General features: G+C 70.9%; 103 protein-coding genes (1 of these 103 only partly in view). 25 read left to right on the top strand and 78 right to left on the bottom strand.

All coding sequences use genetic code 11. From position 1 onward, the window contains the following. The 21 genes from ABZ477_RS18360 to infC form a co-directional block, all read right to left on the bottom strand. On the bottom strand, window positions 1–295 hold the 5' portion of the coding sequence (locus ABZ477_RS18360) for a hypothetical protein (RefSeq protein WP_360136138.1). It extends 569 nt beyond the left edge of the window; 295 of the gene's 864 nt are visible here — the first part of the coding sequence; the start codon lies at window positions 293–295; its stop codon lies beyond the left edge, outside the window. After that, window positions 292–939 carry a SatD family protein gene (locus ABZ477_RS18355; RefSeq protein ID WP_360136136.1) on the bottom strand — a complete coding sequence of 216 codons (648 nt, stop codon included), beginning with the start codon at window positions 937–939 and terminating at the stop codon, window positions 292–294. Before ABZ477_RS18355 ends, ABZ477_RS18360 begins: the two co-directional genes overlap by 4 nt. A 72-nt stretch (window positions 940–1,011) precedes the next feature. After that, window positions 1,012–2,442 carry an argininosuccinate lyase gene (gene argH, locus ABZ477_RS18350; RefSeq protein WP_360136134.1) on the bottom strand — a complete coding sequence of 477 codons (1,431 nt, stop codon included), beginning with the start codon at window positions 2,440–2,442 and terminating at the stop codon, window positions 1,012–1,014. 9 nt (window positions 2,443–2,451) lie between these two features. Continuing rightward, complete coding sequence (locus ABZ477_RS18345; protein ID WP_360136132.1) at window positions 2,452–3,612, bottom strand: heparan-alpha-glucosaminide N-acetyltransferase domain-containing protein; 1,161 nt, start codon at window positions 3,610–3,612, stop codon at window positions 2,452–2,454. Between the two features lie 13 nt (window positions 3,613–3,625). Further along, the gene (argF, locus tag ABZ477_RS18340; RefSeq protein ID WP_360136130.1) at window positions 3,626–4,549 is read right to left on the bottom strand and encodes an ornithine carbamoyltransferase; all 924 of its coding nucleotides are present in this window, start codon (window positions 4,547–4,549) and stop codon (window positions 3,626–3,628) included. Further along, complete coding sequence (locus tag ABZ477_RS18335) at window positions 4,546–5,763, bottom strand: acetylornithine transaminase (protein ID WP_360136128.1); 1,218 nt, start codon at window positions 5,761–5,763, stop codon at window positions 4,546–4,548. Before ABZ477_RS18335 ends, argF begins: the two co-directional genes overlap by 4 nt. Next, window positions 5,760–6,665: an acetylglutamate kinase gene (gene argB, locus ABZ477_RS18330; protein ID WP_360136126.1), complete on the bottom strand. Its 906-nt coding sequence runs from the start codon at window positions 6,663–6,665 to the stop codon at window positions 5,760–5,762. Before argB ends, ABZ477_RS18335 begins: the two co-directional genes overlap by 4 nt. After that, window positions 6,662–7,819 (bottom strand): bifunctional glutamate N-acetyltransferase/amino-acid acetyltransferase ArgJ, encoded by a 1,158-nt coding sequence (gene argJ / locus ABZ477_RS18325; protein WP_360136124.1) that lies wholly within the window; start codon window positions 7,817–7,819, stop codon window positions 6,662–6,664. The genes argB and argJ overlap by 4 nt, the downstream gene beginning before the upstream one ends. Next, entirely contained in the window at window positions 7,816–8,874 is a 1,059-nt protein-coding gene (gene argC, locus ABZ477_RS18320) for an N-acetyl-gamma-glutamyl-phosphate reductase (protein WP_360136122.1), read from the bottom strand. The genes argJ and argC overlap by 4 nt, the downstream gene beginning before the upstream one ends. 219 nt (window positions 8,875–9,093) lie before the next feature. Further along, a complete protein-coding gene (locus tag ABZ477_RS18315; protein ID WP_360136120.1) occupies window positions 9,094–10,071 on the bottom strand; it encodes an NAD-dependent epimerase/dehydratase family protein in 978 nt (325 codons plus the stop codon). Beyond that, window positions 10,068–10,817 (bottom strand): dienelactone hydrolase family protein, encoded by a 750-nt coding sequence (locus ABZ477_RS18310; protein ID WP_360136118.1) that lies wholly within the window; start codon window positions 10,815–10,817, stop codon window positions 10,068–10,070. Before ABZ477_RS18310 ends, ABZ477_RS18315 begins: the two co-directional genes overlap by 4 nt. A 109-nt stretch (window positions 10,818–10,926) precedes the next feature. Continuing rightward, window positions 10,927–13,458 (bottom strand): phenylalanine--tRNA ligase subunit beta, encoded by a 2,532-nt coding sequence (gene pheT, locus ABZ477_RS18305; protein ID WP_360136116.1) that lies wholly within the window; start codon window positions 13,456–13,458, stop codon window positions 10,927–10,929. Further along, on the bottom strand, window positions 13,458–14,498 hold the full coding sequence (gene pheS, locus ABZ477_RS18300; RefSeq protein ID WP_360136114.1) for a phenylalanine--tRNA ligase subunit alpha: 1,041 nt from the start codon (window positions 14,496–14,498) through the stop codon (window positions 13,458–13,460). The genes pheT and pheS overlap by 1 nt, the downstream gene beginning before the upstream one ends. A 59-nt stretch (window positions 14,499–14,557) precedes the next feature. Continuing rightward, a complete protein-coding gene (locus ABZ477_RS18295) occupies window positions 14,558–15,475 on the bottom strand; it encodes an amino acid ABC transporter permease (protein WP_360136112.1) in 918 nt (305 codons plus the stop codon). Next, on the bottom strand, window positions 15,472–16,119 hold the full coding sequence (locus ABZ477_RS18290) for an amino acid ABC transporter permease (RefSeq protein WP_360136110.1): 648 nt from the start codon (window positions 16,117–16,119) through the stop codon (window positions 15,472–15,474). The genes ABZ477_RS18295 and ABZ477_RS18290 overlap by 4 nt, the downstream gene beginning before the upstream one ends. 66 nt (window positions 16,120–16,185) lie before the next feature. Then, on the bottom strand, window positions 16,186–17,097 hold the full coding sequence (locus ABZ477_RS18285; RefSeq protein WP_360136108.1) for a glutamate ABC transporter substrate-binding protein: 912 nt from the start codon (window positions 17,095–17,097) through the stop codon (window positions 16,186–16,188). Window positions 17,098–17,205: 108 nt separating this feature from the next. Further along, window positions 17,206–17,997, bottom strand: a complete 792-nt coding sequence (locus ABZ477_RS18280) for an amino acid ABC transporter ATP-binding protein (protein WP_360136106.1) — start codon at window positions 17,995–17,997, stop codon at window positions 17,206–17,208. Between the two features lie 78 nt (window positions 17,998–18,075). Continuing rightward, window positions 18,076–18,873, bottom strand: a complete 798-nt coding sequence (locus ABZ477_RS18275) for an RNA methyltransferase (RefSeq protein ID WP_360136104.1) — start codon at window positions 18,871–18,873, stop codon at window positions 18,076–18,078. A 101-nt stretch (window positions 18,874–18,974) separates the two neighbouring features. Beyond that, window positions 18,975–19,358, bottom strand: coding sequence for a 50S ribosomal protein L20 (gene rplT, locus ABZ477_RS18270; protein WP_360136102.1), 384 nt, complete (start codon window positions 19,356–19,358; stop codon window positions 18,975–18,977). Between the two features lie 30 nt (window positions 19,359–19,388). Beyond that, window positions 19,389–19,583, bottom strand: a complete 195-nt coding sequence (gene rpmI, locus ABZ477_RS18265; RefSeq protein WP_121057793.1) for a 50S ribosomal protein L35 — start codon at window positions 19,581–19,583, stop codon at window positions 19,389–19,391. A gap of 71 nt (window positions 19,584–19,654) precedes the next feature. Then, complete coding sequence (gene infC / locus ABZ477_RS18260; RefSeq protein ID WP_360136100.1) at window positions 19,655–20,317, bottom strand: translation initiation factor IF-3; 663 nt, start codon at window positions 20,315–20,317, stop codon at window positions 19,655–19,657. Window positions 20,318–20,551: 234 nt separating this feature from the next. Between infC and ABZ477_RS18255 the strand changes: the two genes are divergently transcribed. Further along, entirely contained in the window at window positions 20,552–20,971 is a 420-nt protein-coding gene (locus ABZ477_RS18255; protein ID WP_360136098.1) for a DUF1844 domain-containing protein, read from the top strand. A 98-nt stretch (window positions 20,972–21,069) separates the two neighbouring features. On the opposite strand, the gene ABZ477_RS18250 is transcribed toward ABZ477_RS18255, so the two are convergent. The 7 genes from ABZ477_RS18250 to ABZ477_RS18220 form a co-directional block, all read right to left on the bottom strand. Next, on the bottom strand, window positions 21,070–22,554 hold the full coding sequence (locus ABZ477_RS18250) for an aminotransferase class V-fold PLP-dependent enzyme (protein WP_360136096.1): 1,485 nt from the start codon (window positions 22,552–22,554) through the stop codon (window positions 21,070–21,072). A gap of 112 nt (window positions 22,555–22,666) precedes the next feature. Then, window positions 22,667–23,452 carry an SseB family protein gene (locus tag ABZ477_RS18245; protein WP_360136094.1) on the bottom strand — a complete coding sequence of 262 codons (786 nt, stop codon included), beginning with the start codon at window positions 23,450–23,452 and terminating at the stop codon, window positions 22,667–22,669. Then, window positions 23,436–24,182 (bottom strand): bifunctional 1-(5-phosphoribosyl)-5-((5-phosphoribosylamino)methylideneamino)imidazole-4-carboxamide isomerase/phosphoribosylanthranilate isomerase PriA, encoded by a 747-nt coding sequence (gene priA / locus ABZ477_RS18240; RefSeq protein WP_360136092.1) that lies wholly within the window; start codon window positions 24,180–24,182, stop codon window positions 23,436–23,438. The genes ABZ477_RS18245 and priA overlap by 17 nt, the downstream gene beginning before the upstream one ends. 60 nt (window positions 24,183–24,242) lie before the next feature. Further along, window positions 24,243–24,887 (bottom strand): imidazole glycerol phosphate synthase subunit HisH, encoded by a 645-nt coding sequence (gene hisH / locus ABZ477_RS18235; protein ID WP_360136090.1) that lies wholly within the window; start codon window positions 24,885–24,887, stop codon window positions 24,243–24,245. Further along, window positions 24,884–25,486 (bottom strand): imidazoleglycerol-phosphate dehydratase HisB, encoded by a 603-nt coding sequence (gene hisB / locus ABZ477_RS18230; RefSeq protein WP_360136088.1) that lies wholly within the window; start codon window positions 25,484–25,486, stop codon window positions 24,884–24,886. The genes hisH and hisB overlap by 4 nt, the downstream gene beginning before the upstream one ends. After that, window positions 25,483–26,577 carry a histidinol-phosphate transaminase gene (locus ABZ477_RS18225; protein ID WP_360136086.1) on the bottom strand — a complete coding sequence of 365 codons (1,095 nt, stop codon included), beginning with the start codon at window positions 26,575–26,577 and terminating at the stop codon, window positions 25,483–25,485. The genes hisB and ABZ477_RS18225 overlap by 4 nt, the downstream gene beginning before the upstream one ends. A 17-nt stretch (window positions 26,578–26,594) precedes the next feature. After that, a complete protein-coding gene (locus ABZ477_RS18220) occupies window positions 26,595–26,972 on the bottom strand; it encodes a LysM peptidoglycan-binding domain-containing protein (RefSeq protein ID WP_360136084.1) in 378 nt (125 codons plus the stop codon). A gap of 256 nt (window positions 26,973–27,228) precedes the next feature. Between ABZ477_RS18220 and lexA the strand changes: the two genes are divergently transcribed. Both lexA and ABZ477_RS18210 read left to right on the top strand, forming a co-directional pair. Further along, window positions 27,229–27,909, top strand: coding sequence for a transcriptional repressor LexA (gene lexA, locus ABZ477_RS18215; protein ID WP_360136082.1), 681 nt, complete (start codon window positions 27,229–27,231; stop codon window positions 27,907–27,909). A 109-nt stretch (window positions 27,910–28,018) separates the two neighbouring features. After that, window positions 28,019–29,677: a hypothetical protein gene (locus tag ABZ477_RS18210; RefSeq protein ID WP_360136080.1), complete on the top strand. Its 1,659-nt coding sequence runs from the start codon at window positions 28,019–28,021 to the stop codon at window positions 29,675–29,677. Here the strand turns inward: ABZ477_RS18210 and metE are convergent. After that, window positions 29,674–32,010 (bottom strand): 5-methyltetrahydropteroyltriglutamate--homocysteine S-methyltransferase, encoded by a 2,337-nt coding sequence (gene metE / locus ABZ477_RS18205; protein WP_360136078.1) that lies wholly within the window; start codon window positions 32,008–32,010, stop codon window positions 29,674–29,676. The genes ABZ477_RS18210 and metE overlap by 4 nt on opposite strands. Then, window positions 32,007–32,963: a methylenetetrahydrofolate reductase gene (locus ABZ477_RS18200; protein ID WP_360136076.1), complete on the bottom strand. Its 957-nt coding sequence runs from the start codon at window positions 32,961–32,963 to the stop codon at window positions 32,007–32,009. The genes metE and ABZ477_RS18200 overlap by 4 nt, the downstream gene beginning before the upstream one ends. Window positions 32,964–33,214: 251 nt before the next feature. Here ABZ477_RS18200 and ABZ477_RS18195 point away from each other — a divergent pair, with 251 nt between their 5' ends. After that, on the top strand, window positions 33,215–35,125 hold the full coding sequence (locus ABZ477_RS18195; protein WP_360136074.1) for a prolyl oligopeptidase family serine peptidase: 1,911 nt from the start codon (window positions 33,215–33,217) through the stop codon (window positions 35,123–35,125). Window positions 35,126–35,152: 27 nt separating this feature from the next. Here the strand turns inward: ABZ477_RS18195 and hflX are convergent, their stop codons facing one another. Then, a complete protein-coding gene (gene hflX, locus ABZ477_RS18190) occupies window positions 35,153–36,694 on the bottom strand; it encodes a GTPase HflX (protein ID WP_360136072.1) in 1,542 nt (513 codons plus the stop codon). Between the two features lie 146 nt (window positions 36,695–36,840). Between hflX and ABZ477_RS18185 the strand changes: the two genes are divergently transcribed. Continuing rightward, entirely contained in the window at window positions 36,841–37,482 is a 642-nt protein-coding gene (locus ABZ477_RS18185; protein WP_360136070.1) for a methyltransferase, read from the top strand. Between the two features lie 256 nt (window positions 37,483–37,738). Here the strand turns inward: ABZ477_RS18185 and dapF are convergent, their stop codons facing one another. The 18 genes from dapF to thyX form a co-directional block, all read right to left on the bottom strand. Continuing rightward, window positions 37,739–38,599: a diaminopimelate epimerase gene (gene dapF / locus ABZ477_RS18180; RefSeq protein WP_360136068.1), complete on the bottom strand. Its 861-nt coding sequence runs from the start codon at window positions 38,597–38,599 to the stop codon at window positions 37,739–37,741. A 37-nt stretch (window positions 38,600–38,636) separates the two neighbouring features. After that, window positions 38,637–39,017 carry a nuclear transport factor 2 family protein gene (locus ABZ477_RS18175; protein WP_360136066.1) on the bottom strand — a complete coding sequence of 127 codons (381 nt, stop codon included), beginning with the start codon at window positions 39,015–39,017 and terminating at the stop codon, window positions 38,637–38,639. Window positions 39,018–39,047: 30 nt separating this feature from the next. Next, window positions 39,048–39,479, bottom strand: a complete 432-nt coding sequence (locus ABZ477_RS18170; RefSeq protein WP_360136064.1) for a GNAT family acetyltransferase — start codon at window positions 39,477–39,479, stop codon at window positions 39,048–39,050. Continuing rightward, on the bottom strand, window positions 39,476–40,393 hold the full coding sequence (gene miaA / locus ABZ477_RS18165; RefSeq protein ID WP_360136062.1) for a tRNA (adenosine(37)-N6)-dimethylallyltransferase MiaA: 918 nt from the start codon (window positions 40,391–40,393) through the stop codon (window positions 39,476–39,478). Before miaA ends, ABZ477_RS18170 begins: the two co-directional genes overlap by 4 nt. A gap of 2 nt (window positions 40,394–40,395) precedes the next feature. Continuing rightward, window positions 40,396–41,946, bottom strand: a complete 1,551-nt coding sequence (gene miaB, locus ABZ477_RS18160; RefSeq protein WP_360136060.1) for a tRNA (N6-isopentenyl adenosine(37)-C2)-methylthiotransferase MiaB — start codon at window positions 41,944–41,946, stop codon at window positions 40,396–40,398. Window positions 41,947–42,096: 150 nt separating this feature from the next. After that, window positions 42,097–43,086, bottom strand: coding sequence for an aminoglycoside phosphotransferase family protein (locus ABZ477_RS18155; protein ID WP_360136058.1), 990 nt, complete (start codon window positions 43,084–43,086; stop codon window positions 42,097–42,099). Window positions 43,087–43,115: 29 nt separating this feature from the next. After that, window positions 43,116–43,865, bottom strand: a complete 750-nt coding sequence (locus tag ABZ477_RS18150; protein WP_360136056.1) for a regulatory protein RecX — start codon at window positions 43,863–43,865, stop codon at window positions 43,116–43,118. A 129-nt stretch (window positions 43,866–43,994) separates the two neighbouring features. Continuing rightward, on the bottom strand, window positions 43,995–45,050 hold the full coding sequence (recA, locus tag ABZ477_RS18145; protein WP_360136054.1) for a recombinase RecA: 1,056 nt from the start codon (window positions 45,048–45,050) through the stop codon (window positions 43,995–43,997). Window positions 45,051–45,366: 316 nt separating this feature from the next. Continuing rightward, window positions 45,367–45,591 carry a DUF3046 domain-containing protein gene (locus ABZ477_RS18140; protein ID WP_360136052.1) on the bottom strand — a complete coding sequence of 75 codons (225 nt, stop codon included), beginning with the start codon at window positions 45,589–45,591 and terminating at the stop codon, window positions 45,367–45,369. A 102-nt stretch (window positions 45,592–45,693) separates the two neighbouring features. Next, a complete protein-coding gene (locus ABZ477_RS18135; RefSeq protein WP_360136050.1) occupies window positions 45,694–46,011 on the bottom strand; it encodes a helix-turn-helix transcriptional regulator in 318 nt (105 codons plus the stop codon). A 165-nt stretch (window positions 46,012–46,176) separates the two neighbouring features. Next, window positions 46,177–46,635 (bottom strand): CinA family protein, encoded by a 459-nt coding sequence (locus tag ABZ477_RS18130; RefSeq protein ID WP_360136146.1) that lies wholly within the window; start codon window positions 46,633–46,635, stop codon window positions 46,177–46,179. A gap of 83 nt (window positions 46,636–46,718) precedes the next feature. Then, window positions 46,719–47,297, bottom strand: a complete 579-nt coding sequence (pgsA, locus tag ABZ477_RS18125) for a CDP-diacylglycerol--glycerol-3-phosphate 3-phosphatidyltransferase (protein ID WP_360136048.1) — start codon at window positions 47,295–47,297, stop codon at window positions 46,719–46,721. Window positions 47,298–47,420: 123 nt separating this feature from the next. After that, window positions 47,421–50,108, bottom strand: coding sequence for a DNA translocase FtsK 4TM domain-containing protein (locus tag ABZ477_RS18120; RefSeq protein WP_360136046.1), 2,688 nt, complete (start codon window positions 50,106–50,108; stop codon window positions 47,421–47,423). Window positions 50,109–50,181: 73 nt separating this feature from the next. Next, window positions 50,182–50,676, bottom strand: a complete 495-nt coding sequence (locus ABZ477_RS18115; RefSeq protein WP_360136044.1) for a GNAT family N-acetyltransferase — start codon at window positions 50,674–50,676, stop codon at window positions 50,182–50,184. A 45-nt stretch (window positions 50,677–50,721) separates the two neighbouring features. Beyond that, window positions 50,722–52,398, bottom strand: coding sequence for a ribonuclease J (locus ABZ477_RS18110; protein ID WP_360136042.1), 1,677 nt, complete (start codon window positions 52,396–52,398; stop codon window positions 50,722–50,724). Window positions 52,399–52,475: 77 nt separating this feature from the next. Further along, entirely contained in the window at window positions 52,476–53,453 is a 978-nt protein-coding gene (dapA, locus tag ABZ477_RS18105) for a 4-hydroxy-tetrahydrodipicolinate synthase (RefSeq protein ID WP_360136040.1), read from the bottom strand. A gap of 49 nt (window positions 53,454–53,502) precedes the next feature. Continuing rightward, entirely contained in the window at window positions 53,503–54,270 is a 768-nt protein-coding gene (locus tag ABZ477_RS18100; protein ID WP_360136038.1) for an SDR family oxidoreductase, read from the bottom strand. Window positions 54,271–54,272: 2 nt separating this feature from the next. Then, window positions 54,273–55,016 carry an FAD-dependent thymidylate synthase gene (gene thyX, locus ABZ477_RS18095; RefSeq protein WP_360136036.1) on the bottom strand — a complete coding sequence of 248 codons (744 nt, stop codon included), beginning with the start codon at window positions 55,014–55,016 and terminating at the stop codon, window positions 54,273–54,275. A 95-nt stretch (window positions 55,017–55,111) separates the two neighbouring features. Between thyX and ABZ477_RS18090 the strand changes: the two genes are divergently transcribed. The 4 genes from ABZ477_RS18090 (at window position 55,112) to ABZ477_RS18075 (ending at window position 57,556) form a co-directional block, all read left to right on the top strand. Beyond that, window positions 55,112–55,549, top strand: a complete 438-nt coding sequence (locus ABZ477_RS18090) for a thioredoxin family protein (RefSeq protein ID WP_360136034.1) — start codon at window positions 55,112–55,114, stop codon at window positions 55,547–55,549. Beyond that, complete coding sequence (locus ABZ477_RS18085; RefSeq protein WP_360136032.1) at window positions 55,539–56,099, top strand: DUF4395 domain-containing protein; 561 nt, start codon at window positions 55,539–55,541, stop codon at window positions 56,097–56,099. Before ABZ477_RS18090 ends, ABZ477_RS18085 begins: the two co-directional genes overlap by 11 nt. Window positions 56,100–56,193: 94 nt before the next feature. After that, a complete protein-coding gene (locus ABZ477_RS18080; protein WP_360136030.1) occupies window positions 56,194–56,619 on the top strand; it encodes an OsmC family peroxiredoxin in 426 nt (141 codons plus the stop codon). Window positions 56,620–56,638: 19 nt separating this feature from the next. Next, the gene (locus ABZ477_RS18075; RefSeq protein ID WP_360136144.1) at window positions 56,639–57,556 is read left to right on the top strand and encodes a TIGR01777 family oxidoreductase; all 918 of its coding nucleotides are present in this window, start codon (window positions 56,639–56,641) and stop codon (window positions 57,554–57,556) included. A 29-nt stretch (window positions 57,557–57,585) separates the two neighbouring features. Here the strand turns inward: ABZ477_RS18075 and ABZ477_RS18070 are convergent, their stop codons facing one another. From ABZ477_RS18070 to ABZ477_RS18060, 3 genes are read right to left on the bottom strand one after another with little or no spacing between them, the layout of a single operon-like run. Next, a complete protein-coding gene (locus ABZ477_RS18070) occupies window positions 57,586–58,038 on the bottom strand; it encodes a tetratricopeptide repeat protein (RefSeq protein ID WP_360136028.1) in 453 nt (150 codons plus the stop codon). Beyond that, window positions 58,035–58,847: a 4-hydroxy-tetrahydrodipicolinate reductase gene (gene dapB, locus ABZ477_RS18065; RefSeq protein ID WP_360136026.1), complete on the bottom strand. Its 813-nt coding sequence runs from the start codon at window positions 58,845–58,847 to the stop codon at window positions 58,035–58,037. The genes ABZ477_RS18070 and dapB overlap by 4 nt, the downstream gene beginning before the upstream one ends. 41 nt (window positions 58,848–58,888) lie before the next feature. After that, the gene (locus ABZ477_RS18060) at window positions 58,889–59,668 is read right to left on the bottom strand and encodes a DUF2510 domain-containing protein (RefSeq protein ID WP_360136024.1); all 780 of its coding nucleotides are present in this window, start codon (window positions 59,666–59,668) and stop codon (window positions 58,889–58,891) included. 108 nt (window positions 59,669–59,776) lie between these two features. Between ABZ477_RS18060 and ABZ477_RS18055 the strand changes: the two genes are divergently transcribed. Continuing rightward, window positions 59,777–60,265, top strand: coding sequence for a GNAT family N-acetyltransferase (locus ABZ477_RS18055; protein WP_360136022.1), 489 nt, complete (start codon window positions 59,777–59,779; stop codon window positions 60,263–60,265). A 15-nt stretch (window positions 60,266–60,280) separates the two neighbouring features. Here ABZ477_RS18055 and ABZ477_RS18050 read toward each other — a convergent pair whose 3' ends face one another. The 7 genes from ABZ477_RS18050 to ABZ477_RS18020 all read right to left on the bottom strand — a co-directional run bounded on the left by ABZ477_RS18050 (window position 60,281) and on the right by ABZ477_RS18020 (window position 68,724). Then, a complete protein-coding gene (locus ABZ477_RS18050; RefSeq protein ID WP_360136020.1) occupies window positions 60,281–61,240 on the bottom strand; it encodes an NADP-dependent oxidoreductase in 960 nt (319 codons plus the stop codon). Window positions 61,241–61,302: 62 nt separating this feature from the next. After that, the gene (locus ABZ477_RS18045) at window positions 61,303–61,905 is read right to left on the bottom strand and encodes a histidine phosphatase family protein (protein ID WP_360136018.1); all 603 of its coding nucleotides are present in this window, start codon (window positions 61,903–61,905) and stop codon (window positions 61,303–61,305) included. A gap of 97 nt (window positions 61,906–62,002) precedes the next feature. After that, window positions 62,003–63,043, bottom strand: a complete 1,041-nt coding sequence (locus ABZ477_RS18040; RefSeq protein WP_360136016.1) for an aldo/keto reductase — start codon at window positions 63,041–63,043, stop codon at window positions 62,003–62,005. Window positions 63,044–63,331: 288 nt separating this feature from the next. Further along, entirely contained in the window at window positions 63,332–65,611 is a 2,280-nt protein-coding gene (locus ABZ477_RS18035) for a polyribonucleotide nucleotidyltransferase (RefSeq protein ID WP_360136014.1), read from the bottom strand. A gap of 19 nt (window positions 65,612–65,630) precedes the next feature. Continuing rightward, a complete protein-coding gene (locus ABZ477_RS18030) occupies window positions 65,631–65,810 on the bottom strand; it encodes a hypothetical protein (RefSeq protein ID WP_360136012.1) in 180 nt (59 codons plus the stop codon). A gap of 48 nt (window positions 65,811–65,858) precedes the next feature. Beyond that, window positions 65,859–67,628, bottom strand: coding sequence for a hypothetical protein (locus ABZ477_RS18025; protein ID WP_360136010.1), 1,770 nt, complete (start codon window positions 67,626–67,628; stop codon window positions 65,859–65,861). After that, window positions 67,615–68,724: a hypothetical protein gene (locus tag ABZ477_RS18020; RefSeq protein WP_360136008.1), complete on the bottom strand. Its 1,110-nt coding sequence runs from the start codon at window positions 68,722–68,724 to the stop codon at window positions 67,615–67,617. The genes ABZ477_RS18025 and ABZ477_RS18020 overlap by 14 nt, the downstream gene beginning before the upstream one ends. Before the next feature lie 189 nt (window positions 68,725–68,913). Here ABZ477_RS18020 and ABZ477_RS18015 point away from each other — a divergent pair, with 189 nt between their 5' ends. Genes ABZ477_RS18015 through ABZ477_RS18005 form a run of 3 tightly spaced genes read left to right on the top strand, consistent with a single transcriptional unit; the run spans window position 68,914 to window position 69,475 of the window. After that, the gene (locus ABZ477_RS18015) at window positions 68,914–69,096 is read left to right on the top strand and encodes a DUF5302 domain-containing protein (RefSeq protein ID WP_360136006.1); all 183 of its coding nucleotides are present in this window, start codon (window positions 68,914–68,916) and stop codon (window positions 69,094–69,096) included. Window positions 69,097–69,110: 14 nt separating this feature from the next. Continuing rightward, window positions 69,111–69,269, top strand: coding sequence for a hypothetical protein (locus ABZ477_RS18010; protein ID WP_360136005.1), 159 nt, complete (start codon window positions 69,111–69,113; stop codon window positions 69,267–69,269). Window positions 69,270–69,295: 26 nt separating this feature from the next. Next, window positions 69,296–69,475 (top strand): hypothetical protein, encoded by a 180-nt coding sequence (locus ABZ477_RS18005; protein ID WP_360136003.1) that lies wholly within the window; start codon window positions 69,296–69,298, stop codon window positions 69,473–69,475. A gap of 88 nt (window positions 69,476–69,563) precedes the next feature. Here ABZ477_RS18005 and ABZ477_RS18000 read toward each other — a convergent pair whose 3' ends face one another. Continuing rightward, complete coding sequence (locus ABZ477_RS18000; protein WP_360136001.1) at window positions 69,564–71,012, bottom strand: cation:dicarboxylase symporter family transporter; 1,449 nt, start codon at window positions 71,010–71,012, stop codon at window positions 69,564–69,566. 174 nt (window positions 71,013–71,186) lie between these two features. Between ABZ477_RS18000 and ABZ477_RS17995 the strand changes: the two genes are divergently transcribed. Together ABZ477_RS17995 and ABZ477_RS17990 are read left to right on the top strand one after the other, a co-directional pair. After that, on the top strand, window positions 71,187–72,446 hold the full coding sequence (locus ABZ477_RS17995; protein ID WP_360135999.1) for an ATP-binding protein: 1,260 nt from the start codon (window positions 71,187–71,189) through the stop codon (window positions 72,444–72,446). Further along, window positions 72,443–73,126, top strand: a complete 684-nt coding sequence (locus tag ABZ477_RS17990) for a response regulator (protein WP_360135997.1) — start codon at window positions 72,443–72,445, stop codon at window positions 73,124–73,126. The genes ABZ477_RS17995 and ABZ477_RS17990 overlap by 4 nt, the downstream gene beginning before the upstream one ends. Window positions 73,127–73,131: 5 nt before the next feature. On the opposite strand, the gene ABZ477_RS17985 is transcribed toward ABZ477_RS17990, so the two are convergent. Next, window positions 73,132–75,108, bottom strand: coding sequence for a glycosyltransferase (locus tag ABZ477_RS17985; protein ID WP_360135995.1), 1,977 nt, complete (start codon window positions 75,106–75,108; stop codon window positions 73,132–73,134). Between the two features lie 139 nt (window positions 75,109–75,247). Between ABZ477_RS17985 and ABZ477_RS17980 the strand changes: the two genes are divergently transcribed. Together ABZ477_RS17980 and ABZ477_RS17975 are read left to right on the top strand one after the other, a co-directional pair. Continuing rightward, window positions 75,248–75,847 carry a VTT domain-containing protein gene (locus tag ABZ477_RS17980; RefSeq protein ID WP_360135993.1) on the top strand — a complete coding sequence of 200 codons (600 nt, stop codon included), beginning with the start codon at window positions 75,248–75,250 and terminating at the stop codon, window positions 75,845–75,847. 119 nt (window positions 75,848–75,966) lie between these two features. Then, a complete protein-coding gene (locus ABZ477_RS17975) occupies window positions 75,967–76,779 on the top strand; it encodes a DNA/RNA non-specific endonuclease (protein ID WP_360135991.1) in 813 nt (270 codons plus the stop codon). 3 nt (window positions 76,780–76,782) lie between these two features. Here the strand turns inward: ABZ477_RS17975 and ABZ477_RS17970 are convergent, their stop codons facing one another. The 3 genes from ABZ477_RS17970 to ABZ477_RS17960 form a co-directional block, all read right to left on the bottom strand. Beyond that, window positions 76,783–77,427, bottom strand: coding sequence for an FMN reductase (locus ABZ477_RS17970; protein WP_360135989.1), 645 nt, complete (start codon window positions 77,425–77,427; stop codon window positions 76,783–76,785). 1 nt (window position 77,428) lies between these two features. Beyond that, a complete protein-coding gene (locus ABZ477_RS17965; protein WP_360136142.1) occupies window positions 77,429–78,628 on the bottom strand; it encodes an LLM class flavin-dependent oxidoreductase in 1,200 nt (399 codons plus the stop codon). A gap of 198 nt (window positions 78,629–78,826) precedes the next feature. Next, the gene (locus tag ABZ477_RS17960; protein WP_360135987.1) at window positions 78,827–79,708 is read right to left on the bottom strand and encodes an alpha/beta hydrolase; all 882 of its coding nucleotides are present in this window, start codon (window positions 79,706–79,708) and stop codon (window positions 78,827–78,829) included. A 184-nt stretch (window positions 79,709–79,892) separates the two neighbouring features. Here ABZ477_RS17960 and ABZ477_RS17955 point away from each other — a divergent pair, with 184 nt between their 5' ends. After that, window positions 79,893–81,125, top strand: a complete 1,233-nt coding sequence (locus tag ABZ477_RS17955; RefSeq protein ID WP_360135985.1) for an acyltransferase family protein — start codon at window positions 79,893–79,895, stop codon at window positions 81,123–81,125. Between the two features lie 89 nt (window positions 81,126–81,214). Here ABZ477_RS17955 and ABZ477_RS17950 read toward each other — a convergent pair whose 3' ends face one another. Further along, the gene (locus ABZ477_RS17950) at window positions 81,215–82,069 is read right to left on the bottom strand and encodes an SDR family NAD(P)-dependent oxidoreductase (protein WP_360135983.1); all 855 of its coding nucleotides are present in this window, start codon (window positions 82,067–82,069) and stop codon (window positions 81,215–81,217) included. A gap of 104 nt (window positions 82,070–82,173) precedes the next feature. On the opposite strand from ABZ477_RS17950, the gene ABZ477_RS17945 reads away from it, so the two are divergent. Then, a complete protein-coding gene (locus ABZ477_RS17945) occupies window positions 82,174–83,196 on the top strand; it encodes a 2-oxoglutarate and iron-dependent oxygenase domain-containing protein (protein ID WP_360135981.1) in 1,023 nt (340 codons plus the stop codon). A gap of 176 nt (window positions 83,197–83,372) precedes the next feature. On the opposite strand, the gene rpsO is transcribed toward ABZ477_RS17945, so the two are convergent. Beyond that, window positions 83,373–83,642, bottom strand: coding sequence for a 30S ribosomal protein S15 (gene rpsO, locus ABZ477_RS17940; RefSeq protein WP_039401864.1), 270 nt, complete (start codon window positions 83,640–83,642; stop codon window positions 83,373–83,375). A gap of 177 nt (window positions 83,643–83,819) precedes the next feature. On the opposite strand from rpsO, the gene ABZ477_RS17935 reads away from it, so the two are divergent. Continuing rightward, complete coding sequence (locus tag ABZ477_RS17935) at window positions 83,820–85,127, top strand: MFS transporter (protein ID WP_360135979.1); 1,308 nt, start codon at window positions 83,820–83,822, stop codon at window positions 85,125–85,127. Between the two features lie 57 nt (window positions 85,128–85,184). On the opposite strand, the gene ABZ477_RS17930 is transcribed toward ABZ477_RS17935, so the two are convergent. Continuing rightward, window positions 85,185–85,748, bottom strand: a complete 564-nt coding sequence (locus ABZ477_RS17930) for a YceI family protein (RefSeq protein WP_360135977.1) — start codon at window positions 85,746–85,748, stop codon at window positions 85,185–85,187. Between the two features lie 259 nt (window positions 85,749–86,007). Here ABZ477_RS17930 and ABZ477_RS17925 point away from each other — a divergent pair, with 259 nt between their 5' ends. Then, complete coding sequence (locus tag ABZ477_RS17925) at window positions 86,008–86,910, top strand: DMT family transporter (RefSeq protein ID WP_360136140.1); 903 nt, start codon at window positions 86,008–86,010, stop codon at window positions 86,908–86,910. Window positions 86,911–86,976: 66 nt separating this feature from the next. On the opposite strand, the gene ABZ477_RS17920 is transcribed toward ABZ477_RS17925, so the two are convergent. Together ABZ477_RS17920 and ABZ477_RS17915 are read right to left on the bottom strand one after the other, a co-directional pair. After that, a complete protein-coding gene (locus tag ABZ477_RS17920) occupies window positions 86,977–87,345 on the bottom strand; it encodes an FKBP-type peptidyl-prolyl cis-trans isomerase (RefSeq protein WP_360135975.1) in 369 nt (122 codons plus the stop codon). Window positions 87,346–87,556: 211 nt separating this feature from the next. Beyond that, entirely contained in the window at window positions 87,557–88,777 is a 1,221-nt protein-coding gene (locus ABZ477_RS17915) for a PrsW family intramembrane metalloprotease (RefSeq protein WP_360135973.1), read from the bottom strand. A 39-nt stretch (window positions 88,778–88,816) separates the two neighbouring features. Between ABZ477_RS17915 and ABZ477_RS17910 the strand changes: the two genes are divergently transcribed. After that, window positions 88,817–89,683 (top strand): fumarylacetoacetate hydrolase family protein, encoded by an 867-nt coding sequence (locus tag ABZ477_RS17910; protein WP_360135971.1) that lies wholly within the window; start codon window positions 88,817–88,819, stop codon window positions 89,681–89,683. Window positions 89,684–89,740: 57 nt separating this feature from the next. On the opposite strand, the gene ABZ477_RS17905 is transcribed toward ABZ477_RS17910, so the two are convergent. From ABZ477_RS17905 to ABZ477_RS17885, 5 genes are all read right to left on the bottom strand, one after another. Further along, on the bottom strand, window positions 89,741–90,202 hold the full coding sequence (locus ABZ477_RS17905; RefSeq protein ID WP_360135969.1) for a DUF4190 domain-containing protein: 462 nt from the start codon (window positions 90,200–90,202) through the stop codon (window positions 89,741–89,743). 86 nt (window positions 90,203–90,288) lie between these two features. Then, window positions 90,289–91,800: an aspartate ammonia-lyase gene (locus ABZ477_RS17900; protein ID WP_360135967.1), complete on the bottom strand. Its 1,512-nt coding sequence runs from the start codon at window positions 91,798–91,800 to the stop codon at window positions 90,289–90,291. A 132-nt stretch (window positions 91,801–91,932) separates the two neighbouring features. Further along, the gene (locus tag ABZ477_RS17895; protein ID WP_360135965.1) at window positions 91,933–92,838 is read right to left on the bottom strand and encodes a phosphodiesterase; all 906 of its coding nucleotides are present in this window, start codon (window positions 92,836–92,838) and stop codon (window positions 91,933–91,935) included. 9 nt (window positions 92,839–92,847) lie between these two features. Next, window positions 92,848–96,246, bottom strand: coding sequence for a BTAD domain-containing putative transcriptional regulator (locus ABZ477_RS17890; RefSeq protein WP_360135963.1), 3,399 nt, complete (start codon window positions 96,244–96,246; stop codon window positions 92,848–92,850). Window positions 96,247–96,371: 125 nt separating this feature from the next. Then, the gene (locus tag ABZ477_RS17885) at window positions 96,372–99,773 is read right to left on the bottom strand and encodes a BTAD domain-containing putative transcriptional regulator (RefSeq protein WP_360135961.1); all 3,402 of its coding nucleotides are present in this window, start codon (window positions 99,771–99,773) and stop codon (window positions 96,372–96,374) included. A gap of 182 nt (window positions 99,774–99,955) precedes the next feature. Between ABZ477_RS17885 and ABZ477_RS17880 the strand changes: the two genes are divergently transcribed. Beyond that, on the top strand, window positions 99,956–100,633 hold the full coding sequence (locus ABZ477_RS17880; RefSeq protein WP_360135959.1) for a hypothetical protein: 678 nt from the start codon (window positions 99,956–99,958) through the stop codon (window positions 100,631–100,633). A gap of 39 nt (window positions 100,634–100,672) precedes the next feature. Here ABZ477_RS17880 and ABZ477_RS17875 read toward each other — a convergent pair whose 3' ends face one another. Continuing rightward, window positions 100,673–104,104: a BTAD domain-containing putative transcriptional regulator gene (locus ABZ477_RS17875; RefSeq protein WP_360135957.1), complete on the bottom strand. Its 3,432-nt coding sequence runs from the start codon at window positions 104,102–104,104 to the stop codon at window positions 100,673–100,675. A gap of 152 nt (window positions 104,105–104,256) precedes the next feature. On the opposite strand from ABZ477_RS17875, the gene ABZ477_RS17870 reads away from it, so the two are divergent. Further along, window positions 104,257–104,979, top strand: a complete 723-nt coding sequence (locus ABZ477_RS17870) for a hypothetical protein (RefSeq protein WP_360135955.1) — start codon at window positions 104,257–104,259, stop codon at window positions 104,977–104,979. Window positions 104,980–105,074: 95 nt separating this feature from the next. Here ABZ477_RS17870 and ABZ477_RS17865 read toward each other — a convergent pair whose 3' ends face one another. From ABZ477_RS17865 to ABZ477_RS17855, 3 genes are all read right to left on the bottom strand, one after another. Further along, entirely contained in the window at window positions 105,075–108,473 is a 3,399-nt protein-coding gene (locus ABZ477_RS17865) for a BTAD domain-containing putative transcriptional regulator (protein WP_360135953.1), read from the bottom strand. 246 nt (window positions 108,474–108,719) lie between these two features. Beyond that, window positions 108,720–109,055 carry a peptidase gene (locus ABZ477_RS17860; RefSeq protein WP_360135951.1) on the bottom strand — a complete coding sequence of 112 codons (336 nt, stop codon included), beginning with the start codon at window positions 109,053–109,055 and terminating at the stop codon, window positions 108,720–108,722. Beyond that, window positions 109,052–110,269 (bottom strand): inorganic phosphate transporter, encoded by a 1,218-nt coding sequence (locus ABZ477_RS17855; protein WP_360135949.1) that lies wholly within the window; start codon window positions 110,267–110,269, stop codon window positions 109,052–109,054. Before ABZ477_RS17855 ends, ABZ477_RS17860 begins: the two co-directional genes overlap by 4 nt. Before the next feature lie 175 nt (window positions 110,270–110,444). Between ABZ477_RS17855 and ABZ477_RS17850 the strand changes: the two genes are divergently transcribed. Further along, window positions 110,445–112,571 carry a S9 family peptidase gene (locus tag ABZ477_RS17850; protein WP_360135947.1) on the top strand — a complete coding sequence of 709 codons (2,127 nt, stop codon included), beginning with the start codon at window positions 110,445–110,447 and terminating at the stop codon, window positions 112,569–112,571. Window positions 112,572–113,079 lie beyond the last annotated feature (508 nt).

The following is a 113,079-nucleotide window of genomic DNA, read 5'->3' as shown; positions in this document are numbered from 1 at the left end:
TCCCGGCATCGGCCCGCGGCGGGAGGACAGCGACCGACAGGGCGGCTGCGGCGCCCACGAGGACCACGGGCCAGAAGCCGGCCCGCGGTCGCGCGCCGCTCGGCGCGAGCCACACCCACAGCGCCGCGACGGCGATCGCGATCAGCGCCACGGGCAGGGCAGCGGAGAGGGCGCCGATCACCGCGAGGAGGACTCCCCCGACGGCGAAGCCGATCCAGCGGCGAGAAGCGGGCATGAACTCGCGGACGAGGTCGGCCGCGCCGATCGCGACGAGGAGGAGGCCGGCCGCGATCATGACGCGGCTCCGACGCGCAGGATCGCGAAGCCCTCGACGACGGCCGACGCGCCGGCCGTCGCGAGCGCCTGTGAGACCGCAGGCTGCGAGATCCCCTCGGCCTGAGCGAGATCGCGCTGCGTCGCGCCGAGGCAGCGCCCCAGCGTCAGTCGGCGGGTGCGCTCGTTCATGGCGCCCACGATGTGGTCGCGAGCGAGCAGGTAGGCATTGGCGTGGTGCGCGGCAGAGTGCACTCCAGCATCCTCGTCCGGGGATGCGACAACCCACGTGCGCGCGCTCGGCGCGGCGCGCTGCTGCTTGGCGTGGACGGTCTCGATCGCTTCCCGCGCGGCCCACCAGCCCGGTCCGTCGGGGAGGTCGCCGCTCGCAGACGGCACCGTGCCGACGGCTCCGAGGCCGAGGCCGAATCGGCACTCCAGGCCGTCCGGGAGTGCCAGCTGCAGCAGCAGGATCCCGGCGAGCGCGTCGTCGAGCGTCGCGTAGACCCCCTGCTGCTCGTCACCCACCGTCGGCCGCAGCTGTTCGAGCGCGAGAGGCAGTGACCGTTCGACCTCAGCGATCGCGGCATCGAGGACACGCTGCGCGTCGGCCCGATCGGAGAGCCTGCGGGACCCGACGATGTCGACGATGACGGCGGCGACCATGAGATAAGCCTAGCACTTATATGATGGAAGAATAAGTTTTCAGCTTATCAAATGAGATGATAAGCCCGTGGATCACAGTCCCAGAGCGTGAGCTGCGGCCTGCGTCCGAGCGACGAGCTCGACGCGCTGCTCCGCGACGCGCACGGGAGCCGTCCCGCCCGCCCCCGTGCGGGATGCGACCGACCCTTCGATCGTGAGGACTTCGCGCACCTCCGGCGACAGCTCGGGCGACACGGAGGCCAGCATCTCGTCTGTCGCCTCGTGCAGCTCGATGTCGCGCTCCTCGCACAGCCTCACGAGTGCCCCGGAGATCTCGTGGGCGTCGCGGAACGGCACACCCTTGCGCACGAGCCAGTCCGCGACATCCGTCGCCAGCGAGAATCCGAGCGGCGCGAGCTCTGCCATGCGCGCGGTGTCGAAGCGCAGCGTCGCGACCATCCCGGCGAAGGCCGGCAGGACCAGCTCGAGCGTCGCGACGGAGTCGAAGACGGGCTCCTTGTCCTCCTGCAGGTCGCGGTTGTACGCGATCGGGAGGCCCTTCAGCGTCGTCAGCAGACCCGCGAGGTTGCCCACGAGCCGGCCCGCCTTGCCGCGCGCGAGCTCCGCGATGTCGGGGTTCTTCTTCTGCGGCATGATGCTCGAGCCCGTCGAGTACCCGTCGTGGAGCGTGACGAAGCCGAACTCGCGGGTGTTCCAGAGGATGACGTCCTCCGCGAAGCGCGACAGGTCGATGCCGATCTGGGCCGCGATGTACGCGAATTCGGCGACGACGTCGCGCGCGGCCGTCCCGTCGAGGGAGTTCTCCGACGGACGCGCGAGTCCGAGCTCGCGCGCGACGAGCGCGGGATCCAGGCCCAGGCTCGATCCTGCGAGCGCTCCGCCGCCGTACGGCGAGACGGATGCGCGCGCCGACCAGTCGCGCAGCCGCTCGAGGTCGCGCACGAGGGGCCAGGCATGGGCCTGCAGATGGTGGGCGAGGAGGATCGGCTGCGCGTGCTGCAGGTGGGTGCGACCGGGCATGATCGCGTCCGGGTGGGCCTCGGCCTGCGAGACGATCGCGTCGACGAGGCGCAGGATGTCGCGCGCGACCGTCCGCGAGTGGTCGAGCAGGTACATCCGCACGAGGGTCGCGATCTGGTCGTTGCGGCTGCGACCGGCGCGGAGTTTGCCGCCGAGCTCGGGTCCGACCGCGCGCAGGAGCGCCGACTCGAGCGCGCCGTGCACGTCCTCGTCGCCCGGTCCCGGCCGCAGCGTGCCGTCCTGGATGCTGCGCGCGAGCGTGTCGAGGCCCTCGTGCATCGCGCGCTCCTCGTCGGCGGTGAGGTAACCCGCGGCGCCGAGCGCCTTGGCGTGGGCGTGCGAGCCGGCGATGTCGTAGAGCGCGAGGCTCCAGTCGAAGTGCGTCGAGCGGCTCAGCGCGGCCAGCTCCGGGGACGGTCCGGACGCGAATCGCGCGCCCCACAGTGCGCCCTCGTTGGTGCCTTCGCCCTTCACATCGCTCATCGTTCCAGCCTATCTGCGCTCGTCGTACGGCCCCGGCCCGGGCCCCGGCACCATCCCGCGGGCGATGCGGTCCGTCATCCACTCGAAGGGACCGCGCCCGATCAGCAGCGCCCACGCCGTGCACGCGACGATCGTCCCGATCGCGAACGGCGGGAAGGGATCCAGGGCGCGGAACGCGAAGAGCCGGCCGGGATCGCCCAGGACGACCGCCGAGACCGCGGCCCACACGAGGATCTGGGCGGCGTAGGCGCTCAGCGGCATCGAGCCGACGGCGCGCAGCGGCAGCACGATCCACACGACGACGGTGCGGCAAAGCAGGAGGCAGGCGCCGAGGATCGCGAGCGCGAAGCCGCCGGAGCCGAGGATCTCGAGGACCCCGCCGGAGTGCGGACGTGCGGTCCACAGCACGTCCCACACGTCCGTCGTGTCCGGCTCGTCGACGCCCGTCAGCGTGTCGAGCGCGCCTGCGACGACGGCGAGCGCCGTGCCGGCGACGACGAGCCACACCTGCACACGCGTGCGCCGCAGGCCCGCGCGAGCGGCTCCGAGCCCGGCGAGCACGAACGTGATCCACGACGCGAAGGGGTAGTGCCACCCCAGGAAGAGCTCGAGGAAGGTGCCGTCGTCGCCCTCCCAGATCGGGAGGCTGTCGACGGCTGCCACGACGACGGGGGTCGCGAAGACACAGCCGGCCGCGATGAGGAAGAGCGTGCGAGCGCTCAGTCGCGTGAAGGGGATCGCGAGGAGGAACAGGATCGCGTACGCCGGCAGGATGACCACGACGGGGGCCCCCGTCGCGATGAGCAGGACCCCCAGCACCCACAGGAGACCTGCCCGGATGACGAGCCGCAGCCGCGCGGTCGTCATCCGCTCGCCCTGATACGGGGTCCGGCCACCCGTCACGAGGCCGATCGAGACGCCCGCAAGGGTCGCGAAGAGGATCGAGGATCGTCCCTGGACGATCCCGGCCCACGTCGAAGGGTCCGTCCAGACGAGCCGCTCGATCGTGATGAGGTGCGCCGCGAGCATGCCGAGGACGGCGAGCCCGCGCGCCAGATCGACGCCCGGGACGCGCGCGGGGCCGTTGAGGCGATCCCAGCGGGAGGCGGGCCCGCCTCTCGCGCCGGCGACCGGTGCCTCTGCCGCTCCGTCCGAGGACAGCTCGTTCACCGGTCGAGCCGCGTCAGGGCTGCCTGAGCAGCCAGACCAGGAGCGCCTTCTGGGCGTGGAGGCGGTTCTCGGCTTCATCCCACACGACGCTCTGCGGGCCGTCGATGACCGAGGCGTCGACCTCGTACCCGCGATCGGCGGGCAGGCAGTGGATGAAGATCGCCTCGGGGCGCGCGAGGCTCATGAGCTCGGGCGTCACCTTGTAGCCGCCGAGGTCGCGCAGCCGCGCGAGCTTCTCCCCCTCCTTGCCCATCGACACCCAGGTGTCGGTCACGATGACGTCGGCTCCCGCCGCGGCCTCGTTGGGATCGGTGTAGAGGGTCACGGAGCCGCCGGTCTCGGCTGCGCGGCGGTCGGCGTCGGCCACGACATCGTCGCGCGGTGCGTAGTCCTCGGGAGACGCGACGCGCACGTGCATGCCCGCCGTGACCCCGGCGAGGATGTACGAGTGCGCCATGTTGGAGCGCCCGTCGCCGAAGAAGGCGAGCGTGAGACCCGCGAGATCGCCCTTGTGCTCGCGGATCGTGAGGAGGTCCGCGAGCAGCTGGCACGGGTGGAAGTCGTCGCTGAGTGCGTTGACGACGGGCACGCGCGTGCCGGCCGCCATCTGCTCCAGGCCTGCCTGTGCGTACGTGCGCCACACGATCGCAGCGACCTGGCGCTCGAGCACGCGGGCCGTGTCGGCGGGCGTCTCCTTGCCGCCGAGCTGGCTGTTCGCCGTCGAGATGATGAGCGGGACGCCGCCGAGGTCGGCGATGCCGACCGCGAAGGAGACTCGCGTGCGGGTCGACGACTTGTCGAAGATGACGGCGACGGTCTGCGGGCCCTCGAGCGCCTTGACCTGCCAGCGGTCCTTCTTGAGCTCGATCGCGAGATCGAGGATCTCGGACTGCTCGGCCTGCGTCAGGTCGTCGTCTCGCAGCAGGTGGCGGGTCATGCGCTCACCCCGTCGGTCTCGAGGACCAGCGCGTGCGAGACCGTGGCCAGCGACGCCGTGAAGAGCTCGATGAACTCGTCGATCTCGACATCCCCGATCGTGAGGGCGGGGACGAGCCGGATGGTCTCGTCGTTCGGCGCGTTGATGATGAGGCCGTGCTCCTGCGCGGCCGCCTGGACGGCCTTCGCGACGGGATGCCGCAGCCCGATGCCGAGGAGGAGGCCGCGGCCGCGGCATCCGCTGATGAGCGGTGAGTCGATCCGCTCGATCGCCGCCCGCAGCTGTGCGCCCCGCTCGGCGGCGTTGGCGACCAGGTCGGCGCGCTCGATCTCGGCGAGGACCGCGTTCGCGACGGCCGTCCCCAGCGCGTTGCCGCCGAAGGTCGAACCGTGCGTGCCGGGGTAGAAGAGCTCGCTGGCCGCCCCGAACGTGATGAGGGCGCCGATCGGGAAGCCGCCGCCGATGCCCTTCGCGACCGTGATGGCGTCGGGTGCGATGCCGTCGTGCTGGAAGGCGAACCACTCCCCTGTGCGACCTGCACCCGTCTGGATCTCATCGACGATGAGCAGCGCGCCGTGGCGCTCGGTGATCTCGCGCGCCGCCCGCAGGAAGCCGTCGGGAAGATCGATGACTCCGGCCTCGCCCTTGACGGGCTCGACGAAGAGCGCCGCGACGCGATCGTCGATCGCGGCCTCGAGCGCCTCGACCGTCGTGTCGATGAACTCGACGCCCTCGACCATCGGGAGGAACGGCTCCTGCATCCACGGCTTGCCGGTCAGGGCCAGCGTGCCCATCGTGCGGCCGTGGAAGGCGTCCTTGAGCGACAGGATGCGGCGCCGTTCGCCGCCGCCGTGGAGGCGCGCGAGCTTGAACGCAGCCTCGTTGGCCTCGGCGCCCGAGTTGCCGAAGTACACGCGTCCCGACGGCCCCGTCCCGGCGAGGCGCTTGAGACGCGCGGCGAGGGCAAGCTGCGGCTCGGTCGCGAAGTAGTTCGAGACGTGGGCGAGCGTCGCGGCCTGCGCCGAGATCGCCTCGACGAAGACGGGATGCGCGTGGCCGAGCGAGTTCACCGCGATGCCGGCGAGGAAGTCGAGGTAGCGGCGGCCGTGGTCGTCCCACAGGTAGGCGCCCTCGCCGCGCGTGAAGAGCGCCATGCGCTCGCCGAAGCTCCGCACGAGGTCGCGCCCCGCGTCGTCTTTCCAGGTCGTCGTCATCCGACCACCACCTCCGTTCCGATTCCCTTGCTCGTGAAGATCTCGACCAGCACCGAATGCGGCACGCGGCCGTCGATGATCGCCGCCGTCTCGACGCCGCCCTCGACAGCATCCAGGCATGCTTGCATCTTGGGGATCATCCCCGACTCGAGCGTCGGCAGCATCGCGCGCAGCTCGGTCGACGTCAGGTGCGAGACGAGCGAGTCGCGGTTAGGCCAGTCGGCGTAGAGCCCCGGCACGTCGGTCAGCACGACGAGCTTCGCCGCGCCGAGCGCCGTCGCCAGAGCCGCGGCCGCGGCATCCGCGTTGACGTTGAGCGAATGCCCGGGATGGTCAAGGTCCGGAGCGATGCTCGAGACGACGGGAATGCGTCCGGCCGCGAGCTGGTCCAGCACGGGCTGGGGGTCGACCTCGACGACGTCGCCGACGCGCCCCAGGTCGTGCTCGACGCCCTCGATCGTGACGCCGCGGCGCCGGCCGCCGAACAGTCCCGCGTCCTCGCCGGACAGGCCCGCCGCGTGGGGGCCGTGCGCGTTGATCTTCGCGACGAGCTGCGGGTTGATCTGCCCCGTCAGCACCATGCGGACGACCGAGATCGCCTCGGTGCTCGTGACGCGGTAGCCGCCCTTGAACTCGCTCGGGATCGCGAGGCGGTCGAGCATCGACGAGATCTGCGGTCCGCCGCCGTGCACGACGACGGGCTTGACGCCGACGTAGCGGAGGTACGCGATGTCGGCCGCGAACGCGTCCTGGAGCTCCTCGCTCACCATCGCGTTGCCGCCGTACTTGACGACGATGATCTGGTCGCTGAAGCGGCGCAGCCACGGCAGCGACTCGATGAGGGTCGCCGCCTTCTCGCTCGCCTCGTCGGGGTCGGTCTCTTGCAGGTCGATCTCGGTCATGACGCGTAGGCGCTGTTCTCGTGGACGTAGTCGTGCGTGAGGTCGTTCGTGAGGATCGTCGCCTCGGCGTCGCCGACCTTGAGGTCGATGACGAGCGAGACGGCGCGGGGCGTGAGGTCGACCTCGTCGCGCGGCCGGTCCGGACCGCCGTCGCTGCACACGCGCACGCCGTTCATCTCGACGTCGACGCGGTACGGGTCGAACTCGGCCTCGGTCGTGCCGATCGCGGCGAGCACGCGGCCCCAGTTGGGGTCGTTGCCGAAGATCGCGGCCTTGAAGAGGTTGTTGCGCGCCACGGAGCGGCCCACCTCGACGGCGTCCTCCTCGGAGGCGGCGTGCACGACGTGGATCGCGATGTCGTGGCTCGCGCCCTCGGCGTCGGCCTGCAGCCGGCGGGCGAGGTCGCCGCACACCTCGGCGAGCGCCGCGCGGAACGCGTCCTCGTCGGGGGTGACGCCGGAGGCGCCGCTCACGAGGAGCGACACCTGGTCGTTGGTCGACATGCAGCCGTCGGAGTCGAGCCGGTCGAAGCTCACGCGGGTCGCGGCGCGCAGGTGCGCGTCGGCCTGTTCGGCCGTGAGCACCGCATCGGTCGTGACGACGACGAGCATCGTCGCGAGGCCGGGCGCCAGCATCCCCGCCCCCTTCGCCATGCCGCCGATGGACCAGCCGTCCCCCTGGAACGTGCTCGTCTTCGACACGGAGTCGGTCGTCATGATGGCGCGCGCCGCGTCGACGCCGCCGTCGGCGCTCAGCGCCGCGATGCCCTGCGCGGTCCCGTCGAGCACCTTCGCACGGAAGGTCTCGTCACCCGTGCCGATGAGGCCCGTCGAGCACACGAGGACGTCCCCCGCGCTCACGCCGAGGAGCTCCGCGGCCTTCTCGGCCGTCTGATGCGTCGTCTGGAAGCCGAACGAGCCCGTGAAGCAGTTGGCGCCGCCGGAGTTGAGGACGATCGCCTCGACGACGCCGTCCTGGATCGCCTGCTGCGACCACAGGATCGGATTGGCCTTCGCCCGGTTGCTCGTGAAGACCGCGGCGCCCACCTTGAGGGGCCCCCGGTTCACGACGACCGCGACGTCGGGCTTGCCCGTCGACTTGAGCCCGACGGCGACCCCGGCGGCCTCGAAGCCCTGAGGTGCGGTGACGGTCATGGTGCGACTCCGTTGACGGTGAGGCCCCGATCCTCAGGGAGGCCGAGAGCGAGGTTCATGGACTGGACGGCGGCGCCGGCCGTGCCCTTGACGAGGTTGTCGACGGCCGCGACGACGGTCACGCGATTCGCGGCGCGGTCGATCGCGAGGCCGAGGAGCGCCGTGTTGGCGCCGATGACATCGGCCGTGCGCGGGAACTCGCCCACCGGCAGCAGCTGCACGAAGGTCTCGTCGCCGTACGCGGACTCCCACGCAGCCCGGATCTCGTCATCCGTCGCGCCGGGTGCGATCGGCGCGGAGGAGGTCGCGAGGATGCCGCGGGCCATCGGCACGATGACGGGAGTGAAGGAGATCCGGATGCCGGACGGCTCTGCAGGCTCCGGGCTCGCCGCCGCGAGGGCCTGCCGGATCTCGGGTATGTGCCGGTGCGTGCCGCCCACGGCGTACGGGTTCGCGGTGCCGAGGATCTCGCTCGCGAGGAGGTTCGTCTTGAGGCTCTTGCCGGCGCCCGAGGGGCCCACGGCGAGGACCGTCACGATGTCGGAGGGGTCGATGACGCCGGCCTCGACGCCGGGAGCGAGGCTCAGGCTCACGGTCGACGCGTTGCAGCCCGGAGCGGCGATGCGCGTCGCGCCGACGAGGTTCGCCCGCTGCTTGCCGCCCGCGACCGGCAGCTCCGGCACGCCGTACGCCCACGGCTCGTGGAAGGCGCCGCCGTAGAAGCGATCCCAGTCGGCGCTCGAGGTGAGCCGGTGGTCGGCGCCGGCGTCGATCACGAGCGCGGCGTCGGAGAGCGCGTCGGTGTACTGCCCGGACTGCCCGTGCGGCAGAGCGAGGAAGACGATGTCGTGGCCCGCGAGCGCGTCGGGGGTCGTGTCGCCGAGCGTCAGATGCGAGAGCGACCGCAGGTGCGGCTGGTGCTGGATGAGGGGCTGTCCCGCGTTCGAGTGCGCCGTGACGGTGCGGATCTCGACGTCGGGATGGGCTGCCAGGATCCGCAGGATCTCGCCGCCCGCATAGCCGGATGCGCCGGACACGGCGACCGAATATGTCATGGATTCCACCTTAGAGAGTCTGAACAGGGGCCGAGGACGGCGACGCCCGCTGCGCAACGGTCCACGGAGGGACCGCATGCGGGGTCGCCTAGACTCGGCGCTCGCCCAGACGGCGTCGGCGCGCGGGAGCGACGCTCGAAGCGAGCGTCTCGTATCCCTGGGTCGCCGAAGGCATGCGCCGACGATAGCCGCGGGGACGCGGCATCCGCAAATCGGTCGTCACAGAAGGTCGGCGAGGACCGCGAGCTCCTCGTCCCGAGACAGGCCCGATCGACGCTCGCGGTCGAGTCCGCGCTCGCGCTCGTCGGCCAGCGTGTCCCGCAGCGTCTCGGCGAGGGGACGGAAGGCGCCGCCGGCGTTGCGGTACACGGCGTTGGAGCGCGTCGAGAAGCCGTGCATGTCGGGCGGCAGCCACAGCGGCAGGGACCGCGGGCCCATCCAATGCCGCACGTCGTGGGCCAGGAGCCACGCGTCGTCGGCGGCGACGAGGTCGCCTGTGTGGGCCGCCGCGGCGCGCGCGTCGTCGAGCACATCGGCCAGCGGCAGCGGGTCGCCGATCGCGTTGGCGATGCCGGTCCAGCGGTCGGCGGCGAGGCCGACGAGGAAGGCCGCGAGATCGCGCACGTCGATGATCTGCGCGCTGCGCCCGAGTGTCTCGGGAGCGAGCACGGGCTCATCCCCCGCGAGCGCGAACCGCGAGACCCAGTAGCCGAAGCGATCCGACGGATCGCCGGGCCCGACGATGAGTCCCGGCCGGACGATCGCGGCGCGGTCGGTGAGAGCGGAGCGGGCGGATGCCTCGGCCGCGACCTTCGCGCGGCCGTAGTCGTACTCGTCCCCCGCCCGCGCGGGCTCGAGGAGCGCGCCCGACTCATCGACGCCCTCGACGTCGCTGTCGGCGTAGACGGAGAGGCTCGAGACGTACGTCCAGTGCTCGGCGCTGTCGGCGAGCTCGGCGACCGCGGATGCGACGAACCCGACGTCGGACGAGATGTCCACGACCTCGTCCCACGGCTGCCCTGCGACGGCCGAGTACGCATCGGGCTCACCGCGGTCCGCCACGACGAGCCGCGCACCCTCGGGTGCCGGGCGTCCGCCGCGTGCGAGGCAGGTGACGTCGGCGCCGTCGGCGATCCAGCGGCGCGCGACGTGGCCGCTGAGCCAGCCCGTGCCGCCGAGGACGAGGACGGAGGTCACTCGTTCGCGACCTTGTCGTCGAGGAACTCGAGCACGCGCGACCACGCCTCGGCGGAGTGGGCCGCACTGTAGCGGCGGCCCGTGTCGTTGAAGAAGGCGTGCTCGGCGCCCGGGTAGACGACCGCCTCGAAGTCGACGCCGGCATCCGCCATCGCGTGGCGCACGCCCGGGAGCGCGTCGATCAGCGACGGGTCGCGCTCGCCGTACAGCGCGAGGACGGGCGCCGCGATGTCCGCGATCCGCTCGGGCGCGGGCGCCGTGCCGTAGAAGGGCACGGCGGCGCGGATGCGGTCATCCGCCGCCGCGAGGGCGAAGGCGTAGGTGCCGCCGAAGCAGAAGCCCGTGACCGCGATCCTCCCGTCGACGCCGGGCTCAGCATCCAGCCGGTCGACGACGGCGCGGAGAGCCCCGACCGCCCACGCGCCGTACTCGGGGGCGCGCATCTGCGACAGCGCGTCGCGCAGACGTGGCTGCGCCGCCGTGCGCACGGACTCGTCGGGATCATTGAGGAGCCCGAACAGCTCGGCACCCAGGGCGGGCGCGACTCCCGCATGACTCAGGATGTCGGGCGCCGCGACGAGCCACCCCTCCTCCGCGAAGCGCTCGGCGACGTCGCGGATGTGGTCGACGAGCCCCCAGATCTCGTGGATGAGGATGAGCCCGCCGACGGGCTCCCCCTGCGGCCGCGCGACGAACACGTCGAAGGCGGCGCCATCGGGCGCGGTCAGCTGGATCGTCTCGGCCACGGGACTCCTCAGGTCGGGGTTCCCAACCTACGCCGCGTGCGATCCGGTTGGCGCGGATCCACGACGTCCAGCCGAATGGCGTGGATCCGCGACAACTGAGATCCGGGGGCTACTCGCGAAGCGTCGCGGCGAAGCGCTCGGACGCCGCGGCGACGCCCGCGAGCTTCGCCTCGGTCGCCTCGGCCGCCGTCAGGGTGCGGTCGGGGGCGCGGAACCGGAGCGCGAACGTGAGGCTCTTCGACCCCTCGGGCACCCCCTGGCCGCGGTAGTCGTCCACGAGCCGCGCCGACTCGAGCAGCTCGCCCGAGCCCTCCACGAGCGCGGCGCGCACGGCGGCCGCCGGCACGTCGGCGCTCAGGACGAGCGACACGTCCTGCGTCGCGGCGGGGAACGTCGAGAGCGACGCGGCGACCACCTTCTCGCCCGCGAGCGAGAGGACCAGGTCGAGGTCGAGCTCGGCGACGAAGACACGACCGGGAAGATCGGATGCCTCGGCCACCGCCGGCAGCACCTCGCCGACATAGCCCACCTCGGTGCCGGCGACGGAGAGCACTCCCGTGCGGCCCGGGTGCAGCGCGGCACGGCGGCCCTGCGCGACGTCGATCGCGACCCCGGCCGCGGCCGCGACCGTCCGGACTGCGTCGAGCGCGTCGACGAGATCCGCGGCCACGGGCGCCTGGCCCGGCTGCTTGGCGACGGCGTTGCCGGTCACGAGGATGGCGAGGTGCCGGTGCTGCGGCGGAATGGAGGCGTCGAGCGCGGCGAGGGTCGCGGCATCCGGTCGCACCGCGAGCGGCGGCACGGACGCCGTCCCGTACTGCACGCCGGGCTCGGGGAGGAAGACGCTGCCCGACTCGTAGAGGGCGAGGTCGGTGAGCCCGCGCGACAGGTTGCGGTGAGCCACCTGCAGGAGGCCGGGGATGAGCGTGCGACGCAGGAAAGGCGCCTGCCCGTCCAGCGGGTTGGCGAGCTTGACGCTCGGCAGGTGCTCGCCCGACGGCGAACCGTGGAGGTCGTTCTGGTCCTCCGTCGTGAAGCCGAACGACGGCGTCTCGACGAAGCCCGCGGCGGCCAGCGCGTTCGCGACGCGTCGCCGGCCCTGCTGCGCGAGCGTCAGGCCGCGGCCCGACGGCGGCAGCGGCAGCACCGAAGGGATGCGGTCATACCCCTCGATGCGGGCAACCTCCTCCGCGAGTGTCCACTTGTCGGTGAGGTCGGGGCGCCACGACGGCGGAGTCACCTGCCAGGCGTCCGAGGCGTCGTCGACGCGGCATCCGATCTTCTCGAGAGCCGAGACGATCTCGTCGGGGGCGTAGTCGACGCCGATCAGGCCCGACGTGAAGGGCTTGGGGAGCGTGATGGCGTCCTGCACGACCGTCGTGAAGAGCGCGCCGCCCACGGCGGTGTCGAGGGTGCCGCCGGCGTACTCGACCATGAGGTCCGCGACGCGTCGCGCCGCGACGAACGGGATGAGCGGGTCGACGCCGCGCTCGAATCGACGCGACGCCTCGCTCGGCAGCTTGTGCCGGCGAGCCGTGCGTGCGATCGACACGGTGTCGAAGGTCGCGGCCTCGATCAGCACGTTGCGCGTCTCAGGACCCATCTCGGTCGTGCCGCCGCCCATGACGCCGGCCAGGCCGATGGGCCCGGATTCGTCGGTGATCAGGAGGTCCTCGGCGTGCAGCGTGCGCACCTTGCCGTCGAGCGTCTCGAGCTTCTCGCCGGCCGCGGCGCGGCGCACCGTGATGCCGCCCTGCAGCTTGTCGAGGTCGTAGCCGTGGATGGGCTGGCCGAGCTCGACCATGACGTAGTTCGTGATGTCGATGAGCACGCCGAGCGAGCGGATACCGGCGAGCGCGAGGCGCGAGATCATCCAGGCGGGCGTCGGCTTGGTCGGATCGACGTCGCGCACGACGCGCACGGCGAACTCGGACGCTCCGACCCGGCCGCGGATGGGGGCCTCGTCCTGCACGGCCACCGGGAAGCCCTCGGTCGGCTGCTGCAGTTCGCCCCACACGCGCAGTCCGGGGTCGCGGAAGGCGGCGCCCGTCGCGTGCGAGTACTCGCGTGCGACACCGCGGATCGACAGCGCGTACCCGCGGTCGGGCGTCACGTTGATGTCGACCGCGATGTCGTCGAGGCCGAGGAGCGCGATGGCGTCGGTGCCGACCGGCGCGTCGATGCCGAGCTCGACGAGGCGGAGGATGCCGGAGTGCTCGTCGCCCAGGCCCAGCTCGCGCGCCGACGCGATCATGCCGTCGGAGACGTGGCCGTACGTCTTGCGCGCCGCGATGGGGAACGGACCCGGGAGGACTGCGCCGGGAAGCGTCACCACGACCTTGTCGCCGACGAAGAAGTTGCGCGCACCGCACACCACGCCATGGACTGCGGGGCCGCCGTCGGCCGCCGTCGCGCCGTCGGGCGCGACGCGGACCTGGCACCAGCGGATCGTCTTGCCGTTGGACTGCGGCTCCTCGACGAACTCGAGGACCTCGCCCACGACGATGGGACCCTGCAGGTCGAAGCGGTGGACGTCCTCCTCCTCGAACCCGACGGAGACGAGTGCGGCGAGGACGTCCTCGGGCGCAGCATCCGCGGGGACGTCGACGAACTCGCGCAGCCAGGAGAGCGGGACGCGCATCAGACCACCATTCCGAACTGCTCGCTGAAGCGGACATCGCCCTCGGCCATGTCGCGCATGTCCTGCACGTCGGAGCGGAACATGAGGGTCCGCTCGATGCCCATGCCGAAGGCGAAGCCCGAGTACTCCTCAGGGTCGATGCCGGCGGCGCGCAGGACGTTGGGATTGATCATTCCGCAGCCGCCCCACTCGATCCAGCGAGCGCCCCCCTTGAAGGTGGGGTGCCACAGGTCGAGCTCGGCGGACGGCTCCGTGAAGGGGAAGAAGTTGGCGCGGAAGCGCGTCTTGGCCTCGGGCCCGAACAGCACCTTCGCGGCGTGGTCGAGCGTGCCCTTGAGGTGCGCCATCGTGATGCCCTTGTCGACGACGATGCCCTCGAACTGCGTGAAGACGGGCAGGTGGGTCGCGTCGAACTCGTCCGTCCGGTACACGCGGCCCGGGCACAGGGCGTACAGCGGCAGGTCGCGCTCGAGCATCGAGCGCACCTGGACGGGGCTCGTGTGCGTGCGCATGACGAGGTGGCGGTCGACCGGGTCGACGAAGAACGTGTCCTGCATCTGGCGCGCCGGGTGGTCCTCGTCGAAGTTGAGGGCGTCGAAGTTGAACCACTCGTGCTCGAGCTCGGGCCCCTCGGCGATCTCCCACCCCATGCCGACGAAGATGTCGGCGACCTGTTCCTGCAGGAGCGAGATGGGATGCCGCGCCCCCACACGCGCGCGCTGCGCGAGCGCCGTGATGTCGACGCGCTCCGACTCCAGGCGCGCGGCCGTCTCGGCCTCGGCGACCTCGGCTTCGCGTGCGGCGAGCGCCTGCGCGACCTGCCCGCGGGCCTGACCGATGAGCTTGCCGAACTCGGCCTTCCGGTCGGGTGCGACATCGCGCAGTCGCGCGTTGAGCTTCGCGAGCGGCGAGCCCTCAGCGCTGTGCGCGCTGCGCACAGCCTTCAGGTCGGCCGTCGTGACGGCACCGGCGGTCGCCGCGAGCGCCGCCGCGACAGCATCCTGCACCGCCTCGGGCGTGATCTCGGGAACGTCAGACACGAGCATCGAGTCTACCGGCGGGCGACGGCGGGCCCGGCCCGCCGGTGCTACCCCGATGCCTACCCCGTGCCGGAGCCGGGGTCGTGCTTGCCCGCACCCTTCTGCAGCGCGATGAGCTCGGTGTCGGTGATCTCGCCTGCAGGCTGCTCCGCACCGGCGACCGCGACCGCCTTCGGCGAGCGCCGCAGCCGCCGCTCGACGACGTACGCGACGTAGGACAGCGCGAGGCAGAGCGCGACGTAGATCGCGCCTGCGACGAGCGCTGCCGGGATGAGGGGCGAGCCGAGCACCGCGTTGGATCCGAGCAGTCGCGCGAAGTAGAGCAGCTCGGGGTACGTGATGATGAAGCCCAGCGCCGTGTCCTTCAGGCATACGACGAGCTGCGAGATGATGACCGGCATCATGGCCCGGATCGCCTGCGGCAGCAGGATGAGGCGCATGACCCCCGCCTTGCGCAGCCCGATCGCGAAGCCCGCCTCGCGCTGACCGCGCGGCAGCGACTCGACGCCGGCGCGGATGACCTCCGCCAGGACCGAGCCGTTGTACGCGACGAGCGCGATGACGACGGCCCAGTAGGTCGGCATCTTGATCCCGATGACGGGCAGTCCGTAGTACAGGAAGATCATGAAGATGAGGACCGGGATCGCCCGGAAGACCTCTGTCACGCCCGTGATCGGCATCCGGACCCACGCGTGGTCCGAGAGCCGGCCGATCGCCAGGACGAAGCCGAGCGCGAGGGCCCCCACGGCCGCGACGGCGAACGCCGCGAGCGTGCGCAGCGTCGCGAGGCCGAACTGCTCCCAGACGCGCGTGAATGTGAAGGCGTACCACTTCTCGGCGCTGAACTGGCCGGTCACCCAGAAGCGCCACAGGATGAAGCCCACCAGGATCAGGACGACGAGGACCGTCAGGATGCCGAGGATCCGGTTGCGGACGACCGCCCGGGGCCCCGGCACATCGTAGAGAACGGAACTCATCGCGCGATCCTCCACCGGTTCTCGAGCAGTCGCTGGACCCAGGCGAGCAGGAACACCATGAGGACGAACGCGACCATGACCCAGAGGATCGTCACGAGCTGGTTCTCGCCGTTCTCGCTCATCTCGGCGCGGATGTTGCCGAGGTTGACGACCGAGAAGCCCGCAGCGACGGTCGTGTTCTTCAGCAGCGCGATGAAGACGCTCATCATCGGCGGGATGACGGAGCGCGCGGCCTGCGGAAGCACGACGAGCGACATGACCTGGCCGAAGGTGAGGCCCAGCGCACGCGCCGCCTCCGCCTGGCCTACGGGCACCGTGTTGATGCCGGAGCGGATCGTCTCGGCGACGTAGGTCGCGGTGTAGATGCCCAGCGCCCAGATCGCCAGGATGAGGAAGTTCGCGCGTCCCGGCAGCAGCAGCGGCACGCAGAACGCGAAGAAGAACATCACGAGCGTGAGCGGCGTGTTGCGGATCCAGTTGACGTAGACGGTGCCGACTGCGCGTGCGACGGGGATGGGCGAGACCCGCATGGCACCCACGAGGACGCCGAGGACGAGCGCGATCGCGCCGCCCGCGAAGAAGAGCACGAGCGTGCCCCACAGCGCCGCGACCCACAGGTCGGGATAGTCGGTGATCTGGTTCACCGGGGCATCCTCCTTCTGCTCGCGCTCGGGAAGGGGCGGCGCCGGGTACGGCGCCGCCCCTGCCGATCAGCTGACCGGGTCGACGTCGGGCTGGTCGCCCTCGACCCCGGCGGGACCGAGGTTCTTGTCGAAGATCGCCTGCCAGATGTCTCCGCCGTCGGTGAACAGCGTGTTGATGTGCTCCTGGAGGACGGTGTCGCCCTTGGCGAGGCCGACGCCGTAGCGCTCCTCGCTGAAGACGTCGCCGACGACCTTGAGGTTGTCGGGGTCCTGCGCCGCAAAGCCGATGAGGATCGCCTCGTCGGTCGTCACGGCGTCGACCTGGTCGTTCTTGAGCTGCTCGACGCACTGCGAGTAGCCGTCGAACTCGGTGGTGTCGGCATCCGGGTACTCGTCCTTGATCCGCTGGATCGAGGTCGACCCGGTCACGGAGCAGACGTTCTTGCCGGCGAGGTCGTCCGGCCCGTCGATGTCGTCGTTGTCGGCGGCGACGAGCAGGCCCTGGCCCGTGACGAAGTACGGCCCTGCGAAGGAGATCTGCTCCTTGCGGTCGTCGGTGATCGAGTACGTGCCCACGTAGTAGTCGACGTCCCCGTTGATGATCGCCTGCTCGCGGTTGGCCGACGGGATCGCCGTGAAGCTGAGCTGGTCCTCGTCGTAGCCGAGGGATGCCGCGATCCAGCGGGCGACATCGACGTCGAAGCCCGTGCGGTCACCCGTCGTCGGGTCGAGGTAGCCGAGACCCGGCTGATCCTCCTTGACGCCGATGTTGACGGTCCCACGCTCGGAGATGGCATCGAAGGTGGGGCTCCCCTCGAGCGAGACGCCCTCGGCGACGGTGAACCACGTGCCGTCGTCCTCGCCGCTTCCGCTGTCCTCCGTGGGTGAGCCCCCCGGCGTGCCGCTGTTGCACGCCGTGAGTGTGAGAAGAGCCGCGGCCGCAATGCCGAGACCCATGATGATCCGTGACTTTCGCATGTGTCCTCCTTGGTAGCGCATGTGGGTGCTGGTTCCGTATCCGACGTTCGGGCCCGTCCGGATGCATCGCTGTGGTGCGGGGTGTGTCCTTTCTCGCGGCGGGGGTGGTCAATGCGTCAGGAGCTTCGAGAGGAAGTCCTTGGCGCGCTCGGACTGCGGGTTGGTGAAGAACTGCTCGGGCGTGGCCTCCTCGACGATCTGCCCGTCGGCCATGAAGACGACGCGGTCGGCGGCCTTGCGCGCGAAGCCCATCTCATGGGTGACGACGACCATCGTCATCCCCTCCTGCGCGAGGCTGACCATGACGTCGAGGACCTCGTTGATCATCTCGGGATCCAGGGCGCTCGTCGGCTCGTCGAACAGCATGACCTTGGGGTTCATCGCGAGGGCCCGCGCGATCGCGACGCGCTGCTGCTGGCCACCGGAGAGCTGGGCGGGGAGCTTGTTCGCCTGCTGCGCGACGCCGACGCGCTCGAGCAGCTTGCGGGCCTGAGCCTCGGCATCCGCCTTCTTCATCTTGCGGACCTTCATGGGACCGAGCGTGACGTTGTCCAGGATCGTGAGGTGCGCGAACAGGTTGAAGGACTGGAACACCATCCCGACGTCCGCGCGCAGCTGGGCGAGGTCCTTCCCTTCCTGCGGGAGATCCTTGCCGTCGATCGTGATCGTGCCGCTCGTGATCGTCTCGAGCCGGTTGATCGTGCGGCACAGGGTGGACTTGCCCGAGCCCGAGGGCCCGATGACGACGACCACCTCGCCGCGGTTGACCGTGAGGTCGATGTCCTTCAGCGCCTGGAAGTCGCCGTAGTGCTTCTGCAGGTCGCTGATGACCACGAGTGGATCGCCGCGCCGCACGCTGATGTTCGACGTCTTGGGAGCGGGGCCGTCGAGTGTCGCCATAACCGCACGATAGGAGGGTGCCGCTCGCGCGGCCAGGCCTTGCGCGGACCTTTACCTACCTGTAACAGAGTCCCCTCATCAGCGCGCGCGCTGTGCGAAGGCCGTCTCGTAGAGGCATACGCTCGCCGCGGTCGCGAGATTCAGCGACTCGGCCGCCCCGTAGATCGGCAGGCGAAGCGAGAGATCGGCGTGGGTGAGAGCCTCCTCGTCGAGGCCGCGCGCCTCGTTCCCGAAGAGCCATGCCGTGGGCTCGGCGAGGAGCGCACGATGGTCGAGGAAGTCGCCTCCGCCGACGTCTGCGGCGATGACCCGCAGCCCCGCGGTGTGCGCGCGCTCGACGGTCGAAGCGAGGTCCACGCCGACGGCGACGGGCAGGTGGAAGAGCGACCCCGTGGTCGCGCGGACGACCTTGGGGTTGTACGGGTCGACGGTGCGTCCGGTCAGAACCACGGCATCGGCGCCCGCGGCGTCGGCGGCGCGGATGATCGTGCCCAGGTTCCCCGGATCGCGCACCTCCTCGCAGATCGCGACGAGCCGGGGCGAGGCTGCGAAGACATCGCGCATCGAGGTGGGGGACTGCCGCGCGACCGCGACGATCCCCTGGGGCGTGACGGTGTCGGCCATCGCGTCGAGGACCGCCTCGGTCGTGAAGACGACCTCGACTCCGGCGTCGCGGGCCGCGTCGCGGATGTCGATGTGCCGCTCCATCGCCGTGGGGGTCGCGAACATCTCGACCACGGTCTCTGGGCGGTAGGCGAGGATCTCGCGCGCGGCCTGCGGACCCTCCGCGAGGAAGAGCCCCGTCTCCTCGCGCGCGCTGCGCTTGACGAGCTTCGCGACGGCGCGGACACGCGGCGATCGCGGATTCTCGAGCACGTCATCAGCATAGGGGCCGCGGCATCCCATTCCCCGGAAACCGGGCATGCGAAAGGGCGCCCTCCCGCGGGAGGACGCCCTTTCGAAACCGAAGCGGTCGCTTACGCCGACTTGGGCGCGTTGACGTTCTCGGGCAGTGCCTTCTTGGCCGTCTCGACGAGCGAGGCGAACACGGTGGGCTCGTTCACCGCGAGCTCGGCGAGCATGCGGCGGTCGACCTGCACACCCGCGAGGCCGAGGCCCTGGATGAAGCGGTTGTACGTGATGCCGTTCTGGCGGGCAGCGGCGTTGATGCGCTGGATCCACAGGCGGCGGAAGTCGCCCTTGCGCTTGCGACGGTCGCGGTACGCGTAGACGAGCGAGTGGGTGACCTGCTCCTTCGCCTTGCGGTACAGGCGCGAACGCTGACCCCGGTAACCGGAGGCGCGCTCGAGGATGACGCGACGCTTCTTGTGGGCGTTGACGGCCCGCTTGACTCTAGCCATTTCGTTTGGTTCCTATTCCTGCGTCGGCGCTCAGATGCCGAGGAGCTTCTTGGCGACCTTGGCGTCACCCGGGGCGAGGATCTTGTCCGCGGACAGGCGGCGCGTGCGCTTGGTGGGCTTGCCCTCGAAGTTGTGGCGCAGGTTGGCCTGCTGCTTCTTGAGCTTGCCGGTGCCGGTCACCTTGAAGCGCTTCTTGGCACCCGAGTGGGTCTTCTGCTTCGGCATCTTTCTTCCTTCGTTGTGTTTCCCGCCCAGGCGGGAGCCGGTGTCCCGCCTCAGCGGGAGTCTGTGGGGCGCTACTCGGCGGGTGCCGAGTCGGCCGGTGCCGGGGTGCCGCCGCTGCGGGCGGAGCGAGCCGCCTCCTTGTTGGCGGCGCGCTGAGCGTTCTGCTCGGTCTTCACCTCGGACTTGTTCTTGTGCGGTGCGATCACCATGACCATGTTGCGGCCGTCGATCGTGGGGTTCGATTCGACCGTCCCGAACTCGGCCACGTCCTCCGCGAACTTGCGGAGCAGGCGGACGCCCTGCTCGGGACGCGACTGCTCGCGACCGCGGAACAGGATCATGGCCTTGACCTTGTCACCCGACTGGAGGAAGCCCTCTGCACGCTTGAGCTTGGTCAAGTAGTCGTGGGCCTCGATCTTCAGACGGAAGCGGACCTCCTTGAGGACCGTGTTCGCCTGGTTGCGTCGGGCCTCCTTGGCCTTCTGCGCAGCCTCGTACTTGAACTTGCCGTAGTCCATGATCTTGACGACGGGAGGCTTCGAGTTGGGGGCCACCTCGACCAGGTCGAGATCTGCCTCCTGAGCGAGGCGCAGCGCCACCTCGATGCGGACGACGCCGACCTGCTCACCCGCGGGTCCGACGAGGCGGACCTCGGGGACGCGGATGCGGTCATTGGTGCGGGGATCGCTGATGCGGAACTCCTCTTTCGTGCGTGTGGGTGGCCACCGCGACACGATGAGCGTCGCGGGCGGAAGAGCATCGCAATCCACCCCGCACGACGCGGAGCGCCGGCTTTCTGCACCCTGACCCGTCCGACGCTTCGCATCGCGGGCTACCCCGGCCGCAAGCGGACGGGGCGGAGTGCGTGACCCGGTAGCCTGGAGCGGCAAGCGCGGGTGGGATGTGATCCTCTTTCGTTCCGGAGCAGAACGCTCCGGAGCCCGCCATAGTCTAGCAGAGAGAGCGGCGTGGACACGATTCGAGGCGACCAGGGCGATCCGGGCACGACAGACGAGGCGTCCGACGCCGAGCGCCTGGCCCGCTGGGAGGAGCAGGAGCGGGCCGCGGCATCCGCCACGCGCGACATCGCGGACGTGCCCGCCGTCGAGGTCATCACGACGACCGCCGTGCACCTCATGAGCGCCGCCGCCGTGAAGGTCGGCCTCGCGGACGACCCCGCGGACCAGACCGATCTCGACGAGGCGCGCAAGCTCATCAACGCGCTCGCCGGGCTCATCACGGCGGGGGCCCCCGAGATCAGCGACATGCACGCCCGCTCGCTGCGCGACGGCCTGCGGTCGCTCCAGCTCGCCTTCCGCGAGGCGTCCGTCATCCCCGACCCGATCGGCAGGGGCCCGGGCGAGAAGTGGACCGGCCCGGTCAACTAGCGACGGACAGCGTCGGCCGGCTCCAGCCCGTCGACTGAGGACGAGAAGCGGGGGCCGGCCCGCCGACTGAGACGGGATGCCGCGGCCCCGCGCTGCCGTCAGCCCCGGACGCCGAGCTCAGCGGCGCCGCGGGCGACGGCGTCGACCGTGCGGCGCACGGCCTCGGATCCCGTGCCGCGATTGCTCACGGCGAAGCGCACGACGGTCCGGCCGCGCCACGTCGACGACGAGGCCCACACCGTGCCTTCCTCGCGGAGCCACTCCCCCAGCGCCGCCGTCGCATCATCGTCGGGCGCCGCGAGGCACACCTGCGTGAACACGACGTCGTTGAGGACGCTCATCCCCGGGATCGCCCGGAAGCCGTCGGCGAGGGCGGTGGCAGCATCCGCCAGTCCCTCGACGAGTTCTGCGACACCGCTCCTGCCCAGTGACCACAGCGCCGCCCACACGGGGACGCCGCGCGCCCGGCGCGACATCTCGACCACATGGTCGAACGGATCGGGCACGCCCGCGACGGACGGCAGGTACGCTGCCCGCGCGCCGAGCGCCGCCCGCATCGCCGCCTCGTCCCGCACGATCGCGACGCCGCAGTCGTACGGGACGTTGAGGGTCTTGTGTGCGTCGGTCGCCCACGAATCCGCGTCTGCGAGACCGGCGATCAGATCCTGGAAGCGCGGGCTCGCGGCCGCCCAGAGCCCGAAGGCGCCGTCGACGTGGACCCAGGCGCCTGCGAGGTGCGCGACCTCGATCGCCGCAGCGAAGTCGTCGAATGCGCCCGAGTGCACATCGCCGGCCTGGAGAGCGACGATCGCCGGCTCGTCGCCGTGTCTATGCAGCGCCCGGGCGAGCCCTGCGACGTCGATGCGCCCCTGCTCGTCGGCGCCGACGGTGACAGGTGCGCCGAGCCCCGACATCCGTCCCGCCAGCACGACCGAGGCGTGCACGGCATCCCCCGCGAACAATCGGACGTGCGGGGCCCGCTGCAGGCCGAGTGCGGGGTCGACTCCGCGCTCGCGGAGGACGGCGTCCCGCGCAGCGAGGAGACATGCGAGATTTGCGCTCGTCGCGCCGGTCGCGAAGCCGACGCCGCTCTCGCGCGGCAGATTCAAAAGGTCGAGCAGCCAGTGCCCTGCGGTCTCTTCGAGGGCGGAGGTCGCAGGCGTCGGCTGACGGGGCCCGGTGTTCTGGTCCCAGGCGGAGACGAGCCAGTCGGCCGCGAGCGCCGCCGGGTAGGCGCCGCCGATCACGAGGCCGTAGAAGCGCGGCGAGCCCATCGCCATCAGACCAGGCTCGGCGGCCGCGACGAGCTCGTCGACGACGGCGGCCGCGTCGCGGCCCTCGTCGGGGAGGGCCTGGTCCAGGCGCTCGAGCATCGCGTCTGCAGCGATCTCAGGACGGACGGGCCGCTCGCCGAGCGATTCGAGCCACGCCATGGCGTGACGATGCGCCGCGTGCAGCGGCCGGCGGTACTCGCCGTCCGCCGAGGCGGCTCCCTCGCCGTGGTGGGGCTCGGCGTCGTGCCGCGCCCAGTCGTGGCTCATGTTGTGCTGTCGCGCATCATCGCGCGTGGCGCCGTCGTCCATCGCGAACCTCCCCGAGCCGATCGCCGAGGCGATCCTCCGCCCGGGTGAGCGCCGCCGCAAGGGCCCCGGCCCGCTCGAGGTCCGCCGTGAGCCACGGGGACGACGGATGCTGTCAGCCGCGCGCGAGCTTGACCGTGAGCGAGTCCACCAGCACGGCGATGCGGTCGTCGGCCGCCCAGCGCTTGGCGAGCCGCGCGAGGACGGCGTCGAGCTCGACCTGGTCGAGCCCCGGCATGAGCTCGAGGCGGACGACGAGCTCGGGGCCGCGCAGGCGGCCGGTCGGATCGCCGGGCGCGACCGCGAGGTCGAGGACGGCGAGCTCGCCGCCGATGCTCTCCTGGAGGCCCGCGAAGACCTCGGGAGAGACGAAGCTCGGCTCCCAGTCCAGGCCCTGCGCGATGGCCCACACGGCGGGACGGCGGAGCACGTGCTCGGTCTCCGAGCCCGGATCGATCACGATGAGGTCGGTGTCGTCTTCGGCCGCGGCCAGAGCCGTGCGGACGCCGTCCGCGGGGACCGGCCGGGCCGCGGCATCCCACCTGCCCATGGCCTGGACCGACGTGAACACGGGCAGCACGCGGCGGCCGTCGGGCGCGGCGACCGTGACGATCGAGAGCTCCTGCGTCTTGTCGACGACGAGACCGTGCGGACCGACCCCGTGCTCGCCCTTCTCGGCGACGAGGGGGATGAGCAGGCGAGCCGAGCGGTAGGCGTCGACGATCGCGACGAGGTCGCCCGTGCCCTCGCGGAACGCGAGCAGTGCCGCCAGCAGCCGAGGATCGGCGGAGCCGTCGTCGCTCGAGTGCGGGTTCGCCTCGAAGCGCCGGCCCTCCCAGGGGACTCCGGCCGAGTCGGCGCGGTGGTCGCCGTGGGCGTGCGGATCAGTCTCCGGCGACATCCAGCGCCTCGGCGAGCGTGAACGCGCCCGCATACAGCGCCTTACCGACGATGGCACCTTCGACGCCGAGCGGCACGAGGTCGCGCAGCGCCGCGATGTCATCGAGGCTCGAGATGCCGCCTGACGCGACGACGGGCTTCGGCGTGCGCGCCGCGATCTCGCGCAGCAGCTCGAGGTTCGGGCCGCGCAGCGTGCCGTCCTTCGTGACGTCGGTCACGACGTAGCGGCTGCAGCCGGCCGCCTCGAGGCGGTCCAGGACCGTCCACAGGTCGCCGCCCTCGCGCGTCCAGCCACGTGCCGCGAGCGTCGTGCCGCGCACGTCGAGGCCGACCGCGATGACATCGCCGTAGCGGCCGATGACGTCGGCGGCCCACTCCGGGTTCTCCAGCGCCGCGGTGCCGAGGTTGATCCGCGAGGCACCCGACTCGAGCGCGGCCTCGAGCGTCGCGTCGTCGCGGATGCCGCCGGACAGCTCTACCTGCACGCCCTTGACCTGCTTGATGACCTTGCGCAGGATGCCGGCATTGCTGCCGCGCCCGAAGGCGGCGTCGAGGTCCACGAGGTGGATCCACTGCGCGCCCTGCTTGGCCCACTCGAGCGCCGCGTCGACGGGGTCGCCGTAGCTCGTCTCGGTGCCGGCCTCACCCTGGGTGAGTCGCACGGCCTTGCCGTCTGCGACGTCGACCGCGGGGAGCAGGATCAGTTCGGGCCGGGAGGCGAAGTCGTTCATGAATCCTCGGTGCGTGTTCGTGCCGCGGGACGGTTCCCGCGCAGGGCACGAGTTCAGAGGTTAGCCCCTGTCGAGGCCCTCGATCCAATTGGCCAGGAGCCGGATGCCGGCCTGCCCTGACTTCTCGGGGTGGAACTGGGTCGCGGACAGGGGCCCGTTCTCGACCGCCGCGAGGAAGGGCGACGCGCCGTACGAGCACCACGTGAGGGTCGGCTCGGGGAAGGGCGGCTGGACGTCCAGCTGCCACTTCTGCGCCCCGAACGAGTGGACGAAGTAGAAGCGCTCCTGCTCGATGCCGTCGAAGAGCCGGGAGCCCTCGCCCGCCTCGACGGTGTTCCAGCCCATGTGCGGGAGGACCGGCGCATCGAGCTCGGTGACGGTGCCGGGCCACTCGCCCAGACCCTCGGTGTCGACGCCGCGCTCGACGCCCCTCTCGAAGAGCACCTGCATGCCGACGCAGATGCCGAGCACGGGTCGGCCGCCGGCCAGGCGGCGGCCGATGAGCTCTTCGCCGCGGCTCGCGCGCAGCGCCTCCATGACGGCCCGGAACGCGCCCACCCCCGGGACGACGAGGCCGTCCGCGTCGAGGATGAGCGCGCGGTCGGAGGTCAGGCGCGCGTCGGCGCCCGCGGCGTCGAGCGCCTTGACGGCGGAGTGCACGTTGCCCGAGCCGTAATCGAGCACCGCGACGAGCGGTCGCGTCACAGCGCGCCCTTCGTGCTCGGGATGCCCTCGATGAGCGGATCGAGCGTCTTCGCCTGGCGGAAGGCGCGCGCGAAGGCCTTGAACTCGGCTTCGGCGATGTGGTGCGGGTCGCGCCCCGCGAGGACGCGCACGTGGACCGTCAGGCCCGCGTTGAACGTGATCGCCTCGAAGCAGTGGCGCACGAGCGAGCCCGTGAAGTGCCCGCCGATGAGGTGGTGCTCGAAGCCGGCCGGCTCACCGGAGTGCACGAGGTACGGGCGTCCCGAGATGTCGACGACCGCCTGCGCGAGAGCCTCGTCCAGGGGGACGAGGGCGTCGCCGTAGCGCGAGATGCCGGCCTTGTCGCCGAGCGCCTGGCGGATCGCCTGGCCGAGGACGATCGACACGTCCTCGGCGGTGTGGTGCGCGTCGATGTCGGTGTCGCCCGATGCGCGGACGGTCAGATCGGTCAGCGAGTGCTTCGCGAACGCCGTCAGCATGTGGTCGAAGAACGGGACCGTCGTGTCGATGTGGCTGCGGCCCGTCCCGTCGAGGTCGAGCTCGAGCTCGACGGTGGACTCGCTCGTCGCGCGGCGGAGCGTCGCGGTGCGTGCGGTCATGCCGCTGATTCTATCGAGGCGAGGGCGTCCAGGAACGCGGTCGTCTCGTCCTCCGTGCCCGCCGAGACGCGCAGGTGGTGCGGGATGCCGACGTCCCGGATGAGGACGCCCCGCTCGTAGAGCGCCTGCCACGTCGCGGCCGGATCGGCGACGCCGCCGAAGAGGACGAAGTTCGCCCAGGAGTCGAGCGGCTCGTAGCCGAGCGCGTCGAGCGTCGCCGAGATGCGATCGCGCTGCTCGACGATGTCGTCGACCATGCGCAGCATCGTCGGGGCGTGCCGCAGCGCGGCCGTGGCAGCCGCCTGGGTGAGCGAGCTCAGGTGGTACGGCAGCCGCACGAGGCGGAGGGCGTCGATCAGGGCGGGGTCGGCGGCGAGGTAGCCCACGCGGGCGCCGGCGAACGCGAACGCCTTGCTCATGGTGCGCGAGACGACGAGCCGCTCGCGGTCGGGCAGTAGCGTCAGGGCGGAGCGCTCGTCGCGCGGCGCGAACTCCTGATACGCCTCGTCCACGATGACGATGCCGTCGGTCGCGTCGTAGACGGCCTCGATGGTCTCGAGCGTCAGGGGCGTCCCGGTCGGGTTGTTCGGCGAGCACAGGAACACGACGTCGGGCCGGGCCTCGGCGACCTGCGCGGCGGCGCTGTCGGGGTCGAGCGTGTAGTCGTGCGCCCTGGTGCCCGCGACCCATCGGGCGCCCGTCCCGCTCGTGAGGAGGGGGTACATGGAGTACGTCGGCGCGAAGCCGAACGCCGTGCGACCCGGCCCGGCGAAGGCCTGCAGGATGTGCTGGAGCACTTCGTTCGAGCCGTTCGCCGCCCAGATCTGGTCGGCCGTGAGGCCATGCCCGAGGTAGTCGGCGAAGCCCTCGCGCAGCGTCGTGAACTCGCGGTCGGGGTAGCGGTTGACGTCGCGGAGCGCCCGCGCGACGGAGTCGAGGATGTCGTCCGCGACCTCTTGCGGCACGGGATGCGTGTTCTCGTTGACGTTGAGAGCGACGGGCAGAGGTGCTTGGGGGGCGCCGTACGGCGTCTTGCCCCGAAGGTCGTCGCGAAGCGGAAGCTGGTCGAGGCGAGCGGTCACCCCTCCCATGGTACGGCTCGCGAGGATCACCGTCCGGGCGCGTACTCAGCCGGGATCGCGATCCGCTCGCCTGCCGAGACGGTCACGCCCTCGAGGGCGTTGAGACTCACGATCGCGTCGACGACGTCGCGCGGGTCGGCGCCGGGCGCGACCTCCTCGGCGATCGACCAGAGCGAGTCGCCCGCCTGGACCGTGATCGTCTGGAACGTCGCCGCGGGAGCCCCGCCCGCACGCGACGCGAGCGCCGCCGAAGTACCGCCGATGAGCGCCGCGCTGAGGGCGATGATCGCCGGCAGCGCCGCGACGGCGGCGAGGAGCCGGCGCCCGCGCGTGGTGAGTCGGAGGCGCGTCCGCGGAACGACGGGGCTCGCGAAGCCGGGGGTCGTGATGCCGATCGCGCTCATGGCGTCCTCCTGGTGAGAAGAGATTCGGATCCGCCTCTCGGCCGGGAGAGGCGGTTCCGAACCTGTATTCCGAAGCTATCTTCGATAGAATCCGATGTCAAGGACCGATAAGGGAGCCGGACCGTCGAACGCGACACGCGCTGCGAATGCTGCGCACCACGCCGAGGACCGGATACCGTTTCGATGGAGCCACCCCACCACGGGCCTCCGACATTCGAAGACGACTGCCCTTCGAGACGCGAGACAGGAGCCGCACATGAGCGACGCGATGGGCCGCGACAAGCCCCAGACCCGGCGCCGCAAGAGCCTCAGCGACAAGCAGCTCGCGATCCTCGAGGTCATCCAGCGCTCCATCGCGCGCCACGGCTATCCGCCCAGCATGCGCGAGATAGGCGACGCGGTCGGACTGAAGTCCCTCTCGAGCGTCACGCACCAGCTCAACCAGCTCGAGCTGAGCGGCTACCTGCGCCGTGACGCGGGCAAGACGCGCGCCATGGAGGTGCTCATCGACCTGCCGGGCGCCGCAGCCGAGAACCCCGCCGACACGGCTCCCGCCGTCGGGGACGCCGCCCTCGTGCCGCTCGTCGGCCGCATCGCGGCCGGCGTCCCGATCACCGCCGATCAGCAGGTCGAGGAGATCTTCCCCCTCCCCCGGCAGCTCGTCGGCAAGGGCGACCTGTTCATGCTCAAGGTCTCGGGCGAGTCGATGATCGACGCCGCCATCTGCGACGGCGACTGGGTCGTCGTCCGCTCGCAGGCGACCGCCGACAACGGCGACATCGTCGCGGCGATGCTCGACGGCGAGGCGACGGTCAAGACGTTCCGCCAGCGCGACGGCCACACGTGGCTGCTGCCGCGCAACTCCGCGTTCGAGCCGATCCTCGGCGACGATGCGACCGTCCTCGGGAAGGTCGTCGCGGTCCTGCGCGCCGTCTGAGCCGGGTCGCCCACGCGGGACGAGGCGCCCGCCTGGTCGATGGCACGCCCGAGGGCACCGGTGCAGAATAGGCCGCAAGGCGCCGGGGGGCGCCACTGAGAGGTGGGACATGTCCTCGTCCGAGATCGACGACCTCCGCGCCCAGGTCGAGCGGCTGCAAGCCGAGAACGCGACCCTGCGCACCGCTCCCGTCGAACCGGCCGCCGCCCCTCCCAGGCGGTCGCGCGGCACCTGGCGAGCGTTCGTCTCGGCGCTCGTCATCGTCATCGCGTCGATCCTGGTCCCGGTATCGATCGTGGCGGCGTGGGCCCGCGTACAGCTCGTCGACGAGGAGGCCTTCGTCGCGACGCTCGCGCCGCTCGCGCAGGACCCCGCCGTGCAGCAGCTCATCATCGACGAGGCGATGGATGCCGTCAACGCCAACGTCGACTTCGACGAGCTCACCTCGAGCGTCTTCGACGGCATCGCGCAGCTCGGGCTCCCGCCGCGAGCGCAGGACGCCCTGCAGCTGCTCCAGGCGCCCGCCGCTGCGGGTCTGGAGAACCTCGTCACGACCGCCGTCACGCGCGTCGTCGAGTCCGACGCGTTCGCGAACGTGTGGGCGACGACGACCCGGGCCGCGCACCGCGCCCTGACGACGGCCGCCACCTCCGACGGCGGGGGCCTCGTCGTCATGACGGACGACGGCGTGGGCATCCAGCTCGGAGCGATCGTCGCGCAGGTCAAGCAGAACCTCATCGACCGCGGCATCGGCGTCGCCCAGGTGATCCCGGCCGTCGACAAGGTCGTCATCATCGGGACCGGGTCGGCACTCGTGACGATCCGCACGACGTATGCGATCGCCTCGACGCTCGGCTTCTGGCTTCCGATCATCACCCTCGCCCTCTTCGGGCTCGGCATCCTCATCGCCCGCCGGCGCTCCGTCGCCGTCATCGGCACGGGCATCGGCTTCGCGGTCGGCGGCGGAGCCCTGGCCCTGGGGTTCGCGGTCGGCTACCCGCTCATCGGGCAGGTCGGCGCCCAACTGGACCTGTCCGTCGCGGGCCTCGACGTCATCTACGGCGGGCTCATCGCGTCGATGCACCAGACCGCCGCGATCATCGCGCTGCTGGGTGTCTTCATCGCCGTGCTCGGCTGGTTCATGGGCCGGTCGGCTCCCGCCGAGCGCTCGCGCGGCTTCGTGCGCAGCATGAACTCGGCCGTGCGGCGCCGGCTCGCCTCGCGGGGACTGAACACGGGCGGCTTCGGCCTGGCCCTGGCCCGCTACAAGATCGCGATCCGCGTCGTGATCGCGGTCGTGGCGGTCCTCTGGCTCTACGCTCTCCGGCCGCTGTCGGTCGGCGACGTGTTCCTCGTCATCATCGTCTCCTTCGCCGTCGCCTGGCTCCTCGAGCTGCTGCAGCGGCGCCCCGAGGAGCTCGAGGCGCTCGACGCCGAAGAGAGCGCCGCCGAGCAGGCCGCGGCGGATGCCGAGGTGGCCGCGGCGGATGCCGAGGTGGCCGCCGCCCGCGCGGAGGCGGCCGCGGTGTGGGCCGACCCGGGCGCGGGCGATGCAGAGATCGTCGGCGCGGACGCCGGGACTGCGGCCGGGGACTCGCAAGCGGCGCTCGTCGGAGCATCCGTCGACGCCTCAGCGGCCGGCGGGAACGCGGATGCCCCCGGCGGGAACGGGCTCGCCCCGGCCGCCGACGCAGACGCCCCGGCGGAGACCTCCGAAGAGGCTCCGGCCGAGGCGCCCGCGAAGAAGCCCCGCACTCCGCGACGCTAGACCGCCACGCCGATCTCGGCGCGGACGAGCCGCGTCGCCTCGACGAGGTTCTGCAGCGAAGCGACCGTCTCGGGGTACGCGCGCGTCTTGAGGCCGCAGTCCGGGTTGACCCAGACCTGCCGCACGGGCAGCTCGTCGACGGCGCGGCGGAGGAGATCCGCGAGCTCGGCGACCGAGGGCACACGCGGCGAGTGGATGTCGTAGACGCCCGGTCCGACCCCGTGCGCGAAGCCCGACGCCGCGATGTCGGTGACGACCTCACCCCGGCTGCGCGCCGCCTCGATCGACGTGACGTCGGCATCCAGCGCCGCGATGGCGTCGATCACGACGTCGAACTCGGAGTAGCACAGGTGCGTGTGCACCTGCGTCGCGGGCGCCGCCCCCGCCGTCGCAAGGCGGAAGGAGTCGACCGACCACGTGAGGTAGGCGGGCTGATCGGCGGCCTTGAGAGGCAGCAGCTCACGAAGCGCGGGCTCGTCGACCTGGACGATCCGGATGCCGGCGTCCTCGAGGTCGGCGATCTCGTCGCGCAGCGCGAGGGCGACCTGGTCGGCCGTCTCGGCCAGGGGCTGGTCGTCGCGGACGAACGACCACGCCAGGATCGTGACGGGACCTGTCAGCATGCCCTTGACCGGCCGGTCGGTTAGCGACTGCGCGAACTGCGACCACGGCACCGTGATGGGCGCGGGACGCGAGACGTCGCCCCACAGGATCGACGGGCGCGTCGCGCGCGAGCCGTACGACTGCACCCAGCCGTTGCGCGTGACGGCGAAACCGGCGAGGTGCTCGGCGAAGTACTGCACCATGTCATTGCGCTCGGGCTCGCCGTGCACGAGGACGTCGAGGCCGAGCTCCTCCTGGAGCCCCACGACCGACGTGATCTCGAGCCGCACGAGCTCCTCGTACTCCGCCGTCGAGAGCTCACCGCGGTCGTGCTGCGCGCGTATGCGCCGGATCTCGGCGGTCTGCGGGAACGATCCGATCGTCGTGGTCGGCAGGACCGGCAGGTCGAGCGCAGCATCCTGCGCCGCCGCGCGCGTCTGGTCGTCGGCGCGCTCGAGGTCGACGGGGGTCAGGGCGGCCGCGCGGGCCCGGACCTCGCCGTCGCGCACGCCGGGCGCGCTCAGCCGATCGGCGAGAGCGGCGGATGCCTCGGCGAGCTGCGGCGCGATCGCAGCGCTGCCCTCCGACAGGCCGCGCCCGAGCGTCGCGACCTGCCCGACCTTCTGATCGGCGAACGCGAGCCACGACGACAGGCGCGACCCGAGGTCGGGCTCATCCTCGACGTCGTGCGGCACGTGCTGGAGCGACGTGGACGTGCCCACGGCGACAGCGCGGGCGCCGAGCGGAGCGAGCTTCCCGAGGCGCTGCCACGCACCCTCCAGATCGCCGCGCCACACGTTGCGCCCGTCGACGACTCCGCCGACGAGCGTCTTCGTCGCGAGCCCTTCGACGGCGCGCGGGACCGCACCGCGGGTCAGATCGATCGCGAGCGCCTCGACGGGGGCTGCGGCGAGCGCCTGCCAGGCCTCGTCCGACAGCTGCGCGTACGGGGCGGCGACGAGGATCGCGGGCCGGTCGGCCGCGCCGCCGAGCACGGCGTACGCGCGGGCCGCGGCATCCGCGAGATCCGCCGCGGGGACAGGGAGGCTCTCGCTCACGAGGGCGGGCTCGTCGAGCTGGACCCATTCGGCGCCGGCCGCACGCAGGCTCGCGAGCAGCTCCACGTAGACGGCCAGGACGTCGTCGAGCCGGTCGAGCGGGCGGAAGTCGGCGGGGGCGACCTTCGTCGCCTTCGCAAGTGCGAGGAGCGTCACGGGCCCGACGACGACGGGCCGTGTCACGAAGCCGTCGGCGCGCGCCTCGGCGACCTGTCGCGCGAACCGGTCGGTGGACAGCGAGAAGGGCGTCTCGGGACCGATCTCGGGCACGAGGTAGTGGTAGTTCGTGTCGAACCACTTGGTCAGCTCGAGGGGTGCGAGGTCGCCCTCGCCGCGGGCCGCGGTGAACGCGGCTTTCAGGCCGATCGACCCGTCCTGCTCGCGGAGGTGCGCGAAGCGCTCGGGCAGCGCGCCCACGGCGAGCGCGGCATCCAGCACCTGGTCGTAGAACGAGAACGACTCGGGAATCGACGAGTCCTCGCGGCCGAGTCCGAGCGATGCGAGGCGTTCGCGGGTTGCGCGCCGCAGGTCGGCGGCCGCGGCCTCGAGCGCGCTCTCGTCGAGCGTGCCGGCCCAGTGCGCCTCGACGGCGCGCTTGAGCTCGCGGCGCCGCCCGATCCGCGGATAGCCGAGGATCGTGCCCGTGGGGAACGCCGGTGTCGTGTCGGTCATCGTGCTGCCTCCAGTGGGGTGGGGTGTGCCAGGACGCCCGCCTCGCGGAGGACCGTGAGGACGGTGTCGTGGTGGTTGAACGCGTACAGGTGGACGCCGGGCGCGCCGCCCGCGACGACGGCGCGGACGAGTGACGCGGCATGCGCGACGCCCACGGCCCGCTGGCCCTCGGCCGTGGGCTCGACCTCGAGTGCGACCGCGAGGTCGTTGGGCAGCTTCTCGCCGGTCAGCTCCAGCACGCGGCGCAGGCGCGCGGGCGACACGATCGGCATGATCCCCGGGATGATCGGGATGCTGACACCCGCCCGGCGCGCGCGCTCGACGAAGCAGAGGTAGTCGTCGGCGTAGAAGAAGAGCTGCGTGATCGCGAAGGTCGCGCCCGCCGCCTGCTTCGCGAGCAGGGCATCGATGTCCTGGCCGGGGTGGCGCGAGCGGGGGTGGCCGCTGGGGAACGCGGCGACGGCGATCTCGACCTTCTTGCGGCGGTCGACGCGCGCTGCTCCCGGGACGCCGGGGATCGACGACTCCGTGTAAGGGGCGCGCTCGATCTGCGCACGATGGATGAGCTGCACGAGCTGCGCCGCGCTCTCGAGGTCGCCGAGGAAGTCATCCTCTTCCGAGGCGCCCTCGGGCGGATCGCCCCGGAGCGCCAGGAAGCTCGTGATGCCCGCGTCGAGGAACTCGCGGATGAGCCGCGTCGCCTCCTCGTATGTGGTGCCGACGCAGGTCAGGTGCGCGAGCGGCTCGATGTCGGTCGTCTCGCGGATGTGTCGCACGAGCTCGAGTGAGCGGCCGCCTGTCGACCCGCCGGCGCCGTACGTCACGGAGATGAAGCGCGGGCCGGAGGCGGCGAGGTGCCGGATGGTCTCGTGGAGTCCCGCCGTGGCCGCGTCCGTGCGAGGCGGATACAGCTCGAACGAGAACGGTACGGCGTCGGGGATGCTCGAGGGCATGGCGCGCATTTCGCTAGAGGGACGGGAGGCCGGTGTTGCCGCGGCGCGCACCACCTCTGGAGAGAGGGGCACGGAGTCATCGCGGGCGGGTGCCGGGCTCGGCTGTCGCTCCACGCCCGGGTTGGCCGGGCGTCTGCCTCCACGGTAGAGCACTCGCCTGGTCGAGTGGCCCATATGACGGTCTGTTTCACCGTCGATGCCGCCCTCGGCATATGTCGATCGGGATGCTGTCGCGGCGTAGCGTGGAGGCCGTGCAGCGTGAAATCCCGTACGGATCGTGGCCTTCACCAGTGACCGCCGCGGCCGTGTCCGCCGCCTCCGGCCGGATCGACGGCGCCCGGTTCGTGGGCGACGAGGTGTGGTGGGGCGAGGGCGTCCCGGAGGAGGGCGGCCGCACGACGGTGCGCCGCAGACGTGTGGACGGCGTCGTCGAGGATCTCCTGCCCCCGCCGTGGAACGCGCGCTCGCGCGTGCACGAGTACGGCGGCGGCTCGTGGACGACCGGTGATGACGGCACGCTCTACTTCGTCGAGAAGGCCGATCAGCGCATCTGGGCGGTCTTCCCCGGCGACGTGCCCGTGCCGCGCACGGCGCCGGATGAAGGCGCGCGCTTCGGAGGCCTGTCCTGGCAGGAGGGCCGGCTCATCGCCGTCCGCGAGCTGCACGGCACGACGAAGGTCCCCCGCCGCGACATCGTCACGATCGCCACGACGGGGCCGTGGCGGGTCGTCGACATGACCGCCGACACCGACTTCGTCGCCCAGCCCGCGCTCTCACCGGGTGGGCGCCACCTCGCGTGGGTCGCGTGGAATCATCCCGACATGCCGTGGGACCGCACCGAACTGCGGGTCGGCCGGCTCGCGGACGGCATCGTCGCGGAGTGGACGACCGTCTCCAGCGGTGAGACGGCAGCCCTGCAGCCCGTCTGGCTCGACGCGGACGACCTCCTCTACGCCGACGACCCGACCGGCCGCTGGAACATCTGGCGCCTCCGGCTGGACGCGGACCTCGGCCACGAGGACGTCGCACCCGCCGACGCCGACACGGGCGGCCCGCTGTGGGTGCTCGGCGCGCGCTGGTTCGCGCGGCTCGGCGACGGACGCATCGTCGCGACCCGGACCGACGGCGCCGATGACGTCGTCGTGATCGACCCGGACACGGGCGACGCCCGCTCTCTCGGGCTCGAGGCGACCTCGAACGTCGGGATCGAGGACGTGTCGGGAACGAGGGTCCTCGTCTCGGGGTCGAGCGCGGCATCCCCTCCCGGTGTCTGGCTCGTCGACGCCGCCTCCGGCGCGTCCGAGCGGATCGCCGGCGCCGATGCCGAGTGGGAGGACGAATGGATGCCGCGGCCCCGCGCCGTCACGTTCGAGGGGCCGCACGGCCCCGTGCACGCGTTCGACTACCCGCCGACGAACCCGCAGGCGAGGGCACCCGAGGGCGAGCTGCCGCCTTACGTCGTGTTCGTCCACGGCGGGCCGACGGGACACGTGTCGGGTGCGGCATCCGGGAAGATCACGTACTTCACGAGCCGCGGGATCGGCGTGCTCGACGTCAACTACGGCGGGTCCAGCGGGTACGGCCGGGCGTACCGCGAGCGACTGCGCGGCACATGGGGGATCGTCGACGTCGACGACGTCGCGGCCGCCGCGGCAGGCCTGGCCGCCGAGGGGCGAGCGGATGCCGCGCGCCTCGCGATCGAGGGAGGCTCGGCGGGCGGCTGGACGGCGCTGGCTGCGCTCGTCCGCACGGACGTCTTCTCCGCCGGGATCTCGCGCTACGGCGTCGGCGACGCGCGCGCCCTCGCGGCGGAGACCCACGACTTCGAGGCGCACTACCTCGACGGCCTGATCGGGCCGCTTCCCCGCGATGAGCAGGTGTACGTCGAGCGCTCGCCGCTCAGCACGCCCGACCGCTTCCGTGTGCCGCTCCTCCTCCTGCAGGGCGCCGAGGACGAGGTCGTGCCGCCCGCGCAGTCCGAGGCGATCCGCGACGCTCTCGCGGCCCGCGGCGTGCCGCACGCCTACGTGCTCTACCCGGGCGAGGGGCACGGCTTCCGCCGCGGCGAGACGATCGTCGACGCGCTGGAGAAGGAGCTCGCGTTCCTCGGCGCCGTCTTCGGCTTCGAGACCCCCGACGTGCCGCCCCTGGCGCTCAGCTGACCCAGGCCTCGTTCCTTCGGGTTCCGGTCAGTGCGCGCTGTGCACGCGGAAGGGCGCGAACTCCGCCGCGAGGCGCTCCGACACGTAGGCGTGGAGCGCCGTGCCCTCGACCTCGTGCCGCTGCGACACGATGTGGCCCGTCTCGTGGGCCGCCGAGATGAGGTCGCCGCGGCCGTACGGGACGAGGGCGTGCACCTCGACGGCAGGCAGCGGCAGCGCCGCCTCGATCGCGGCGCGGAGCTCGTCGACGCCCTCACCGGTACGGGACGAGACGAACAGTGCATTCGGCTCCAGGCCGCGCAGCAGCATCCGCTCGTCCTCGTCGATGAGATCGGCCTTGTTGAAGACGACGATCTCGCGCGTGTCGCGCGCGCCCACGTCGCCGATCACGTCGCGCACGGTCTTGAGCTGTGCGGCGGGATCGGGGTGCGACGCGTCCACGACGTGGAGGATGATGTCGGCCTCGCCGACCTCCTCGAGGGTCGAGCGGAACGCCTCGACGAGCTGGTGTGGAAGGTTGCGGACGAACCCGACGGTGTCGGTGAGCGTGTAGACGCGGCCGTCGCTCGTCTCGGAGCGCCGCACCGACGTGTCGAGGGTTGCGAACAGGGCGTTCTCGACGAGCACGCCCGCCCGCGTGAGGCGGTTGAGCAGGCTCGACTTGCCGGCATTCGTGTAGCCCGCGATCGCGACGGCCGGGATCGTGTTGCGCTTGCGCTCGGCGCGCTTGGCGTCGCGCGCGGGCGCGAAGTCGCGGATCTGGCGGCGCAGCTGCGCCATCTTCGTGCGGATGCGGCGTCGATCGAGCTCGATCTTCGTCTCACCGGGTCCGCGCGAGCCCATGCCCGCACCGCCCGCGCCGACCTGGCCACCGGCCTGGCGGCTCATCGACTCACCCCAGCCGCGCAGGCGGGGCAGCAGGTACTCGAGCTGCGCGAGCTCGACCTGGGCCTTGCCCTCGCGGCTCTTGGCGTGCTGGCTGAAGATGTCGAGGATCACCGTCGTCCGGTCGATGACCTTCACCTTCACGACGTCCTCGAGCGCGCGCCGCTGGCTGGGGGCGAGCTCGGTGTCGGCGATGACGGTGTCGGCGCCGACCGAGGCGACGATGTCGCGCAGCTCCTCGGCCTTGCCGCGGCCCACGTAGGTCGCGGGGTCCGGGTGCGGACGCCGCTGCAGCACACCGTCGAGCACGACGGCACCCGCCGTCTCGGCGAGCGCGGACAGCTCTCGAAGGGAGTTCTCGGCATCCTCCTGCGCGCCCTGCGGGTGCACGCCCACGAGGACGACATTCTCGAGGCGCAGCTGCCGGTACTCGACCTCGGTGACGTCCTCGAGCTCGGTGGAAAGCCCGGGGACGCGGCGCAGCGCGGCGCGCTCCTCGCGGTCCCACTGCTCGCCGTCGGTGTCGGAGCGCGAGATCGTCGTCTCGTCCTGGAGCGCCTGCGCGGCGCCGAAGACCCGCACGCCCGAGCGCGCGTCGGCGCGCGCCAGCACCCGGTCCACCGGGTCGAGAACCGCGTCGACCGGCGTCTCGTCCGTGCTCTGGGGAGTCGTGGTGTCTGTCATGTCTTCCTTCCGGGATGCCTCGTGTCCGGTCCCCGTGTCGAACGGGTTGCCAGAGCCCCGAGGCATCCGTAAACTCTACGCGTTTTGGTGGCAGGAGGGTCCCTGCACTCCCGCGCGGGAGCGCTCCTCCGCTAGGCTCGTCAGCCATGAGTGGGGACCACTACTTCAGCGCGTCACCAGTCAGTGCCGAGAATCTCCGGCGCATCCGGGTGAGGCTTGCGGGCCGCGATGTCGAGGTCACGACGGCCGGCGGCGTGTTCAGCCCCGACCACGTGGACTCCGGCACGGGCGTGCTGCTCGCCAACACTCCCCCGCCGCCGCCCGGAGGTCATCTGCTCGACCTCGGAAGCGGCTGGGGCCCCATCGCCTTGACCCTCGCGCTCGAGTCGCCGCACGCGACCGTGTGGGCGGTGGACGTCAACGAACGCGCGCTGGACCTCGTGCGCCGCAACGCCCGATCCCTGGGCCTCGAGAACATCAACGCCGTGCTGCCCGACGATGTTCCCGACGACGTGTCGTTCCGCACGATCCGCTCCAACCCGCCCATCCGCGTCGGCAAGCACGAACTGCACGGCCTGCTCGAGCGGTGGATCCCGCGCCTCGACGAGCGCTCCGACGCGTGGCTCGTCGTGCAGCGCAACCTCGGCTCGGACTCGCTGCAGCGCTGGCTCGCCGCGACGTTCGAGAACGGCTACAGCGTGCACCGCGCCGCGACGGGCCGCGGATTCCGAGTCCTCAAGGTCCGGCGCCACGGGACGCCGGCGACGGGCTCGATCGCCCTCCCGTAGCGTCGCCCGTCGCCCAGCGGGCTCCCGGCCGCTCTCTCGCGAGAACGCCCCTACGTCCTCGACACGCCGCGCCGTGGAGACATACGCGCGTTCTCGCGAGAACGCGCTCGTGTCCTCGACACGGCGCGCCGTGGAGACACAGGGGCGTTCTCGCGAGGAAGCGTGGGACGCGGTCGGATGTCGCGGATCCACCCGATCGGCGCGCATTCGGTGCATCTGGGCCGACTGAGGGCGCGGGATGCTGCCCGCCGGCGCGTCAGGCGAGCGCGACCTCGCCCGAGAAGACGAGCGTCGCGGGACCCGACAGCAGAACGCGGCCGTTGCGCATCCGCACGCCGAGGCGACCCCCCGGCACGTCGACGGTCCAGTCGTCCGGTGCGCCGCGGCCCGCCCAGTGCCGCACGGCGAGCGCGGCCGCCGCGACGCCGGTGCCGCAGCTGAGCGTCTCGCCGACGCCGCGTTCGAAGACCCGCATGCGGATGGACCCGACGCCGTCGCGCACGAGCGGGTCGCTCGGCACGACGAACTCGACGTTCGCGCCGTCCCGCGGCTGCGGCTCGAGGATGGGCTGCGCCGTGAGATCGAGGCCCTCGAGCTCGGCGGGCGTGAAGAGCGCGACGACGACGTGCGGGTTGCCCACGTCGATCCCGACGCCGGGGCGGGCGACGCCGAGGCCGCGCGCACGGACGAGGACATCGCCCTCGTCGACGCGGTAGACCCCGAGGTCGACCTCGAGCCCCAGCTCGCTGCGGGTCAGCGTCTTGACGCCTGCGCGCGTGCCGATCGCGAGCGGCCCGTCGTCGAGCGTCGCGAGGCCCGTCTCGTCCAGGTACCGCGCGAAGACGCGGATGCCGTTGCCGCACATCTCGGCCTTCGAGCCGTCGGCGTTGCGGTAGTCCATGAACCACTCGGCACCGGATGCCGCGGCATCCTCCCCCTCGTCGATCGCGGCGGACCGCACGACGCGCAGGATGCCGTCGCCGCCGATGCCGAAGCGGCGGTCGCACAGTGCCGCGACCTGATCGTCGGAGAGGTCCAGAGCGCCGTCGGCGTCGGAGAGGATCACGAAGTCGTTGCCCGTGCCATGGCCCTTGGTGAAGGGGAGGGTCTGCGGCATCCCTCGATTCTACGGACCGCGCAGCGCGGTGGCGCGCTCAGAGGGCGAAAGGCTCGTAGCAGTCGAAGGTCTCGTGGGCGGCGATCCGGCCATCCCGGACCGTCACGAATCCGGCCATGTGCGCGACGATCTCGGTCGCTCCGATCGTGCCGCGCCACGTCGAGCGGACGGCGGCGCGTTCGCCGGCGACGAGCACCTCATGGATCTCGATCGACTGCGCCGTCAGCCGCGACTTGCCCGCCTCGAAGCCCGCGACCGTCTCGTCGAGGGTGCGCACATGCCCGTTCGGCGAGATCGGGTTGGGACGCTCGATGAACACGGCATCGTTCAGCACGATCGCCCGCAGCTCATCAGCGGTCGAGCCGAGGTCCGCGACGATCGCGAAGTAGCGACGGACGATGTCCTCCGTGGTCGGCATGCTCAGAGCGTAGTGGCCGAGGGACAGGTGTCAGCGCGGCCCGTCGGCGATGAGGCGCTTGCCGGTCGCCCACGTGTCGAAGGGCTCGTAGTCGAGCGCGTCGTAGAAGCCCCGCGCCACCTCGTTCTCGGGCCGGACCATGAGCTGCACTTTGGGGCATCCCATGGCGGCGAGGCGGGCCTCGGCCTCGCCCACGAGCGCCCGCGCGATGCCCTCGCCGCGGCGCTGCGCGGCGGAGGCGAGGTAGTAGAGCCATCCGCGATGGCCGTCGTACCCGGCCATGACCGAGCCCACGACCTCCTCGCCGTCGACCGCCACGAGGAAGAGCTCGGGCTGCACTGCGAGCTTGCGCTCGATGTCGCGGTGCGGGTCGTTCCACGGACGCGTGAGCCCCGCCGCGTGCCACAGTGCGACGACTTGCTCGGTGTCGGCGACGGCGAAGGGACGGATGGCGAACGTCACGAAACCTCCTGGAGGAGCCGGGATGCCGGATGCCCCGGGTCGACCCAGCGGATGCTGTCGTATCGGCGGAACCACGACACCTGGCGTCGCGCATACCGCCGCGTGAGCTGCTGCGTCTGGGCGATCGCGTCCACTTCCGGCAGAGCGCCGTCCAGCTGCGCGAGCGCCTGGGCGTAGCCGATCGCGCGGCGCGCCGTGACGCCGCGGTCCAGCCCCTGGTCGCGCAGAGCCTTCACCTCGTCGACGATCCCGTCGCGCCACATGCCCTCGACCCGCGCATCGAGCCGCAGCACGAGCTCCTCGCGGGGCACCTGCACCCCGAGGATGCAGGTCTGGGGATCCCACAGGACCGGCTCCTCCGGCAGCGCCGCACCATGCGTCGCGGACCCCTGCTCGAGGACCTCGAGGGCCCGGACGATGCGGCGCCCGTTGCGCGGATCCATGCGCGCGGCGGTCGCGGGATCGGCCGCCTCGAGCCGCGCGAACAGGACGCCCGGCCCCTGCTCCTCGAGCTCCGCCTCGAGCCGGGCCCGCACCTCGGCGTCGCGCGGCGGGAAGCGGAAGTCGTACAGGACGCTCGAGACGTACAGCCCGGAGCCCCCGACGAGGACGGCGTCGGCTCCGCGGCCGTGGATGTCGCGGATCGCGGTGCGCGCAGCATCCTGATACCAGGCGACGGCCGCCTCGTCGGTGACGTCCAGGACGTCGAAGAGGTGATGAGGGATGCCGCGCCGCTCGTGCTCGGGAAGCTTGGCGGTGCCGATGTCCATGCCGCGGTACAGCTGCATCGCGTCGGCGTTCACGATCTCGGCCGGCCGGCCGCGCGAAGCGAGCGCCTCGGCGAGGTCGAGCGACAGCGCCGTCTTGCCCGTGCCCGTCGCACCGACGACGGCCCACAGGGCGGGACCGGGCACCGTCAGACGCCGACGCGGAGCGTGGGAAGGCCGAGCGAGACGGAGCGCTTCGCCCCCGGATCCGAAGCGGGCGCCGGCACTGCGCACGACTCGGCGAGCGAGCGATCCCACGCGTCGCCGGCCCGGGTGCGGCGGATGCGCAGCGGCGCGCCGTCGACGGCGTCGGCGAGCAGGTGGAAGGGCGCCGCGTGCGTCACCGCGACGCTCACGACGTCGCCGGGCCGCGGGACGGCCGAGTCCGCCGGAACCTCGAAGTGGACGAGCCGGTTGTCCTCGGCGCGTCCCGTCAGGCGGTGGGTCTCGGCATCCTTCTTGCCCTCGCCGGTCGAGACGAGGACCTGCAGCTCGCGACCGAGCTGCTTCTGGTTCTCCTCCAGCGAGATGCGCTCCTGCAGCGCGACGAGGCGCTCGTAGCGCTCCTGGACGACGGCCTTCGGCACCTGGTCCGCCATCGTCGCGGCGGGCGTGCCCTCGCGGATGGAGTACTGGAACGTGAAGGCGCTCGAGAAGCGGGAGGCCTCGACGACCCGCATCGTCTCTTCGAAATCCTCGTCGGTCTCGCTGGGGAAGCCGACGATGATGTCGGTCGTGATGGCGGCGTTCGGGATGCGATCGCGGACGCGGTCGAGGATGCCGAGGAACCGCTCGCTGCGGTACGAGCGGCGCATCGCCTTGAGGATGCGGTCGCTGCCGGACTGCAGTGGCATGTGCAGTTGCGGCATGACGGCCGGGGTATCGGCCATCGCGTCGATGACGTCGTCGGTGAAGGCGGCGGGGTGGGGGCTCGTGAAGCGGATGCGCTCGAGGCCGTCGATCTCGCCTGCGGCGCGGAGGAGCTTGCCGAACGCCTGGCGGTCGCCGAACTCGACGCCGTACGAGTTGACATTCTGGCCGAGGAGCGTGACCTCGATCGCGCCGTCGTCGACGAGCAGGCGGATCTCGTTGAGGATGTCGCCGGGGCGGCGGTCCTTCTCCTTACCGCGCAGGCTCGGCACGATGCAGAACGTGCACGTGTTGTTGCAGCCCACCGAGATCGAGACCCAGCCGCTGTAGACCGAGTCGCGCTTCGTCGGCAGCGTCGACGGGAAGATCTCGAGGGACTCGAGGATCTCGAGCTCGGCCTCTTCGTTGTGGCGGGCGCGCTCGAGGAGGCTCGGCAGCGACCCCATGTTGTGCGTGCCGAAGACGACGTCGACCCACGGCGCCTTGTCGAGGACGGTCTGCTTGTCCATCTGCGCGAGGCAGCCGCCGACGGCGATCTGCATGCCCTCGTGGTGGTCCTTGCGGGATTTCAAATGGCCGAGCGTGCCGTAGAGCTTGCCGGCCGCGTTGTCGCGGACCGCGCACGTGTTGATGACGACGACATCGGCCTCTTCGCCGGCCTCCGCCCGCAGGTACCCCGCGCTCTCGAGGGATCCGGAGAGCCGCTCGGAGTCGTGCACGTTCATCTGACAGCCGAACGTGCGCACCTCGTAGGTGCGCGCGCGTCCGTCCGCTCCCGTCGCGGCCGGAGAGGGCGCGATGAGCGTCGGAGAGGAGGAGGGGGAAGACATGATGGGGACATTCTACGAGCCGCCGCATGAGCGGGACCTGCAGACGGATGCTGCTCCCCCGCGCGCGAGGCACGTCCCGAGTCACGGTGCACGGAAACTGGGCCGGGCGTCCGTACGACCAGCGCTGTCCGCTCGACCAGGCCGCGCGAGTCAGACCGGAGCCGTCGCCTCGAGCAGCCCGAGCGCCCGCTCGAGGTTGGCGCGAGCGCCCTGTTCGTAGCCCTCGCCCCACTCCGCGTCGTACCCGCGGATCGTCCGCTCGGTGGCGAGGATGAGCGAGAAGTACACGCGGTACAGCTGGAGCCGGATCTCGCCCGTGGGCGATGCGAGCTCGCGCGCGAGGACCCCGCCGGCAGCGGCGTCGCCGGCGAGCAGGTCGGCATCCGGCGGTTGCGTGCCGAACTGATCGGCTCCGACGAGCTCGTGAAGCGGGTCGCCCCACAGCGTGCGCTCCGTGTCGATGATCCCCATGATCTCGAGCGTCTCCGGGTCGATGAAGATGTTGCCCGCCCAGAGGTCCGTGTGGACGACGGCCGGTCGCGCGACACCGTCGAGGGCGCGGCCGTGGGTTGCGATGACCTGCCGGACGCGCTCCGCGGGAAGTTCGACGTCCCACCGCGCTCCGTCGGCCAGGATCGCCTCGACCATGAGGCGGTACGCCTCGCGCCAGGTACCGGCGGTCAGCCCGGCCTCCTCCGCGGGATAGCCGAACATCGGCCCCTCGACTCGGTGCATCCGGGCCATGAGAGCGCCGAGATTGCGGCGGACCCTTGCCGCTGCTTCGTCATCCAGCTCGAGCCCGTGCCACGGGACCCCGGGCAGGTGCTCCGCGACGACGACGTCCGCGTCGATCGCTGCGCGCGTGAAGTCGGTGTGCAGCACGGCGGGCACCGGCACCCCGCTCCCGTCGAGCATGCGGTAGGTCAGCGCCTCCGTTCCGAGCAGCCCGAGCTCGTACGTGCACAGCCGTGTGGTGTCGGCGCCGACGATCTTCGCCACGGCCCGCCGGCCGTCCGCGAAGGTCACGCGGACAGCCGTCGCGAAGAACCCTCCGGTCAGCACCTCCGCCTCGACGACGTCACCGAGCGGCGCGAGAACGGTGGACAGGAGAGCATCATCGACGGCGATCTTCGTCAGCACCCCGACACCCTACTGGAACCGCTCAGCCGCTAGTCCTCCGCGAACCGCACGCCGCTGGACCCGGGCGCACCGAGTCCCCGAGGGCGCCCCGCCTCACGGAGCGCCTCACGCGCGACGTCGAGGGCGAGCGAGCCCCCGTAGCCGCGACGCGCGAGCTGGCCCGCGAGTCGCCGGAGCGCAGCATCCGGATCCGCGGACGACAGCGACCTCGCCTTCGACCGCGCGAACTCCATGGCGCGCTCACGGTCGTCGTCGGGGAGTGCGAGGAGCGCCGCATCCGCCACGTCCCGGGGGACCCCGCGCTTCGCGAGGGACTGCGCGATGACCCGCCGGCCCTGGCCTTTGCGGTCGACGCCGATGTGGACGATCTGCTCTGCGAGGGCCACATCGTCGAGGTATCCGCGCGCCTCGAACGACACGATGATCTCGTCCGCCGCCTCCGCGTCCGCCCCGGCTCCGGCGAGGACATCTCTCGCCTCGGAGATCGAGAGCGACCTGCCACGCAGCCTCTTCAGGAGGATCTTCTCGGCGAGCTCGACGACAGGAGATTCGTCCGATCCTCCGTCCTCGTCGGCTGCGACACCGAACCGGACGCCCGCCCCCGGGCGCTCGTCCGACGGCTCGGGATCGTCGCCCCACGTCGAGTTCCAGCTCGCGCCGTCCGCACGAGGCGGCTCGACGGAGCCGGGATTAGAGCGCCCGAACAGCGGGATGACGGGAGCGAGCTCCTCGGCGAGGCCGGGGGCGCCGTCCTCGGGCGCGCCCCCGTCCTCACGCATAGGTCACCGCGGTTGTTGAGCGACGTCGAAACACGGTTGTTGAGCGACGTCGAAACACGGTTGTTGAGCGACGTAGAAACACGGTTGTTGAGCGACGTCGAAACACGGTTGTTGAGCGACGTCGAAACATCAGGCCGGGCGGCGCTTGGCCAGCTCGTCCTCGGCTGCCTCGACGGCCGCACCGCGGGGCACGCCGATGCCGAGCTTCGTCTTGATCTGCGACTCGATGTCGGCCGCGATGTCCTCGTTCTTGATGAGGAAGTTGCGGGCGTTCTCCTTGCCCTGACCGAGCTGCTCGCCGTCGTAGGTGTACCACGCACCCGACTTCTTGACGATGCCGTGCTCGACGCCGAAGTCGATGAGGCTGCCCTCGCGCGAGATGCCGACGCCGTAGAGGATGTCGAACTCGGCCTGCTTGAAGGGCGGCGCCATCTTGTTCTTGACGACCTTGACGCGCGTGCGGTTGCCGACGGCGTCCGCGCCGTCCTTGAGGGTCTCGATGCGGCGGATGTCGAGGCGCACCGACGCGTAGAACTTCAGAGCCTTGCCACCGGCCGTCGTCTCGGGCGAGCCGAAGAACACGCCGATCTTCTCGCGGAGCTGGTTGATGAAGATCGCCGTCGTCTTGGTCTGGTTGAGACCACCCGTGAGCTTGCGCAGCGCCTGCGACATGAGGCGCGCCTGGAGGCCGACGTGCGAGTCGCCCATCTCGCCCTCGATCTCGGCCTTCGGCACGAGTGCTGCGACCGAGTCGATCACGACGAGGTCGATCGCGCCGGAGCGGATGAGCATGTCGGCGATCTCGAGCGCCTGCTCGCCCGTGTCGGGCTGCGACACGAGGAGCTGGTCGATGTCGACGCCGAGCTTCTGCGCATAGTCGGGGTCGAGCGCGTGCTCGGCGTCGATGAACGCGGCGATGCCGCCGGCGCGCTGCACGTTGGCGATCGCGTGGAGGGTCAGCGTCGTCTTGCCCGACGACTCCGGACCGTAGATCTCGATGATGCGGCCGCGCGGGAGCCCGCCGACGCCGAGGGCGACGTCGAGCGCGATCGAACCGGTGGGGATGACCTCGACCGGAGCACGCTCGTCGCTGCCCAGTCGCATGACCGAGCCCTTTCCGAACTGCCGGTCGATCTGGGCGAGGGCCGATTCGAGGGCCTTCTCGCGATCAGCGGGTGAGGGCATGGCGTGCTCCTTATGCTCGCGTTCCGTCGCCTGTAGGCTGCCGCGCTCCACCCCGGGTGGGACGGATGCTGCGGCAAGGCGTGAGGTGTCGTTCGACGTCGTCCACGCTAGGGAGGGGCTCCGACATCCGTCGTCGCTCCTCCCGCGTTCGTGGACAGGCGCACTTCGATACCTGCTGTGCAGGAGCCTACGCGTCTATCGAACACTTGTACGATGACACGCCGCGAAGCGCCGTGAGCCGTCCGGTTCCTGAGTAGCGCGCGCAGCGCGCGTATCGAAGGGCGATGACACGCCGGGAAGTCAGCGCCGTCGGAGATCAGCGCCGACGCGGCTCGAGGCGCCCGGCCCCGTACCGGCGCTCGACCGGGACGTCTGTCTCCTCGCACAGCGCGAGCCACACGTCGCGGGGCGGGATGCCGGCCTCGATCGCCTGCGTCGCGGTGCGGTCGCCGAGCGTGGACAGCACGAGATCTGCTGTCAGCGCGCTCGCGCGCGGGCCGAACTCGTGCACGACGGCACGCTCGAATTCACTGCGACGCAAAGCTCTCCACGGTCGTTGGCGTAGCTCTCTCCGGTTCCTGAGCGACGTCGAAGGGCGGTTCCTGAGCGACGTCGAAGCGCGGTCCTTGAGCGACTAGGCGGGTCAGCGGAGCGACAGCTCGGGCTCGATGAACTCGGAGCCGAGACCTGCAAGGTCGTCGGGCACGTCCGGGAACGTCTGGAGTCCCTCGAGGACGGAGATGCGATCCCCCACCTCGCGCATGATCGTCGAGATGGGCACGTCGAGCGCATCCGCGACGGAGGCGAGGATCTCGCTCGATGCTTCCTTCTGTCCGCGCTCGACCTCGCTGAGGTAGCCGAGTGCGACACTCGCACGGCTTGCGACCTGGCGCAGGGTGCGCCCCTTCTGGAGACGGAAGTCGCGGAGGACTTCGCCGATCTCGTGCCGAACCAGGATCATGCGGGCCCCCTCTTCCAATCCTGCCGTCATCCGGGTGGACAACAGTACAACACCGACTACGGTCAATCTAATCCCGCGCGCTGGATAACGGGTGGGAATCGCGGAATGTAACCAGGTCGAAACGGAGGGCATTCCCGGCCGACGCATTCCGCGCTCCAACAGATGTCAGAGCGCGTCCAGTGCCGTGCGCACCGCGCGCCGCACCGTCTCCGCGCGGATCTCGGCGCGCGTGCCCGCGAGCTCGAGGGACTCCACCCGTGTGCCGAGCGGCGTCGCGACGCCGATGTGCACTGTCCCGACGGGTTGCCCGTCGGGAGAGTCGGGACCCGCGATCCCGGTCGTCGAGATGCCGACGTCGCACGGGCCGCCCTCGTGTCCGAGCCGCATGCGGACGCCCTCGGCCATCTGCCGCGCGACCCGCGGGTGGACGGGCCCGTGCGCGTCGAGGAGCGTCGGATCGACGCCCAGGAGCGTGTGCTTGAGCTCCGTCGCGTAGGCGACGATGCCGCCGCGCACGACCGCGGAGGCCCCGGGGACGCTCACGAGGTCGGCCACGACGAGGCCACCCGTGAGGGATTCGGCGATCGCGACGGTCCAGCCCAGCTCGGACAGCCGGTCGAGCAGGCGCTCGGCATCCGTCCTGCGCTCGCTGCGCAGCGTCGCCTCGACGTCGTCGGGGAGGGCGGGCCACTCGGCCGCGGATGCGGTCACGATGCGCTCCGTCCGCGCTGCGCCCTGGCCGCTCGCACCTCGCTCACCACCACGTCGATGCCGCTCGTGATCGTCAGTATGACGGCGATCGTCATGGTGACCCCGTTGACCCACCAGATCCATTCGCCGACGAGCGTCCACAGCGGCAGGAGGGCGAGCGAGAGCGCGACGCCCTGCGCCAGGGTCTTGAGCTTGCCCATCCACGCCGCGGCGAGGACATGGTCGCTCACGACCAGGAAGCGGTAGACCGTGATGCCGATCTCACGGACGAGGACGATGATCGTGACCCACCAGGGAAGCTCGCCGAGGATCGACAGGCCGATGAACGCGAAACCGGTCAGGACCTTGTCGGCGATGGGATCCAGGAGCTTGCCGAGGTCGGTGACGATGTTGTTCCGGCGCGCGATCCAGCCGTCTATGCCGTCGGTGCCGATCGCGACGATGAACAGGGCCGCCGCCCACCACCGCAGCGGACCGTCGGCCCCGCCGTCGGCGAGCAGCATCCACAGGAAGACCGGCGCACAGAGGATCCGGATGATCGTGATCGCGTTCGGGAGCTGCCTCGGGATCGCCATGGCCCGAGCCTACCTGCGCGGTGCAGAGCCCTGTGGATATCCGTCCGGCCGTCGCCGCTTCCCTCCAGACGCGCCCCCTCAGGGATCGACTGCGGGGCCGGCTTCTCCCCTTGCGGGCGCGGCTCAGTCCCGCCCTGTGAGCCCCCAGGCGTCCTCGTCGCCGTCGCTCTCGACGACGGGATAGCCGTCGTACTGCGACTCCACAGCGTCGGGCCCGTAGTCGCGCGCGCCGGGGACGGCGGCAGGTGCCGGGTCGGATGCCGGAGCCGCGGCATCCGGGACATCCTCGCCGCGCAGCCGCGCGAGCACGCCCGGAAGCTGTTCGGCGGTGACGAGCACGTCGCGCGCCTTCGAGCCTTCGGAAGGTCCGACGATCTCGCGGGACTCCAGGAGGTCCATTAGCCTGCCGGCCTTCGCGAAGCCGACGCGGAGCTTGCGCTGCAGCATCGAGGTCGAGCCGAACTGGGTCGACACGACGAGCTCGGCCGCTGCGAGGAGGAGCTCGAGGTCGTCGCCGATGTCGGCGTCGATCTGCTTCTTCTCGGCCTCGGCGGCGACGTCCTCGCGGTACTCGGGGCGGGCCTGCTGCGTGACGTGCTTGACGACCTTCTCGATCTCGGCCTCGCTGACCCACGCGCCCTGCACGCGCAGCGCCTTCGAAGCGCCCATCGGCAGGAACAGGCCGTCGCCCTGGCCGATGAGCCGGTCGGCGCCCGGCTGGTCCAGGATGACGCGGGAGTCGGTCACGCTCGTGACGGCGAACGCGAGACGCGAGGGCACGTTGGCCTTGATGAGACCCGTCACGACGTCGACCGAGGGACGCTGCGTCGCGAGCACGAGGTGGATGCCCGAAGCGCGGGCGAGCTGCGTGATTCGCACGATCGAGTCCTCGACGTCGCGCGGCGCGACCATCATGAGGTCGGCGAGCTCGTCTACCACGACGAGGAGGTAGGGGTACGGCTTGAGGACGCGCTGGCTGCCCGGCGGCACCTGCACCTCGCCCGCGACGACGGCGCGGTTGAAGTCGTCGATGTGCCGGAACCCGAAGGATGCGAGGTCGTCGTACCTCATGTCCATCTCCTTCACGACCCACTGCAGCGCCTCGGCGGCCTTCTTGGGGTTCGTGATGATGGGGGTGATGAGGTGCGGCACGCCCGCGTACGACGTCAGCTCGACGCGCTTGGGGTCGATGAGCACCATCCGGACATCGGCCGGCTTCGCGCGCATGAGCAGGCTCGTGATCATCGAGTTCACGAAGCTCGACTTGCCCGAGCCCGTCGATCCCGCGACCAGCAGGTGGGGCATCTTCGCGAGGTTCGCCACGACGTAGCCGCCGCCGACGTCCTTGCCGACGCCGATCGTCATGGGATGCGTCGAATGCTGTGCGGCGGGCGAGCGCAGCACGTCGCCGAGCGTCACGATCTCACGGTCGGTGTTGGGGATCTCCACGCCGATCGCGCTCTTGCCGGGGATCGGCGCGAGGATGCGCACCTCGTTCGACGCGACGGCGTAGGCGATGTTGTTGGTGAGCGCCGTGATGCGCTCGACCTTGACGCCCGGCCCGACCTCGATCTCGTACTGCGTGACTGTCGGCCCGCGCGAGAAGCCCGTCACGCGGGCGTCGACCTGGAACTGCGTCAGGACGCTCGTGATCGCGCGCACGACCTCGTCGTTGGCGGCGGACCGGGCCTTGTGCGGACTTCCTGCGGCGAGCGCGTTGACCGACGGCAGCCGGTACGGCAGCGCTGGGGCGTCGTGCGGGCCGTCGAATCCGATCCCCGACAGCCCCGGCAGCTCGCCGTCGGCTCCCCCGTCGTCGTCGCGCAGCGACGTGTCCGCCCGCGCGCCCGTGGGCTTGGCCGCGGCCGGCACGAGGATCTCCGTGACGGCATCGGGCTCGGCGACGGCGCGAGCAGGCGTCGTGAGGGCCTGCTCGAACCCGCCCTGGGACGAGCCGGGCGGCAGGAGCTCCGTGAGGTCCTGCGAGCCGATGCCGGCGTCCGGGTCCTCCTCGCGGCCGGTCTTGTTGCGCCGCCACCACGGCACCGAGGCATCCGCCGACTCGACCGCGGGCTGCGCGGCGGCGGCCTGCTCACCGGGCGCCGGCCGCTCCTCGCCGAACATCCACGCGTACAGGTCGCCGAGGCGGCGGCCGATGCGGTTGGGCGGCGTCTTGGTGAGGATCAGGATGCTGAGCAGAGACAGGATGCCGAGCACGATGCACGCGCCGACCTCGGTCAGCAGCAGCGCGAGCGGTTCGCCGATCATCCAGCCGAGGACGCCGCCGGCCTCGCTCAGGGCGGGCAGCCCCTCGTTCGGCTGCGGGCGGCCGCCCAGGACGTGGCAGAATCCCGCGAGCGTCAGGACGAAGAGGCCGAAGCCGATGCCGATGCGGCCGTTGTCGTGGACGGACGACGGATGCCGGAAGAGCCATCCCGCAAGCAGCATGAGCAGCACCGGGAGGACGAACGAGACGCGTCCGACGAGCCCCCCGGCGGAGTAGGCGCTGATGGTCTTGGCCACGTCGGAGCCGATGAAGAACCACTCGACGACGGCGCCGGCGATCGCCAGCAGGACGAGCAGGAACGGGAAGCCGTCGCGGCGCTGGTCCTTCTCGAGGGTCTCGGGCCCGAAGGCCCGGAAGAGCCCGCCGGTGGCGTGCGCGAGACCGAGCCACATCCGCACGATGACGGGCGGCTTGTCCTGTTCGCCGACATAACGCTTCGGCGCGGGCTCCGGCTTGCGGGCACGCGACGAAGACCCCTTCGCGGGCGCACGACCATTGGCGGTCGGGCTGGAGCTCCTGGCCATGCCTTCCACGGTACGGCGACCCGCCGACTTCAGCCGGGAGCGACGCGACTCCGACGGGAGCAGGATGCTGCGCTCAGCGCAGGCGCTTGACCATCGTGTCGCGGCCGATCCCGCTCTGCGTCACGGCGAATCCCTCGCTGCGGTACAGCGTCGTGGCGAAGTTGTCGCGCTCCACGCTGAGACTCAGCCGTGCGTAGCCCTGCGCGCGGGCGTGCTCGCACAGGCGCTGGAGCAGCATCCGTCCCACTCCGTGCGCGCGCCAGATCGGCCGCACGCCGATGATGAGCTCGGGAACCCCCGTGCCGACGTAGCCGAATCCGGGGTCGCTGCGTGGCAGCATCCGGTACCACGCGGCTCCAACCGCCTGCCCGTTCTCGTCGACGGCGATGAACCCCGCGTCGCCGGGGCGCATCCAGCCGGAGACGTACCGGCTGTGGTCCGGGCTCGTGATGACCTCGTGGCGGGGCCGTGCTCCGCCACGGCGCCAGTTCGCCGCTTCGACGACCATGTCGCCGAGGAAGGCTCCGTCCGACTGGATCGCCGGACGAACCTGGAACACGGGGGGCATGTCCGGATTCTACCGAGGGCCCCGGAGTCGGCCGTGTCGGCGGTGTTACGCCTCGATGACGAGGGGCACGATCATGGGCCGGCGTCGCAGCGACTGGTTGACCCAGCGCCCGATCGTGCGTCGGACGACCTGCTGCAGCGCGTGCTGGTCGCGGACGCCGGAGTGCGCCGCCTCGGTGAGGGCGGCCGCGATCTTGGGCTTGACGCTCTCGAACACGGCGTCGTCCTCGGCGAAGCCGCGGGCATGGATCTCGGGGCCCGAGATGATCTTGCCCGTCGCGGCGTCGACGACGACGATGACCGAGATGAAGCCCTCCTCGCCGAGGATCCGGCGGTCCTTGAGGTCGGCATCCGTGATCTCCCCGACGGTGGACCCGTCGACGTAGACGAACCCGAGGTCGAGCTGGCCGACGACCCGAGCGGTCCCGTCGCGGAGGTCGACGACCGTGCCGTTCTCGCCGATGATCGTGTGGTCCTCGGGGATGCCGGTGTCCTGCGCGAGGCGCGCGTTCGCGATGAGGTGCCGGTACTCGCCGTGGACGGGCAGGACGTTGCGGGGCTTGAGGATGTTGTAGCAGTACAGCAGCTCGCCCGCCGCGGCGTGGCCCGAGACGTGCACCTTCGCGTTGCCCTTGTGCACGACGCTGGCGCCGAGCTTCGTGAGTCCGTCGATGACGCGGTAGACGGCGTTCTCGTTGCCCGGGATGAGGCTCGATGCGAGGATCACCGTGTCGCCCGGCCCCGGCTCGATCTCGTGGTCGAGGTTCGCCATGCGGCTGAGAACGGCCATGGGCTCGCCCTGCGATCCCGTCGACATGTAGACGAGCTGGTCCTCGGGGAGGTCCCGCGCCTTCTTGTAGTCGATGAGGACGCCCTCGGGCACGTGCAGATAGCCGAGCTCCTCGGCGATCGTCATGTTGCGCACCATGCTGCGGCCCATGAGCGCGACCCGCCGGCCATGCGCGACGGCGGCGTCCAGCACCTGCTGCACGCGGTGCACGTGGCTGGAGAAGCTCGCGACGATGACGCGGCGCGGAGCCTTGCCGATGACCTGGTCGAGCACCGGCCCGATCGCCCGCTCGAGCGGCGTGAAGCCCGGGACGTCGGCATTGGTGGAGTCGACGAGGAAGAGGTCCACGCCCTCTTCGCCGAGCCGGGCGAAGGCGCGCAGGTCCGTCAGCCGGCCGTCCAGCGGCAGCTGGTCCATCTTGAAGTCGCCGGTCGCCAGCACGAGCCCGGCGGGCGTGCGGATCGCGACGGCGAGCGCATCCGGGATGGAGTGGTTGACGGCGACGAACTCGAGGTCGAACGGTGCGAGGCGCTCGTGCTGACCTTCCTGCACCGTGAGGCTGAAGGGCTTGATGCGGTGCTCGCGGAGCTTCGCCTCGACCAGGGCGAGCGTCAGGCCCGAGCCGATGAGCGGGATGTCGGGCTTGAGGCGCAGCAGATACGGCACGGCGCCGATGTGGTCCTCGTGCCCGTGGGTCAGCACGACGCCGACGATGTCGTCGAGGCGGTTCTTGATCGGCTCGAAGTCCGGGAGGATCAGGTCGACGCCGGGCTGGTGCTCCTCGGGGAACAGGACGCCGCAGTCGACGATGAGGAGCTTGCCCTCGTACTCGAACACGGTCATGTTGCGGCCGACCTCGCCGAGACCGCCGAGAGGCGTCACCCGAAGGGTGCCCGGCTCGAGCTCGGGCGGGTCGTACACGGTGCTGGGCATGTCAGCCTTCCTCCGGATGCCGCGCGCGAGCGCGGCGGATCGTTCTCGCCGCGGCGGCTATCCGTCCGCGGACGCGCTCATCTCGTCGTGCCCGAGACCTTGGGCAGCGCACCGCCGGCGGCGGCGTTGCGGTCGGGTCGGAAGTTGGAGAAGTCCGCGCCAGGCACGTCGCTGACGAGCGCGAGCTCGTCCTCGATCTTCGCGGCCTCCCACTCCTCCGGACCGACCAGGGGCAGGCGCACACGCGGGCTGCCGATCCGGCCCAGGCCGTGCAGGATGTACTTCGCCGCGACGGTGCCGGGCACGTGTGTCATGACGGCGCGGACGAGCGGCTCGAGCTGCTGGTGCGCCGCGGTCGCGGTCTTCAGGTCGCCCGCGTTGACGGCATCCACGATCGCCCGATACGGCTGAGCGGCGATGTTCGCCGTCACGCCGATGAGGCCCGTCGCACCGATCGCGAGGTGCGGCAGCACGTTCGAGTCATCGCCCGAGAAGTACATGAGGTCGGTCTGGTTGAGGACGCGGCTCACTTCGCTGAAGTCGCCCTTGGCGTCCTTGATCGCAAGGATGTTGGGATGCTTCGCGAGGCGCAGGATCGTCTCGTAGCGGATCGGCACGCCCGTGCGGCCGGGGATGTCGTACAGGATGACGGGCAGGTCCGTCGCGTCGGCGACCAGCCGGAAGTGCGTGAGGATGCCCGCCTGCGTCGGCTTGTTGTAGTAGGGCGTGACGATCATGATGCCGTCGGCGCCGACCTTCTCGCTGGCCTTGTAGAGCTCGATCGCATGGGCGGTCTCATTGGAGCCGCCGCCCGTGATGATCGCGGCGCGGCCGGCCGCGACATCCTTCCCGACCTCCACGAGCCGGATCTTCTCGGCATCCGTGAGCGTCGAGGTCTCACCGGTCGTCCCGGTCACGACGATGCCGTCGGCACCGGCGGTGATGACGTCGTCGATGTGCTTCTCGACGGCGGGCCAGTCGACCTCGCCGTCGGCCGTCATGGGAGTGACGAGCGCGACGAGCACCTGTCCGAAGGGATTGCCCGTGTGCGTCATGCTCTCAGGCTATCGGCTCGGCCCGTCCGCGCCGCACGCCCGATCGGCCTCAGCGGCGGCCGCGCGCCCCGAGGCGCGACGCGGTCGAGGCGGGCAGGAGCCGCACGGCGCGGGTGAGCACCTTGTACTTCAGCGACGGGATCGACACGGCCTTGCCGCGCGCGGCGTCGCGGAGCGATTCGGCCACGACGTCGGGCGCCTGCAGCCACAGGAAGTCGGCGATGCCCTCGCGACCGGGCTCCAGGCCCATCCGCTCGTGGAAGTTCGTGTGCGTGAACCCGGGGCAGACGGCCGTGACCGAGACGCCGCGCGGCCCGTACTCGCTGTCGGCCCAGCGGCTGAACTCGACGAGCCAGCGCTTGCACGCGCCGTAGGTCGAGCGCGGCATGAAGGCCGCGACGGACGCGACGTTGAGGATCCGGCCGCGGCCGCGCTCGAGCATCGGCCCGAGTGCCGCGTGCGTCAGCCGCATGGGAACCTCGACGTGCATCGCGAGGTGGCGGGCCTCGTCCTCGATGTCGTTGCGCGCGAAGGCGAGCGGGAGGCCGAATCCCGCGTTGTTGACGAGCACGTCGACGGGCCGCTGCCGGTCGGTCAGGCGCGCCTCGACCTTCTGGCGCTTGCGGGGCTTGAGCAGGTCGGCGGCGAGGACCTCGACCTCGACGCCGAAGCGCCCGCGCAGGTCGATCGCGCGCTCCTCGAGCGCGTCGCGGTCGCGGGCGACCAGCACGAGGTCGAAGCCGCGGATCGCGAGCTGACGCGCATACTCCGCGCCGAGACCCGAGCTCGCGCCCGTGATGAGAGCGGTCCTGCCCATCGTCAGGGGGCGACGCGCCCGTTGGCGTTGAAGGCGGCGTGGGTGAGCGGCATCCGCTCCTTCCACAGCGTCTCCATCTTCTCGGCGCACATCTCGATCTCGCGCTGCGGGAAGGACGGGAAGTGGGTGCCCTCGACCTTCGTGCGCAGCGACAGGAAGTTCATGAGCGAGCGCGCGTTCATCGTCACGTACATCGACGAGTAGATGTTCAGAGGCAGGACGATCCGCGCGACCTCGCGCGCGACGCCGGCTGCCAGCATCCGCTGATACGCCTCGAAGGCGTGGACGGATGCCTCGCGCGTCGCCGCGTCGACGAGTTCAGCCTGCTCGTCGCTGCCGGGGAGGAACTCGTATGCGCCGGGCTTGCCGATCTGCACGAGGTTGCGCTCGCGGACCGGGACATAGAAGACGGGGCGGAGCTCGCGGTAGCGGCCGGACTCCTCGTTGTAGGAGGCGATCCGGTGTCGCATGAACTCGCGGAAGACGAAGATCGGCGCCTGCACGTAGAAGGTCATCGAGTTGTGCTCGAAGGGCGAGCCGTGGCGGTCGCGCATGAGGTAGTTGATGAGGCCGCGGTCGCGCGCGGTCGCCTCCGTGCCGGCAGCGGCGGCATCCAGCGTCTGCTCGCCCTGCGTGGACACTCGGGCCGCGAAGAGGACGTCCGAGTCGGCGGCGCTCGCGCGCACCAGCTCGACCGTCACGTCGCTGCGGAACTCGATCTCGGGAATCTCTGCGGCGTCGCTCACGCCTGCCACCCTACCGACTCGACTTGTTACGACCCGCTCGTCATACTCACAACCCCCGGGATCCATTCAGGTGAAAAGGGTTACGCTGTTCAGTTGTGAATCTCGTGGGGGCTCTGATCGTTCTCGCCGTCCTGCTGACGGCGACGATCGTGCTCGGTGTCTTCCTGCAGTGGCGGCAGAATCGCCCGCAGCGCGACATCCCCCACGAGGTCGTCCAGCCGGAGCGTCTCGGGGCCGACGGGCTGGGCGCGACGGCCACTCTCCTGCAGTTCAGCACGGAGCTGTGCGCCCGCTGCCCGGGTGTGCATCGCACGCTCGCGGCCGTCGCGGACGCACACCCCGGCGTGCGGCATCTCGACATCGACGTGACGCATCGCCCCGACATCGCGAAGCACTTCCACGTCCTGCAGACACCCACGACGCTCGTCCTCGACAGCGCGGGAGTCGTGCAGACCCGGTTCGGCGGCGCGCCGAGCCGCGACGTCCTGGAACTCGAACTCACCCGACTCACGGAGGCAGCCGATGTCCGCTGAGACCATGTCCGCACAGGGCGTCGCCTCACCCTCGGGCGGGGTCGATCCCCGTGGGCTGCGCTTCGCCGCCGGCATCACGGCCGTCCTGCTGCTCATCGACGTCCTGCTCGGCCTCACGGGCCTCTCGACGGCGCACACCGCAGACGGCGGCTGGGCCGTGACGCAGGCCTCGATCGCCGAGCGCTTCGCCGACCCCGCCTTCCTCCTCCTGCTCGTCACGGCGCTCCTGTTCCTGTGGGGCGTCCTCTCGCCGCGCACGGCTCCCTGGGGTGTGCTCTACCGCAAGGCGGTCGCGCCGCGCCTGAAGCCGCCGACCGAGCTCGAGGACCCCCGCCCGCCGCGCTTCGCTCAGGGCGTCGGCCTCTTCATCGTCGGGCTCGGACTCGTGCTGGGCCTCCTGGGTGTGCCGTGGGCGCTGCCGATCGCGGCCGGCCTCGGCTTCGTCGCGGCGTTCCTCAACGCGGTGTTCGGGCTCTGCCTCGGCTGCCAGATGTACCTCGTCCTTCAGCGCTTCGGCCTCGTCGGCCGCCGCCGCCCCGCCGCGGCCTGATCGTCCCGCTCGCGACGTTCCGTCGTGTCGGAGTGGCCGTTAGGCTGACCGCGAGGGCCGCGACGAGCCCCGCCGCCGACACGGAGGAACATCCATGAGCGTTACGAGCGAAGCCAGCACCTCCTGGAAGGGAAGCCTCACCGAGGGATCGGGCGAGGTGGCCCTCGAGAGCTCCAACCAGGGACCCTTCGCGGTGAACTGGAAGGCCCGCAGCGAGGGGTCGACCTCGGTCACGACGCCCGAAGAGCTCGTCGCGGCGGCCCACTCGTCGTGCTTCAGCATGGCGCTCTCCAACGTCCTGGCCCAGAACGGCACTCCGCCCGAGAGCATCGAGACGACGGCATCCGTCACCTTCATCCCCGGTACGGGCATCACCGGCAGCCACCTCAACGTCGAAGCCGTCGTCCCTGGGCTCAGCCCCGAGGACTTCGCGACGCTCGCCGCGGACGCGAAGGCGAACTGCCCCGTCTCGAAGGCGCTCGCGGGGGTCGAGATCACCCTCGAGGCGTCGCTTGCCTGACCCTTCGGGGAACGAGCGGATGCTGCGCCGCGTCGTCATCGCAGGAGCTTCGGGGCTCATCGGCTCGGCGCTCGCGGAGAGCCTGCGCGCCGACGGCGTCGCGGTGACGACCCTCGTCCGGCGACCCGCGGAGCGGCCGGACGAAGTCCAGTGGCTCCCCGGCCCGCTCGATCCTGCTGTGCTCGACGGCGCCGATGCGGTCGTGGGGCTCAACGGCGCGAGCATCGGCCGCTTCCCGTGGACGCCGGCGTACAAGCACACGCTGGTGTGGTCGCGGATCACCCCGACGCAGGTGCTGGCCCGCGCGATCCGCGAGCTGGGGACGGATGCCCCGGCCTTCCTCTCGGCGTCGGCGGTCGGTTACTACGGCTCAGCGCCGCACCGCGTGCTCACCGAGGCATCGCCGCGGGGCGACTCCTTCCTCGCCGATCTGTGCGGGGAGTGGGAGGGCGCCGCGCAGGCCGCGGGCCCGCACGCACGGGTCGCCCTCCTGCGCACGGCGCCGATCGTGCACGCGGACGGGGTCCTGGGGCCGTTGCTCATGCTCACGAGGCTCGGCCTGAGCGGACCGATCGGGCGCGGCACGCAGTCCTGGCCGTGGATCTCGCTGGACGACGAGATCGCGGCGATCCGCCACGTCCTCGCGCGCGACATCGACGGACCCGTCAATCTGACGGGTCCGACTCCCGCGACGGCGAACGACCTCGGCTTCGCCCTCGCGGTGCGCATGAACAGGCCGTATCTGCTCCGCGCGCCGGAGTGGGGCATCCGGCTGGCGCTCGGCCCCGATGCGACGGACGCGCTCCTGACCTCGGACGCCCGGGTTCGACCGGCCGTCCTGCAGGAGTCCGGATTCGTGTTCGCGCACGAGACGGTGGAAGAGGCGGTCGCGGCGGCGGTTCCGGCCGGCAAGCCGGCGACGCTCGTCATCGGCTGACGCCTGCGCGCCGCGCGGAGCGGCGGAGGCTAAGCCCGTCGGCGTTCGGCGGACTCGAGCGCCACGGCCTTGCGCACGGCCTCGCGTGCACGACGCCGGTCGCCTGCCGCGTCGTAGGCCAGACCCAGGCGATACCAAGCCCGCCAATCCTCGGGATGCGCCTGCACGTCCTCGCGGTACGCGGGGAAGACAGCATCCCCGTCCTCGCGGAGCACGCGACCGCTCGGCCTGACCGAGACCTCGTCGGCGGGGAGGCCGCCTTCTGCTTCGAGCCTGCGGCCGACCCGCTCCGCCCTTATCCCGAACCACAGCTCGCGCCCCAGCGCCCACGCCGCGATGACGGGGATGACGAAGAGGGCGACGCCCATCGCGATGCCGATCGGCTCACCACTGGTGAGCAGGAGCCATCCGCGCTGCCCGACGAGCACGATGTACAGCGCGAGGAGCACCGCCATGACGGCGACGCCGATGCGTGCGCTCACGCGCTCGTGGCCCGCGCGACCTGACCGGGCACGCCGCCCTCGTCGACGGGGCTGTCGTCGCCGGCGCCGGGGAGTCGCAGACCGATGTCGAGGAAGCTGTCCAGGCCCACGACGACGCCCTTCGCGTCCCGCGCGGCCGCGAGAGCGACGCGGATGCCCGGCGCGTAGGCGAGTGCCGGCTCGATCGTGTCGTGCACGATCGTGAGCGACTCCCCCGGCCCGGACAGGATCGTCTCCTGCCGCGCGACGACGCCGGGACGCCGCAGCGAATGGATCGGCACGCTCGCGACCTGCTGGCCGCGCGCCCGCTGGTCCACGTGCGGGGCATCGACGGGACCGACCGCCGACCGGGCCGCCGCGATGAGCTCGGCCGTGCGCACGGCGGTGCCGCTCGGCGAATCGATCTTCGTCTCACGGTGCGTCTCGACGATCTCGATGGACGGGAAGAAGGATGCTGCCGCCGCGGCGAGCGCCGTACCGACGACGGAGCCGAGCGAGAAGTTCGGGATGAAGACCGCGCCCGTGCCGGCGGCCTGCACGAGGGGACGGACGAGGGCGATCCGCTCGGCCGACCAGCCCGACGTGCCCACCAGCACGTTGATGCCCCGCTCGATGGCGGCGCGGACGACATCGATGGAGACGGCGGGGGTCGAGGCGTCCACGACGAGGTCGGCGCCGTCGAGCTCGGACAGCGACGAGCGCGACGAGAGGGTAGCGACGAGCTCGAAGCCGGGCTCGGCCTCCACCACGTCGCGGATGATCCCGCCGAGCTTGCCGGTGCCGCCCACGAGGGCCACGCGCGTCGTCATGCGCTCCAGCCTAGACGGGCGCTGTCACGGCCCCACGCGGGTCAGCTCGTGAACACCAGCTGCCGGAACGACTCCGGCGTCCACGTCGACCCGTTCTCGACCGCGACGCCGTCCCGCGCGCAGTAGTAGGCGCTCCGCAGACGCCAGTACCGTCTGTCCCACTCGCGCTGGCGGGCGGCGTACGCGGGGGCCGTGACGGCTTTCACGATGAAGGCGACGACCAGGCCGACGAGCCAGGTCCACAGGAGCGAGAGGCCCCCGACCACGAAGACCGTCATGATCGTCAGGAAGGCCGTCGTTCCGTCGGCCACCCCGGCCTGAGCCACGAAGACGGGTCCGAACAGGATGCCCATCAGCAGCGCCAGTCCGAGCCAGATCGGGATGAGCCATGCGCGCTTCCAGAAGCGGGGCCGCCTGGGCGGCTGAAACCGTTCCGCAAGCTGCGAGCGCCCCTCGGTGATGATCGTCCTCGACATCGTCACCGGCACGGATTGCGTCACGAGCGAGCCGGTCCCCGAGGGTACTTCGGCATAGCCTGTGGAGCGACCCGTCGTCCGGGACGTCCACGTGCCCTCGTCGAGCAGCGAGCCGACCGTGCGCAGCATGTCGTTGCGACCGCACAGGGGACACACGACGACAGAGGGCGCCGCAGCGAGATCCGTTGCCGCAGCAGCCGAGACGGCCGCTGCCGGGGGCGGACCGGAGACATTCGACGGCGGATGCCGATCGCTCGTCCACGCCGCACCGTCCCAGTACCGGCGCCAGCCGGTCTCATGGGGATCGTCGTACCAACCGGCCGGGGGCAGTGATGGCGAGCTCACGAGCCCCTCCTCTCGGGACGGAGGGATTGCACTGAGCGAAAGCCTCGACCCGTCGCGGAGTCGTGTCAAGAACGCCGACGATCGACCGCAGCCTCGTAGGCTCGATGCATGGTCGAACTCCGCCCGATCTCGGTCGACGAGCCGGTGGCGCACGAGCTCCTCGCCGAGTACTTCGCGCTGCGCGCCGATACGTTCCCGGGCAACGCCTACACGACGGTCTTCCCCGCTGTGGAGACCTTCACGGCGCCGGTCGGGGTCTTCGTCGTGCTGTACGACGACGTGGGGCGCGCGGTCGGCTGCGGCGGCATCCGGCGGGTGCCGGACGGCGAGTCCGGCATCCGGTACGAGGTCAAGCACCTCTACCTGCGACCCGAGACGCGGGGGCGCGGCTGGGGCCGGCTGATCCTGGACGACCTCGAGCGCAGGGCACGGGAATGGGATGCCGCGGAGCTCGTGCTCGACACGCACCACACGCTCGAGGCCGCGGGCGGCCTGTACGCGAGCGCGGGCTTCCGCGAGATCGAGCCGTACAACGACAACCCCAACGCGACCCGCTGGTACGCGCTGCGCCTCACGGACACCGACGACTCCCCCTGATCCCGCCGTGCGTCGCTAGGGAATGAGCGCGACCTTTCCGCCGGGGTGCCCGCCCCGCACGAACTCGAGGGCGGCGATCGCCTCCTCCAGAGGATAGGTCCGGGCCATCGGGACGACGAGGGCGCCCTCACCCGCGAGCCTCACGAGCTCCCCGCGCACCTCGTCTCGGAACCTCTTGCTGTCGGGCATCGCTCCCCCGATGATCGCGAACCCGTCCGCCTTCGCGCGCGGCCCCGCCACGATCGTGACGATGCGCGAGCGGTCGGAGACCAGCTCGAGGGAGACGTCGACGGCTTCGTCGGTGCCGACGCAGTCGAGCGCCGCATCGACGCCGTCCGGCGCGAGGGCGCGCACGCCGTCGGCGAGGCCGGCGCCGTACGCGACGGGGGTCGCGCCGAATCGCTCGACGACCTCGAAGCTCTCCGGGCTCGCCGTGCCGATCGCCCGCGCCCCGAGCCGGCGCGCCTGCTGCAGGACGCTTACGCCGACTGCTCCGGATGCCGCGTGCACCAGAATCGTCTCCCCCGCGGCGACCCGCGTGACGTGAAGCATCTCGGCGGCGGTCGACCCGGCGAGCAGGAGGTTCGCCGCCTCGGGGAACGAGAGCTCCGCCGGCTTCGCGTAGACGTCGCGCGCGGGAACGGTCAGCTCACTCGCGTATCCGCCCGCCACCCGGAAGGCGAGGACCTCGTCGCCGACGGCCGTCGCGCCCGAGGCGATCGGAGTCTGGCCGTCGCCGTCGAGCGAGGGGCCGAGCGCCGTCACGACGCCGGCGATCTCGTAGCCGATCGGGATGGGCAGCTGCTCGGCGCCCGGCGCGCGGGGGCTGCGGATGTGCTTGTAGTCGGCGGGATTGACGCCGGCCGCGCGCACGGCGATCGTCACCTCGCCCGGACCCGGTACGGGCGGGTCGTACTCGACGAGGCGGAGGACGTCGAGGTCGCCGAAGTCCGTTGCGATCCAGTGCGTGGCCATGCGTCCATCCTGGCCCGCTCGCGCGCCGTGAGGGCCGCGCGCAGACGCCGGATCACGCCCCGTCAGAAGTGGTAGGGCTCGGGCAGGCCCGTCCGAAGCTCGACAGGCAGGTGCGCGAGATCGTTGTGGGACACGAGCGTCCATGGACGACCCTGCTTCTGCGCGAGCACCGTGAGCCCGCAGTGGGCCTGGTTGAGCGTCATCCAGCGCCACTCGGGAGCCTGCAGCACCTCGCGCACGAACCACCCGATGACGAAGTTGTGCGTGATGAGCAGCTCGTGGACGTCGCCCGGCTTGCGGACGAGGAACTCCCCCACCGCATCGGCCATCTGCGCACGCCCGGCCTCGATCTCGGCGTCCGTCACGCCTCCGAAGAAGGGCTCGAACGCGGCGGGGGTCTCGGGCGTCATGCCGGTCGGGATGCAGTCGAACAGCAGCGCCGTGGGCTCCGGTGACACCGATGGGAGTCGCTGTGCGACGGCGCGGGCCGTCTGCGCGGCGCGCTCGAGGGGCGAGTGCCACACCGCGTTCAGGGGCAGTCCCGACAGCCGATCCGCGATGAGCGCAGCCTGGCGCCGTCCCCGCGGAGACAGCGGGCCGTCGACCAGGCCGTGCTCGGCATCCTGATGCTCGCCATGCCGCACCAGGTACAGGTAGTGCGTCACGGCAGCTCGCTTCGTCGAGGGGTTGAGGTGCCTGCGGGCACCCATCCACCCTACGACAACCGGGGCACGCGACCCCGCGCCGGCCAGGCTCGGCGGGTCACTCCGCGGCGCGGGCGATCTCGGCCAGGTGGGAACGGCTCAGCCGCACCCCGACGCCCTGGACGAGCTCTTCGACATGCTGCGGCGCGAAGGCGTTGATGATCGGCGCCGTGACGAGCTTCTGCGCGAGCAGCCAGGCGACGGCGACCGCGGCATCGGGCACCCCGAGCTCGGCCCCGACGGAGTCGAGCGCACGGAGCGTGCGCGTTCCGCGCCGGTTGAGGTTCGCTGCGAGCTGAGCCCCGCGGACCGAGAGGCTGCCGCGCATGCGCGCGCGGTGCCGGCCCGCGAGGAAGCCGTGCTCGAGCGCGTGCGACGGGGTCACGGCCATGCCCTGCGCACCCGCGACGAGCCTCAGGTCGGCATCGAACTCGTGCCGCCTCAGCACGTTGAAGGGCACGTCGAGCACCGTGATGCGCGGGAAGCCCGCCGACGCGAAGATGCGCGCCTCGACGAGCTGCGCCGCCGTGTATCCGATCGCGCCGATCGCGCGCGCCTTGCCGGTGTCGACGAGCCACTCGGCCGTCGCGAGGGTGTCCTCGAGCGCCGTCCGGGTGTCGGTCGTGGCATCGAGGTAGAGCACGTCGATGCGATCGGTGCCCAGTCGAGTGAGCGACGCCTCGGCGGCGCGGACGAGGTTGACGGGGCCGAGTCCCGGGTTGTCGGGGTGTCCGCCGACGCGCACCGCGAGCACGACCTCGTCGCGCAGCCCTCGAGACGAGAGCCACTGCCCGATGATGTGCTCGCTGCGGCCGCCCGCGAAGCTGTCGGCCGTGTGGACGGCGTTGCCGCCGCGCTCGACATAGGCGTCGAGGATGTCGTGGCTCGACTCGAGATCGACGTTCCAGCCGAACTCGGCGCCGCCGAGGATGAGCGGGAAGACGGCGGGACCGCCCTCCCCGAGCGGGAGGCGCACGAGGCTTCCGACGGGTGCGCCCTGGACGGGGATCGGCGCCGACGGGTGGGCGTGCGAGACGGGAGCGGGGCCCGTCCCGGCGCGTGCCGAAGAGACGGTTGAGCCAACGCCAAAGAGAGCCATGTGCCACCCCCTCACGACGACTCCACGGGTGGACGTCTTCGTGATCACCTTCTCCGCACCCCCCGGCGCGGTACTCAAAGGGTAGGTCAGACCGCCGACACTTCCGGACGCTATGACGGCCTGCCGGTGAAATTTCGATAACGCTTTCATCACGACTCGGCGCGGGAGCGCTCCCGGGTCCCCCAAACGGCGGACATGGCGGCGCAGACGGCGGATGCCCGCCCCCTCGCGAGGAGGGAACGGGCATCCGGACAGCCGTGGGCGACAGCATCCGTCGCCCTCGAGGGGTCAGCCTTCGGCGGGAGCCTCCGGGCCCTCGCTCGCGGCGGCGCGACCTTCCTGGTCGGCGGCCTCCTCGAGCACGGGCTCGAGCGAGAGCTTGCCGCGGTCGTCGATCTTGGTGATGCGGACCAGCAGCTTCTGGCCGACCGAGAGGACGTCCTCGACGTTCTCGACGCGCTTGCCGCCGGCGAGCTTGCGGACCTCGCTGACGTGCAGCAGGCCGTCCTTGCCGGGCAGGAGCGAGATGAACGCGCCGAACGTCGCGATCTTGACGACCGTTCCGAGGAACTGCTCGCCGACCTCCGGGTTGGTGGGGTTGGCGATCGCATTGACCTGGGCGCGGGCGGCCTCGGCCGACGGGCCGTCGACGGCGCCGATGTAGACGGTGCCGTCCTCCTCGATGGAGATGTCGGCGCCGGTCTCGTCCTGGATCGCGTTGATCGTCTTGCCCTTGGGTCCGATGAGCTCGCCGATCTTGTCGACCGGGATCTGCACGCTGATGACGCGCGGAGCCGTCGGCGCCATCTCGTCCGGACCGTCGATCGCGGCGTTCAGGACGCCGAGGATCGTGATGCGGGCGTCGTGGGCCTGCTGCAGCGCGGCCGTGAGCACCGACGACGGGATGCCGTCGAGCTTCGTGTCGAGCTGGATCGCCGTGACGAACTCGCTCGTGCCGGCGACCTTGAAGTCCATGTCCCCGAGGGCGTCCTCGGCGCCGAGGATGTCGGTCAGCGCGGCGTAGCGCGTCTGGCCGTCGACCTCGTCGGACACGAGGCCCATCGCGATGCCCGCGACGGGGGCGCGCAGCGGCACACCGGCGTTGAGGAGCGAGAGGGTCGAGGCGCACACCGAGCCCATCGACGTCGAGCCGTTGGAGCCGAGGGCCTCGGACACCTGGCGGATCGCGTACGGGAACTCCTCGCGGCCAGGCAACACCGGGACGAGGGCGCGCTCGGCGAGGAAGCCGTGCCCGATCTCGCGACGCTTGGGGCTGCCGACGCGACCGGTCTCACCGGTCGAGTAAGGCGGGAAGTTGTAGTGGTGCAGGTAGCGCTTGTGGGTGACGGGCGACAGCGAGTCGATCTGCTGCTCCATCTTGAGCATGTTGAGCGTCGTGACACCGAGGATCTGCGTCTCGCCGCGCTGGAAGATCGCCGAGCCGTGGACGCGCGGGATGACCTGCACCTCCGCGTCGAGAGGACGGATGTCGGCCAGGCCGCGGCCGTCGATGCGGACGCCCTCGGTGAGGATGCGGCCGCGGACGATCTTCTTCGTGACCGACTTGTAGGCGGCGCCGAACTCGAGGGTCGCGACGGCGGGAAGCTCACCCGCCTCGACGGCGGCCGTGAGCTCGCCCTTGACGCGGTCCTTGACGGCGTCGTCGGCGTTCTGGCGGTCCTGCTTGTCGGCGATCTGGTAGACGCCGACGAGCTCGTCGTAGGCGCGGCCGGCGACGAAGTCGTAGGTCTCCTGGCTGTAGGGCAGGAAGACGGGGTACGACTGGACCTCCTTCGCGGCGGTCGTCGCGACGGCGTTCTGCGCGCGGACGAGCTCCTTGATGAAGGGCTTCGAGGCCTCGAGGCCCTGCGCCACGACCTCTTCGCTCGGCTTGGTCGCGCCGGCCTTGATCAGGTTCCAGCTGCCCTCGGTCGCCTCGGCCTCGACCATCATGATCGCGACGTCGCCGTCCTCGAGCACCCGGCCCGCGACGGTGAGGTCGAAGACGGCCTCTTCGAGCTGCTTGACGTTCGGGAACGCGATCCACTGGTCGGCGTGCTCGCCGTGGCCCGGGATGAGCGCGAGACGGACACCCGCGATGGGGCCGGAGAACGGCAGACCCGAGATCTGCGTCGAGAGCGAGGCCGCGTTGATCGCGAGCGCGTCGTAGAACTCGCCGGGCGCGATCGAGAGGACCGTCACGACGATCTGGACCTCGTTGCGCAGGCCCTCGACGAACGAAGGGCGCAGCGGGCGGTCGATGAGACGGCAGACGAGGATCGCCTCGGTCGAGGGGCGGCCCTCGCGACGGAAGAACGAGCCGGGGATCTTGCCGGCGGCGTACGAGCGCTCCTCGACGTCGACGGTCAGCGGGAAGAAGTCGAAGCCTTCGCGGGGCTGCTTGCTCGCGCTCGTCGCCGAGAGGAGCATCGTCTCCTCGTCGAGGTACGCGGCGACGGCGCCCTGCGCCTGCTGGGCGAGGCGTCCGGTCTCGAACCGGATCGTGCGGGTGCCGAAGCGTCCGTTGTCGAGGACGGCTTCGGCGGCGGTGATTTCAGGACCTTCCAAGAGGTCACTCCTTCTTTGTTTAGGCTCGCGCGCGCGTATCGCGCACGAGCTTGATGCGAAGGAGCAGGAACAGGCAGTTATGGGCGCGCGGGAATGCCGCGAGGTCCGCCTGCGCTGGCCACCAGTCGAAGATCACCCGGCGCGTCGCGCGTCGGGGAACCCACCACAGGGGACCAGCTTCCTGCCGGGCCTGCTCCATGAGCTCAGTGTTGAGTTGAGCGGATGCCGCAAGGCAACCTCCAAGAGCCTACCAGTCGGGCCCGGAAGCGCCCTGGTCGGGACTTTCGCGGCCGGCCCGCAGCACGAGTGCCGTCATGACGGGCACCGCGAGCATGAGCGTCGCGAGGCTCACCGTCAGCGACTCCCGTCCGGGTGCGACCGTCGAGAGCATCGTCCCGGCGAGGGCGAACAGCACGGAGAAGGTCGCGCCGGAGACGACGGCCGTGTGCCGGACCCGGTCGGCCGCGACCGGGGGCAGGAACAGCAGCAGGACGGCGGCGAGCAGTGCGATCGCCACGAACACCTGCACGGGGCCGGTGAGGAAGGCCGGGAGGAGATCCACGGCGTGCAGCACGACCACGGGGTACACCGCGAGGCGCACGAGGGCCCGACGGGGGATGTCGAGGAGAAGGCCGCACCACTGCGCGGCCACGATCCCGGCGACGATCAGGAGGATCGCCAACGCGATGGGAGCCGGGCTCGCCCACCACGCGGGACCTCCCGGCCACAGGACATCGATCGTCGGGGCCGCCGTCCCGGCGAGGAGGTACGGCACCGACACGATCGCCGCCGCGCGCGCGGTCGTGCCGCGCCAGCGCGGGACGACGAGGAAGATCACGAGCGCCGCGGCCGTGCCGAACCAGACGAAGCTGAAGCAGTTGAAGGGGCCGCACTCGACCCACCCGTCGAGGATCGGCGCCGGCACGCCGAAGAGCGTCTCGATCATGCTGGTCGCGCTGTCCGCCGCCTGGATGAGGGACGGGTACGCGAACCCGACCACGAGGATGCCGATGAGCGCCCCGAAGCCGCGATCGACGAGCGGCCGGCGCTCGGAGCGCAGCGTGAGGGAGACGATCGCCGCCGCGAGGATCAGCGTCATGGGCCAGGACGCGGGCGTGCGCAGCGCCCAGAGGTCGTACGGGTCCGCGAACAGCGACTTGGCGGCCGTCAGCCTCAGGACGATCACGGCGCCGGCCACCGCGACCGCGACGGTGACCCAGCGCAGACTCACGCCGGCGGCGAGGACCCGCCGGCTGCCGTCGACGCGGCCGCGGGCCGCGGTCGCGAACCCGTAGAAGGCCGCGAGCGTCGCGACCTCGACGCCGAGCGCTGCCACCACCTTCCAGAGCGGTTCGGCGCCCGCCTCGGTCTCGCCCGCCGTGCCGATCGCGGCGATCAGCCAGGGCACGGCACAGAGGACGGATGCCGCGGCGACGAGCACTCCCCGCCCGAAGCGGCGACGCGCCGTCATGACGGTGGCCACGGCGGCACCCGCGAGGGCGCACGCGAGCGAGGTCGCGACGAACCACGGCACCTCCGCCGCGAGCCCGACGACGATCGGGAGAGCGGAGGATGCTGCGACCGCGACGGGGAGCCAGACCGCCCCCCAAGGGAAGCGCCCGTCGCTTCGAGCGGACGCCGCAACCGTCGACAGGACGCCCACCGCAGTGAGGATCGCGATCCCGCTGTACAGGAGGATCCGCACCCACGCGGCAGGAGTTCCGTCGGCCGCGACGGGATCGAACGGAAGCGTCGCCGCCCACGCCATCGCGGCGCACGCACACCACGCGGCGATGACGGCGATCCTGGGGGCGGGCGGGATCCGGCCGGGCCGGGCGCGCCGCGATCGCAGGAGGAGCTGCGCCCCGAACTCCTCGAGCCGCGACGGCTCGGATGCCGCAGCCGGGGCCTGCGCTTGCGCGGTCGACGGTGTCGCCCCGAGGACATCCGCCGTCGGTGCCGCGGCCGGCCCGACGGCCTCCTCCGGGCCGTCCGCTACAGCTTCAGCAGAGCCCACTGACGGACCCGGCCGCGGCGAGCGCGCGCTCCAGCGCCGCGCTCGACCCGGCCGCGTCGCCGTTCGCGAGCATCTCGAGCGCGTCGGAGAGATCGGCAGCCGCGGTCTGGGCGAAGCCCAGGTCGCTGCGGCAGGTGTCGAGTCCCGCGAGGAGGGCCGCGTTGTCGGTCGCCAGCGCGTCGCGCTCGACGGTAACGGCATCACGCGCCGTGGCGGCCGTGTCGCGCTCGGTGAGCGCGGCGTCGCGCTCGATCTTCAGAGCTTCGATCTCAGCGCGGAGAGCCTCGTTCTCGGCCTGCAGCGCGACATCCGCATTCTCGAGCGCCGCGTCCCGCTCCGCGATCGCGGCATCGCGCTCTGCGATCGCGGCATCGCGCTCTGCGATCGCGGCATCGCGCTGGGCCCATGCATCCTTCAACTGACTCTCGGCGAGGGCGCCGATCCGATTGGCGAGGTCGACGAGCAGGGTGACGGCCTCGCGAAGCGTGGCGTTCTGATTCCACAGCGAAGTGTTCTCCGCGTCCAGCTGCACGACGGCGTCGTACAGCGCGACGTTGTAGCCCCGCAGCTGAGTGTTCTCCGCATCCAGAAGCAGCACGGCGTCGATGAGGTTGCCGTTCTTCTCCGCCGCGTCGTCCAGTTCGGCCTGCGCCGCAGCGAGCACTCGGTCCGTCTCCACCACGAGCGCCTGCGCCTCGACGAGCACGACCTGAGCCGCGTCGAACAGCTCGTCGTACGCGTCCCACCCGCGGTCGGCCTCGGCGATGGCGGCATCCCGCTCGTCGATCGCCAGCAGCAGGTTCTTCCGATAGTCGTCACGCACGGCGATCGTCTCGTCGAGCTGCTTCTGCTGCTCCGCGAGGGTCGCTTCGTTCTGCTCAGACACCCGGTTGCTCTCGGCGATGACGTCGGACGTCTCCTGCTGAGCCTCCTCGGCGTCCGCGAGCGCGGCATCCGCCTCCTTCTGCGCCGCGACGACCCGCGGCTCAAAGGTGGCTGTTGCGGCAGCGGCACCGAGGTTCCCGCCGACCATCGCTCCGACCACCAGTGCGATCGCTCCAGTCGCGATCACTCCCACCCACGCGCGCGCGGCCATGAGATCTCCCTCGGGCAGACGCACGCAGTGCCCCCAGGTGCGTCATCGGGACCGGCGCACCGCCGGTTGCGCGGATCGTACACCCGAGCGACGGTGCGGCGGAAGCGGTCGCCCGGGTCCGGTTCGCACTCGTCGGCGGATGCGCCAGGGGGTGGCGGGTCCCATGGCGGCGTGCCTAGGGTGAGAGCCATGAGCGCCGACGACAAGCCGACGAGTACGACGTCAGAAGACATGAAGCGGAAGTTCAAGGAGGCCCTCGACAAGAAGAACGCGCAGCAGCGCGCCGGCGAAGCGCACCTCGACACGGATTCGGCGATCCACGGGACGCACGGCGCCATGACCAAGCGAGAGTTCCGCCGAAAGAGCGGCTGACGGAAGGAGAGCCCATGTTCGGTCGCAAGCACCACCCCAAGGAGGAGGAGCCCGCGGTCCCGGCCAAGGACGCCGTCGAGGAGAACGCGGACCTCGCCGCGTGGGAGGAGATCGAGATCCAGCGAAGGCTCCAGCTCGAGGTCCAGTCCTTCGAAGGCGGCATCGAGGGCTGAGCCCTCGCCCAGGCGAGGGAGCAGGCATGAGCGACTTCCGCGAGCGCATCCCCGACGACGATCGGGAGGTTCCGCTCGACGACGAGGACGATCTGGAGCTGCCGCCCGCGACGCTCGACCCGCTCGAGTCGATAGAGGACGACACCGACGACCTCACCGACGAAGAGCGGGCCGCCGCGATCGAGGCGGGCGAGATCGAGCCCTGACGGCCTGAGCGGCCGGGGAGCCGGCACGCGCACGGCAGACGAGACTGGGGCCGCCCGGGATCGGGCGGCCCCAGCGTCGAGCCGGCCGTCAGCGAGTCAGGGACGCCTCTCGTGCCCGAGCACGCTCCTCCTTCGCCGCAGCCTCGGCGATGGCTGCCTCTTCGAGCCCCCGCGTGCCGACGGCGTCGCGGGCCGGCGACATCCCGTCGTGGTCGCCCATCATCGTGGTCTCGTCGAACGGCAGCGCGCCCTTGAGGACACGTCGGGCGCGGTCCGCGTCGAACTCCTTCGTCCACGTGCCGATCAGCACGGTCGCGACGGCGTTGCCCGTGAAGTTCGTCACAGCGCGCCCCTCCGACATGAACCGGTCGATGCCGACGATGACGCCCACGCCGTTGACCAGGTCCGGACGGTAGGCCTGCAGCCCGCCCGCGAGGGTCGCCAGGCCCGCACCGGTCACGCCGGCGGCGCCCTTCGACGCGATGATCATGAAGACGAGCAGTCCGATCTGCTCGGGGATCGACATGGGGGCGCCCATGCCCGAGGCGATGAACAGCGACGCCATCGTGAGGTAGATCGCCGTCCCGTCGAGGTTGAACGAGTAGCCGGTGGGCACCGTGATGCCCACGACGGGCTTGGAGACCCCGAGGTGCTCCATCTTGGCGATGAGGCGCGGCAGTGCCGACTCCGACGACGAGGTGCCGACGATCAGGAGGTACTCGCGGGCGAGGTACTTGATCAGCGAGAAGATGTTGATCCGCGTCACGGCGAACAGCAGCGTGCCGAGGATCCCGACGATGAACATGAAGCACGTCACGTAGAACGCGAACATGAGCAGGCCGAGACTCCAGATGGCCGCGACGCCCGTCGCGCCGACGACCGCCGCGATCGCGCCGAAGGCGCCGATCGGGGCGAGCCAGAGGATCATGCCGAGGATGCGGAACACGAGGGACTGCAGGTGCTTGACGGCCGACATGATGGGCGCGCCCTTCTCACCCATGCCCTGCAGGGCGAAGCCGACCAGCAGTGCGATGAAGAGCACCTGGAGTACGTTCTCGCCCGTGAACGCGGCGAAGAACGTCGGCGGGATGATGCCGAGGATGAACTCCTCCGTCGTCTTGGCCTCGGCGGTCGCCTCGTACGTCGCGTTGGCCATGTTCAGGCCCTCGCCGGGGTGGATGATGTTCCCCACGACGAGCCCGATCGCCAGCGCGAAGGTCGACATGACCATGAAGTACAGCAGCGCGAGACCACCGATCCTGCCGACGGTCGCGGCCTTCGCGATGGAGCCGACGCCGACGACGATCGTGCAGAAGATGATGGGCGCGATCATCATCTTGATGAGGGCCACGAAGGCGGTCCCGAGGGGCTTGAGCGCGACGCCCGCCTCGGGCCAGAGGAGGCCGACGGTCGCGCCGAGGACGACCGCCACGATCACCGAGAGGTAGAGCCACGTGTGCTTGTCCCACGCGTGCTTGCCCCTGCGCCAGTTGTAGCCGGGGAGCCGGAATGAAGTGGTCCGGGTCGAAAGAGCCATCGTCGCCTCCTTGGAGAGATCCGCCGTCGGATGCCGCCGTTGTGGCGGTGAGGCCAGAGTGCGCGCCTTCCGCCCCGCCGCCGAGTTGTGGTCGTATTGGTCGCGGCCGGCTCGGCGCCGGCGGGGCCCGGGTGTGGTCGTATTGATCCCGACGGGCTCGGAGGGAGCGACGCGATGGCGGGTCGGCGAGGTGCGGCGAGCGCTGCGTCGCGTGTCTTCCTCGTGCTGCTCACGGCCGTCGTCGCGGTGGGCGCGGTCGTCGCGCTGGTCCTCGTCTTCGAGGCGCAGCGGGCCGTGCGGGCCGAGGCGGAGCGCGTGACGCAAGCGCTCGCCGAGGCGATCGCGGGGACGGATGCTGTGAGCCAGGCGCTCCCCGACGGCGACGCGTCCGCCCGCCTGCAGCCGTACGCCGAGAGGGTCATGGACGAGACGGGCGTCGACTTCATCACGATCATGACGCCGGACGGCATCCGTGTGACGCATCGTGACCGCGACGAGATCGGCAAGCACTACCTCGGCACGATCCCCACCGAGCCGGAGGCGCTCACGGAGGAGTTCGCGGGGACGCTCGGACCGTCGGTGCGCACGATCGTCCCTGTCGCGGCGGACGGCCGCCTCGTGGGCTGGGTGTCGGTCGGTGTGACGGTCGACTCCATCGCATCGACGCTCGTCCGCCGGCTGCCCGTCGCGATCGCCATCGCGCTCGCCGTCGTCGCGGCGGGCTTCGTCGGAGCCCTCATGGCGGGGCGCATCACCAAGCGCGTGACGGGCGATCTGCCCGCCGGGAGCGTGCGAGACGCCGTCTCGTCGTACGAGTCGGTGCGGACGCTCGGCGAGGCGCTGCGCGCACAGACCCACGAGCACGGCAACCGCATGCACACCGCCGTCGCCCTCCTCGAACTCGGCCGGACGGATGAGGCGATCGAGATCCTGACCGAGACCTCCCGGCAGAGCCAGGCCCTCGTCGACCAGGTGACGGCGCGGCGCGACGGCGATCCCACCGTCGGCGCGCTGCTGCTCGGCAAGGCCGCACAGGCGCGCGAGCGCGGGATCGAATGGCTCGTCGCCGTCGACCCCGCAGCTCCTCGGAGCACGCTCGTGCCCGTCGACGCCGTATCGGTCGTGGGGAACCTCATCGACAACGCACTGGATGCCGCGGCCTCGGGCGACGAGCCGCGCTGGGTCCGGGTCGAGCTGTCGCCGGCGCCAGGCGGCGCGCTCCTCATCGTCGTCGCGGACAGCGGTGCGGGTATCCCGGACGAGATCGCGGAGCGCGTGTGGCAGCACGGCTTCTCGACGAAGCCCGCGGATGCCGAGGGCCGCGGTGTCGGGCTCGCCCTCGTGAAGTCGATCGTCGAGGACGCCGGCGGCTCGATCGAGGCGTCAGCATCCCCCACCGCCTTCCGAGTCGTGCTGCCCGGGAGGCGCGCGTGATCAACGTCCTGCTCGTCGACGACGACGCCCTCACCCTCGAGCTGCACCGGTCGTACCTCGCCCGGATCGACGGGTTCTGCGTCGTCGGTGAGTGCACCGGCGCGCGGGCGGCCGTGACCGCGATCCTGGATCAGCCGCCGCGCGAGGGGATCGACCTCGTGCTGCTGGACGTCACGATGCCCGACGGCACGGGCCTGGACGTCCTGCGGCACGTCCGGGCGCGCGGCGACGACGTCGACGTCATCGCCGTCAGCGGAGTGCGCGATGCCGAGGCGGTGCGCCAGATGGCGTCGCTCGGGGTCGCGCAGTACCTCGTGAAGCCGTTCACGTTCGCGGTCTTCCGCGAGCGCCTCGAGCAGTACCGGGCCTTCCGGCAACGGGCGCAGGACGCCTCGGGTGAGGCGACGCAGGCCGAGATCGACGCGCTGCTGGGTGCGATGCGGACGGCGGCGCCCGTCCCGCTCCCCAAGGGCCTGTCGGCCGAGAGCCTCGAGCGGGTGAGCGCGGATGTCCGCACGAACGGACCGGTCTCGGCCAGCGAGGCCGCCGAACGGCTCGGGATGTCGAGGGTCGCGGCGCGCCGCTACCTCGAGCACCTCGCCGAGGCGGGACGAGTCGAGCGCTCGCCGCGCTACGGCTCGCCGGGCCGGCCCGAGTCGGAGTACCGCTGGCGGGGCTGAGTCTCTCAGCGCGCTTCGGCCCCGACTCGGGTGATCCCGCGGCCGGGGAGCTCGATGTAGCCGTCGTGCTTCGCGTGGCGCCCGTCGCCGGCCGTGCGCCCGCGCAGCCGCCGCCACACCCACGGGAGCGCGTCGCGCGCGAGCCAGGATGACGCGGGCTCGACGCCGTCGTCGGCGTGCAGTGCCGCGTCGAGGTCGGCGAGCGTCTCGGCATCCCGCACCCCCAGCGCCTCGGCCGCGCGATACGCGAGGAACCGGTGCCCGCCCGAGCGGAGATGCACCTTGTCGGCGGCCCACATCGACAGGTCGCCGATCGCGGGCTGCGCCTCGAGGTCGACGAGGATCGCGCCGGTCTCGCGCGCGATCCGCCGCAGTTCGCTGTTGAACACCGCGAACCGCCGGGCGAAGATCATCGCCGCGCGCCGGCGCGGCAGGAAGGGCGTCACGAGGAGCACGTCGGCACCCGTCGCGCGCAGCGCGCGGACCGTGCCGGCGAGCTCTGCCGCCAGCGCGACGGGCGCCGCGCGCCGCGACGCGAGGTCGTTCGCACCCATGAGGATCGAGACCAGGTCCGGCCGGAGTGCGAGCGCCTGGGGCAGCTGCTCCGTCGTGAGGTGTCGGACGCGGCGGCTGCGCACCGCGAGGTTGGCGTAGCGGAACATCGTCGTGCCCGCGCGCTCGGAGGCGAGGAGCTGCGCGAGGCGGTCCGCCCAGCCGCGGTACTCGCCCGCCGGCATGCGAGACGTGTCGCCGAGCCCCTCCGTGAGCGAATCGCCGAGTGCGACGAAGCGGGTCCAGCGCCGGCGCGGCGCCTCCTCGACGGGCGGCGGCGCCGACGGCCGTGTCGCGCCACGCGCCAAGAGGGCGTCGTCGATGGGTCGCAGCATCCGCGCCTCGCCGTAGTGGTCGATCAGCTGGCGCGAGAGGGCCTCCCACGTGCGGTCGCGCACGGACTCGCGCGCGGCGCGGCCGAACGCGGCGCGCTTCGTCGCGTCGCCCGCGAGGTCGGCGACGCGCGCCCGCAGGTCGGCGAGGTCACCCGGGCGGTACAGCCACCCGTCGATGCTGCTGCGCACGAGGTCGACGGGCCCGCCGACGCCCGTCGCGACGACGGGGACGCCGCTCGCGAGCGCCTCCTGGATGGTCTGGCCGAAGGTCTCGCTCTCGCCCGGGTGCACGAACACGTCGAAGCCCGCGACCGCTTCGGCGAGCGCGTCGCCGGAGAGGTGTCCCGTGAAGACGGCGTCCGGCAGCATCCTCCCGAGGACCTCGCGCGAAGGCCCGTCACCCACGACGACGAGGCGGATGCCGGGGATCCCTGCGAGGGCGCCCAGGTCCGCGACCTGCTTCTCCGGGGCGAGCCGGCCGACGTAGCCGACGATGACCTCGCCGCCGGCGACGGCGCGGCGCCAGGACTCCGTCCGACGCTCGGGCGCGAACCGCTCGGCGTCGACGCCTCTCGCCCAGCGGCGGAGGCGATCCACGCCGAGGGCTTCGAGCTGGCGCTGGGAGGCCGACGACGGGACGAGCGTGAGCGTCGCGCGCCTGTGCAGCCGCATGACGTGCGCCGCCACGGCGGACGTCGCGCGCGGCATCCCGTACTTCTCCGCGTACGCGATGACATCGGTCTGATAGACCGCGACGGACGGGAGGCGCAGGGTGTCGGCCGCCGCGATGCCCTGCCAGCCGAGCACGAAGGGCGACGCGAGGTGCACGACGTCGGGGCGGAAGTCGCGCAGGATCGCGGTGAGTCTCGCAGCACGGGCGAAGACGACCCGGACCTCGGGGTACGACGGGAGCGGGACCGAGCGCAGCAGCTCGGCGCGTGCCCCGTGCAGCTCGGCCTCGGTGTCGCCGGCGCGCGGGGCGATGACGAGGGTCTCATGCCCCTCGCGTGCGAAGTGCCGCAGGAGCTGGAGGATCGACCCCGTGACACCGTTCATGTGCGGGAGGAAGGATTCTGCGAGGATCGCGACTCTCACGCCTCCAGGGTGACGGCCTGAGCGAGGACGGATGCCGCGAACCGGCCTGCCGCGCGCAGAGTTCACCGGATGCACCGCGCAGCGTCACCTGTCGTCCGTCGTTCCGTGGCCGTTCACCGGCGGATGGCACCCTGGGCGCGTGACGGACGACTGGCTCACGGCGCTCGCCGCGGATCCGCTCGCGCTGCCGCTGCTGTTCGCCCTCGTGCTGGGCGACGCGTTCCTCGTCGTCGTGCCGGGCGAGGCCGCCGTGACGGCCTTCGGCGCGCTCGCCGTCTCGACGGGGGCGCCGCCGCTTCCCGCGGTGGTCGCGGTGGCGGCGGTCGCGGCCGCCCTGGGCGATGCCTCGTGCTACCTCGTCGGCCGCGTCGTCGGGCTGCATCGGTGGGGCTGGATGCGCACCCGTCGCGCACAGACGGCGTTCGCGTGGGCGCATGCGCGCCTCGACGAGCGGACCGCCCTCGTGGTCTTCACGGCGAGGTTCATCCCGTTCGCGCGGCTCGCGGTCAACCTCGTGGCCGGGGCATCCCGTCTGCCCGCGCCGCGGTACCTCGCCGTCGCGAGCTGCGCGGCGCTCGCGTGGGCCGCGTACCAGGCGCTCCTCGGAGCGGCCGTCGCAGCCATCCTGCCGGGCGGCTCGGGCGTCGCGGTCATCGTGTCGATCGTCGTGGCGGTCGGCATGGGCCTCGGGCTCGACGCGCTCATCGCGCGGACCCGCCGCCGGTCGATGGAGCGGTGACCCGGGCCGTTGCGGAGGAGTCGTCCCCGAGCGGAGGAGGGATGCTGTGCGAAACACCTCCCGTCGGGGACAACACCTCCGATCCGGGCCGCGTCGGCAGGGCACGACAGGATGGAGCCATGGCCGAGCCGAGCGAAGACTGGACCGGGTACGACGACGACTTCCTCGGCATCCCGGTGCCCCTGCCCACGACCCTGGGCGATGAGGAGGTCGTCGAGCTCGCATATCCGCGCTTCACGGTGACGCTCGAGACCGCCCGGCGGTTCGCCGTCGTGACCGGAGTCAACGTCGACGGGGCGACGCTGCACGACCTCGAGCGGCGCGGCGACTGGGATCTCGATCCGCGGGTCGCGGCATCCGATCAGGCCGGTCCCGCGGTCTACGTCGACAACGATCTCGACCGCGGCCACCTCGTCCGCCGCCGGGATCCCGGGTGGGGGACCGTCGCCGAGGCCCGCGAGGCGACGGCCGCGACGTTCTTCTACACGAACGCCGCGCCGCAGGCTGCGGGCTTCAATCAGTCGAAGGAGCTGTGGCTGGGGCTCGAGGACCACGTGCTCGCCTATGCGGACACGACGGATCAGCGGGTCTCGGTCTTCACGGCGCCGATCCTCGCGCCGGACGACCCGCCGTACCGCGGCATCCTCATCCCCCGCCGGTTCTGGAAGGTCGCCGCGTGGGCTCCCGCCGACGGCGAGCTCGCAGCCGCGGGGTTCGTGCTCGACCAGTCCGAGCTCATCGACACGGCGTCGACGCGCGCGATCTCGCCGCTCGGCGGGTTCCGCACGTTCCAGGTGCCGGTCGCCGACATCGAGCAGCTCGCGGGCGTCGACCTCGGTCCGCTCGTGGAGGCGGACGTCCTGGACACGGCGACGGCGCGCCCTGCGGCCTGGAAGCCACTGAGCGCGCCGTCGGAGGTTGTTCTGGGCTGAGCCTTACTCCCCCGCGAGCCCGCCGAGGAGGTGACCGAACGAGCGTCCCTCGCCGAGGTAGCTCGACGGGTCGAACGGGTCGACGGATGCTGCAGGCTCGCGTCGTGCGATGGCCTCGGCCAGCTCACGGGCGCCGCGCGAGATGCGCTCGCCGAGCGGGGCGACCTGGTCGCCGGACCCGCCCCAGTCGGCTGAGGCCGCGAAGACGCCGGTCGAGACCGGCTCGGCGTGCAGATAGGTGAACAGTGGCCGGATGGCGTAGTCGATCGCGAGCGAGTGACGCGGCGTGCCCGCGTTCGCCCCGATGAGCACGGGCTTGCCGGTCAGCGCATCGGGGTCGATGACGTCTATGAACGACTTGAAGAGCCCCGAGTAGCTCGTCGAGAAGATGGGCGTCACGGCGATGACGGCATCCGCCGACACGACAGCATCCACCATCGACTCGAGGGCCGGCGGAGCGAAGCCCGTGAGCAGGTTGTTCGTGATGTCGTGCGCGTAGTCGCGCAGCTCGAAGGTGTCGACCTCCGCCTCGATGCCCTGCTCGCGCAGCGACGCGAGCGTGGCCGCCGAGAGGCGGTCGGCGAGCATGCGCGTGGACGAGGGGTTCGAGAGTCCCGCCGAGACGACGGCGATGCGACGCGTGGTCATCTCACGCCTCCTTCCGGCCGAGGCCGAACGCCGCGCCGGCCGGCGCGGGGGTGTCCTGGTAGGGGCTGTCGCCCACGAGGTTGTCGCCGCGGTTCGCACCCGGGACGGCCTGGCGCGGAGCCTCGTCGCCGTACTTCGCCTTGACCAGGCCGGCGTGGGTCGGAGCGTCGGGGACGTCCGCCGGACGGTTCTTCGCGAGCTCCTTGCGCAGCACCGGGACGACCTCGCCGCCCAGGATGTCGAGCTGCTCGAGCACCGTCTTCAGCGGAAGGCCCGCGTGGTCGATGAGGAACAGCTGGCGCTGGTAGTCGCCGAAGAAGTCGCGCATGCCCGCGTAGCGGTCGATGACCTGCTGCGGTGAGCCGACCGTGAGCGGCGTCATCTCGCTGAAGTCCTCGAGGCTCGGGCCGTGGCCGTAGACGGGCGCGTTGTCGAAGTACGGGCGGAACCGGTTGACGGCATCCTGGGACTTCGCGGCCATGAAGACCTGCCCGCCGAGCCCGACGATCGCCTGCTCGGGCGTGCCGTGGCCGTAGTGCGCGTAGCGCTGGCGGTACAGCGCGATGAGGCGCTGGTAGTGCTCCTTGGGCCAGAAGATGTTGTTCGCGAAGAAGCCGTCGCCGTAGTACGCGGCCTGCTCGGCGATCTCGGGCGTCCGGATCGAGCCGTGCCACACGAACGGTGCGACGCCGTCCAGCGGGCGGGGCGTCGACGTGAAGCCCTGGAGCGGCGTGCGGAACTTGCCCTCCCAGTCCACGACGTCCTCGCGCCACAGGCGGTGCAGCAGGTTGTAGTTCTCGATCGCGAGGGGCAGGCCCTGGCGGATGTCCTGGCCGAACCACGGGTACACGGGGCCGGTGTTGCCGCGGCCGATCATGAGGTCGGCGCGACCGCCGGCGAGGTGCTGCAGCATCGCGAAGTCCTCGGCGATCTTCACCGGGTCGTTCGTCGTGATGAGCGTCGTCGCCGTCGAGAGGACGAGGCGCTCCGTCTGGGCCGCGATGTACGCGAGCGTCGTCGTGGGCGACGACGACCAGAACGGCGGGTTGTGGTGCTCACCGACGGCGTAGACGTCGAGGCCGACCTCCTCCGCGTGCTTGGCGATGGTGACGGCGGCGCGGATCTTCTCCGCCTCGCTCGGGGTGCGTCCCGTCGTCGGGTCCTCGGTGACGTCGCTCACCGAGAAGATGCCGAACTGCATTCCGGGCCACGTTGTGGTCTCGCTCACGATCTCTTCCCGCTTCCCGGATGCTTGTGGCATCCGCTTCTATGCAAATGAATGTATCTCGTGAAACGCATACCCCGCCAGGTTATTCCCGGCGCCTGCACCGAGCCTGTGCGCGCCCGCCCTGTGCCGGCGCCGCGGGCCTGCGCGCCGGTCCTAGACCCGCCCTGCGCGTCAAGCCGACGCGAACAGCGCGAGCATGTCGCGGACGAGCTGGTGCGGCGCCGTTTCGCACGGAGCGTGGCCCGTCGGGTACACCGCGATCCGCGCGCCGATGCGCGCGCCGTACGCCTCATGCTGCGCCGTCGGCCACAGGTCCTGCTCGCCGACCGCGATGAGCTTCGGGATGCTGCTCCCCGCGACCTCCGCCTCGACGGCCGGCATCGACATCATGAGTCCCACGATGTCGTCGATCGCGGGGCGCCGCGTGACGGCGAGGCGCTCGCGCACGAACGCGATGCGCTGCGGCGGAGTCCGGTTGAGGTTGTAGCGGATGCCCCACAGGATGAGGCCCGCCGCGCGGCTCGGCGGCATGTCGGAGATGGGCCCGATGTGCTTGACGCCGCGGAACACCTGTCCCGTGGCGGGCGGAGCCGACATGAGAGTGAGGCTCGCGAACAGATCGGCCCGCTCGACGAGCGCGAGCTCGGCCACGAGCCCTCCGAAGCTGTACCCCAGGACGTGCGCGGGCGCCGGACCGTCCTCGAGGATCGCGACGAGGTCGTCGACGAAGAGCCGGTGGTCGTAGTGCTCGCGGGGCGGATCGAGGTGCTCCGGTCCCGCGTCGACGGACTCCCAGTGGCCCGCGAGATCGTAGGACTCGACCTGGAAGCCCGCGGCCGCGAACAGCGGGAAGAGCAGGACGAAGTCCTCCTTCGATCCCGCGACCCCCGACACGAGCACGACCCTCGGCGCGCCCGGATCGCCGAGCCGGACACGGGCGAGCCCGCCGCTCGGCGCGGCGAAGACGTCGCGCACCGTCCCGTCCGGGAAGACGTGCCAGTCGAGGTCGGGAATCGCCTGGTCGCGCTGGAGTGCGTCGTCGATCGTCGTCATCGCGCCGACGACCCTACCGCGCCGGAACCGCGCCGAGCCGACCCTCGCCGCGGTGCTGATCACGAGAGGGTAGATGTGTGCGCTCCCCACGGCGTGTCGCGCACATTCCCGCCCTCTCGCGGAGGGTGACGGGGTGGTGGAGAGAGGCCGGCGGGACGAGCGGGGTAGGGTGGCGAGCGCCGTCATGAGCGAAACGAACGACTCGGCCGCAGGAGCGGCATCCCGTCCCCCCGTCAGCCCCGCGACAGGGTCGGTCGGCGTGCCGCGGGCCAAGCGCCGCGTGCCGTTCTGGGACAACGCACGGTTCGCGTGCATCGTGCTCGTCGTGCTCGGGCACGCGACGCAGCGCCTGACGTACGACTCCGACATCGCGCTCGGGCTGTATCTCGTGATCTACGCCTTCCACATGCCGGCGTTCGCGATCATCTCGGGCTACTTCTCGCGCTCGGGCTCGCCGACGCGCACCCAGATGGCTCGCGTCATCACCGACATCCTCGTGCCGTACTTCATCTTCGAGACGCTGTGGACGCTCACGAAGTGGCTCGTCGAGGGTCAGGCGACCCCCAACCCGACGAAACCGTCGTGGACCCTGTGGTTCCTGCTCGCACTCGGGATCTTCCGCCTCGTGCTCCCCTACCTCGCGCTCCTGCGCTGGCCGCTGCTGTGGACCGTCGTCATCTCGATCGGCGCCGGCTACCTTCCGAACCTCGGCGCGACGCTGTCGCTGTCGCGGACCCTGGGACTCCTGCCCTTCTTCACGCTCGGCTGGTGGCTGCGCGAGCACGACATCGTCGAGCGCTTCGGCCTCCTCGCGCGGCGACACTGGTGGCTCTTCGTCGCGTCGGTCGGCGCCTTCGCGATCGCCGGGTGGGCGGCGTGGTTCTTCGTCGACGAGTTCCGTGCGATGAACCTCCGCGAATGGCTCTTCTACGACGAGAACTACTCGGCGATGGGGGCGACCGACTGGTGGGCCGGTGGTGTGCGCCTGATCCTCATGATCGTCGCGATCGTGCTCTCGGCGGCGTTCTTCGCGCTCGTCCCTCGCGACCGCCACTGGTGGACGCACTTCGGCCAGTACACGATGTACGTCTACCTGCTGCACTCCTTCGTGCTGTACCCGTTCCGCGAGTCGGGTGTCCTGCGGGATGCCGAGCCGACCTGGCTGTGGCTGCCGATCGTCGTCGTCGGGTCGGTGCTCATCGCGCTCGGTCTCGCGACGAAGCCGGTGCGCACGGCATTCCGCCCCATCATCGAGCCGCGGCCCGGCTGGCTCTTCGCCGATCCCGGACTCGCGCGGCGCGAAGGGCACCGGAGCGACCCGACGGGGTCGCGGCGTCCGCAGAACGGGCCGCCGAGGCATCCGGATCCGCGTCGGAACGGCGCGCCGAGGCATCCGGATCCGCGTCAGAACGGCTGACTCCATCCCGCGAGGGGCACCGGGACGAGCCGGCCGAGGCGCCCGCTGGGCCTCGCCCCGCCGTCGGCGTCGGGTCGATTCGGTCGAGCTCAGCCCCGCCGCGCCGTCGGCACCGGGACGAGGCGGCGCAGCAGCGCGTCGAACGCGCGGTCGGGGAGGAGCTTGCGCGCCGTCAGGAGGACCCGCGCGGACGGCGCGACGCGGTAGCGCGACCGCGGTCGGCCCACTGCGGCGGCCGTGATGATCGCGCGGGCGACGTCCGCGGGCTCGCACGCGAAGGCGGCCATAGGGCCGTCGGATGCTGCGAGCGCGGACTTCGCGACGCGCTCGTTGTAGTCGGCCCACACGCCGTCGGCAGCGGCATCCCGTCGTGACACGGCCGAGCTCGCCAGTGGCGTCTTGACCATCCCGGGCTCGATGAGGGCAACGTCCACGCCGAAGGGCCGCAGCTCGAAGCGGAGCGCGTCGCTCACGGCCGCGATGCCGTGCTTCGTCGCGGAGTACGCCGCCATGCCCGGGAACGCGAAGCTGCCGTTCATCGATCCGACGTTGACGATCCGTCCCCATCGCTGGGCCCGCATACCGGGCAGGACGAGCTGCGACAGCCGCATGAGGCCGAAGAGGTTCGTGTCGAACATCGTGCGGACGCGGTCCATCGACACCGTCTCGAAGGCGCCCAGCTCGTTGACGCCGGCGTTGTTGACGAGGACGCCGACGGCTCCCTCGGCCGCGACGACGGCATCCACGGCCGCTGCGCACGAGGTCCCGTCCGTCACATCGAGCGCGAGCAGTCGGCATCCCTCGCGCTCGAGGTCGGCGATGGAGTCGGGATCGCGCGCCGTCGCGTAGACGGTCCACCCCTGGCGTGCGAAGAGCGTCGCCGTCTCCCGTCCGATGCCCGAGGAGCATCCGGTGACGAGCACGGCCCGCGAGATCGTGGTCATGCTCCCAGGCTCGCAAGCCGGGCGTCCCGCGCGCAACGCCGGCGTGCCGGTAATGCTCGGCAACATACGGGAGGGGATGCCGCGACCCCGCCTAGCCTCGGGTCATGAGCGAGCTGAACCTCCCGATCCTCGACCTGTCGCTGCTGGACCAGGGCCCCGAAGCGGCGGCGCGGTTCCGCGACGAGCTGCGCGCTGCGACGCACGACGTGGGGTTCTTCTACCTCGTCGGGACGGGCGTGACGCCCGAGCTCGAGGCGAGGCTCCACCGGGCGGCGCGGGAGTTCTTCGCCCTCCCCGAGGAGGACAAGCTCGCGATCGAGAACGTCAAGAGCCCGCACTTCCGCGGCTACACGCGCATCGGAGGGGAGCGCACGCGGGGGAAGGTCGACTGGCGCGAGCAGATCGACATCGGCCCCGAGCGCGAAGCGGTCACCGACCCCGACGCGCCCGACTTCGCGCGACTGCTCGGACCCAACCTCTGGCCCGAGGCGCAGCCCGAGCTGCGCGGCATCGTCGCGGAGTGGCATGCGCAGCTGTCGATCGTGGCCCGCAGGCTCCTGCGCGCGTGGGCGCTCGCCCTGGGTGCGGACGAGTCCTACTTCGACGACCACTTCGGCGAGCCCTCGACCCTCATCAAGATCGTGCGCTACCCGGGCAAGGACGACCCGACGCCGCAGCAGGGCGTCGGCGCCCACAAGGATTCGGGCGTCCTGACGCTGCTGTGGGTCGAGCCCGGCAAGGGCGGCCTGCAGGTGCAGCGTGACGGCGCGTGGGTCGATGCCCCGCCCGTGCCGGGGGCCTTCGTCGTCAACATCGGCGAGCTGCTCGAGTATGCGACGCAGGGCTACCTCATCGCGACGAACCACCGCGTCGTGTCGCCGCGCTGGCCCGACGACCGCATCTCGGTGCCGTTCTTCTTCAACCCCGCGCTCGACACGCGGCTGCCGATCATCGAGCTGCCCGAGGAGCTCGCGGCGCAGGCCCGGGGTGTGACCCAGGACCCGTCCAACCCGATCCACTCCCTCTACGGCGAGAACGCCCTGAAGTCGCGGCTGCGCGCGCATCCCGACGTCGCCGAGCTGTGGCACGCCGATCTGCTCGCCGCGCGGGCGACAGCATCCGTCTGACGCCGCTTCGCGCGTTTCTTCTCGTCGCTCTGCTCCTCGCTCAACGATCGGACGGTCATCGGTCGTTGAGCGAGCGAAGCGAGACGAAACGCCGGCGGGAATGACGAAGGCCGCCCCACACCCGGGGCGGCCTTCTCAAGAAAGTTTTGCGCGATTGAACGCTAGGTGCGCGCTGCTTATCGACGGAGACCGAGGCGCTCGATGAGCGAGCGGTAACGGTTGATGTCGATGTCCTGGAGGTAGCCCAGGAGACGGCGGCGCTGACCGACGAGCAGGAACAGCCCACGACGCGAGTGGTGGTCGTGCTTGTGCTCCTTGAGGTGCTCGGTGAGGTCCTTGATGCGCTGCGTCAGCATCGCGACCTGCACCTCGGGGGATCCGGTGTCACCGGGGTGCGTCGCGTACTCTTCGATGATCGCCTTCTTGACGTCTGCATCCAGTGCCATAGGTGATCCCCTCTCTCCTTGTTGCGCGGCGCCCGACGCCTGATGCGTGGGCTCTCTTTATCCGCGGCCGATCCAACGGCAACCTCAAGAGTCTACCAGGGGAACCCACCCCGGGCGAACCGCGCCCCTCCGCCGCGAGGGTAGCCTCGACAGAGTGCTCCTCGAGGTCCTGACGTGATGCCCCGCCTGCGCCGCGACCACTTCATCGACCTCCGCCCGTTCAGCGCGAGCCCGGCGTTCGCCCGCATGTGGATCGGCTCGACGCTCTCGGGTCTGGGCGGCCAGCTCACGATCGTCGCGGTCATGCTGCACATGTACGACCTGACCCAGTCGACGTTCGCGGTGTCGATGATCGCGGTGGCGGGGCTCGTGCCGATGGTCATCGCGGGACTGTACGGCGGGATGCTGGCGGATGCTTTCGACCGGCGCCGCGTCGCGCTCATCGCCGCGAGCGTGACGTTCGCCTCGACCCTCCTGCTCGCCGTCCTCGCGTGGGGTGACTGGGAGTCCGTGTGGTGGCTCTACGCCCTGAGCATCGTCAACTCGGCCGCGAACTCGATCGTGTTCGCCGCGAAGCAGGCGATCGTGCCGCGCCTGCTCCCCCGCGAGCTGCTGCCTGCCGCGTCGGCGCTCGGCGGCATCACGGTCGGGGTCATGGTCATGATCGGCCCGGCCCTGGCCGGAGTGCTCGTCGCGACGACGGGCTACGCCTGGACGTACACGCTCGACGTGATCCTGATGTCCTCGCTGTTCCTGGGGCTCTGGACCCTGCCCTCGGTGCGGCCCGAGGGCGAGATCGTCCGTCCCGGCCTCGAGTCGCTCCGCGACGGATGGCGCTTCCTCCGTCGCGCCTCGAACATCTCGCTGCAGTTCGTCCTCGACATCGTCGCGATGACGTTCGGCCAGCCGCTCGCGTTGTTCCCCGCGATCGGCGCGATCCTCCTCGGCGGCGGACCCATCACGACGGGCCTGCTGACAGCATCCATCGCGGCGGGCGCGTTCCTCTCGAGCCTCTTCTCGGGACCGGTCGGCCGCGTGCGCCGCCAGGGCCTCGGCATCGAGCGCGCGATCCAGGTCTACGGCGCGGCCATCGCTGGCTTCGGGGCCGTGCTGCTGGTCGCCGCCCTGGGCTGGTTCGCGCCCGAAGCCGTCGACGAGCACACGCCGAACGTCGTGCTCATCGCGGCGGCGGCCGTCTTCCTCGCCGTCTCGGGCGCGGCCGACAACGTCAGCTCGATCTTCCGCAACACGATGGTGCAGGCGGCGGTGCCCGACAGCATCCGGGGCCGCCTGCAGGGCATCTTCATCGTCGTCGTGACCGGCGGCCCGCGCCTGGGCGCGCTCTACGCCGGCACGCTCGCGACGTTCACGACCCTGTGGTTCCCGCCGCTCCTCGGCGGCTTCGTCATCATCGGGCTCGTCGCGCTCCTCGTGCGCCTGAGCCCGCGGTTCCGCTCGTACGACGCCGAGTTCCCCGAGCCCTGACCCGGACGCGGAGAAGCGGATGCCGGGGCTCCGGCATCCGCTCCTCGTGGCGCTGGGTCAGTCCTGCTGGAGAGCGCCCTGCAGGTCGAGCGTGATCGTGACGTCCTTGCCGACGAGCACGCCGCCGGTCTCCAGGGCCGCGTTCCACGTGAGGCCGAACTCCTCGCGGTTCACGACGGTCTTGGCCGTCGCGCCCGCCTTGTAGTTGCCCCACGGGTCGGTGCCGAAGCCGCCGAACTCGAACTCGAACGAGACGGGCTTGGTGACGCCGCGGATCGTGAGGTCGCCGTCGACGAAGAAGTCGTCGCCCTTGACGTGGGCACCGGTGGACACGAACTCCATCGTCGGGAAGTTCTCGACGTCGAAGAAGTCCGCCGAACGGAGGTGGTTGTCGCGGCCCTCGTCGTTCGTGTCGAGCGACGTGACGTCCACGCTCGCCTCGACCTTCGCCTCGAGCGGGTTCTCCGGCGCGATGAGCGTCGCGCTCTTCATGCCGAACGTGCCGCGCACCTTCGAGATCATCATGTGGCGGACGCTGAAGGTCACCTCGCTGTGCGAGGGGTCGAGCACCCAGGTGCCCGCCTGGTAGCCGGGGATGTCGATCGTGGCGGTGTCAGTCATGCGGTTCCTCCGTGTGTGAGCCGGACGGATGCCGGCGGCTTACCGGGGTCAACGCCCAGACACCGCCGATCTATTCCGTTGAATAGAAAATTCTCTGCGAGCCGACTTCGGAGTGCCAGGAATCGGCGGATTTCGGACGTCGCATCCGGCATCGGGCGACACCCCGGTGAGCCGGGTCTAGAGTCGCGGCGTGAGCAGCACGACCTCCCCCAGCACTGTCGAGACCGCGACCGGATCGGGCGTCTCGAGGGCCGCGCGGGTGTCGGTCGCGGTCGGCTTCGTGCTCACCGGCGTCATCTGGGGGTCGAGCTTCCTCTTCATGAAGGTCGCCCTCGGCGGCCTCTCCCCCGCGCAGGTCGCGTGGTCGCGCCTCGTCCTCGGCGCGCTCGCGCTCGGGCTGTTCGTCGCGATCCGCCGTGAGGCGCTGCCCCGCCGCCTGGCCGTGTGGGGTCACATGACGGTGCTCGCCGTCTCGTTCTGCGTCGTGCCGTTCCTGCTCTTCTCGTGGGCGCAGCAGCACGTGACCTCCGGCCTCGCGAGCATCTACAACGCGACGACGCCGATCATGACCGCGATCATGGCGGCGCTCGTCTTCCGCGTCGAGCGACTGACGCCCGTGCAGGTCGGCGGCATCGCCCTCGGCATCTCCGGCGTCGTCGTGATCATCGCGCCGTGGCAGGGGCTCGACCTCTCGCAGAGCCTCGTGGCGCAGTTCGCGATCCTCGGCGCTACGGCGTGCTACGGCTTCAGCCTCGCCTATATGCGGCGGTTCGCGTCCGACACGGGCATGAGCCCGCTCATGTTCTCGTTCCTCAACATCGGCATCGCGGCGGCCATCATGGTGCTCCTGACGCCCGCCATCGCGCTGACCCCCGTCACCCTCGACCCCTGGATCGTCCTGAGCGTCTTGCTGCTGGGATGCCTCGGCACGGGCGTCGCGTACATCTGGAACCAGAGCACCGTGCGCGCTTGGGGCCCGACGCGGGCGTCGACCGTGACCTACATCACGCCGCTCGTCGGCGTCGTGCTCGGCCTGCTCGTCCTCGGGGAGCACCTCAGCTGGAACGAGCCCGTCGGCGCGCTCGTGGTGTTCCTGGGCATCCTGCTCGCACAGAACCGCGTGCGGTTCGGCAGGCGCTCGCGCGCCGCGTCGGCCGGGTGAGCCCGGACACGCGAAAGGGGGACGGATGCCGGCATCCGTCCCCCTTCGTGTAGAGCGACTGCGGGCTCAGCCCACCGAGATCAGGTCGATGACGAAGATCAGGGTCTTGCCGCCGAGGAAGTGACCGCCCGCGGGACCGTAGGCCAGGTGCGGCGGGATGACGAGCTCGCGGCGGCCGCCGACCTTCATGCCCGGGATGCCGTCCTGCCAGCCCTGGATGAGGCCGCGCAGCGGGAACTGGATGCTCTCGCCGCGGTTCCACGACGAATCGAACTCCTCGCCGGACTCGTACTCGACGCCGGCGTAGTGCACGGTCACGGTGTCGCCCGCCTTGGCCTCGGCGCCGTCGCCGACGATGAGGTCGCGGATGACGAGCTCCGAGGGCGCGGGACCCGTGGGGGCGTCGATTTCAGGCTTGGTGCGGTCATCAGTCATGCATCCATCCAACCCGACGGGGTGGACAGAGGCAAACGACCGCCCGCCGAGCGCGCCGATCGGGCCTTATGCAAAACTCAGCGCTCGGTGCCGCGGCGATGCCTGCGTGTCTACCGAGCGCTGAGCTGGTCTCTGCAACCAGCGTGCCAAACAGCGTCGTGGGGGTCAAGACCCGAAGGGCGGGTCCGGCGGGCTCCAACCCCTCCGCGCGCTACCCGGACAGCAGTGCGGCGCGCGCGGCGGCGGTCTTCGCGAGGAGCTCGCGCTCGTCGGCCGCCGCATTCGGGTCACGGCCCGTGACGGCGCGCTGGCGGGCCATCGCGAGCTGCGTGGCGTCCACGATGAACCCCTTCATGATGGGCGTCTTGTCACCCTGCAGCGTCTTGGCCCAATTGAGGCCGGTGCGGCGTCCGGCCGGCGTCGCGAGCATGTCGACCTCCTGCGACGTGAACCATCCGGCGGCCGCGTACTCGCCGAGCCGGACACGCGTCAGACGCGACTCCTCGCGGCGCAGCGCCAGGATCCCGATGATGAAGAGGATGAACAGCGGCACCTGCAGGAGCAGGTAGGTCGAGAAGAAGTCCGTGAAGACGGCCGAGCCGTTCCAGAAGGCGTGCAGCAGGATGGCACCGGACAGTCCCAGCAGCCACGGACCGATCGCCTGACCCGTCGAGGCCCCGCGGCGGGCGGCGAGCCCCAGTGCGAAGCCCGTGACGCTCGTGAACATGACGTGCGCGAACGGCGACATGATGCCGCGCACGAAGAATGTCGTGGTCGCCTGACCGGCCCCGCCCTCGATCCAGCTGATGGCGAAGTACTGGATGTTCTCGGTGAAGGCGAAGCCCGCACCGATGAGCGCGCCGTAGACGATGCCGTCGACCGGCCCGTCGAAGGCGCGCTTCGCCGTCGCGAAGATGATGAGGACGCCGAGGCCCTTGGCGACCTCCTCCACGATGGGCGCCTGCACGACGGTCCCGAAGACCTCGGCGGCGTAGGTGTTCGGATCGCCGAAGACGACCGACAGCAGGAGGTCGACCAGGAGCGCGATCGCGACCGAGGCGATGGCACCCCATGCGATCGCGAAGATCACGAGGCCGCGCGGCTCGGGCTCCCATCGGTCGATGAGGCGGATGGCGAAGAGGACGCCCGCGAGCGGGATGAGCGCGAGGATCGCGCCGAGCAGCGACGCACCCGTTCCGATGAACGTGAGGAAGTACCCCACCAGCGCGATGAGGAGCAGAACGAGGATGCCGCCGATCCAGATGGGAGCGCTGCGACCCGAGCGCGCCGGCGGGGCGGCCGGAACGGGCTGAGGCGTGACAGCGGGCGCCGAGATGGGCGCAGGCGGCGTGAGGCCCGGGCGCGCGAGCGGCGACGGGAAGGCCGCGGGTGTGCGATCCCCGTCGGGTGAGTCGAACCCAGAGTGCGTCATGCGCCCAGCCTACGGACGGCGCGCATGTAGCGTGGAAGGATGCGCTTCGCCCACGTGACCCCACCGGGGTCCGACGAACCGCGCCTCGCCGTCATCCGCGGCGAAGAGGCCCTCATCGTCGCAGATCTGTTCGCCGGAGCTCCCCGATTCCTCGAGGAGCTCATCGCAGGAGGCGACGAGCTGCTCGAGCGGGTAAGGGATGCTGCCGCCCACGCGGGGCCGGGACTTCCGGTCGCCGCCCTCTCCTTCGCCTCGGCCGTCCTGAGCCCGCCCGTCATCCTGGCGATCGGCCTGAACTACGCCGCGCACTCGAGCGAGCTGGGGCTCAAGACCGACTCGACGCCGACCGTCTTCGTCCTCTGGCCCAACTCGCTCGGAGCGCACGACGACACGATCAGCTGGCCACGGTCGCTGAGCGAGTCCGTCGACTACGAGGCCGAGCTCGGCGTCATCATCGGCCGCCCCGCGAAAGACGTCTCGCCCGAAGAGGGCCTGTCGCACGTATGGGGCTACACGGTGGTCAACGACATCACGGCCCGCGATATCCAGTACTCCGAGGCGCAGTGGTCGCGCTGCAAATCGTTCGACGGCTTCACGCCGACGGGTCCGTACGTCGTGACGGCCGACGAGGTGCCCGATCCGCAGGACCTGCACATCTGGACGGTGCTCGACGGCCACACGCTTCAGGATGCCTCGACCAATCAGATGGTGAGGTCGGTCGCGACGCTCATCTCGCAGGTGTCGCGCTCGGCGACGCTCCTGCCCGGCACGCTCATCTCGACGGGCAGCCCCGGCGGCGCCGGCTACTCTCGCGACCCGCAGGTGTTCCTGCGCGATCGGTCGACCGTGACGGTGGGGATCGACGGGATCGGCCAGCTCACGACGCACTGCCGCATCCTCGACTGACACGACGAAGCGGCGAGCGCCGTGGGGGCGCCCGCCGCTTCGTGAAGCGCGCTGCTGCTATCCGTTGAGGACCTCGGAGCAGTCGACGGAGACGCCGCCGATCTCCCAGACGCCGGGGCCGAGCTCCTGGCACTGCCGCAGGATCTCCTGCGTCAACTGCCCTGCGGCCGCGCCCAGAGCGATGACGACGAAGATCGCGACGATGATGCCGATGATCGTGAACACGCTGCTGATGATGATGGCGGCGACGGCCCACCCGTTCTTCTGACCGGCCTTCTTGCTCTGCACGAGGGCCACGATGCCGAGGACCAGCGCGATGAGGCCCGTGAAGAACGACAGGACGAAGGCGACGATGCCGAGGACCCGGCCCGGCTGCGACGGCGGCGGAGCGGAGTACTGCGGAGTCGGCGGCGGAGCGGCGTTGTACGACCCATAGGGCGAGCCCGCGGGCTGCTGGCCGTAGGCCGGGGGCGGGCTGTAGGGCGGCGGCTGGGTGCCGTCGGGCGGCGGAGTGGTCATGTGCAAGCCTCCAGGTCGGAAAGGGATGCTCTCGAACCTAGCGACACCGCGACCGGCGCGCACACCGACTCCGCCGCCGCGGGTGATCAGACGTGGTCGACTCGCTCGGCGGCGGGCTCGGCATCCGTCTCGGCCGCGTCGATGTCGACGGGAGTCTCGTCGCGCACGATCGGGATCGCCTCCGTGATCGACTCGAGACCCGAAAGGCGCGCAGGCGACAGCTGCTTCGTCACTTCTTCGCGCGACATCAGCCCCGCCTCGACGACGAGGTCGGCGACGCTGTGCCCCGTGAGAAGCGCGGTCTTGGCCAGCGCCGCGGCTGCGGAGTAGCCGATGAAGGGCGTGAGGGCCGTGATGACGCCGACGGACGACCCGACCATCGCGCCCAGCCGCTCGCGATTGGCAGTGATGCCGTCGACGCAGTTGACGCGCAGCGTCCGCATGGCGCGGCGCATCCAGGTGATCGACTGGAAGATCGAGTGCGCGATGACCGGCTCGAAGGCGTTGAGCTGCAGCTGTCCGCCCTCGACGGCCATCGTGACGGTGAGGTCGGCGCCCGCGACGGCGAACGCGACCTGGTTGACGACCTCGGGGATGACGGGATTCACCTTGCCGGGCATGATGCTCGACCCGGCCTGCTGCGCGGGGAGGTTGATCTCGCCGAATCCGGCCTGCGGCCCGGACGACAGCAGTCTCAGGTCGCTGCAGATCTTCGACAGCTTGATCGCGTTGCGCTTGAGCGATGCCGAGAACGACATGAACGAGCCCGTGTCGCTCGTGGACTCGACGAGGTCGTCGGCGGTGGCCAGGTCGAGGCCCGTGATGCCGCGCAGATGGCGCACGACGGCAGCCGCGTAGTCGCGGTGCGTCGTGATGCCCGTCCCGATCGCGGTCGCGCCCATGTTGACCTCATACAGGAGGTACGCGTTCTCCTTGAGACGCTGGTGGTCGTAGCCGAGCGTCGTGGCGAAGCCGTGGAACTCCTGGCCGAGCGTCATGGGGACGGCATCCTGGAGCTGCGTCCGCCCGATCTTGAGGACGTCGTGGAATTCGACGGCCTTCGCGAGGAAGGACCGGCGGAGGAGGTCGAGCTCCTCGAGCAGCGACTTGAGGTCGAGGCTCAGGCCGACCTTGATCGCCGTCGGGTAGACGTCGTTGGTCGACTGGCTGCGGTTGGTGTGATCGATCGGCGAGAGGTACGCGTAGTCGCCCTTCTCTCGGCCGGCGAGCTCGAGCGCGATGTTGGTGATGACCTCGTTCGCGTTCATGTTCGTCGACGTGCCGGCGCCGCCCTGGATGACCCCCACGACGAACTGGTCGTGGAACTGGCCGTCGATGACCAGCTGAGCGGCGCGGTCGATGAGGTCGGCGCGCTCGGCGTCCAGGACGCCGATCTCCTTGTTCGCGCGCGCCGAGGCCTGCTTGACCATCGCGAGGGCCTTCACGAGGTCGGCGTAAACCGAGATGGGCCGGCGCGAGATCGGGAAGTTGTCGAGAGCGCGCGCCGTGTGAATGCCCCAGTAGGCGTCGGCGGGGATCTCCATGGATCCCAGTGAGTCGGTCTCGATGCGGGTGCGCGGCGTTGCGTCCTGAGCCATGTGGTGCAGTCCTCGTGGGTAGTCACGGCGGTGTGAAGGGGATGCTTCGAGCCTACCTTCGGGACGTTGTCCGGTTGCTCGCCATCGTGGACAGATCCCGCTGTTCGATCGCCGCCGTGTACAGGTCGGCTGTCAGGAGCGGCGCTTGCGCGAGAACTCCTCGAGCCGCTCCTCGGGCGTGAGGAGCGACATCCGCTCCACCCACTCGGCCGAGAAGTAGTCGCCGGTCGGGGCATCCACGACGGGGACGACGGCGTGCGTGATCGTCTGGTCGTAGACGTGCACGAGGTGGAACGACTGGCCCGCGTCCATGCCGTTGACCTCCACCGCGGGACGCGTGAGGTTCATCGTGTAGCACGTGGCCGCCGCGACGCTGACCGGGATGCCGGCGAAGGTGCCGCTCGTCGAGTAGTGCAGATGACCGGCCAGGATGCCGCGCACATCGCTGCCGCGGACGATCTCGGCGAGCCTCGGCTGATCGCGGAGCTCGAGGATGTCGAAGAGCGGCAGGTGGCTCGGCAGCGGCGGATGGTGCATCGCCAGCAGCGTCCCGAGCGGCGCGGGAGTCGCGAGGACCCCGCGAAGCCATGCGAGCTGCCCCTCGTCGAGGTCGCCGTGGTGCCAGCCGGGCACCGACGTGTCCAGAGCGACGAGGCGGAGCCCGCCGAGGTCCCAGACCCCGGTCACGGGCTCCTCGGTGGGCTCTTCTCCCAGCAATGCGCTGTGCAGCGCGGGCCGCTCGTCGTGGTTGCCCGAGACCCACACGAGGGGAGCACCGAGCCGCTCTGCGACCGGCTCGACGGCAGCCCTGAGGGCGGCGTACGCCTCCGGCTCGCCGAGGTCGGTGAGGTCGCCGGTGAACACGATGGCGTCCGGTCGCACGCCGGTGCGCTCGATCGCCTCGAGCGTCCTGGCGAGATTCGCGGCCGTGTCGTAGCGGCCGGCGAGCGGCGGATTGCCGGCGAGCAGGTGGGTGTCGCTCACGTGGAGGATCGTGCGTCGTGCGGGTGGATACTGTCCGAACTGCACGGGCTCCATGCGGCGAGTCTATTGCGCGACGGTCTGGACGCTCTGGGTGCACGCGGGGTCGTACGGACGGTCGCCGAAGACCGCCTGCCATTCCTGCTCCGTCGTGACGCGACCGGCGATGACGCACGCGCGCTGCAGCCAGATCTCGGGGTCGGCCGAGATCGCGATTGCGCTCCCGTCGGGCAGGTCCGCGAAGAGGGTTCGATCATCCCGAGGCTGGAGCGGATCGCCGCCAGGGCGCAGCCAATCACGAAATGACTCGGTCCAGTCACCGAGAACCCAGGTGAACAGCGCACCGTCCATACTCGCCGTCACGACCTCGCTATCCGAGCGGAACCCCACGGCGCGCACGACGTCGCGATGCCCTGCGAGAACCTCTTCGAGGTCGCCGCCTTCTGCACTCCACACCCAGGCTTGATCGCCCGCCGCGGTGGCCACACGTGTGCCGTCGGGGCTGAAAGCGCCGTCCCACACCGCGGCCGGCATCTCGAGAAGCCAGGAGCGACCGGGATCCGCGATATCGACGATGCGGGCAGCCCGACGCCCCTCGCGCAGCAGGAGGGATCGCCCGTCCGGACTGACGGCGAGGAGCCCGTCCCCGTCGACCTCATCGAGGAGCGCGCCCGTTGTCGTGTCGTACACGGCGGTGGGCCCGAATCCACTCGCGTAGAGCCTCGTGCCATCGGCCGAGAACCGCACTCGCCCGAACGAGTTCGCCCAGCTGGGAGACCCGGGATTGGTCCCCGCATGCGGAAGGTGCAGCCTGAGCGGCTTGTCAGGGGATTCCACGTGCCAGACCATGATGTTGTCCCCGTCTGCGGTCTGCGGCAGCGGCGCGATGACAGCTCCCAACGACCGATCCGGCGAGTACTCGATGTCAAGAGCTTGGGCGCCGAACATGGGAAAGGTCAGCTCACCGGCTAGGGCGCCGCCCCTGTCGAGCGTGCGCAGGTCGGGCGCATGGCACGCGCTCACGGGCCAGCAGCCCTCCCTCAGGACGCTGAGCGCGATCCGTCCGCCCGGGCCCTGGGCGGCGTCCAGGACGATTCCCTCGCCGGCCCGGGCCCAGGCGACCTGAGCCCGCTGATCGAGGTCGATCACCCTCGCGCTGATCTCGTCGTCGATGACCAGCGCGGTGGCGTCGTCCGCGAGCCGCATCGCCTCGATGCCGCTGCCGTCGCTCAACCTCACCACGCTCACGATGCGCGGCCCCCGGCCCATGACATCCAGCAGGGCCCTCCTGGTTGTCGGCGAATCCCAGAGCTGGATCGCGTCCGCAGCCAGCAGAAGCGCACGCTCGTACACGTGTTCCTCCCCGGCGAGAGCGGCGACCCGGCGGGCATCGTCGATCACCGCCTGGCGGTTGCCTGCTTCGGTCTGGACGGCTGCAACCGTGCCCGCCGCCAGCGCCACCACCGCGAGCGTCGCCGTGGCCCCGGCAAGCCAGCGCAGCCGCGTCACCGATCGCCGTTCGCGCTTCAGCTGCAGCCGGGTCGTCGCGATGTCAGCCGCTTCCAGCTCGACGGACGCGTCCAGGAACGCGGCCTCCACCGCCGGCAGAACCGGCCTCCCGGTATTCCGCCATTGGACCGCGGCGCTGAGTCGTCCCCCGCGGTACAGCTCGCTGTCGGGGCGCTCCATCGAATCCCAGGCCTGCGCTGCGGCGTGAAGATGCCGCATGATCCGCTGACCTTCGACATCATCGGCCAGCCACTCCCGCAGCCGCGGCCACTCGCGCGCGACGGCTTCATGCGCCAGCTGGTAGGAATCCGCGTCACTTGTGACAAGGCGCGCATCTACGAGCCGCTCGACCACGCGCGCGTGCGCATCGTCGATCGCGATCGAGGAGCGATCCACGCGCTGGCAGATCACTCCCGCGCCGTCCGAAGGCTCGACGAGCCGCAGCAGGATATCGCGCGCGATCCGAGCGCCTTGATCCGACAGCGCCGAGAAGACTTCCTCCGCGGTCTGGGCCACGGCGCCTTCGATCCCTCCCGACGCGTGGTAGCCGTCGACAGTCAGCACGCGACCTTCGCGGCGCTGCCACGCCTGGCGCAGCGCATGGGAGAGCAACGGGAGATTCCTCCCGTCGGCGTCCCGCGCGAGCACCTCGACGAGGCCCGGCTCGAGGATGAGCCCGGCATGCTGCGCGGGCTTCTCGATGACGGCGCGCAGCCCCTCGGCCGGCAGCGGGCCGAGCATCAGCAAGTGCGACTGGATGAGTCCGGCGAAACCCTGATTGTCGGCGAGGTCTCCGAGCCGGTCCGCCCTGATGGTGATGACGACCGTCCCCTGGAATACCGCGCGCCCGACTTCCTCGAAGAACAGCCGGATCTCATCCGGGTCGTCGTGAGCGAAGGCCTGTTCGCACTGGTCGATGATCAGAAGGGACTCGTGCTCCTGCGCTCCGACGTCGCGGAGGGTCTCGACCGGGCGCTCGCCCGGCGTGACGATGACGACTCGTCGGCCGCGGGCGGTGAAGCGGGAGGCGATTCCGGCTCGGACGAAGGACGACTTTCCGACACCGGAGGATCCGGACACGATGAGGACGCCGCGTTCCTCCAGCTCTTGCACCGCCCTGTCCAGATCCGCTTCGCGGCCGAAGAAGCGCTCCCCGTCCTCGATGCCGGCGGGCGGGAGCCCGAAGTACGGGCACTCGGCGCTGGATGCTCGGAACGGCGCTCCCGAGTCCAGGGACGGGTCCTGCACCAGGATCGCCTGCTCGAGTGACGCGAGCTCGGGGCAGGGATCGAGGCCCAGCTCGTGCGCCAGGAACGCGCGCCCACGGCGGATTGCCTCCAGCGCCTCCGCCTGTCGGCCCTGGCGGTACTGGACGAGTCCCAGGATGACCCAGCGGCGTTCGCGCATGGGCGCCTCGGCGACTCTCGCGCGCGCCCCGGCGGCCGCGTCGACGAGGTTCCCCGAGTCCAGAAGGGCCTCGAGCAGCGACTCCTCCGCGGCGAGGCGGATCTCGTCGAGCCGAGTCGACTCGATCCGGGCCGGCTCCCAGTCCTGCAGCTCGGCGAAAGGCTGTCCTCGCCAGAGCACCAGCGCCTCCGAGAAGGCGTGGACCGCCCGGTCTGGTTCGCCGAGCTCGAGGAGCTCCGCGCCGCGCTCGGTCAGCCGCTCGAAGCGCCCAGCATCCAGCTCGACTCTTTCGGGCACGAGCCGGTAGCCGCGTGAGGTCGTCTCGATCGCCGTCGGCGGCAGTTCGCGTCGCAGGCGCATGATGCAGCCGGGGATCACCTTCGCCCAGGTGGGCGGCAGGCCATCACCCCACAGCGCAGCGGCGATGGTCTCGAGCGGGACTGTCCTGCCGATCTGCGTCGCCAGGGCGCCGAGCACCAGGCGATCGCGCGGAGCCGGGACGACCCGGCCATCATCCAATGTCAGTGCCCCCAGCACGCCGACGTTCATGACGTCACTGTGATCTCGGTCCCGATATGCGTCAAGTGGCCCGATATCAGGCTGTTATCACCGCGCCCCATCCTGACATCGGCCTGTTAGCGGCTGACCGCAGCGGAGGAGGATGCCTGGGGCGGCTATTGCGCGACCGCTGGAACACCCTCGGTGCACGCGGGGTCGTAGGGGCGGTCCTCGAACACCGTCGCCCACTCCTCTTGCGTGAGATCGCGGCCGGCGATGTCGCAGGCGCGCTCGAGCCAGATCTCGGGGTCGGCGGAGATGCCGCTGAACTCGCCGTCGGGGAGGACGGACACGAGAGTGCGCTCATCACGCGGCACTTGAACCGCGTCGCCTTCGCGTTGCCAATCGCGGAACGACGCACTCCAGTCGTCGAGCCTCCACGTGATGATCGCCCCGTCGGCGCCCGCCGTCACGAGCTCGTCCTCGGAGCGGAAGGCCACGCTCGTGACATTGTCGGAATGCCCCGCCAACGTCTGCCGCAGCGCCCCCGTGGCTTCCTGCCAAACCCAGACGCGGTCCGCCGCGGTCGTGACCACCTCTGTGCCGTCAGGACGGAATGCGCCGTCGAACACGAAGGTGGGCATCTCCAGCACGTGCGAACGGCTGGGGTCGTCCAGGTCGAGGATTCGCACAGCCGTGCGGCCCTCGCGGACGAGGACCGACTCACCGTCGGGGCTCACAGCGAGGATGCCCTCGCCTTGGAGCTCGCCGAGGAGCGCGCCGGTCCGCGTGTCGAAGACGGCGGTGGGCCCGTACCCGCTCGCATAGAGTCGCGTGCCGTCGGGCGAGAATCGCACTCGCCCGAAGGCGTTCGCCCAGTTGGCGGCTCCGGGGTTGGTCCCCGCGTGCGGGAGGTCGAGCAGCATCGGCGCGTCCGGCGTCTCCACCCTCCAGATCGCGATGTTGTCGGGTCCGCCGATGTAGGGAAGCGGCCTGACGGCCGCCGCCAGTGAGCGATCGGGCGAGTACTCGAAGTCGATCACCATCTCGAGGCCGCCGTAGAGGATCTCCTGGCGTCCGGCTTCGCCGGGGTCCAGCGCGCGCACCAAGGGAGGCTCGCACCCCGGGTCGCCCTCGTCGCAGTCCTCCCACACACTGACCGCGAGCCGGCCGTCGGGCGCTGCGGCAGCGTCGATCACCCTGTAGCCCCCCGGAGCGTACGCCGCGACCTGTGTGCGTCGATCGAGATCCATGATCCGGGCGCCTGCCGACTCCATGTCGACGACGGCAGCCGTCGTTCCGTCCGGCGCGAGGGACATCTGCTGGATGCCGACGTCGCCAGGCGTCCGCGTCACGCTCACGATCCGGGGGCTGCGGCCCATGACATCCAGGAGAGCGGTGCGCGTCGCCGGTGCGTCCCACATCCGGATGGACTCGACTGCGAGGAGCAGCGCGCGCTCGTACACAGGCTCCGACACGGCGACGGCGGCGACCCGTCGTGCGTCATCGATGACGGCTCGCTCGTTGGCTGCGCCGGCCTGGACCGCCGCGACCGCGCCGGCGGCGAGGGCGATGACGGCGAGCGAGGCCGTGGCGCCGGCCAGCCGGCGCAGGCGCCTGACCGTGCGACGCTCCTGCTGCAGCTGGCGCTGCGTCGCCGCCGCGTCGGCCGCTTCCCGTTCGACCGCGGCATCCAGAAAAGCGGCCTCCGTGGCTGCCAGCACGGGTCGCGTCGATTCCCGCCATTGCGCCGCGGCGCTCAGTCGAGGACCCCGGTAAAGCTCGCTGTCGGGCCGCCCCATGGCGTCCCACGAGTTCGCCGAAGACGTGAGGTGATGCAGGATCCGCTGACCCTCGACATCGTCCGCGAGCCATTCCCGCAGCCGCGGCCACTCTCGGGCGACCGCTTCGTGCGCCAGCTCGAGCGACCCCTCATCGCTCGTCATCAGACGAGCGTCGACGAGCCTCTCCGCCACGCGCGCGTGCCCATCATCGACGGCGATCGACGCGCGGTCGACCCTCTGGCAGATCACTCCCCCGCCCGGAGACGCCTCGACGAGACGGAGCAGGATGTCGCGCGCCTGTCGCGCGCCGTCTTCGGAGAGTCCTGCGAAGACCTCCTCGGCTGTCTGAGCGACCGCGCCGTCGATCTCACCCGAGGCGCGATAGCCGTCGACGCTCAGCACCCGCCCCTCACGCCGCTCCCAGATCTGGAGGAGCGCGTGTGACAGGAGCGGCAGACTCCGCCCGTCCGCGTCGCGGACGAGGATCTCGACGAGTCCGGGTTCGAGGATGAGGCCGGCCTGTTCGGCCGGCTTCTCGATGACGGCACGCAGCCCCTCGTCGGACAGCGGACCCAGCATGAGCAGATGGTCCTGGATCAGCCCCGCGAAGCCGTGGTGGTCCGCGAGGTCGCCGAGCCGATCGGCACGGATCGCCATCACAAGTGGACCGCGGAACAGCATCCGGCCGATCTCATCGAAGAACCCTCGTGTCTCATCCGGGTCGTCGTTGGCAAAGGCCTGCTCGCACTGGTCGACGATCAGCAGCGACTCCCGATCGTGGGCCGGGATCTCTCGAACTGTCTGGACGGGATGCTCTCCGGGCGTGACGACCGTGAACCGCCTGCCGTGTGCGGCGAAGTGGGCGGCGATCCCGGCACGAACGAACGACGACTTGCCGACACCCGACGAGCCCGAGACGACGAGCACGCCGTGACGCTCGAGACCGTGCAGCGCCCGGGCGAGCTCCTCCTCGCGACCGAAGTAGCGCTCCCCGTCATCGACGCCCGCGGGCGGAAGGCCGAAGTACGGACACTCTGCGCTCGCCGCGTGGAAGACCGCAGCCGACTGCAGCGCCGGATCCTGGCGGAGGATCGCCTGCTCGAGCGCCGCGAGCTCCGCGCAGGGATCCAGGCCCAGCTCGGTGGCGAGCAGCTCACGCCCGTGACGGATCGTCGCCAGAGCGTCGGCTTGACGCCCTTGCCGGTACTGGGCGAGGCCGAGGATGACCCAGCGCCTCTCGCGCATCGGCGACTCTGCGACGCGGGCGCGCGCTTCGGCTGCCGCGTCGAGCAGGTCACCGGACTGCAGCCGCGCCTCAAGCAGGGATTCCTCCGCGGCCAGACGGATCTCGTCCAGCCGGAACGACTCGATGAGGGCGGGCTCCCAGTCGGCCAGCTCGGCGAACGGCTGGCCTCGCCATAGTGCGAGGGCTTCCGAGAGCGCGTGGGACGCGCGATCGGGCTCGCCGAGCTCGAGCAGCTGCCCGCCCCGCGCGACGAGCCGCTCGAATGCGGCGGCATCCAGGGCGACGGCATCCGGCTCGAGCCGGTAGCCGAGCGCCGTGGTCTCGATCGCGCCGGCAGGCAGGAGGCGGCGCAGCCGCATGATGCAGCCCGGCACGACCTTCGACCACGAGGGGGGCAGGTCCTCTCCCCACAGCACACCGGCGAGCGACTCCATCGCCACGGGCTTGCCGACCCTTGCGGCAAGCGCCCCGAGGACGAGGCGGTCGCGAGGAGCGGGGGCGATCCGGCCACCGTCGAGAGTCAGCACCCCCAGTACGGCGAGGTCCATGACGCCATGGTGAGACCCAACCAGATATGCGTCAAGGCCACTGATATCGGGCTGATAACGGTGCCGCGGGGTCCGGTATCGGCCTGATAACCGGCGGTCCTCGAATGAGACGAGCAGCGCGACGCTGCCCGCAGAACAAGAGAGGACAAGTCATGTCCACGAATCGTCAACACTCCGGCTGGATGAGTCGGCTCGCACTCGCCGCTGCGCTCCTGGCCGCGGGCGGCGTCGTCGGCTGCACCGCGGTTCAGGGGTCGGCCGGGGCGCCGCCTGACGAACCCTCGGAGGCGATCCCGCTGCCCTCGAGCGGCGAACTCGAACCGGGCACCTATCTCGTCACGGGCTACGCCGTCCCGTTCGAGATCACCGTTCCGGATGGATGGGAGTCCTTCGGATGGGGTGTCCTGAAGGCGAACGCCGAGGAATGGGAGGTCTTCGTCAACTTCCTGGAGCCCGACCGCGTCGCGACGGATGGCTGCGCATGGCGGGGCACGCTCGTCGAGATCGAGCCGACACCCGAGGCCTACGCGGCCGCGATGGCGGCTCAGACCTCCACCGAGACCACGTCACCCGTCGAGATCACGATGGGCGAGTATGTCGGCCTCGAATTCCAGTACTCCGTCGAAGAGGACGTGGACATCACGGAATGCACGGTCGACCACATCTGCCTCTTCGCGAATGTCGGCGACTCCGACTGCGGGCGAGTGTACTCGGAGGTCACCGAGCAGGAGACTGAGCGGATCATCGACCTGGAGGGACAGCTGACGATGTTCGCGGTGGGGGAGTTCCAGCCCGTCGATCCGTCGCTCACGGACGAGGCCCAGGCCGTCTTCGACTCCATCACGTTCGTCAGCGACTGAGCGCGAACGGAGGAGCGTGATCGGATGCTGCGTCCTCGGTCAGCCCGGGCGCACAGCATCCGATGGTCCACGACACGCCGGTTCGTAGCGGGTCTCGCCGAATACGTCGGCCCATTCCTCGCGTGTGAGCGCGCGACCCGCGAGATCGCATGCATGCTCGGCCCACGCGGACGGGGAGCCCACCACCAGGGCCGCCGATCCGTCCGGCTGCTCGATCGCGAGAGTCCGCTCCTCGAGCGATTCCGCGCCGGCCGACGAGCCCCTGATGGCTGCGAAGTCGCCGTCCGGCTGCCATTCGATGATCGTGCCATCTGCTCCGGCGGTCAGCAGGCGACCGTCGGAGCGGAAGGCGACACCGTTGACCGCGCCGGTGTGAGCACGAAGTGCGTGGACCTGCCGGCCCGCCCTCGCGTCCCAGATCGTCGCGACGCCGTTCGAGGACGCCGTGGCCAACTCCGAACCATCCGGCGAGAAGGCGGCCGCCATGACGGATGCCGTGTGCGAGAGCGTGCTCCCCGAAGCGTCCGGGTCGTCCAGGTCGATGACTCGGACCCCGTTCACTCCCTGCGAGACGGCGATCGTGCGCCCGTCCGCACTCGCGGCGAGCAGCCCCGAGCCGTCGATCCGGGCGATCGGCCTCGCCGTCGCCACATCGAACACCGAGATCGGTCCGAAGCCGCTTGCGAGCAGCTGCGTCCCGTCCGGCGAGAACTCCACCGTGCCGAACACCTGCAGCTCCGGTGTGATCGTCGGGTTGCTCCCTACCTCCTCCAGGCCGAGAAGGATCGGGTGCGACGGGTCGGCGACCTTCCACACGGCGATGTTGCCGGGCGCCCGATACCAGGGGACGGGGGCGATCGCCGCGACGAGCGAGCCGTCCGGTGAGAAGGCGATGTCCGCGATCGGATACGGGAACCCCGTGTAGCGCGTGCCGGGAGCCGCGGCGTCCGCCATTCTCGGCATCCGGGTCGCGTCCTCGGTGACGTCCAGGATCCGCAGCCCTACCTCGGTGCAGTCGTCGTCCCAGCACTCGCTGTTGGCCCAGCTCACCGCGACGCGGTCGCCGGATGGTGCGAGCTCCGACGCGAGGAAGGAGGTTCCCTCCTCGCTCAGCCCGAGCACCCGTAGGCCCTCGGCGACGTCGAAGACCGCGACATCCTCTTCGCTGTCGATCGTCGTCGCGAGCTCTCCCTGCGGGGTCGCGCTCAGCTGCGTCAGCCTCACGTCATCCGGTGCCCGAACGATCCCGACGGCGAGGGGTCCGCGCTCCAGCACCCGCAGCAGCTCACGCCGCGTCTCGGTCGCGTCGGAGATGCGGATGGCCTCGAGCGCGAGGAGGAGCGCGCGGTCGAATGCGGGCTCGCCGCGCGCCAGCGCCGCGACACGTCGCGCTTCGGCGACTGTCGCCCGCTCGTCCGCGACGCCCGCCTGCACGGCCGCGACGCCGCCCGCGGCGAGGGACGCGACCGCGAGGACCGCAACCGCGCTCGAAAGCCATCGAAGCCGCCGGACGGTGCGCCGCTCGCTCGTGAGTCGACGCTGCGCGTCCGCGAGGCTCTCGACCTCCTGTGCCGACGACGCTGCGAGGAAGTCCGACTCGACGGGCGTGAGGGCGATGTCCGCCGAGTCCCGCCATTCGAGGGCGGCCGACAGACGTGCGCCACGGTAGAGCTCGCTGTCTGGACGACTCATCCCGTCCCAAGCCGTCGCCGCGGTGGCCAGATGCGAGAGGATCCGCTGTCCGTCCACGTCCTCTTCGAGCCATGCGGCCAGTCGCGGCCACGCGCGGGTGAGAGCTTCGTGCGACAGCTCCACGGAGCCGTCGTCGGTCGTCAGGAGTCGCTCCTCGACCAGTTGGCCGAGGACTCGGGCGTGGGCCTCATCGAGCACGACACGGTCCCTCGGGACGCTGCGGGCGACGAGCGGGACACCGGGCGACGACTCGATGAGACGCAGGAGGATCTCGCGGACGAGCTTCTGATCGTGGGCCGACAATCCTACGTAGAGCTGCTCGGCCGTCCGGGCCACCGAACCCTCGATGCCGCCCGACTCCCGATAGCCGTCGACCGTCAGCGTGCGGCCTTCCCGTCGCAGCCAGGTCTGCCGAAGCGAATGCGAGACAAGCGGCAGGGCCCCGCCATGCGCCTCCCGGAGGAGCAGATCGACGAGCCCGGGCTCGAGGAGCAGCCCCGCGCGCCGCGCCGGCTCCTCGATCGCCGCCCGCATGCCCTCCTCCGAGAGCGGACCCAGCATCGTCACGTGACTGCGCAGCACCCCGGAGAACTCGGCGTGCAGCGCGAGGTCTCCCAGACGATCGGCCCGGATCGCGACGATGAGCGGTCCGCGGAAGAGCTGCTCGACCAGGCGACGGAAGAACGCGCTCCGCTCCTCCTCGTCGGCGCACGACACGAGAGCCTGCTCGCACTGATCGACCACGAGGACGTCCGTCGATCGCATCGGGGGCAGCGCGTCGAGGGTCCGGACGGGGTGCGCGCCCGGCGTGACGACGATGACCTCGCGGCCGCGAGCCGTCAGCTGGGCGCCGAGCCCCGCACGCACGTAGGAGGACTTGCCGACGCCCGACGGCCCTGCGACGACGATCACGCCGTGCTCGTCGAGCGCGCGGAGCCCCTCGGCGACCTCGACCTCGCGCCCGAAGTAGTCCTCGGCATCCTCGATTCCGGCGGGTGCGAGCCCGAAGTAGGGACAGTCGGTGCTCGGCGCGTGGAGCACACTCCCGGACAGCAGCGCCGGGTCCTGAGTGAGGACGGCCTGCTCCAGCGCCGCAAGCTCGGCGCATGGATCGAGGCCCAGCTCTGCTGCGAGCAGCGCGCGCCCGCGGCGCACAGTGGCGAGAGCCTCCGACTGCCGCCCCTGCCGGTACTGGGCGAGGGCGAGGATCGCCCATCGGTGCTCTCGGAACGGAGCCTCGGCGACGCGCGCACGTGCGAGCGCGGCCGCCTCCTGGAGGTCCCCCGTCGCGAGCATCGCCTTGAGCAGCAGCTCCTCGGCGCCGAGCCGCCGCTCTTCGAGCCGATCCGAGAGGATCCGGGCAGGCTCCCAGTCCGACAGCTCCACGAAGGCCTGGCCGCGCCAGAGGCCGAGCGCATGAGAGATCGCATGCGCGGCACGGTCGGGCTCGCCGAGATCGAGGAGCTCCGTCCCACGGGCGACCTGTTGCTCGAAGCTCTCGGCATCGATGTCGAGATCCCCGGGCACGAGCCGATACCCGAGCGGCGTCGTCTCGATGCGGGCGGGCTTGATCACCTTGCGCAGCCGCACGATGCAGCCGGCGACGATCTTCGACCACGACGCGGGTGCCTCGTCGCCCCATAGCGCCCGCGTGAGCGACTCGACCGATACCGCCGCGCCGACGCGTGCGACAAGCGCCGCGAGCACGGTTCGATCACGCGGGGCGAGGGGGACTCGACCATCGTCGATCGTCAGCGCCCCCAGAACGCAGACGTTCATGAGCACACTGTGGAACGGCCCGTCGACCTCGTCAAGAGCGCCGATACCGCACCGTTACCGGCGCTCGACGACCCGACGACGGATCGATACCGACGGGTTCTCGAATGGGTCCAGCGGCATCTCCGCCGCTCCATACGAGAAAGGGCATGTCGATGTCCATTCAATCCCGGCGCTTCGGCGCCACTCGTGTCGGCGGATCACGCGGCGGACGTCTCGGTCTCGCGCTCCTGCTATCCGCCGGACTCGTCGCCTGCTCGGCTCCCGAGGAGGAGCCGACGACTGCTTCACCTGAGGACGTCGTCAGCGCGTCGCTCCCGGAGGCCGGCGAGCTCGACGCAGGCACGTACGTCGTCTCGCGGTTCGGCATCCCGTTCGAGATCACCGTCGGCGAGGGATGGCATTCTCTCGACGGCTGGGCGCTCATCAACGGCGTCGCGGGGGAAGAGGGGGCGTTCCTCACCTTCCTCGCGCCATCGTCCGTCCCGACCGACGGGTGCACGTGGCGCGGCGCCCTGGTCGACGTCGATCCCTCGGTGGACGGATTCGTCGCGGCCCTCGCCGCGCAGGCCTCGACGGCGACCACCCCTCCTCAGCCGATCGCCGTGGATGGATACGCCGGCGTCGAGGTCGCCATCAACGTCGAAGACGACGTGGTCATCGACGCCTGCTCCGACAACCGCGTCTGTGTCCACTCGGAATCGCGGACGGATTGCTCGCGGTGGTACGCGCGTCCGACGGAGCGCGAGACCTATCGGGTGATGGACCTCGACGGGGACCGGGTCGTCCTCACGGTCGGAGAATTCGCGCCGACGTCCGAGGCGCTCGCTGAGGAGGCGCAGGCCGTCTTCGACTCGATCACGTTCGTCAGCGACTGAGTGGGCCGATCAGGGCCGAGGGCGGATGCCGGCTTGGTGGCGGCATCCGTCCTCCGTGGTTGAATCTGCCGCTGCGCCGATCGCGCCGGGCGCTTCTACTCCGTCGCTGCGGAGCCAGTCGTGCAGGCCGGGTCGTACGGACGGTCCTCGAACAGCGTTGCCCACTCCTCCTCGGTGAGGCCGCGCCCGGCGACGTCGCAGGCCCGCTCGAGCCACATGTCGGGGTCGGCCGAGATTCCCACGGCGCTGCCGTCGGGTTTGTCGAGCACGAGCGTCCGCTCATCGCGCTCCATCAGGAACTCGTTGCCCTCCGTGATCCAATCGCGGAACGCTGCGGTCCAGTCGTCGAGCACCCAGGTGATGAGGGCTCCATCCGTGCCCGCCGTCACGAGCTCACCGGTCGGTGTGAAGGCCACCGACCGGACGTCGCCCACATGCCCGTCCAGCGATTCCCGGAGGTCTCCCGTTTCGGCGGACCACAGCCAGGCGTGGTGTCCCGCGGTCGTGACCACCTGCGTGCCGTCCGGGGTGAACGCACCGTCGATGACGGCGGCGGGCATCTCCAGGATCCGGGGCGCCGCCGGGTCGGCGAGATCGACGATCCGCGCCGCCGTGCGACCCTCGCGCAACAGGATCGAATCCCCCTCCGGGCTCACGGCGAGAAGTCCTTGCCCGTCGAACTCATCCACGAGTTCTCCGGTCCGCGTGTCGAAGGCGGCTGTCCCGCCGAACCCGCTCGCGTACAGAAGCGAGCCGTCCGGTGAGAACCGCACGCGCCCATACGCGTGCGCCCAATTTCCTGGTCCCGGGTTCGACCCGGCGTGCGGCAGATCCAGCAGCATCGGCGAGTCCGGGGCATCCAGCCGCCAGATCGCGACGTTCTCCGGCTCGTCGACCCACGGGAGCGGTGCGATGACCGCGGCCAGCGTCTGATCGGGTGAGAGCTCGATGTCGATGGCTTCCCAGCTGAACCCGTCCACCAAGGGAAGGCCGGCGGAGACAGGCTCGTCGACTTCGAAGGCGTTCAGATAGGTGGTGTCGCACCACCCGTCGTTCCCGCATACTCCCGTCAGGGCGCTGATGGCGACCCGGTCGCCCGGCAGCTCGACGGCGTCGAGCACCCTGTCCCCGCCGAGGGCGTACCGGTGGATCTGAGCACCCCTGTCCAGGTCGAGGACACGGGCGCTCATGTCCTCGCCCACGACCACGGCCGTCGAGCCGTCGGCGCCGAGGGACATCTGCTGCACGCCCTGATCGCCCGGCATGCGCGTGACGCTCACGATTCGGGGACTGCGCGCCATGACATCCAGAAGCGCTGTCCGGGTCGCGGGAGCATCCCAGAGCCGGATGGCCTCGACGGCGATCAGCAGCGCGCGCTCGTAGTGCGGCTCCGCGGCGGCGATCGCAGCGACCCGGCGCGCATCGTCGACGACCGCGCGCGCGTCGGCCTCTTGGGCCTGAACCGTGGCGACCGCACCGGCGGCGACTGCGACCACGGCGAGCGAAGCCGTCGCTCCGGCGAGCCACCGCAGACGACGCACGGAGCGCATCTCGCGCTGCAGCTGACGCTGCGTCGCGGCGAGGTCGGCCGCTTCTCGATCGATCGAGGCGTCGAGGAAGGCAGCTTCCAGCGGTGAGAGCACTGATCCTGCCGACTCCCGCCACTGCACCGCGGCGCTCAGCCGCGCGCCCCGGTAGAGTTCGCTGTCCGGTCGACCCATGCCGTCCCAGGCGTGTGCAGCGGTGTTGAGGTGGCGCATGATGCGCTGACCCTCGACGTCGTCGGCGAGCCAGTCCCGCAGGCGCGGCCATTCGCGCGCGACTGCTTCGTGCGCGAGCTGGTAAGACTCCTCGTCGCTCGTTATCAGGCGCGCGTCCACCAGCCGGTCCACGACTCGCGTGTGCGCGTCGTCGACGGCTACGGACGCGCGGTCCACGCGCTGGCAGACCACGCCCCCTCCGTCCGACGGCTCGACGAGCCGGAGGAGGATGTCGCGTGACTGCCTGCGACCGTCCTGGGACAGCTCGGCGAACACCTCCTCGGCGGTCTGAGCCACCGCCCCCTCGATCTCGCCCGACGCACGGTAGCCGTCCACGCTCAGCACCCGGCCCTCGCGACGCTCCCAGACCTGGTGCAGCGCGTGCGAGAGCAGCGGCAGATTCCGCCCGTCGGCGTCGCGGATCAGGACCTCCACGAGGCCCGGCTCGAGGATGAGGCCCGCCTGTCGAGCGGGCTTCTCGATGACGGCGCGCAGCCCTTCGTCGCCGAGCGGACCCAGCATCAGCAGGTGCGACTGGATGAGTCCGCCGAAGCCGTGATCGGTGAGATCGCCGAGGCGGTCTGCGCGAACGACCATCATGAGGCTGCCTCGGAACACCATTCGCCCGATTTCCTCGAAGAACCCCCTGATCTCCTCCGGATCCTCATTGGCGAAGGCCTGTTCGCACTGATCCACGATCAGCAGCGACTCGCTGTCGTGCTCTGCGATCTCGCGCAGCGCCTGCAGAGGGCGCTCGCCCGGCGTGAGCACCGTCACGTGCCTGCCACGAGCGGCGAAGTGCGCCGCGATCCCGGCGCGCGCGAACGACGACTTGCCGACTCCTGACGATCCCGACACGATGAGCACGCCGTGTCGTTCGAGCGCCTGCAGCGCATGGTCGAGTTCCTCCTCGCGTCCGAAATAGCGCTCGCCGTCGTCGACGCCGGCGGGCGGGAGGCCGAAGTACGGACACTCCGCGCTCGCGGCCCGGAATCCGGCGGCGCATTCCAGCTCGGGATCCTGCCGCAGGATCGCCTTCTCGAGTGCCGCCAGCTCCGTGCACGGATCCAGGCCGAGCTCTGTAGCCAGCAGCTCTCGTCCGTGGCGGACGGTGGCCAGCGCATCCGCCTGACGCCCCTGGCGGTACTGCGCGAGGGCGAGGATGACCCAGCGGCGCTCGCGCATGGGCGACTCGGCCACCCGCGCCCGCGCCTGCGCGGCTGCTTCCCGCAGCTCGCCGGACTGGAGCCGTGCCTCCAGGATCGACTCCTCGGCGGCGAGACGTATCTCGTCCAGCCGGGACGATTCGATTCGTGCGGGCTCCCAATCGGACAGATCGGCGAACGGCTCCCCCTGCCATAGGGACAGGGCTTCGGACAGCGCGTGGACGGCGCGGTCCGGCTCGCCCAGTTCGAGCAGCTGCGAGCCCCGCGCGACGAGTCGCTCGAACCGCTCGGAGTCGAGGTCGACGCTGTCCGTCGCGAGCCGGTACCCCAGGGACGTGGTCTCGATGCGCGCGGGTGCGATCACCCCGCGCAGCCGCATGATGCACCCACGGACCACGGTGGACCAGGATGCCGGCGGCTCGTCCCCCCACAGCGCGGCGGCCAGTGCCTCGGCCGTGACCGGCATCCCGATGCGGACGGCGAGGGCGGCGAGTACGAGGCGGTCACGTGGGGCGAGCGCGACCCTTCCTTCGTCGAGTGTCGAAGCCCCCAGAACGCGGAGGTCCATGACGCCACTGTGAGACGCGAGCCGTTACGCGTCAAGTGGTCCGATACCGGCCTGATACGCGCTCGACGTCGCGGGTAACAGCCCGATGGGGGATGCTGTCGACAAGGCCGGATCCCGGCGCGTCGGCCCAGGTGCCGGCTGTGCTGTCTCCGCGAGAACGCGCCCGTGTCCTCAACACGGCGCGCCGTGGAGACACAGGCGCGTTCTCGCGAGGCTCGGCGCCGGCTGTGCCGCCGGCATCCGTCCTCAGTGGTTGAAGATGATCAGCAGCAGGCCGCCGAGGACGGCGAGGGCAGCCACGCCGAATGAGGCGTAGGCGGCGACGAGCGCGGAGCGCTTCTGGCCGTCCGTGAGCGGGCTCTTCTTCGCCGCCTTCGCGGCGGCCTTCTCCGCGCGCGCGCGCTCCTTCGGGGTCACGACTGCGATGGCGTCGGTGAAGTCCGCGGGCGCGACGACGGGTGATCGGCCCGCGCGGACGAGGAGGCGGAGGCCGAGCGCGTAGAACCCGACGACGAGGACGGCCGAGATCATCGCCGCGATGAAGACCTGGACGAAGGCGATCCAGTCGATCGTGATGCTCACTTCGAGGCCTCCTTGTCTCGCTGCTGCTGCTCACGCCGGCGGGCGCGGCGGGTCGGCGGAGGATTGCGCTTGACCTTGACGGCCATGCCGGAGTCCGCGACCTCGCTCATGGCGTTCGCGGCATTGACCTCGTCTCGGCGCGAGCGGAGGAAGAGCCCGACGATGATGAGGACGGCGAGGATCGCATCGATGAGGATGCCCCAGCCGCCCAGCCACACGACGACGAGCGCGGCGAGAGCGCCGACAGCGCCCGAGGCGGGGAGGGTCAGCAGCCAGCCGATCATGATGCGGCCGACCGTGCGCCAGCGCACCTTCGATCCGCGGCGGCCGAGACCCGAGCCGATGACGGAGCCGGAGGCGACCTGCGTCGTCGAGAGGGCGAAGCCGAGGGCGCTCGAGGAGAGGATCGTCGAGGCGGTCGACGCCTCGGCGGAGAAGCCCTGCGCCGGCTTGACCTCGGTGAGGCCCTTGCCGAGGGTGCGGATGATGCGCCAGCCGCCCATGTAGGTGCCGAGCGCGATCGTGATGGCGCACGCGAAGATGACCCACGTCTGCGGCTCGGTGCTGGTCTGCCAGCCCACCGTGATGAGCAGGAGCGTGATGATGCCCATCGTCTTCTGCGCGTCGTTCGTGCCGTGCGCGAGGGCGACGAGGGACGAGGTGAAGATCTGACCCCAGCGGAACCCGTCGCGCCCGTCGGGCTTGTTGTCGTACCGGCGCGTGATGACGTAGGCGAGCTTCGTCGCCGTGAAGGCGATGATGCCCGCCGTGAGCGGCGCGATGACGGCCGGCAGGACGACCTTCGAGACCACGACGCTGAAGTTGACGGCGGATGCTCCGACACCCACGATGGTCGCGCCGATCAAGCCGCCGAACAGCGCGTGGGACGAGCTCGACGGGAGGCCGAGCAGCCAGGTCAGCATGTTCCAGGTGATCGCGCCGATGAGGCCCGCGAAGATCACCGCCGGGAAGATCGTCGAGGATATCTGGTCCTCGTTGATGATTCCGCCCGAGATCGTCTTGGCCACCTCGGTGGACAGGAACGCTCCCGCGAGATTGAGCACCGCAGCGAGCAGGACCGCCACCTTGGGCTTCAGCGCCCCCGTCGCGATCGGCGTGGCCATCGCGTTGGCGGTGTCGTGGAACCCGTTGGTGAAGTCGAAGAAGAGTGCCAGTGCGATCACCAGCACCACGAGCAGGGCTGCGGTTTCCACCGTTCGCTTTCCGTAGAGAGAATCAGAATGGGTGCCGACGCTATCGGCGTGCGAACGAACAGTTCAGCGAGGGTTCTTGCTCCGTTTACCGAGCCACGAGGTATCCTCGCACATCCTTCGCCAATCGGATAACCGTCGCGGGCCCGCGCGTGGACGCCTCGGCTAGCGTGAAGAGGTGACTGTCAACGACGCGCCGGGCACGGCATCCTTCGTTCCCCCCACCGCCTCTCGGAACCCTGTCCCGCGGAGCCATCACGGCGACTCGTTCGACGACCCGTACGAGTGGTTCCGGGCCAAGGAGGACGCCGCGGTCATCGCGCATCTGGAGTCCGAGAACGCCTACACCGAGTCGCGCACGGCCCACCTCGCGGGGCTGCGCGAGCGCATCTTCGACGAGATCAAGGGCCGCACGCTCGAGACCGACCTCTCGGTGCCGAGCCGCGAGGGCGACTGGTGGTACTACGGCCGCACGATCGAGGGCAAGCAGTACGGCATCCAGTGCCGCGCCCCCCTCGCGTCGCCCGAGGACTGGACGCCGCCCGAGCTCGCGCCCGACATCGAGGTCCCGGGCGAGCAGATCCTGCTGGACGGCAACGTCGAGGCCGAAGGGCACGAGTTCTTCTCGCTGGGAAGCTTCGAGGTCTCCAAGGACGGCCGGCTCATGCTCTACGGAGTGGATGTCGCGGGTGACGAGCGCTACACGATCCGCGTGCGCGATCTCACCTCGGGAGAGCAGCTGCCCGACGTCATCGAGGGCACCTTCGCGGGAGCCACCTTCTCCCCCGACGGCCGCTCGATCGTCTACAGCACCGTCGACGACGCCTGGCGTCCCGACACCCTGTGGCTGCACGAGCTGGGGACGCCCGTCGAGGACGACGCCAAGCTCTTCCACGAGCCCGACGAGCGCTACTGGGTCGGCGCCGGCTTCACGCGCAGCGACCGCTATCTGGTCATCGGGCTCGGGTCGTCGATCACGTCCGAGGAATGGCTGCTGGATGCCGACGACCTGCGCGGCGAGGCGCGCGTCGTGTGGCCGCGGAACGAGGGCGTCGAGTACGAGGTGAACCACGCCGTCGTCGACGGCGAGGACGTCCTCTACATCGTCCACAACGACGGAGCCCTGGACTTCGAGATGGTGCGGGTGGCAGCATCCGACCCCTCCGGTGCTCGTGAGGTCGTCATCGCGCACGAGCCCGGGAGGCGGCTGCTGGGTCTGTCGACGTTCCGGGACTGGGGTGTCGTCGCCTACCGCCGAGGCGGTCTCGCGCGTCTCGGGCTGCTCGACTACGGCACCGGCGCGGTCGACGAGCTCCAGTTCGACGAGCCGCTCTACGCCGTCGGCGGCGGCGGCAACCCGGAGTGGGCCCCTCCCCTGCTGCGGCTCGGCTACGGGTCGTTCGTCACCCCGGGGACTGTCTACGACTACGAGCTCGCGACGGGTGAGCTCCTGCTGCGCAAGCGCCAGCCGGTGCTCGGAGGCTACGACCCCTCCGACTACTCGCAGGCGCGCGTGTGGGCGACGGCGCAGGACGGCACCCAGATCCCGATCTCGCTCGTGTGGAAGCGGTCGTTCGGCGACGCCGGGGCGGCGCCCCGCCCCGTGCACCTGTACGGCTACGGGTCGTACGAGCACTCGATCGAGCCGGGCTTCTCGGTCGCGCGGCTGTCGGAGCTCGACCGGGGCGTCGTCTTCGCCGTCGCGCATGTGCGGGGCGGCGGCGAGATGGGCCGGCAGTGGTACGAGGACGGCAAGCTCCTCAACAAGCGCAACACCTTCACCGACTTCGTCGACTGCGCGCTGCACCTCGTCGACAACGGATACACGACTCCCGGGTTGCTCGTAGCCGAGGGCGGCTCCGCCGGCGGGCTGCTGATGGGTGCCGTCGCGAACCTCGCGCCCGAGCTCTTCGCCGGGATCCTCGCCGACGTCCCGTTCGTCGACGCCTTGACGACGATCCTCGACCCCTCGCTGCCGCTCACGGTCATCGAGTGGGACGAGTGGGGCGACCCGCTGCACAACGCCGAGGTCTACGCGTACATGAAGTCGTACTCGCCGTACGAGAACGTGCGGACGGATGCTGTCTACCCCCGCATCCTCGCCGTCACGTCGCTCAACGACACCCGCGTGCTCTACGTCGAGCCGGCGAAGTGGGTCGCGCGCCTGCGCGAGGTCGGCGCCGACGCCCTGCTCAAGTGCGAGATGGTCGCCGGACACGGCGGCGTCTCCGGCCGCTACAACGCCTGGCGCGAGCGGGCGTTCGAGCTCGCCTGGCTGCTCGACGTCCTCGGCCTCGCCGACTGAGGGGTCCGGGATGCCGCGGGTTGCGGCATCCCGTCGGTCCTCGGTGGCCGGCCCGACCTGCATATCCCTTTCGCAGCCGCGCCCACCCGCGTCCTCGTCAGTCCGTGCATCCCATGCCGTGTCTCACAACGCGCGGGTTGCGGCATCCGGAATGCGCACTTTCTGCGACACGCGCAGATTCGTGTCACACAACGCGCGGGTCGGGTCGGCCGCAACCCACGTGTCGTGTGACACGGCATGGTTGAGGTCTCCTCACCAGGAACACACTCGCTCTTCGCAGTCCACATCCACGCAGCTGCGTGGTTCGGCTACGTCGCGGTGGCGTGTGCTGGGTGGATGACACGCGCCCATGCCCTGCCGGCATCACTGACTGGCACAGTATTCACCGTCGCCGCGGCCAGAGCTGAGGGAGTGGGAGCCTGACCCGGTTTCCCGGACGGTTCTTGTGTGTTGATCATGCCGCGACTTCGGCGGCGGTGTGAAGGTCTTCGAACTCGGCGGGGCTGAG

Origin of the sequence: Microbacterium sp. NPDC019599, from assembly GCF_040632175.1 — a bacterium.
Lineage (GTDB): Bacteria > Actinomycetota > Actinomycetes > Actinomycetales > Microbacteriaceae > Microbacterium.
This window is presented reverse-complemented; position numbering and strand designations above follow the sequence as displayed.

Excerpts from the sequence above, each read along its gene's own strand:
- ABZ477_RS18355 (WP_360136136.1), bottom strand. The coding sequence starts at position 939 with ATGGTCGCCGCCGTCATCGTCGACATCGTCGGGTCCCGCAGGCTCTCC.
- argH (WP_360136134.1), bottom strand. The coding sequence starts at position 2,442 with ATGAGCGATGTGAAGGGCGAAGGCACCAACGAGGGCGCACTGTGGGGC.
- argF (WP_360136130.1), bottom strand. The coding sequence starts at position 4,549 with ATGACCCGCCACCTGCTGCGAGACGACGACCTGACGCAGGCCGAGCAG.
- ABZ477_RS18335 (WP_360136128.1), bottom strand. The coding sequence starts at position 5,763 with ATGACGACGACCTGGAAAGACGACGCGGGGCGCGACCTCGTGCGGAGC.
- argB (WP_360136126.1), bottom strand. The coding sequence starts at position 6,665 with ATGACCGAGATCGACCTGCAAGAGACCGACCCCGACGAGGCGAGCGAG.
- argJ (WP_360136124.1), bottom strand. The coding sequence starts at position 7,819 with ATGACCGTCACCGCACCTCAGGGCTTCGAGGCCGCCGGGGTCGCCGTC.
- argC (WP_360136122.1), bottom strand. The coding sequence starts at position 8,874 with ATGACATATTCGGTCGCCGTGTCCGGCGCATCCGGCTATGCGGGCGGC.
- pheT (WP_360136116.1), bottom strand. The coding sequence starts at position 13,458 with ATGCGCGTCCCGCTCTCCTGGCTGCGCGAGTTCGTCGACGTCCCCGCG.
- ABZ477_RS18295 (WP_360136112.1), bottom strand. The coding sequence starts at position 15,475 with ATGAGTTCCGTTCTCTACGATGTGCCGGGGCCCCGGGCGGTCGTCCGC.
- ABZ477_RS18285 (WP_360136108.1), bottom strand. The coding sequence starts at position 17,097 with ATGCGAAAGTCACGGATCATCATGGGTCTCGGCATTGCGGCCGCGGCT.
- ABZ477_RS18280 (WP_360136106.1), bottom strand. The coding sequence starts at position 17,997 with ATGGCGACACTCGACGGCCCCGCTCCCAAGACGTCGAACATCAGCGTG.
- rplT (WP_360136102.1), bottom strand. The coding sequence starts at position 19,358 with ATGGCTAGAGTCAAGCGGGCCGTCAACGCCCACAAGAAGCGTCGCGTC.
- rpmI (WP_121057793.1), bottom strand. The coding sequence starts at position 19,583 with ATGCCGAAGCAGAAGACCCACTCGGGTGCCAAGAAGCGCTTCAAGGTG.
- ABZ477_RS18250 (WP_360136096.1), bottom strand. The coding sequence starts at position 22,554 with ATGGACGACGGCGCCACGCGCGATGATGCGCGACAGCACAACATGAGC.
- ABZ477_RS18245 (WP_360136094.1), bottom strand. The coding sequence starts at position 23,452 with ATGTCGCCGGAGACTGATCCGCACGCCCACGGCGACCACCGCGCCGAC.
- priA (WP_360136092.1), bottom strand. The coding sequence starts at position 24,182 with ATGAACGACTTCGCCTCCCGGCCCGAACTGATCCTGCTCCCCGCGGTC.
- hisB (WP_360136088.1), bottom strand. The coding sequence starts at position 25,486 with ATGACCGCACGCACCGCGACGCTCCGCCGCGCGACGAGCGAGTCCACC.
- ABZ477_RS18225 (WP_360136086.1), bottom strand. The coding sequence starts at position 26,577 with ATGGGAGGGGTGACCGCTCGCCTCGACCAGCTTCCGCTTCGCGACGAC.
- ABZ477_RS18220 (WP_360136084.1), bottom strand. The coding sequence starts at position 26,972 with ATGAGCGCGATCGGCATCACGACCCCCGGCTTCGCGAGCCCCGTCGTT.
- lexA (WP_360136082.1), top strand. The coding sequence starts at position 27,229 with ATGAGCGACGCGATGGGCCGCGACAAGCCCCAGACCCGGCGCCGCAAG.
- ABZ477_RS18210 (WP_360136080.1), top strand. The coding sequence starts at position 28,019 with ATGTCCTCGTCCGAGATCGACGACCTCCGCGCCCAGGTCGAGCGGCTG.
- metE (WP_360136078.1), bottom strand. The coding sequence starts at position 32,010 with ATGACCGACACGACACCGGCGTTCCCCACGGGCACGATCCTCGGCTAT.
- ABZ477_RS18200 (WP_360136076.1), bottom strand. The coding sequence starts at position 32,963 with ATGCCCTCGAGCATCCCCGACGCCGTACCGTTCTCGTTCGAGCTGTAT.
- hflX (WP_360136072.1), bottom strand. The coding sequence starts at position 36,694 with ATGACAGACACCACGACTCCCCAGAGCACGGACGAGACGCCGGTCGAC.
- ABZ477_RS18185 (WP_360136070.1), top strand. The coding sequence starts at position 36,841 with ATGAGTGGGGACCACTACTTCAGCGCGTCACCAGTCAGTGCCGAGAAT.
- dapF (WP_360136068.1), bottom strand. The coding sequence starts at position 38,599 with ATGCCGCAGACCCTCCCCTTCACCAAGGGCCATGGCACGGGCAACGAC.
- ABZ477_RS18175 (WP_360136066.1), bottom strand. The coding sequence starts at position 39,017 with ATGCCGACCACGGAGGACATCGTCCGTCGCTACTTCGCGATCGTCGCG.
- miaB (WP_360136060.1), bottom strand. The coding sequence starts at position 41,946 with ATGTCTTCCCCCTCCTCCTCTCCGACGCTCATCGCGCCCTCTCCGGCC.
- ABZ477_RS18150 (WP_360136056.1), bottom strand. The coding sequence starts at position 43,865 with ATGCGTGAGGACGGGGGCGCGCCCGAGGACGGCGCCCCCGGCCTCGCC.
- recA (WP_360136054.1), bottom strand. The coding sequence starts at position 45,050 with ATGCCCTCACCCGCTGATCGCGAGAAGGCCCTCGAATCGGCCCTCGCC.
- ABZ477_RS18135 (WP_360136050.1), bottom strand. The coding sequence starts at position 46,011 with ATGATCCTGGTTCGGCACGAGATCGGCGAAGTCCTCCGCGACTTCCGT.
- pgsA (WP_360136048.1), bottom strand. The coding sequence starts at position 47,297 with ATGGCGATCCCGAGGCAGCTCCCGAACGCGATCACGATCATCCGGATC.
- ABZ477_RS18120 (WP_360136046.1), bottom strand. The coding sequence starts at position 50,108 with ATGGCCAGGAGCTCCAGCCCGACCGCCAATGGTCGTGCGCCCGCGAAG.
- ABZ477_RS18115 (WP_360136044.1), bottom strand. The coding sequence starts at position 50,676 with ATGCCCCCCGTGTTCCAGGTTCGTCCGGCGATCCAGTCGGACGGAGCC.
- ABZ477_RS18110 (WP_360136042.1), bottom strand. The coding sequence starts at position 52,398 with ATGCCCAGCACCGTGTACGACCCGCCCGAGCTCGAGCCGGGCACCCTT.
- dapA (WP_360136040.1), bottom strand. The coding sequence starts at position 53,453 with ATGACGCACACGGGCAATCCCTTCGGACAGGTGCTCGTCGCGCTCGTC.
- ABZ477_RS18100 (WP_360136038.1), bottom strand. The coding sequence starts at position 54,270 with ATGGGCAGGACCGCTCTCATCACGGGCGCGAGCTCGGGTCTCGGCGCG.
- ABZ477_RS18085 (WP_360136032.1), top strand. The coding sequence starts at position 55,539 with ATGTCCGCTGAGACCATGTCCGCACAGGGCGTCGCCTCACCCTCGGGC.
- ABZ477_RS18080 (WP_360136030.1), top strand. The coding sequence starts at position 56,194 with ATGAGCGTTACGAGCGAAGCCAGCACCTCCTGGAAGGGAAGCCTCACC.
- ABZ477_RS18075 (WP_360136144.1), top strand. The coding sequence starts at position 56,639 with ATGCTGCGCCGCGTCGTCATCGCAGGAGCTTCGGGGCTCATCGGCTCG.
- dapB (WP_360136026.1), bottom strand. The coding sequence starts at position 58,847 with ATGACGACGCGCGTGGCCCTCGTGGGCGGCACCGGCAAGCTCGGCGGG.
- ABZ477_RS18055 (WP_360136022.1), top strand. The coding sequence starts at position 59,777 with ATGGTCGAACTCCGCCCGATCTCGGTCGACGAGCCGGTGGCGCACGAG.
- ABZ477_RS18050 (WP_360136020.1), bottom strand. The coding sequence starts at position 61,240 with ATGGCCACGCACTGGATCGCAACGGACTTCGGCGACCTCGACGTCCTC.
- ABZ477_RS18040 (WP_360136016.1), bottom strand. The coding sequence starts at position 63,043 with ATGGCTCTCTTTGGCGTTGGCTCAACCGTCTCTTCGGCACGCGCCGGG.
- ABZ477_RS18030 (WP_360136012.1), bottom strand. The coding sequence starts at position 65,810 with ATGGAGCAGGCCCGGCAGGAAGCTGGTCCCCTGTGGTGGGTTCCCCGA.
- ABZ477_RS18020 (WP_360136008.1), bottom strand. The coding sequence starts at position 68,724 with ATGGCCGCGCGCGCGTGGGTGGGAGTGATCGCGACTGGAGCGATCGCA.
- ABZ477_RS18015 (WP_360136006.1), top strand. The coding sequence starts at position 68,914 with ATGAGCGCCGACGACAAGCCGACGAGTACGACGTCAGAAGACATGAAG.
- ABZ477_RS18010 (WP_360136005.1), top strand. The coding sequence starts at position 69,111 with ATGTTCGGTCGCAAGCACCACCCCAAGGAGGAGGAGCCCGCGGTCCCG.
- ABZ477_RS18005 (WP_360136003.1), top strand. The coding sequence starts at position 69,296 with ATGAGCGACTTCCGCGAGCGCATCCCCGACGACGATCGGGAGGTTCCG.
- ABZ477_RS18000 (WP_360136001.1), bottom strand. The coding sequence starts at position 71,012 with ATGGCTCTTTCGACCCGGACCACTTCATTCCGGCTCCCCGGCTACAAC.
- ABZ477_RS17995 (WP_360135999.1), top strand. The coding sequence starts at position 71,187 with ATGGCGGGTCGGCGAGGTGCGGCGAGCGCTGCGTCGCGTGTCTTCCTC.
- ABZ477_RS17975 (WP_360135991.1), top strand. The coding sequence starts at position 75,967 with ATGGCCGAGCCGAGCGAAGACTGGACCGGGTACGACGACGACTTCCTC.
- ABZ477_RS17970 (WP_360135989.1), bottom strand. The coding sequence starts at position 77,427 with ATGACCACGCGTCGCATCGCCGTCGTCTCGGCGGGACTCTCGAACCCC.
- ABZ477_RS17965 (WP_360136142.1), bottom strand. The coding sequence starts at position 78,628 with ATGCAGTTCGGCATCTTCTCGGTGAGCGACGTCACCGAGGACCCGACG.
- ABZ477_RS17960 (WP_360135987.1), bottom strand. The coding sequence starts at position 79,708 with ATGACGACGATCGACGACGCACTCCAGCGCGACCAGGCGATTCCCGAC.
- ABZ477_RS17955 (WP_360135985.1), top strand. The coding sequence starts at position 79,893 with ATGAGCGAAACGAACGACTCGGCCGCAGGAGCGGCATCCCGTCCCCCC.
- ABZ477_RS17950 (WP_360135983.1), bottom strand. The coding sequence starts at position 82,069 with ATGACCACGATCTCGCGGGCCGTGCTCGTCACCGGATGCTCCTCGGGC.
- ABZ477_RS17945 (WP_360135981.1), top strand. The coding sequence starts at position 82,174 with ATGAGCGAGCTGAACCTCCCGATCCTCGACCTGTCGCTGCTGGACCAG.
- rpsO (WP_039401864.1), bottom strand. The coding sequence starts at position 83,642 with ATGGCACTGGATGCAGACGTCAAGAAGGCGATCATCGAAGAGTACGCG.
- ABZ477_RS17935 (WP_360135979.1), top strand. The coding sequence starts at position 83,820 with ATGCCCCGCCTGCGCCGCGACCACTTCATCGACCTCCGCCCGTTCAGC.
- ABZ477_RS17930 (WP_360135977.1), bottom strand. The coding sequence starts at position 85,748 with ATGACTGACACCGCCACGATCGACATCCCCGGCTACCAGGCGGGCACC.
- ABZ477_RS17920 (WP_360135975.1), bottom strand. The coding sequence starts at position 87,345 with ATGACTGATGACCGCACCAAGCCTGAAATCGACGCCCCCACGGGTCCC.
- ABZ477_RS17915 (WP_360135973.1), bottom strand. The coding sequence starts at position 88,777 with ATGACGCACTCTGGGTTCGACTCACCCGACGGGGATCGCACACCCGCG.
- ABZ477_RS17910 (WP_360135971.1), top strand. The coding sequence starts at position 88,817 with ATGCGCTTCGCCCACGTGACCCCACCGGGGTCCGACGAACCGCGCCTC.
- ABZ477_RS17905 (WP_360135969.1), bottom strand. The coding sequence starts at position 90,202 with ATGACCACTCCGCCGCCCGACGGCACCCAGCCGCCGCCCTACAGCCCG.
- ABZ477_RS17900 (WP_360135967.1), bottom strand. The coding sequence starts at position 91,800 with ATGGCTCAGGACGCAACGCCGCGCACCCGCATCGAGACCGACTCACTG.
- ABZ477_RS17895 (WP_360135965.1), bottom strand. The coding sequence starts at position 92,838 with ATGGAGCCCGTGCAGTTCGGACAGTATCCACCCGCACGACGCACGATC.
- ABZ477_RS17890 (WP_360135963.1), bottom strand. The coding sequence starts at position 96,246 with ATGAACGTCGGCGTGCTGGGGGCACTGACATTGGATGATGGCCGGGTC.
- ABZ477_RS17885 (WP_360135961.1), bottom strand. The coding sequence starts at position 99,773 with ATGGACCTCGCCGTACTGGGGGTGCTGACTCTCGACGGTGGCCGGATC.
- ABZ477_RS17880 (WP_360135959.1), top strand. The coding sequence starts at position 99,956 with ATGAGTCGGCTCGCACTCGCCGCTGCGCTCCTGGCCGCGGGCGGCGTC.
- ABZ477_RS17875 (WP_360135957.1), bottom strand. The coding sequence starts at position 104,104 with ATGAACGTCTGCGTTCTGGGGGCGCTGACGATCGACGATGGTCGAGTC.
- ABZ477_RS17870 (WP_360135955.1), top strand. The coding sequence starts at position 104,257 with ATGTCCATTCAATCCCGGCGCTTCGGCGCCACTCGTGTCGGCGGATCA.
- ABZ477_RS17865 (WP_360135953.1), bottom strand. The coding sequence starts at position 108,473 with ATGGACCTCCGCGTTCTGGGGGCTTCGACACTCGACGAAGGAAGGGTC.